106 protein-coding genes, 6 tRNA genes, 1 pseudogene, 1 riboswitch and 2 other annotated features (2 of these 116 running past the window's edge) are annotated in these 115,343 nt (G+C 46.2%); of the genes and pseudogenes, 39 read left to right on the top strand and 74 right to left on the bottom strand.

Annotated features, from left to right (window positions below; genetic code table 11):
- From MHI52_RS07460 to MHI52_RS07430, 7 genes are all read right to left on the bottom strand, one after another.
- On the bottom strand, nt 1–46 hold the beginning of the coding sequence (locus MHI52_RS07460) for a hypothetical protein (RefSeq protein ID WP_047842031.1). The gene continues 1,172 nt to the left of window position 1, outside the view; only the first 46 of its 1,218 coding nucleotides appear in the window; it begins with the start codon at nt 44–46; its stop codon lies off the left edge, out of view.
- 160 nt (nt 47–206) lie between these two features.
- On the bottom strand, nt 207–590 hold the full coding sequence (locus MHI52_RS07455) for a VOC family protein (protein ID WP_036610809.1): 384 nt from the start codon (nt 588–590) through the stop codon (nt 207–209).
- A 145-nt stretch (nt 591–735) separates the two neighbouring features.
- Entirely contained in the window at nt 736–1,599 is an 864-nt protein-coding gene (locus tag MHI52_RS07450; RefSeq protein ID WP_253506412.1) for a DUF6612 family protein, read from the bottom strand.
- Nucleotides 1,600–1,698: 99 nt separating this feature from the next.
- Entirely contained in the window at nt 1,699–2,121 is a 423-nt protein-coding gene (locus tag MHI52_RS07445) for a thiol-disulfide oxidoreductase DCC family protein (RefSeq protein WP_036610812.1), read from the bottom strand.
- Between the two features lie 187 nt (nt 2,122–2,308).
- On the bottom strand, nt 2,309–2,587 hold the full coding sequence (locus tag MHI52_RS07440) for a hypothetical protein (RefSeq protein WP_036610814.1): 279 nt from the start codon (nt 2,585–2,587) through the stop codon (nt 2,309–2,311).
- A 99-nt stretch (nt 2,588–2,686) separates the two neighbouring features.
- Nucleotides 2,687–2,932 carry a zinc ribbon domain-containing protein gene (locus tag MHI52_RS07435; protein WP_036610816.1) on the bottom strand — a complete coding sequence of 82 codons (246 nt, stop codon included), beginning with the start codon at nt 2,930–2,932 and terminating at the stop codon, nt 2,687–2,689.
- Nucleotides 2,933–3,142: 210 nt separating this feature from the next.
- Entirely contained in the window at nt 3,143–3,562 is a 420-nt protein-coding gene (locus tag MHI52_RS07430) for an organic hydroperoxide resistance protein (RefSeq protein ID WP_036610819.1), read from the bottom strand.
- A gap of 400 nt (nt 3,563–3,962) precedes the next feature.
- On the opposite strand from MHI52_RS07430, the gene MHI52_RS07425 reads away from it, so the two are divergent.
- A complete protein-coding gene (locus MHI52_RS07425; RefSeq protein ID WP_036611122.1) occupies nt 3,963–5,258 on the top strand; it encodes an Nramp family divalent metal transporter in 1,296 nt (431 codons plus the stop codon).
- A 105-nt stretch (nt 5,259–5,363) separates the two neighbouring features.
- Here MHI52_RS07425 and MHI52_RS07420 read toward each other — a convergent pair whose 3' ends face one another.
- Both MHI52_RS07420 and MHI52_RS07415 read right to left on the bottom strand, forming a co-directional pair.
- On the bottom strand, nt 5,364–6,047 hold the full coding sequence (locus MHI52_RS07420; protein WP_340983172.1) for an HAD family hydrolase: 684 nt from the start codon (nt 6,045–6,047) through the stop codon (nt 5,364–5,366).
- 127 nt (nt 6,048–6,174) lie between these two features.
- A complete protein-coding gene (locus tag MHI52_RS07415) occupies nt 6,175–6,573 on the bottom strand; it encodes a hypothetical protein (RefSeq protein WP_235193755.1) in 399 nt (132 codons plus the stop codon).
- 115 nt (nt 6,574–6,688) lie between these two features.
- A riboswitch (cyclic di-AMP (ydaO/yuaA leader) is annotated at nt 6,689–6,864 on the bottom strand.
- Nucleotides 6,865–7,235: 371 nt separating this feature from the next.
- On the opposite strand from MHI52_RS07415, the gene MHI52_RS07410 reads away from it, so the two are divergent.
- Nucleotides 7,236–7,715, top strand: a complete 480-nt coding sequence (locus tag MHI52_RS07410) for a glutathione peroxidase (protein WP_036610823.1) — start codon at nt 7,236–7,238, stop codon at nt 7,713–7,715.
- Between the two features lie 150 nt (nt 7,716–7,865).
- Here MHI52_RS07410 and MHI52_RS07405 read toward each other — a convergent pair.
- Nucleotides 7,866–7,948: transfer RNA gene (locus tag MHI52_RS07405), tRNA-Leu, on the bottom strand.
- Nucleotides 7,949–8,375: 427 nt separating this feature from the next.
- On the opposite strand from MHI52_RS07405, the gene MHI52_RS07400 reads away from it, so the two are divergent.
- From MHI52_RS07400 to MHI52_RS07390, 3 genes are all read left to right on the top strand, one after another.
- Nucleotides 8,376–9,077 carry an urease accessory protein UreF gene (locus MHI52_RS07400; protein WP_162158974.1) on the top strand — a complete coding sequence of 234 codons (702 nt, stop codon included), beginning with the start codon at nt 8,376–8,378 and terminating at the stop codon, nt 9,075–9,077.
- A 266-nt stretch (nt 9,078–9,343) separates the two neighbouring features.
- On the top strand, nt 9,344–9,547 hold the full coding sequence (locus tag MHI52_RS07395; protein ID WP_017690011.1) for a hypothetical protein: 204 nt from the start codon (nt 9,344–9,346) through the stop codon (nt 9,545–9,547).
- Nucleotides 9,548–9,574: 27 nt separating this feature from the next.
- Nucleotides 9,575–10,210, top strand: a complete 636-nt coding sequence (locus tag MHI52_RS07390; RefSeq protein ID WP_253506406.1) for a hypothetical protein — start codon at nt 9,575–9,577, stop codon at nt 10,208–10,210.
- A gap of 30 nt (nt 10,211–10,240) precedes the next feature.
- On the opposite strand, the gene urtE is transcribed toward MHI52_RS07390, so the two are convergent.
- The 5 genes from urtE to urtA form a co-directional block, all read right to left on the bottom strand.
- On the bottom strand, nt 10,241–10,936 hold the full coding sequence (gene urtE, locus MHI52_RS07385) for an urea ABC transporter ATP-binding subunit UrtE (protein ID WP_340983173.1): 696 nt from the start codon (nt 10,934–10,936) through the stop codon (nt 10,241–10,243).
- A complete protein-coding gene (gene urtD / locus MHI52_RS07380; RefSeq protein ID WP_340983174.1) occupies nt 10,914–11,723 on the bottom strand; it encodes an urea ABC transporter ATP-binding protein UrtD in 810 nt (269 codons plus the stop codon). The genes urtE and urtD overlap by 23 nt, the downstream gene beginning before the upstream one ends.
- Nucleotides 11,686–12,777, bottom strand: a complete 1,092-nt coding sequence (gene urtC / locus MHI52_RS07375) for an urea ABC transporter permease subunit UrtC (protein WP_076319163.1) — start codon at nt 12,775–12,777, stop codon at nt 11,686–11,688. Before urtC ends, urtD begins: the two co-directional genes overlap by 38 nt.
- 21 nt (nt 12,778–12,798) lie before the next feature.
- On the bottom strand, nt 12,799–13,704 hold the full coding sequence (gene urtB / locus MHI52_RS07370) for an urea ABC transporter permease subunit UrtB (RefSeq protein ID WP_101314096.1): 906 nt from the start codon (nt 13,702–13,704) through the stop codon (nt 12,799–12,801).
- 183 nt (nt 13,705–13,887) lie between these two features.
- A complete protein-coding gene (gene urtA / locus MHI52_RS07365) occupies nt 13,888–15,138 on the bottom strand; it encodes an urea ABC transporter substrate-binding protein (protein WP_101314097.1) in 1,251 nt (416 codons plus the stop codon).
- Nucleotides 15,139–15,399: 261 nt separating this feature from the next.
- Here urtA and MHI52_RS07360 point away from each other — a divergent pair, with 261 nt between their 5' ends.
- Genes MHI52_RS07360 through MHI52_RS07335 form a run of 6 tightly spaced genes read left to right on the top strand, consistent with a single transcriptional unit; the run spans nt 15,400 to nt 20,183 of the window.
- The gene (locus MHI52_RS07360; RefSeq protein WP_036669066.1) at nt 15,400–15,702 is read left to right on the top strand and encodes an urease subunit gamma; all 303 of its coding nucleotides are present in this window, start codon (nt 15,400–15,402) and stop codon (nt 15,700–15,702) included.
- A 17-nt stretch (nt 15,703–15,719) separates the two neighbouring features.
- Nucleotides 15,720–16,109 carry an urease subunit beta gene (locus tag MHI52_RS07355; RefSeq protein ID WP_047842024.1) on the top strand — a complete coding sequence of 130 codons (390 nt, stop codon included), beginning with the start codon at nt 15,720–15,722 and terminating at the stop codon, nt 16,107–16,109.
- Entirely contained in the window at nt 16,106–17,824 is a 1,719-nt protein-coding gene (gene ureC, locus MHI52_RS07350) for an urease subunit alpha (RefSeq protein ID WP_036610857.1), read from the top strand. Before MHI52_RS07355 ends, ureC begins: the two co-directional genes overlap by 4 nt.
- A gap of 33 nt (nt 17,825–17,857) precedes the next feature.
- Nucleotides 17,858–18,553, top strand: coding sequence for an urease accessory protein UreF (locus MHI52_RS07345; RefSeq protein ID WP_084650082.1), 696 nt, complete (start codon nt 17,858–17,860; stop codon nt 18,551–18,553).
- Nucleotides 18,554–18,586: 33 nt separating this feature from the next.
- Nucleotides 18,587–19,306, top strand: coding sequence for an urease accessory protein UreG (gene ureG, locus MHI52_RS07340; RefSeq protein ID WP_017690021.1), 720 nt, complete (start codon nt 18,587–18,589; stop codon nt 19,304–19,306).
- Nucleotides 19,224–20,183: an urease accessory protein UreD gene (locus tag MHI52_RS07335; protein ID WP_405158746.1), complete on the top strand. Its 960-nt coding sequence runs from the start codon at nt 19,224–19,226 to the stop codon at nt 20,181–20,183. Before ureG ends, MHI52_RS07335 begins: the two co-directional genes overlap by 83 nt.
- A gap of 108 nt (nt 20,184–20,291) precedes the next feature.
- Here MHI52_RS07335 and MHI52_RS07330 read toward each other — a convergent pair whose 3' ends face one another.
- From MHI52_RS07330 to MHI52_RS07315, 4 genes are all read right to left on the bottom strand, one after another.
- Nucleotides 20,292–20,717 (bottom strand): helix-turn-helix domain-containing protein, encoded by a 426-nt coding sequence (locus MHI52_RS07330; protein ID WP_036610863.1) that lies wholly within the window; start codon nt 20,715–20,717, stop codon nt 20,292–20,294.
- Between the two features lie 169 nt (nt 20,718–20,886).
- A tRNA-Leu gene (locus tag MHI52_RS07325) sits at nt 20,887–20,969 on the bottom strand.
- Nucleotides 20,970–20,986: 17 nt separating this feature from the next.
- Nucleotides 20,987–21,062: transfer RNA gene (locus MHI52_RS07320), tRNA-Lys, on the bottom strand.
- A 106-nt stretch (nt 21,063–21,168) separates the two neighbouring features.
- Nucleotides 21,169–21,240, bottom strand: a tRNA-Glu gene (locus tag MHI52_RS07315).
- A gap of 306 nt (nt 21,241–21,546) precedes the next feature.
- Here MHI52_RS07315 and MHI52_RS07310 point away from each other — a divergent pair.
- A complete protein-coding gene (locus MHI52_RS07310) occupies nt 21,547–22,323 on the top strand; it encodes a DeoR/GlpR family DNA-binding transcription regulator (RefSeq protein WP_017690024.1) in 777 nt (258 codons plus the stop codon).
- Between the two features lie 4 nt (nt 22,324–22,327).
- A complete protein-coding gene (locus MHI52_RS07305) occupies nt 22,328–23,224 on the top strand; it encodes a Cof-type HAD-IIB family hydrolase (protein ID WP_036610865.1) in 897 nt (298 codons plus the stop codon).
- 64 nt (nt 23,225–23,288) lie between these two features.
- On the opposite strand, the gene MHI52_RS07300 is transcribed toward MHI52_RS07305, so the two are convergent.
- Both MHI52_RS07300 and MHI52_RS07295 read right to left on the bottom strand, forming a co-directional pair.
- The gene (locus MHI52_RS07300; protein WP_017690026.1) at nt 23,289–23,960 is read right to left on the bottom strand and encodes an MgtC/SapB family protein; all 672 of its coding nucleotides are present in this window, start codon (nt 23,958–23,960) and stop codon (nt 23,289–23,291) included.
- Nucleotides 23,961–24,052: 92 nt separating this feature from the next.
- Nucleotides 24,053–24,712, bottom strand: coding sequence for a flavin reductase family protein (locus MHI52_RS07295; RefSeq protein WP_282319060.1), 660 nt, complete (start codon nt 24,710–24,712; stop codon nt 24,053–24,055).
- A 107-nt stretch (nt 24,713–24,819) separates the two neighbouring features.
- Here MHI52_RS07295 and MHI52_RS07290 point away from each other — a divergent pair, with 107 nt between their 5' ends.
- The gene (locus tag MHI52_RS07290) at nt 24,820–25,518 is read left to right on the top strand and encodes a helix-turn-helix transcriptional regulator (RefSeq protein WP_047842019.1); all 699 of its coding nucleotides are present in this window, start codon (nt 24,820–24,822) and stop codon (nt 25,516–25,518) included.
- 222 nt (nt 25,519–25,740) lie between these two features.
- Here MHI52_RS07290 and MHI52_RS07285 read toward each other — a convergent pair.
- The 5 genes from MHI52_RS07285 to MHI52_RS07265 form a co-directional block, all read right to left on the bottom strand.
- A tRNA-Ser gene (locus MHI52_RS07285) sits at nt 25,741–25,829 on the bottom strand.
- Nucleotides 25,830–25,835: 6 nt separating this feature from the next.
- Nucleotides 25,836–25,911 (bottom strand) — tRNA-Asn (locus MHI52_RS07280).
- Nucleotides 25,912–26,001: 90 nt separating this feature from the next.
- Nucleotides 26,002–27,618: a sensor histidine kinase gene (locus tag MHI52_RS07275; protein ID WP_405158745.1), complete on the bottom strand. Its 1,617-nt coding sequence runs from the start codon at nt 27,616–27,618 to the stop codon at nt 26,002–26,004.
- Nucleotides 27,596–28,303 carry a response regulator transcription factor gene (locus tag MHI52_RS07270; RefSeq protein ID WP_127551303.1) on the bottom strand — a complete coding sequence of 236 codons (708 nt, stop codon included), beginning with the start codon at nt 28,301–28,303 and terminating at the stop codon, nt 27,596–27,598. The genes MHI52_RS07275 and MHI52_RS07270 overlap by 23 nt, the downstream gene beginning before the upstream one ends.
- A 137-nt stretch (nt 28,304–28,440) precedes the next feature.
- On the bottom strand, nt 28,441–28,902 hold the full coding sequence (locus MHI52_RS07265; RefSeq protein WP_405158744.1) for a SprT family protein: 462 nt from the start codon (nt 28,900–28,902) through the stop codon (nt 28,441–28,443).
- A gap of 119 nt (nt 28,903–29,021) precedes the next feature.
- Between MHI52_RS07265 and MHI52_RS07260 the strand changes: the two genes are divergently transcribed.
- Together MHI52_RS07260 and cmpA are read left to right on the top strand one after the other, a co-directional pair.
- Nucleotides 29,022–29,378, top strand: coding sequence for a hypothetical protein (locus tag MHI52_RS07260; protein ID WP_047842018.1), 357 nt, complete (start codon nt 29,022–29,024; stop codon nt 29,376–29,378).
- Nucleotides 29,379–29,560: 182 nt separating this feature from the next.
- Complete coding sequence (cmpA, locus tag MHI52_RS07255; RefSeq protein WP_017690033.1) at nt 29,561–29,704, top strand: cortex morphogenetic protein CmpA; 144 nt, start codon at nt 29,561–29,563, stop codon at nt 29,702–29,704.
- A 180-nt stretch (nt 29,705–29,884) separates the two neighbouring features.
- Here cmpA and MHI52_RS07250 read toward each other — a convergent pair whose 3' ends face one another.
- The 6 genes from MHI52_RS07250 to MHI52_RS07225 form a co-directional block, all read right to left on the bottom strand.
- Nucleotides 29,885–32,107 (bottom strand): Tex family protein, encoded by a 2,223-nt coding sequence (locus MHI52_RS07250; protein WP_253506395.1) that lies wholly within the window; start codon nt 32,105–32,107, stop codon nt 29,885–29,887.
- Nucleotides 32,108–32,383: 276 nt separating this feature from the next.
- The gene (locus MHI52_RS07245; protein ID WP_405158743.1) at nt 32,384–34,573 is read right to left on the bottom strand and encodes an alpha-galactosidase; all 2,190 of its coding nucleotides are present in this window, start codon (nt 34,571–34,573) and stop codon (nt 32,384–32,386) included.
- Nucleotides 34,574–34,808: 235 nt separating this feature from the next.
- Nucleotides 34,809–35,159 (bottom strand): type II toxin-antitoxin system PemK/MazF family toxin, encoded by a 351-nt coding sequence (locus MHI52_RS07240; RefSeq protein WP_024630714.1) that lies wholly within the window; start codon nt 35,157–35,159, stop codon nt 34,809–34,811.
- A gap of 3 nt (nt 35,160–35,162) precedes the next feature.
- The gene (locus tag MHI52_RS07235; RefSeq protein WP_017690037.1) at nt 35,163–35,444 is read right to left on the bottom strand and encodes a CopG family ribbon-helix-helix protein; all 282 of its coding nucleotides are present in this window, start codon (nt 35,442–35,444) and stop codon (nt 35,163–35,165) included.
- A 260-nt stretch (nt 35,445–35,704) separates the two neighbouring features.
- Nucleotides 35,705–36,892, bottom strand: a complete 1,188-nt coding sequence (gene alr, locus MHI52_RS07230) for an alanine racemase (protein ID WP_339189111.1) — start codon at nt 36,890–36,892, stop codon at nt 35,705–35,707.
- A 393-nt stretch (nt 36,893–37,285) separates the two neighbouring features.
- Nucleotides 37,286–38,482: an outer membrane lipoprotein-sorting protein gene (locus tag MHI52_RS07225; RefSeq protein WP_076319104.1), complete on the bottom strand. Its 1,197-nt coding sequence runs from the start codon at nt 38,480–38,482 to the stop codon at nt 37,286–37,288.
- Nucleotides 38,483–38,730: 248 nt separating this feature from the next.
- Between MHI52_RS07225 and MHI52_RS07220 the strand changes: the two genes are divergently transcribed.
- Nucleotides 38,731–40,224, top strand: a complete 1,494-nt coding sequence (locus MHI52_RS07220) for a serine hydrolase (RefSeq protein ID WP_405158742.1) — start codon at nt 38,731–38,733, stop codon at nt 40,222–40,224.
- Nucleotides 40,225–40,467: 243 nt separating this feature from the next.
- Here MHI52_RS07220 and MHI52_RS07215 read toward each other — a convergent pair whose 3' ends face one another.
- A complete protein-coding gene (locus MHI52_RS07215) occupies nt 40,468–42,351 on the bottom strand; it encodes an ABC transporter substrate-binding protein (RefSeq protein ID WP_405158741.1) in 1,884 nt (627 codons plus the stop codon).
- 123 nt (nt 42,352–42,474) lie between these two features.
- Here MHI52_RS07215 and MHI52_RS07210 point away from each other — a divergent pair, with 123 nt between their 5' ends.
- The 4 genes from MHI52_RS07210 (at nt 42,475) to MHI52_RS07195 (ending at nt 47,139) form a co-directional block, all read left to right on the top strand.
- Nucleotides 42,475–43,725 (top strand): MDR family MFS transporter, encoded by a 1,251-nt coding sequence (locus MHI52_RS07210; protein WP_405158740.1) that lies wholly within the window; start codon nt 42,475–42,477, stop codon nt 43,723–43,725.
- Between the two features lie 174 nt (nt 43,726–43,899).
- Nucleotides 43,900–44,109, top strand: a complete 210-nt coding sequence (locus tag MHI52_RS07205) for a helix-turn-helix transcriptional regulator (RefSeq protein ID WP_017690042.1) — start codon at nt 43,900–43,902, stop codon at nt 44,107–44,109.
- A gap of 1 nt (nt 44,110) precedes the next feature.
- On the top strand, nt 44,111–44,881 hold the full coding sequence (locus tag MHI52_RS07200; protein ID WP_047842012.1) for a DUF3169 family protein: 771 nt from the start codon (nt 44,111–44,113) through the stop codon (nt 44,879–44,881).
- A gap of 50 nt (nt 44,882–44,931) precedes the next feature.
- Nucleotides 44,932–47,139 carry a serine hydrolase gene (locus MHI52_RS07195; RefSeq protein WP_405158739.1) on the top strand — a complete coding sequence of 736 codons (2,208 nt, stop codon included), beginning with the start codon at nt 44,932–44,934 and terminating at the stop codon, nt 47,137–47,139.
- A gap of 152 nt (nt 47,140–47,291) precedes the next feature.
- Here MHI52_RS07195 and MHI52_RS07190 read toward each other — a convergent pair whose 3' ends face one another.
- Both MHI52_RS07190 and MHI52_RS07185 read right to left on the bottom strand, forming a co-directional pair.
- On the bottom strand, nt 47,292–48,341 hold the full coding sequence (locus MHI52_RS07190; RefSeq protein ID WP_282319074.1) for a hypothetical protein: 1,050 nt from the start codon (nt 48,339–48,341) through the stop codon (nt 47,292–47,294).
- Complete coding sequence (locus tag MHI52_RS07185; RefSeq protein ID WP_405158738.1) at nt 48,341–50,176, bottom strand: HSP90 family protein; 1,836 nt, start codon at nt 50,174–50,176, stop codon at nt 48,341–48,343. The genes MHI52_RS07190 and MHI52_RS07185 overlap by 1 nt, the downstream gene beginning before the upstream one ends.
- 444 nt (nt 50,177–50,620) lie before the next feature.
- Here MHI52_RS07185 and MHI52_RS07180 point away from each other — a divergent pair, with 444 nt between their 5' ends.
- The 3 genes from MHI52_RS07180 (at nt 50,621) to MHI52_RS07170 (ending at nt 53,284) form a co-directional block, all read left to right on the top strand.
- Complete coding sequence (locus MHI52_RS07180; protein ID WP_100529957.1) at nt 50,621–51,526, top strand: ABC transporter ATP-binding protein; 906 nt, start codon at nt 50,621–50,623, stop codon at nt 51,524–51,526.
- Nucleotides 51,519–52,352, top strand: coding sequence for an ABC transporter permease subunit (locus MHI52_RS07175; RefSeq protein ID WP_405158737.1), 834 nt, complete (start codon nt 51,519–51,521; stop codon nt 52,350–52,352). Before MHI52_RS07180 ends, MHI52_RS07175 begins: the two co-directional genes overlap by 8 nt.
- Nucleotides 52,353–52,459: 107 nt before the next feature.
- Complete coding sequence (locus MHI52_RS07170; protein ID WP_127551328.1) at nt 52,460–53,284, top strand: MurR/RpiR family transcriptional regulator; 825 nt, start codon at nt 52,460–52,462, stop codon at nt 53,282–53,284.
- A 3-nt stretch (nt 53,285–53,287) separates the two neighbouring features.
- Here the strand turns inward: MHI52_RS07170 and MHI52_RS07165 are convergent, their stop codons facing one another.
- Nucleotides 53,288–54,274 carry a Gfo/Idh/MocA family protein gene (locus MHI52_RS07165; protein ID WP_405159367.1) on the bottom strand — a complete coding sequence of 329 codons (987 nt, stop codon included), beginning with the start codon at nt 54,272–54,274 and terminating at the stop codon, nt 53,288–53,290.
- Nucleotides 54,275–54,306: 32 nt separating this feature from the next.
- Complete coding sequence (locus MHI52_RS07160) at nt 54,307–55,320, bottom strand: Gfo/Idh/MocA family oxidoreductase (RefSeq protein WP_405158736.1); 1,014 nt, start codon at nt 55,318–55,320, stop codon at nt 54,307–54,309.
- 243 nt (nt 55,321–55,563) lie between these two features.
- On the opposite strand from MHI52_RS07160, the gene MHI52_RS07155 reads away from it, so the two are divergent.
- The gene (locus MHI52_RS07155) at nt 55,564–56,850 is read left to right on the top strand and encodes a DUF5050 domain-containing protein (RefSeq protein ID WP_405158735.1); all 1,287 of its coding nucleotides are present in this window, start codon (nt 55,564–55,566) and stop codon (nt 56,848–56,850) included.
- A gap of 186 nt (nt 56,851–57,036) precedes the next feature.
- Nucleotides 57,037–58,668 (top strand): helix-turn-helix domain-containing protein, encoded by a 1,632-nt coding sequence (locus tag MHI52_RS07150; protein WP_405158734.1) that lies wholly within the window; start codon nt 57,037–57,039, stop codon nt 58,666–58,668.
- A gap of 127 nt (nt 58,669–58,795) precedes the next feature.
- Here the strand turns inward: MHI52_RS07150 and MHI52_RS07145 are convergent, their stop codons facing one another.
- Nucleotides 58,796–59,371, bottom strand: coding sequence for a GbsR/MarR family transcriptional regulator (locus tag MHI52_RS07145; RefSeq protein WP_282319080.1), 576 nt, complete (start codon nt 59,369–59,371; stop codon nt 58,796–58,798).
- A gap of 501 nt (nt 59,372–59,872) precedes the next feature.
- Here MHI52_RS07145 and MHI52_RS07140 point away from each other — a divergent pair.
- Together MHI52_RS07140 and MHI52_RS07135 are read left to right on the top strand one after the other, a co-directional pair.
- Nucleotides 59,873–61,102 carry a glycine betaine/L-proline ABC transporter ATP-binding protein gene (locus MHI52_RS07140; protein ID WP_074093962.1) on the top strand — a complete coding sequence of 410 codons (1,230 nt, stop codon included), beginning with the start codon at nt 59,873–59,875 and terminating at the stop codon, nt 61,100–61,102.
- Complete coding sequence (locus MHI52_RS07135; RefSeq protein WP_340983184.1) at nt 61,068–63,656, top strand: glycine betaine ABC transporter substrate-binding protein; 2,589 nt, start codon at nt 61,068–61,070, stop codon at nt 63,654–63,656. Before MHI52_RS07140 ends, MHI52_RS07135 begins: the two co-directional genes overlap by 35 nt.
- Nucleotides 63,657–63,909: 253 nt before the next feature.
- Here the strand turns inward: MHI52_RS07135 and MHI52_RS07130 are convergent, their stop codons facing one another.
- The 6 genes from MHI52_RS07130 to rhaD all read right to left on the bottom strand — a co-directional run bounded on the left by MHI52_RS07130 (nt 63,910) and on the right by rhaD (nt 71,495).
- On the bottom strand, nt 63,910–64,122 hold the full coding sequence (locus MHI52_RS07130; protein WP_047842001.1) for an immunity 17 family protein: 213 nt from the start codon (nt 64,120–64,122) through the stop codon (nt 63,910–63,912).
- Between the two features lie 587 nt (nt 64,123–64,709).
- A complete protein-coding gene (locus MHI52_RS07125; RefSeq protein WP_143781084.1) occupies nt 64,710–66,068 on the bottom strand; it encodes an ABC transporter substrate-binding protein in 1,359 nt (452 codons plus the stop codon).
- Between the two features lie 378 nt (nt 66,069–66,446).
- A complete protein-coding gene (locus tag MHI52_RS07120) occupies nt 66,447–67,268 on the bottom strand; it encodes a carbohydrate ABC transporter permease (protein WP_036669010.1) in 822 nt (273 codons plus the stop codon).
- Nucleotides 67,265–68,227: a carbohydrate ABC transporter permease gene (locus MHI52_RS07115; protein ID WP_405158733.1), complete on the bottom strand. Its 963-nt coding sequence runs from the start codon at nt 68,225–68,227 to the stop codon at nt 67,265–67,267. The genes MHI52_RS07120 and MHI52_RS07115 overlap by 4 nt, the downstream gene beginning before the upstream one ends.
- A 343-nt stretch (nt 68,228–68,570) precedes the next feature.
- Nucleotides 68,571–70,388 carry an APC family permease gene (locus tag MHI52_RS07110; RefSeq protein ID WP_405158732.1) on the bottom strand — a complete coding sequence of 606 codons (1,818 nt, stop codon included), beginning with the start codon at nt 70,386–70,388 and terminating at the stop codon, nt 68,571–68,573.
- 261 nt (nt 70,389–70,649) lie between these two features.
- Nucleotides 70,650–71,495 (bottom strand): rhamnulose-1-phosphate aldolase, encoded by an 846-nt coding sequence (rhaD, locus tag MHI52_RS07105; RefSeq protein ID WP_047841998.1) that lies wholly within the window; start codon nt 71,493–71,495, stop codon nt 70,650–70,652.
- A gap of 441 nt (nt 71,496–71,936) precedes the next feature.
- Between rhaD and MHI52_RS07100 the strand changes: the two genes are divergently transcribed.
- Both MHI52_RS07100 and MHI52_RS07095 read left to right on the top strand, forming a co-directional pair.
- The gene (locus MHI52_RS07100) at nt 71,937–72,287 is read left to right on the top strand and encodes a hypothetical protein (protein ID WP_047841997.1); all 351 of its coding nucleotides are present in this window, start codon (nt 71,937–71,939) and stop codon (nt 72,285–72,287) included.
- 19 nt (nt 72,288–72,306) lie between these two features.
- The gene (locus MHI52_RS07095; RefSeq protein WP_405158731.1) at nt 72,307–73,551 is read left to right on the top strand and encodes a hypothetical protein; all 1,245 of its coding nucleotides are present in this window, start codon (nt 72,307–72,309) and stop codon (nt 73,549–73,551) included.
- A 35-nt stretch (nt 73,552–73,586) separates the two neighbouring features.
- Here MHI52_RS07095 and MHI52_RS07090 read toward each other — a convergent pair whose 3' ends face one another.
- The 5 genes from MHI52_RS07090 to MHI52_RS07070 all read right to left on the bottom strand — a co-directional run bounded on the left by MHI52_RS07090 (nt 73,587) and on the right by MHI52_RS07070 (nt 77,384).
- Complete coding sequence (locus MHI52_RS07090; RefSeq protein WP_082219006.1) at nt 73,587–74,108, bottom strand: GNAT family N-acetyltransferase; 522 nt, start codon at nt 74,106–74,108, stop codon at nt 73,587–73,589.
- A 238-nt stretch (nt 74,109–74,346) separates the two neighbouring features.
- Entirely contained in the window at nt 74,347–74,634 is a 288-nt protein-coding gene (locus MHI52_RS07085) for a hypothetical protein (RefSeq protein WP_405158730.1), read from the bottom strand.
- Nucleotides 74,635–74,824: 190 nt separating this feature from the next.
- Nucleotides 74,825–75,313 (bottom strand): DinB family protein, encoded by a 489-nt coding sequence (locus MHI52_RS07080; protein ID WP_047841996.1) that lies wholly within the window; start codon nt 75,311–75,313, stop codon nt 74,825–74,827.
- Nucleotides 75,314–75,340: 27 nt separating this feature from the next.
- A complete protein-coding gene (locus MHI52_RS07075) occupies nt 75,341–76,276 on the bottom strand; it encodes a helix-turn-helix domain-containing protein (protein WP_405158729.1) in 936 nt (311 codons plus the stop codon).
- A 241-nt stretch (nt 76,277–76,517) separates the two neighbouring features.
- The gene (locus MHI52_RS07070) at nt 76,518–77,384 is read right to left on the bottom strand and encodes an AraC family transcriptional regulator (protein ID WP_253506325.1); all 867 of its coding nucleotides are present in this window, start codon (nt 77,382–77,384) and stop codon (nt 76,518–76,520) included.
- A gap of 93 nt (nt 77,385–77,477) precedes the next feature.
- Here MHI52_RS07070 and MHI52_RS07065 point away from each other — a divergent pair, with 93 nt between their 5' ends.
- Both MHI52_RS07065 and MHI52_RS07060 read left to right on the top strand, forming a co-directional pair.
- Nucleotides 77,478–80,600 carry a glycoside hydrolase family 2 TIM barrel-domain containing protein gene (locus MHI52_RS07065; protein ID WP_405158728.1) on the top strand — a complete coding sequence of 1,041 codons (3,123 nt, stop codon included), beginning with the start codon at nt 77,478–77,480 and terminating at the stop codon, nt 80,598–80,600.
- Nucleotides 80,601–80,847: 247 nt separating this feature from the next.
- Nucleotides 80,848–81,438, top strand: coding sequence for a hypothetical protein (locus MHI52_RS07060; RefSeq protein ID WP_405158727.1), 591 nt, complete (start codon nt 80,848–80,850; stop codon nt 81,436–81,438).
- A 272-nt stretch (nt 81,439–81,710) separates the two neighbouring features.
- Here MHI52_RS07060 and MHI52_RS07055 read toward each other — a convergent pair whose 3' ends face one another.
- From MHI52_RS07055 to MHI52_RS07000, 12 genes and pseudogenes are all read right to left on the bottom strand, one after another.
- The gene (locus tag MHI52_RS07055) at nt 81,711–82,058 is read right to left on the bottom strand and encodes a hypothetical protein (RefSeq protein WP_340027216.1); all 348 of its coding nucleotides are present in this window, start codon (nt 82,056–82,058) and stop codon (nt 81,711–81,713) included.
- A 266-nt stretch (nt 82,059–82,324) separates the two neighbouring features.
- Complete coding sequence (locus MHI52_RS07050; RefSeq protein WP_405158726.1) at nt 82,325–83,383, bottom strand: flavin-containing monooxygenase; 1,059 nt, start codon at nt 83,381–83,383, stop codon at nt 82,325–82,327.
- Nucleotides 83,384–83,602: 219 nt separating this feature from the next.
- Nucleotides 83,603–83,839: a hypothetical protein gene (locus tag MHI52_RS07045; RefSeq protein WP_017690072.1), complete on the bottom strand. Its 237-nt coding sequence runs from the start codon at nt 83,837–83,839 to the stop codon at nt 83,603–83,605.
- 169 nt (nt 83,840–84,008) lie between these two features.
- Nucleotides 84,009–84,212, bottom strand: a pseudogene (locus MHI52_RS07040) (TCP-1/cpn60 chaperonin family protein); the annotation flags it as partial.
- Between the two features lie 153 nt (nt 84,213–84,365).
- Entirely contained in the window at nt 84,366–86,027 is a 1,662-nt protein-coding gene (locus tag MHI52_RS07035; RefSeq protein WP_405158725.1) for an ATP-dependent nuclease, read from the bottom strand.
- A gap of 381 nt (nt 86,028–86,408) precedes the next feature.
- A complete protein-coding gene (groL, locus tag MHI52_RS07030; RefSeq protein ID WP_036611259.1) occupies nt 86,409–88,043 on the bottom strand; it encodes a chaperonin GroEL in 1,635 nt (544 codons plus the stop codon).
- Between the two features lie 73 nt (nt 88,044–88,116).
- A complete protein-coding gene (groES, locus tag MHI52_RS07025) occupies nt 88,117–88,398 on the bottom strand; it encodes a co-chaperone GroES (protein WP_017690077.1) in 282 nt (93 codons plus the stop codon).
- A 399-nt stretch (nt 88,399–88,797) separates the two neighbouring features.
- On the bottom strand, nt 88,798–89,580 hold the full coding sequence (gene tatC / locus MHI52_RS07020; protein ID WP_017690078.1) for a twin-arginine translocase subunit TatC: 783 nt from the start codon (nt 89,578–89,580) through the stop codon (nt 88,798–88,800).
- A gap of 78 nt (nt 89,581–89,658) precedes the next feature.
- A complete protein-coding gene (gene tatA / locus MHI52_RS07015; RefSeq protein ID WP_036668966.1) occupies nt 89,659–89,907 on the bottom strand; it encodes a twin-arginine translocase TatA/TatE family subunit in 249 nt (82 codons plus the stop codon).
- Between the two features lie 214 nt (nt 89,908–90,121).
- Nucleotides 90,122–90,607, bottom strand: a complete 486-nt coding sequence (locus MHI52_RS07010) for a molybdenum cofactor biosynthesis protein B (RefSeq protein ID WP_017690080.1) — start codon at nt 90,605–90,607, stop codon at nt 90,122–90,124.
- A 37-nt stretch (nt 90,608–90,644) separates the two neighbouring features.
- On the bottom strand, nt 90,645–91,136 hold the full coding sequence (gene moaC / locus MHI52_RS07005) for a cyclic pyranopterin monophosphate synthase MoaC (RefSeq protein WP_306068493.1): 492 nt from the start codon (nt 91,134–91,136) through the stop codon (nt 90,645–90,647).
- 27 nt (nt 91,137–91,163) lie between these two features.
- Nucleotides 91,164–91,802, bottom strand: coding sequence for a 5-formyltetrahydrofolate cyclo-ligase (locus MHI52_RS07000; RefSeq protein WP_340389413.1), 639 nt, complete (start codon nt 91,800–91,802; stop codon nt 91,164–91,166).
- A 279-nt stretch (nt 91,803–92,081) separates the two neighbouring features.
- On the opposite strand from MHI52_RS07000, the gene MHI52_RS06995 reads away from it, so the two are divergent.
- Nucleotides 92,082–94,040: an ABC-F family ATP-binding cassette domain-containing protein gene (locus tag MHI52_RS06995; RefSeq protein WP_036668959.1), complete on the top strand. Its 1,959-nt coding sequence runs from the start codon at nt 92,082–92,084 to the stop codon at nt 94,038–94,040.
- A 642-nt stretch (nt 94,041–94,682) separates the two neighbouring features.
- Here the strand turns inward: MHI52_RS06995 and MHI52_RS06990 are convergent.
- From MHI52_RS06990 to MHI52_RS06960, 7 genes are all read right to left on the bottom strand, one after another.
- Nucleotides 94,683–96,242 (bottom strand): 2-isopropylmalate synthase, encoded by a 1,560-nt coding sequence (locus tag MHI52_RS06990; protein WP_036611270.1) that lies wholly within the window; start codon nt 96,240–96,242, stop codon nt 94,683–94,685.
- A gap of 334 nt (nt 96,243–96,576) precedes the next feature.
- Nucleotides 96,577–96,912: a binding site (T-box leader), on the bottom strand.
- Between the two features lie 66 nt (nt 96,913–96,978).
- Nucleotides 96,979–97,337 (bottom strand) — a binding site (T-box leader).
- A gap of 90 nt (nt 97,338–97,427) precedes the next feature.
- On the bottom strand, nt 97,428–98,483 hold the full coding sequence (gene tsaD / locus MHI52_RS06985; protein ID WP_017690086.1) for a tRNA (adenosine(37)-N6)-threonylcarbamoyltransferase complex transferase subunit TsaD: 1,056 nt from the start codon (nt 98,481–98,483) through the stop codon (nt 97,428–97,430).
- Nucleotides 98,480–99,001: a ribosomal protein S18-alanine N-acetyltransferase gene (rimI, locus tag MHI52_RS06980; protein WP_036668955.1), complete on the bottom strand. Its 522-nt coding sequence runs from the start codon at nt 98,999–99,001 to the stop codon at nt 98,480–98,482. Before rimI ends, tsaD begins: the two co-directional genes overlap by 4 nt.
- 17 nt (nt 99,002–99,018) lie before the next feature.
- Nucleotides 99,019–99,867: a tRNA (adenosine(37)-N6)-threonylcarbamoyltransferase complex dimerization subunit type 1 TsaB gene (gene tsaB / locus MHI52_RS06975; RefSeq protein ID WP_405159366.1), complete on the bottom strand. Its 849-nt coding sequence runs from the start codon at nt 99,865–99,867 to the stop codon at nt 99,019–99,021.
- Nucleotides 99,868–99,869: 2 nt separating this feature from the next.
- Entirely contained in the window at nt 99,870–100,352 is a 483-nt protein-coding gene (gene tsaE, locus MHI52_RS06970; protein ID WP_405158724.1) for a tRNA (adenosine(37)-N6)-threonylcarbamoyltransferase complex ATPase subunit type 1 TsaE, read from the bottom strand.
- A 267-nt stretch (nt 100,353–100,619) separates the two neighbouring features.
- A complete protein-coding gene (locus tag MHI52_RS06965) occupies nt 100,620–100,796 on the bottom strand; it encodes an H-type small acid-soluble spore protein (protein ID WP_026081228.1) in 177 nt (58 codons plus the stop codon).
- A gap of 4 nt (nt 100,797–100,800) precedes the next feature.
- Nucleotides 100,801–101,193, bottom strand: a complete 393-nt coding sequence (locus MHI52_RS06960; RefSeq protein ID WP_047841985.1) for a hypothetical protein — start codon at nt 101,191–101,193, stop codon at nt 100,801–100,803.
- A gap of 160 nt (nt 101,194–101,353) precedes the next feature.
- Between MHI52_RS06960 and MHI52_RS06955 the strand changes: the two genes are divergently transcribed.
- The 5 genes from MHI52_RS06955 to ligD all read left to right on the top strand — a co-directional run bounded on the left by MHI52_RS06955 (nt 101,354) and on the right by ligD (nt 106,703).
- Nucleotides 101,354–102,268, top strand: a complete 915-nt coding sequence (locus MHI52_RS06955) for a Ku protein (RefSeq protein WP_017690092.1) — start codon at nt 101,354–101,356, stop codon at nt 102,266–102,268.
- 324 nt (nt 102,269–102,592) lie between these two features.
- A complete protein-coding gene (locus tag MHI52_RS06950; protein WP_036611283.1) occupies nt 102,593–103,462 on the top strand; it encodes a VOC family protein in 870 nt (289 codons plus the stop codon).
- Between the two features lie 177 nt (nt 103,463–103,639).
- Entirely contained in the window at nt 103,640–104,737 is a 1,098-nt protein-coding gene (locus MHI52_RS06945) for an endospore germination permease (RefSeq protein WP_164783415.1), read from the top strand.
- 53 nt (nt 104,738–104,790) lie between these two features.
- Nucleotides 104,791–105,741: a DNA ligase gene (locus MHI52_RS06940; protein WP_405158723.1), complete on the top strand. Its 951-nt coding sequence runs from the start codon at nt 104,791–104,793 to the stop codon at nt 105,739–105,741.
- 71 nt (nt 105,742–105,812) lie between these two features.
- Nucleotides 105,813–106,703, top strand: coding sequence for a non-homologous end-joining DNA ligase (gene ligD / locus MHI52_RS06935; RefSeq protein WP_076251456.1), 891 nt, complete (start codon nt 105,813–105,815; stop codon nt 106,701–106,703).
- Between the two features lie 55 nt (nt 106,704–106,758).
- Here the strand turns inward: ligD and MHI52_RS06930 are convergent, their stop codons facing one another.
- Nucleotides 106,759–107,670, bottom strand: a complete 912-nt coding sequence (locus MHI52_RS06930) for a YitT family protein (protein ID WP_036668942.1) — start codon at nt 107,668–107,670, stop codon at nt 106,759–106,761.
- Nucleotides 107,671–108,018: 348 nt separating this feature from the next.
- Nucleotides 108,019–109,458 carry a cardiolipin synthase gene (cls, locus tag MHI52_RS06925; RefSeq protein ID WP_047841979.1) on the bottom strand — a complete coding sequence of 480 codons (1,440 nt, stop codon included), beginning with the start codon at nt 109,456–109,458 and terminating at the stop codon, nt 108,019–108,021.
- Between the two features lie 376 nt (nt 109,459–109,834).
- Between cls and MHI52_RS06920 the strand changes: the two genes are divergently transcribed.
- A complete protein-coding gene (locus tag MHI52_RS06920; protein WP_282319109.1) occupies nt 109,835–111,193 on the top strand; it encodes a hemolysin family protein in 1,359 nt (452 codons plus the stop codon).
- 118 nt (nt 111,194–111,311) lie between these two features.
- Here MHI52_RS06920 and MHI52_RS06915 read toward each other — a convergent pair whose 3' ends face one another.
- The 4 genes from MHI52_RS06915 to MHI52_RS06900 form a co-directional block, all read right to left on the bottom strand.
- Nucleotides 111,312–112,901: a stalk domain-containing protein gene (locus tag MHI52_RS06915; protein WP_405158722.1), complete on the bottom strand. Its 1,590-nt coding sequence runs from the start codon at nt 112,899–112,901 to the stop codon at nt 111,312–111,314.
- A 58-nt stretch (nt 112,902–112,959) separates the two neighbouring features.
- Nucleotides 112,960–114,060 (bottom strand): DUF1648 domain-containing protein, encoded by a 1,101-nt coding sequence (locus MHI52_RS06910; RefSeq protein WP_405158721.1) that lies wholly within the window; start codon nt 114,058–114,060, stop codon nt 112,960–112,962.
- Between the two features lie 24 nt (nt 114,061–114,084).
- On the bottom strand, nt 114,085–114,480 hold the full coding sequence (locus MHI52_RS06905) for a GntR family transcriptional regulator (RefSeq protein WP_405158720.1): 396 nt from the start codon (nt 114,478–114,480) through the stop codon (nt 114,085–114,087).
- 214 nt (nt 114,481–114,694) lie between these two features.
- Nucleotides 114,695–115,343, bottom strand: partial view of an AI-2E family transporter gene (locus MHI52_RS06900; RefSeq protein ID WP_405158719.1) — the 3' portion only. It continues 425 nt past the right edge of the window; the window shows 649 of its 1,074 coding nt (coding positions 426–1,074); its start codon lies beyond the right edge, outside the window; it ends in the stop codon at nt 114,695–114,697.

The following is a 115,343-nucleotide window of genomic DNA, read 5'->3' as shown; positions in this document are numbered from 1 at the left end:
TGTAATCCCTATCCTTTGAAACCAGAACAACCTTCAGTACAATCAATTTTTCCTTCCCTCCCTGTCATAAAGCACAAAAAAGCACCGTCCAATAACCGCATGAATATGCAGTATATGGACGGTGCTTCCGTCACGTGCTATGAATGTATGGATAATATAGCATACAATTTCTGGGGGATCAAGGGTTTTATTCTAACCCTTTTTCCTTAAGAGTTGTACGGTGAATCGAACTCAATAATGTTACGGTCCGGATCAAGTACAAAAATCTGCGCGAATCCAGCTACACTGTCAGGTCTCGCTTCATACTCAATTCCCTGCTGCTCCAGCCAGGCTATAGTCTCTGAATAACTGGTGACCCAGATCGCAAAGTGACCGTCTGTAGTATCAATCCCAGCCTCACGTAACGTGTGACCCTCCGGGTGCTGAAGCAGATGAAGCTGCTGGCTGCCGATAGCGTACCATGTACCCGTGGAGCGGAAGGCTGGACGTTCAATCTCCTGCATGCCTAGTAACCCCGAGTAGAACTTCTTCGCGATTTCCAGATCACGTACAGCCAGACTAACATGGTGGATGTGTGCATATTCAATCATCTTTTATATCCCCCTCTCTACTTCAATATGACTATACTATAACACCTTGAACCCTGACCATAATCTCCGCTAAACAGAAAAACACCCCTGATTCTAATCCGGTAAACCTCTCGGCTCACACAGATCTAGTTCAGAGGTGCCTGTTTTACTTAGCGCTATCCAATGCTTCTTGTGGAATCTTGATCTCTTCCACTTGATCGTGGTTAGAAAATGTACTGTTCATCTTCATGTCCATCGTCATTTTCTGTCCATTCTGTTCCATCTCCATGACCATGTTTACATCCGTACCTGCAGGCAGATAGGTTTCCTTGTTAATCATATATTTCATCTTCATGCTTGTAATATTCATTTGTTCAAGCATCGCTTGGGTCTGGGCATTCGATCCGTTTTGCTCCATCACGGCTTTGGCCAGTTCCTTTACGTTATCACCGGATACGTCAGCGTTAATCACATAATTGTCGCCTTCTTCGGTCACTTCAGTATCTTCTTCAATCTTTTTGAATTGCTCCAATTCACCTTCGGGATTCATGCTTGCTTTCATCTGCTCCACCAATTCTTTGGTTTGAGCTTCAGGAATTTTAACCCATTGTTCTCCCACTTGTGAATAGATCATATCTGAAGTGATGTATTGCTTTACATTCTGCGCTTCCTGCCCAGACATTTCCATTTTCATCTCTTGGTAGATCATCATTGGATCTTTGATGATATCCATTTTGAGCGATGTTTTAACCTGTTGATCCTGTGACTGTTCACCAGCATCCAGTTTCAGATTCTGATCAATGTTTGCTTCAGTTGTGAAGCTTTTCATTTCTTTGGTTGCTGCATTCGTTTTGGTAATCAACTCATCCAGGGTAGGGATCTTTGTTTCCTGCTCCGCAGGTGTATTACCCTCATTAGATGTTTCATTGTTGGTCGCTGGCGGCGTTGCCGTGTTGTCTGTGTCGTTTCCGCATGCTGCCAAGCTTACTGCTAATAATGCCCCGATAATTAATGTAGTCCACTTCTTCAAGTTGTTTTCCTCCCAAAATAGATATGATCTGTAGTCATTACCCAATTATTTCCGCTATTAATCATCAAATTTGGATACAATGTGTCGCACGAGACTTTTTCACAGAAATCGATCTTTGATCTCCGGTGTAGGCAACATACACGCTTCATCCTTGCCAAACCAGCGATAACGGTTGCGAGCAACCCAGTTATAGACTGCATTACGAATAAATTTCGGTATGATGATGAACACATATAACAACGGATAAGGAAACTTTAGACCCTTAGCCAATCGCAGTGCGGCGGTTGAACGTGTATAGTATTTTCCATTTTCAATCAGAACAAAGGTGTCCATACTGTCTGTCGACAAATTTCCCTTCGCCAGCAGTTCCTTGGCTACATCCGATTGAAGCGATGCAAAATGATATTTTCCTTCCGGGTCACGCTTGATAATCCATTTGGTTAAGCCCTGGCAGAAGTGACAGACACCATCCACCAGTACGATCGGATGTCCCTGATGCACATCTGTTTGATTTGCTGTCATATTGGCTGCCTCCTATTGTTGCGGTTAGAGTAACTTACCCAATCTGGGCCATCTTGTTCACTAATTCTAAATTTATTTCTAGAGGTAGTTCAAAAAGAATGAACACCGCTCTTTTTGAACACGCATTAATGGGAAATAAAAGAAAAAGAGCGCAGGCATTGTGCCCACGCTCGTATCTGTCCTACAATTACTCCGTAACTGCCTTTTCCATCCATTGGTCATCGATCATCTGTTGATGCAGGTCACTTGCCCACTGGTCCATACATTTGCAAATGAAATCTTTGCGACATACTGGACAAGGGGTTTTCTGCAGACGGCTGATATTGGTCATCTTCCATTCCGGGGAACGGGTGTAGAATACACGGCATTTTGTACCGTCTACCAAATTCATTTTGAATTCATACAATCCGTCTTCCTTGTTACCATAAGCTAATTCTAAATCTGCAATACGCGGTCTATAAGACATGGATATCACCTGTTTAATTCAAATTTGGTTCATGCAATGACACTACTCAGTACTAAGTTATATTAAAGAAAATTCAGATCAATGTCAACTCGCGCATGTCTACCCGCCAAACAGAATATCCAGAATCGTCCCTACCTGTCCCTGTTTTTTCCCTTTCAAGACATCCGGATCAAATACTTCAACATACCCGCAGGAAGCACAAGCCACGAACAAGTAGTGATTATGCTGTATATCAAACATCTTACTCAGGCCTGCTCCTGACATGGAAACTTCCTTAATGTTACAATCCGTGCCCCTGCATTTTGTGCACACAAATCGCCGCTCGATCATCTCTTCAATACTCATCTTCGTTCCCCCTTTATGGAATGTGTAGCATGAAGTGAGAGTGCAATTATGTAAAATAGTACGCGATCTGGCATCTAATCTCCTGCATCATGTCCTTATATGATAATCAACACAAAACCCTGCCGATTGCCAGCAGGGCTTTGTAGTCGAACATCAGGTATCTGGGATACCCTGCTCTATATGTTCCCTTTACTTACCAGGAGTCAAATCTTAAACTACGTTTAATACAACATCAATGTTGCCGCGTGTTGCTTTGGAATATGGACAGAAATCATGCGCCTTGCGGGCCAGTTCCTCTGCTTGACTGTGATCTACACCAGGCATGCTAACGTCCAGACGAACAGACAGCTGGAAACCGTCATCCGCAGGGTCTTTACCAATGGATACGTTACTTGTAACGACCACATCCTCCAATTTCACACCTGCTTTGCGTGCTACATTGGCAAGGGCACTTTCATAACATGCTCCATATCCAGCGGCAAAAAGTTGCTCAGGGTTAGTACCTTCACCACCGGAGCCACCAAGCTCTTTTGGCATTTTCAGATCATGCTTAAGCACGCCATCCGAAGAAGTCACCGAACCTGTACGTCCACCTTTAACTGTCGCTACTGCTGTATATAAAGCTTCCATTCAGAATCTCTCCCTTATCCATATAGTTTTTTACTGCCTTCCTTTCAATTTAAACTTCTGGCTCATTTTGAAACGCAATTTTGTATCTTTATCAGCTTTTACAACTTTATTATTTTCATGCATTTCAATGCCATGGCTGTATTTTCCCTAAGGTTGGGTAATATACGAAGGGGCATATTCAAGCTACAACCGAAATTTTGTGCTGATACATAAAAGTTGCACTAGACAAAAATAATTGAAGGAGTACAATGTAACAATAAACATAAAAATTTAGATATATCATGAGCGGTTTGTACCGCATCAATATCTCCAAATCAATAATTCAAAGTCAGGTGATTATCGTATGAGTAAAAAAAATCCGTTCAACGCTCCTTCAAGAGAATCATTGTCTACTGCGGGCATGACCCCTTCCCTTGGAGAAGCACATAGTTCCATGAAAGTTCCGCAGAATGCTGCATGGTGGAAGAAATTCCTCGCCTTTGTAGGCCCAGGATACCTCGTTGCCGTAGGTTACATGGACCCGGGGAACTGGGCAACAGATATCGCAGGCGGCTCGCAGTTCGGGTATACCTTGTTATCCGTTATCCTGTTATCGAACCTGATGGCCGTTGTCCTTCAGTCGCTGGCTGGCAAGCTCGGTATCGTCACTGGACGGGATCTGGCTCAAGCCTGTCGTGAACGATTCAGCATGCCTGTTGTTATGATGTTATGGATTCTGTGTGAGCTTGCCATTGCAGCTACCGATCTGGCTGAAGTCATTGGTTCTGCCATCGCATTAAAACTGTTATTTAACATCCCCATGTTATACGGCGTTATCATCACCGCAGTTGATGTACTCCTGATTCTTGTTCTGCAAAACAAAGGCTTCCGCGCTTTGGAAACTCTCGTCATTGTGCTGATGGCAACCATCGCCCTCTGCTTCGGGATTGATCTGTTTCTGGCAAAACCGGATATGGGCGGTGTTCTCCATGGTTTTGTACCAAATGTTGAGATTCTGCAAAACCCGGCCATGCTCTATATTGCCATTGGTATTATCGGAGCAACCGTGATGCCGCATAATCTGTACCTGCATTCTTCCATTGTGCAAACCCGTCAGATCGAACAGACACCACAGGGCAAAAAAGAAGCCATTCGGTACTCGACCATGGATTCTACGATTGCGCTGACACTGGCCCTGTTCATCAATGCAGCCATCCTGATTGTATCTGCTGCTGTATTCCACAGTGCTGGTATGACGCAGGTTGCTGAGATCGCTGATGCCTATCATCTGCTGACACCTCTATTAGGTACTACGGTTGCAAGTATTCTGTTCGGTGTGGCGCTGTTAGCATCAGGTCAGAACTCTACCCTTACAGGTACACTCGCTGGACAGATCGTTATGGAAGGTTTCCTGAACATTCGAATTCCGGCTTGGCTGCGCAGACTGGTCACACGTCTGATCGCCATCATCCCGGCGGTAATTGTGACAGCCATTGCAGGAGAACATGGCACAGAAGAACTGCTCATTTTGAGCCAGGTCGTGCTGTCGCTTCAATTGCCCTTTGCTGTAATTCCCCTGGTGATGTTCACAAGTGATAAAAAAAGCATGGGTGCATTCGCCAACAAATTGTGGCTCAAAATCATCTCATGGGTCATTGCCGCGATTATCGTTGTGCTGAATGTATATCTGATCATTCAGACGATCCGGTTGTTCTAATCTCATTTTAATTGGCTAAATACTAAAAAGGCTGATCAACTCCGGTATGCTATACCTAAGTTGATCAGCCTTTATTGTTGCAATCCATTAAACAACCATCTGCATCTAATCCTGATTTGGCATCAGTAACGGCAAGAGTTGATCCAATGAATCAACGGTCCAATCCGCACGTTTGTCATCCGATAGCTCTGGCTGGAATCTTCCGTAACCCTGCATAATTCGAATCGTACGCATGCCCAGCTTCCGAGCAGGTATAATGTCGTTATCGATCCGATCGCCGATCATCACGGCTTCCTCCGGTTCACAGCCGGCCTGTTTCAAGGCTACAGCGTACAACTCAGGGTCTGGCTTGGACACTCCTTCTTCAGCTGAACATGCCAGAACATCAACATACTTCCGCAAGCCGTAACTCTCCAGTCTCTCTTCCGTTCCAGGACTCTGATTGGCAATAATGCCAATGCGATAATGCCGTGACAACTGCTGAAGAACAAAATCTGCTGAAGGAAAAGGACGTTCAAGATCTTTTTGAAACTTCAGCTTGTCCTGAATCTGTTTTTGATGCCCCTCGTCTTCAACAAATGTGCGAATTGCCACTCTCATAGGCCATTGCTCATATTTTCGGTAACAGCTCGCGAACAGTTCGCGTACCGCCTCAATTGTCACCGGATACCCCAAAGCACAAGCTTCACGGACAAACTGTCCGATAATATCATCAACCGGCTCCCATTCATCCACCAGCGTATCTCCAACATCAAAAAACAACCATTTCAATCCACCTACATCCGGCACGCCAATTCCTCCTTGTAAGCATAAAAAAGAAGACTCACCATCCTGCATGAGTCTCCTCAAACTTCCGTTTATCGATACATTCAATTATAACAGGCACCTTACACCTGAGCAATCACAAGCTATGGCATTAACCATTGAGGAGAAAGCCAACTTCCCCATTGAGCGAATATACAATCCGGTCTGCGCCCATGCCCCGATAGATGCCCTTAGGATGACTCTGCTCCGTAATGACGCACAGGGATTTCGATGTCCATGAACGGCAGATCTGTAAATAACGACAGGTCAGATTCAGGCTGTTCTCGAAAATAAACACGTTGCCTACGCTGCCCTGCGGCAAAAACCATTTTTGAGCTGCAGCCGTATTCATGCGAATGACATGTTCTACTCCGATTCTACGGAGTCTTCGCTCTTCCCCTGCACTGTTGGTTAGAACGGCAAACGGCATTTTTTTGTACATCAGCAATTTGATAAATTTACGTCCTGCTTCATTTGGAGCAGTCACTAAGATCATCTCAGTATCCATCATTCGTTCCTCCCTTGGCGTGAAAAGACAACAAAAAAGAAGCGTGGGGGACCAAGGCCTCCCGAACGCTTCTTAAATAACCCATGGCGAAAACACCATGAACCAGCGTACGGCTTGTTGCCTCTCCCTTTAACGCTTACGAGGTTAGCTGACGGATTCGGGCGCGAGAGTCGCCCTATTTCCGGCTGTCACCGGAAAATTCACCCCATGAATGCCCACTGTCCTGGACAGCGCATTCCGTTGGTTCCCCCGTTTCCCATTCATTAATGAATGGAAACTCAGCGATTAAAACATCGTTCGTATATCTTAAGGTAAGATCGAGCGATATTATCGTTTGTTTCGTTTTTCAAGTACAATTTAGTTTAAATTGAAATTACGTTATGAATCATACACCCGTGCCATGTCGGTGTAAAGTCCGCCCAGATCACCAAATCGGCAGATTTTTGCCAATTCCTATCCATAATAACGCTTACAACAAAGTTATACTCTATCTATCTCTTCAAGGCTATCTAATTCTCACTCTGGCGTAAATCACTTCGCAATTCATTCACGTATTCTGCACAACTTGCCTGTTTTGATTCTTTTAACACCATATTAGTTTTGCAATATTTAATTGCAACCAATATAATAGAAGATATAAGAGTAAATAAATGGAGGCGATTTAGATGACAGTCTACGATTACAAAGTGAATACCCTTCGCGGTCAAGAAGTTGAAATGTCCGACTACCGTGACAAAGTGCTCCTGATTGTGAATACGGCAAGCTCATGCGGCCTTACCCCTCAATTCAAAGGTCTGCAAGAATTGCAAGACAAGTTTCAAGATGCTCCATTTGAAGTGCTTGGTTTCCCAAGTAACCAGTTTGCACAGGAAAAAGGATCTTCCGACGATATTGCCGAGTTCTGTCAGATGAATTATGGCGTGAGTTTCCCCATGTTTGAGAAAATTGATGTGAACGGCTCAAGCGCTCACCCTCTTTTCCAACACCTTAGCACAGAGGCTCCTGGCCTGCTCGGCTCCAAAGCAATCAAATGGAATTTCACCAAATTCCTCGTGGATCAGAACGGACAGGTCATTAAACGTTATGCTCCCAAAACAACACCGGACAAGATTGAAGAAGATATCAAGAACTTACTTCAAAAATAATACACAGGCCACCCGTAGCCGGAAGGTAGAGCAGCATTGCCCCGGTAATGGGTGGCCTTTTTTCCTCAACTTTGATGTCATACTGTTCGAAAAAGACAAAAAAAAGAAGCTTCCCATTAATGGAAAGCTTCTTTTTAATCGTTCATATGATGCGGTCGAGAGGACTCGAACCTCCACGGGCATACGCCCACTACCCCCTCAAGATAGCGTGTCTGCCATTCCACCACGACCGCATGTCGTAAATAATCGGCAACAGAATTGATTATACCGGGTTCAGAACTAAAAGTAAAGTATTTTTTAATACTTCTTTTTCAGCTAGGCATTTTCATCAAAAATCGCATAATCTCGTCATCTTTACCCATGAACTGCATATGATTAGATTTGATCCCCTCTTTTTCGGTAAGAGCCGATCTTTTTGATTCATTTATATATAGTCCTCCATGAACTTCACCACATAAATAACACAATAAGTTATATAAAATAACACAAATATTAAATTCCAGATTTAATCCATTAATTTTCACGGATACTATTGACAAAAAGCGGACATTTATGGGATGATAACTATCATATAATTCGGATTTTTAAACATAAAGCAAACAAAAAGGAATATAAATGTCACTTTAAGTGACATTTAACGAACACAGGAGGCGAATGATTGTGAACCGTGGGAATAAGCTGCTCGATTATGTCAAACTGCTTGATTCCTCTATTCAGGTTGGAGGGTTCACCCATTCCTTCGGCATGGATATCCATATCAGGGAGGGTACCATTCGTAATGCTGAAGATCTCGAATCATTCATGCGTTGTCAGTTGCATCCGAGCATCGTTCGTCTTGAAGGTATGGCCATCAAAGGTATCTATACTGCAGCAGATCACAAGGATACATGGCGGATAGCTCTTATCGACAAGCTTGTCCATGTTCAGCGAACCCCTGGAGATCTCAGAGAACAAGCTGCCGCCATGGGTAAACGATTGATCAGACTTGCACGAGCTCTGCACCCCTGGATTGAATTCAGCCAGCTCGAACAGATCTTTGCCAAATACGATTCGGTTGGCTGCCTCTCTACTGTTCATGCCTGGATTAACCACCACCTCGACATCCCGGTCGAAGAGGCGGTCCTTGGTTACCTGCATTCAGCCATGAATGCCTGCATAACCGAAGCCTCCAAAGTCATTCCCCTGAACAACGATACAACCAAGGATCTGATGGTCCGCCTGGCCACAGATCTGGAGAATGAATGGAAGACCGTCAGCGCCTCGGCTGCGGATGGACTGGCACAGCCAACCTCGATGTCCATGAAATCGTTTTTCCCCAGTTTCCATATGCTCGGAGCTGGACTTCATGCCTACAGGGCCTAATCCTCTTCCTCCTCATGCCTGCTCCCCTTCATTCAAAAAAACTAAAAAACACGCGGCAACCTCCTTGCCGACGTGTTTTTTGTCATTTTATTTGTTTTATTTACGTATTTACGCCATTTATAATCACAAAATACACTTTTTTCCGTCTTTTTTAATTGTTAGATGACGAATTTACGTATATAATAAAACATACAGCTCGCATTTCTATATATTCTACATGAAGAAAGAGCGGCTGAATACTACATTCTAACCAGGGGTGAACCCTTTTGAACAAGAAAAAACCAGTTACTCCGTTCGGATGGGCCATCAAACGACGGCTAACCGAACTTCAAGTGGACCAGAAGACCTTTTGTGAACAGCATGGCATCCCACCCTATCGTTTATCCAATCTCATTCACGGCACACGCAAAGCAACCCGATTCAGGCACCTGGTCGCTGATATTTTGGATATTCCAGATGAACTGAGATAAGATTTCTGCCAAAGGAGGGTCTCATCCATGAGACATGTTACATCCGATCTGGAGAGGCTATCGTTCCAGTCCATACGTCACCAGCTCATCATCGTTGATGACAATTGGATTATCCAAAGTTGTAACCGTGCCTGGCAACAGGGACTTGGTCAATGCTCACCAAACCCGGATATACACAGTAGTCATAGACATTACCTGCATCTGACGGAAGCCTGGGCAAAACGAGGCAAGAACGCTAACATGGCACTTGTCGCACAGAATTTGAAAGAACGCGGAATACCCTTTAATCGAAATCATACATATGACATCTGCGTGTATACTGTATACAACGAAAAGAGGTGGTTTCGTGTAGAACTCACCCCTCTATCTTATGCAAATTCAATTCTGGATACCGATCTCGCTTTAATTGCACACATGGATATTACCGAACAAAGAAAGACAGAACACCAATTGAAAAAGGCATTGTCTGAAGTGCGCACATTGCGCGGACTGCTGCCTATTTGCGCCGTCTGCAAACAAATCAAGGACGAAGAGGAACACTGGAACTCCGTTGAGAGTTATCTGGAGAAGCATACCCACGCCGAATTCACCCATGACATCTGTCCGGAATGCATCCGGCGGTTATATCCGAAATACTCGAATATCCTGGACAAGCGTTCCTGAAACCTTTCTCCACTCGCCGACTAACTACAACTATACGGAGAGATGATGTTCAAACTGCGACATATCCAGCTCTTGCGGTGTCCCATGCAGGGTTATGGTTCCTTTGTCCATGATATAGATGTAATCTGCGGCACTTCGTACAAAATCGATACTCTGCTCTACCAGTAGAACCGAGAGGTTCCCCTTTGCCTTGAGGTGCAAAATTACCTGCCGAATGTCCTCCACGATAGAAGGCTGGATTCCTTCTGTCGGCTCATCCAGTAGCAACAACCCAGGACGCGAAGCCAATGCCCGGGCGAATGCCAACTGCTGCTGCTGTCCACCACTCAGATCCCCGCCCTGCCGTCCATACATCGTAGCAAGCACTGGGAACATCGCCAGTACATCCTCCGGGAACGTTTTTACTCCCGGTGCACTTGTCTCCAGACCGAGCAATAAGTTTTCTTTCACCGTAAGCTGCGGGAAAATCTCCCGCCCCTGCGGTACATAACCAATCCCTGCCCGTGCCCGCTTGGCTGAGTCCAAGGTGGATAACTCCTGATTTTGCCACTGAATACTGCCCTTGCGTGATTTGAGCAGCCCCATTAATGTTTTCATCAACGTTGTTTTCCCCACACCGTTACGACCCATCAGACACACCACCTGTCCAGGCTGTACATCCAGGTTCACACCACGAAGCACATTGCTTTCCCCGTAGCCAGATTCAATTCGTTGCAGCGACAGCATGGTCATCCCTCCTTTTGCCCAAATACACTTCCGCCACTTTCGGGTCTGCCTGTACCTCCGCCATCGTACCTTCCTTCAGCAGTTTCCCTTCATGCATCACCGTTACCTTGGCTGCGAACTCTCGCACAAACTCCATATCATGCTCCACCACCACAACCGAGCGCTCACGCGCAATCTCTTGCAGAAGTCGCCCGGTCTTGTGTGTTTCTTCATCCGTCATGCCTGCGGCTGGTTCGTCCAGCAACAACACACGTGGCTCCTGCAGAAGCAACATGCCAATCTCTAGCCACTGCTTCTCCCCATGTGATAACGCTCCTGCACGAGCATCAACGCGGTCTTGCAGACCAATCTGGAGGGTAACATGCTCCATGGCAGCACTCATTTTCCCATATCGACGAATACCGATGGCTTGCAAAGGGGAACGGCGAGTCTCCCCCGCCAGCGTCAGATTCTCCTGTACCGTCAGACCTGCAAAGATCGATGGCGCCTGGAATTTGCGTCCCACACCTTTGCGAACAATCTGGTGCTCCTTCAGTCGTGTTAATTCCGTGCCATCCGCCATCTTCACCGAGCCGGACATGGGTTTTGTTTTGCCACATATCACATCCAGCATCGTTGTTTTCCCAGCACCATTGGGTCCGATTAAAAAATGCAGGTCATGTTCATGCAGCTTCAGATTCATGCCTTTGACAGCAACGAACCCACCAAAGGCCACCGTAATATCCTCGGCTACCAACACCGCTGATTCCTCAGTAGACTTTAGGTTTTTCCCGAGTGACTTGGACATGCGCACTCTCTCCTCTCCGCTTCAGCAAGCGAACGACATGACGATACACACCTACAATACCGTTTGGCATGAACAAAACCACCGTTACAAAGAGCCCACCAATGACAAACAGCCACCCTTCGGGATAAGCCTCACTAATGCCTGTTTTGGCTGCATTCAGCACCACTGCTCCGATGACCGCTCCAATAAGCGTACCGCGACCACCCAATGCAACCCACAGGACCATCTCAATGGAGGGTACAATCCCCATCATCGATGGCGAGATAATACCCACCTGAAGTACAAACAACATGCCCGCGATGCCTGCAAGCGCACCGGAAAAAGCAAAAGCCAGCGTTTTATATCCTGCCGGATCATATCCGAGGAATCGCACCCGATTCTCTCCATCACGCGCAGCTTCGAGCACTTGACCGAACCGACTGTTCACCATTCGACGACAGAGCACATACGCGATCACCAGAACAGCAAGCGTTATATAGTAGAGAGCAATCGTCGTTCCAGCGGAATGAAGTGTAAAACCAAAGATCGAATTATATCCGGTGATGCCATTTGTCCCACCCGTCCATTCCTGTTTACCAACAAAGAGTGTTACCATAATAAGAACCAAAGCTTGAGTCAGGATGGTAAAATAAACACCGGTGATCCGGTTGCGGAACGTAAACCACCCCAGAGCAAAGGCAAGCAATGCTGGAAGGGCTATCCCCAATAACAGCGCCACCGGGAAAGAGCGAAATGGTTCCCAGAACCACGGCAGACCACTGAGACCACTCCATCCCATGAAGTCAGGAAGCGTTGCTCCACTAGCCTGAAGCTTCAGATACATCGCCATCGCGTACCCACCCAGACCAAAGAACACCCCATGCCCAAGACTTAGCACACCCCCATATCCCCAGATCAGATCGAGACCGATGGCCAGGATTGCCAGCGCCAAAAACTTGGCTAACAGACTCAGACGAAACTCCGTGGAGATTAGTGGAGCAAGACACATCATGATCAGTACAACCGCCCAGATGATTCTCATTTTCAGACTGCCAGTCTTGAGTAATGCCGACATGAACTAACCCCCTTTTTCACGTTAATCGAGACTCCGTGTGCGCATCGCGACCAATCCGCGTGGTTTCCATTGCAGGAAAGCAACGATACATACAAACACAAGCACCTTGCCAATGGAGGCCGAGGTATAGGTTTCGAACAGCGTGTTGAACATACCAATCCCCAATGCACCACACACGGTTCCAACCAATTTCCCAACGCCACCCAGAACAACGACCATGAACGCATCCACAATATAATACGTACCAAGCGAAGGACCAATCGGACCAATGAGCGTTAATGCACAGCCAGCAATTCCGGCAATGCCCGAACCAATCGCAAAGGTCATGCCATCCACCCGCCGGGTCGAAATCCCAAGACACCCCGCCATGCTCCGATTTTGCATTACAGCCCTCATTCGTCTTCCGGAAGATGTTCGATAGATATAGAGATACATACACAGCAGCACAACCGCAACCAGTGCGATAATGAAGATTCGTTTATACGGAAATACAATACCATCCGAGATCGCCAATCCCCCATTGAGCCAAGCCGGACTGGATACTCCCACGTTTGGCGCTCCGAATATCGTACGGGCCAGTTGTTGCAGCATCATGCCTACACCCCATGTCGCAAGCAGACTATCAAGCGGCCTGCCATACAGATGCCTGATCAGAACCACTTCAAGCAACCAGCCAATTAGAGCCGCTACAATGAACGCAATCGGCAGAGCCACAACAAAATAGGCACCAAACCACGTTGCTGGAGCATAGGACATGAACAGATTTTGTGTTACATATGTTGCATATGCACCGATCATGATCAGTTCACCGTGAGCCATATTGATGACATTCATCAGCCCAAACGTTACTGCAAGCCCCAATGCAATCAACAACAGAATTGAACTGATACTCAGACCATTGAACATCTGCAGGATAAACATATCCATCGCTATCCCCTCCTCCATACCGTGACTCTCGATATTTCACATAAATTCAATTATGGGCAGTAACATTTTTTAACATCACAGTAACGCTTTACCGCGATACGGTAAGAGGATGTGTTGTCACACCCTCGTTTATGTTTCGGCTGCTTTGAAGCAAGTTGCCTGTTTTATTGCGAGGTTTCTATGTTATTTAGCGCTGAGGGTTGCTCCCCATTCATACGTTTTCAGATAAGGGTCCGGCTTGACAGGCTCACCAGAATTCCACAATTCCTTGAACTGCCCATCCTCCTGCACCTCACCGATCCGTACGGTTTTGTAGATATGCTGATTCTCTCCATCCACGGTTACCTTACCTTCCGGGGCATCAAACTCCAGACCCTTGGCAGCTGCCTTCACCTTCTCCACGTCGGTTGATCCTGCTTTTTCCACCGCCGCCTTCCAGAGATAAACCGCCACATATCCCGCTTCAATCGGATCAGCTGTCACTCGATCAGCACCGTATTTTTCTTTATACTTGGCAACAAATGTTGCATTCTCAGGTGTATCCGTTGTCTGATAATAATTCCACGAAGCCAGATGCCCCTTCAATACGTCTGCGCCAATACCACGGATTTCTTCCTCCGCCACACTTACCGAGAGGGTCGTCATCTGATCCGAGGAGATTCCGGCATCCTTCAATTGTTTGAAAAAGGCCACATTGCTATCTCCGTTCAGCGTATTGTATACAATATCCGGCTTCGCAGCCTTGATTTTGCTAATGATGGTACTGTAATCGGTATGACCCAGCGGTGTGTATTCTTCACCCACTACTTCGCCGCCTTCTGCTGCGAGTTGTGCCTTAATGACCTGATTGGCCGTTTTTGGGAATACATAATCTGAACCGAGCAGATAAAACGTCTTGCCCCTGTTCTCCAGTAACCAGGTTACGGATGGAACGATCTGTTGATTGGTTGTTGCTCCTGTATAAAAAATATTTGGCGATGATTCCAATCCTTCATATTGTACCGGGTAAAACAACAGACCTTTGTTCTGTTCAAACACCGGGAGCATAGCCTTCCGACTCGCAGAGGTCCATCCGCCAAATACAGCAGCGACCTTATCCTGTTGCAGTAACTTCCCAGCCTTCTCCGCAAAAGTAGGCCAATCCGAAGCGCCATCCTCAATTACAGGCTCAATCTGTTTACCCAAAACTCCGCCCGCGGCGTTAATCTCTTCAATGGCAAGCATCTCCGCATCTTTAACAGATACCTCACTGATCGCCATCGTTCCGCTGAGAGAGTGAAGAATACCAACTTTAATCGGTTCACCGGATGCAGCCGACTCTCCTGTACCACCTGAACCCGAAGCTTCAGGCGGCGCAGTGCCCTCCACACATCCTGTCATCACAATGACCGCACCCAGCAAAATACTCCATAACTTGACCGACCTCTTCTTCAATAGCCTACACTCCCTTTTTTTAGTCTATTGACGAACATTAAGGTCATTTGCGTCCAAAATGTTCGTTGATCCAAATTATGGAGGGTTACTCTCTTCATGTCAATATAGCTTACATAATTTTATTTCATGCCTACCTGTTTCATGCATACTGCTAATAAGCCTTGAAGCTTATTGACAAAGAAATCACCCTGTGTGAGTATATTTAACATACAATATGATCCATGAACATATCAGACATTATAAGCGAAAGGTCGGATTGCCTTGCACTGGACTGAGCAGGAAAAAGAAAAACTCCTGATTACCGTGGCCGCTAACCTCTCCCGTGAACGAAGAGCACGCGGACTCAAGTTAAATGTTCCCGAAGCCATCGCCTTGTTGACCTCCGAACTGATGGAACGAGCACGGGATGGAATGAGTGTTGCCGAATTAATGAGATACGGAGGCACCATCCTGACACGTGAAGACTGTATGGATGGTGTTCCCGATATGATTCCTGAAGTACAGGTAGAAGCCACATTTCCTGACGGTACAAAACTGGTTACTGTACATGAACCTATACGCTGAGAAAGGCAGGAGAAAACATGATTCCTGGTGAATACCGTTTGAAGCCAGATGACGACATCATCTGTCATCCGGATCGTTTAACCCTACGACTCCTTGTCCTTAACCGCGGCGACCGCCCCGTCCAGGTCGGCTCTCACGTTCACTTCTATGAAGTTAATGCAGCACTGGACTTTGATCGCACCTCAGCTTTTGGACATCGCCTGCACATTCCGGCAGGCACCGCAGTTCGCTTCGAACCCGGTGAAGAGAAACCGGTTGAACTCACGACCTTTGGCGGCAAACGCCAAATTCACGGGTTCAACGGACTAACCGAAGGCTCTGCGGATCAAGCTCCTGATCCACTGAAACTGGAGGCATTCCTGAAGACGTTCTCTCCTCCCATACAAGATGGAGGTGAACCTTCATGAAACGAATGAGCCGCGAACAATACGCTTCGATGTTCGGACCGACAACCGGTGATGCCGTAAGACTTGCTGATACCGAACTATGGGCAGAGATTGAACATGATTATGCCGTATACGGAGATGAGAGCAAGTTCGGAGGTGGCAAGGTTATCCGCGACGGAATGGGCCAGTCCACCACCGCTCTGCGAAGCGACGGCACTCCTGATACTGTTATCACCAACGCTATCATTATCGATCATTGGGGCATTGTAAAAGCGGATATCGGCATTCGGGATGGTCACATCTGCGCCATTGGCAAATCCGGTAACCCGGATACAATGGATGGTGTTCATCCCGCACTGGTCATCGGTGCTTCCACCGAAATCATCGCCGGTGAAGGCATGATTGTAACCGCTGGCGGCATTGATACCCATATTCATTTCATCTGCCCACAGCAGATTCAGACTGCGTTATCCTCCGGGGTCACGACCATGATCGGCGGGGGAACAGGACCAGCAACAGGAACCAAAGCCACCACCTGCACACCAGGAGCCTGGCACATCCACCGGATGCTGGAGTCCGCAGAAGCTTTTCCCATGAACATCGGTTACCTTGGCAAAGGCAACAGTTCCAGTACCGCACCTTTAATTGAACAGATTGAAGCTGGGGTAATCGGCCTGAAGCTGCATGAGGATTGGGGCACTACCCCGAGCGCTATCGACGCTTGTCTGACTGCCGCCGGGGAACATGATGTTCAAGTGGCTATCCATACCGATACATTGAACGAAACCGGATTTCTCGAAAACACCCTGGCTGCAATCAACGGCCGGACGATCCACACGTACCATACGGAAGGCGCTGGTGGCGGACACGCACCGGATATTATCCGGGCCGCTGGGGAGTCCTACGTTATCCCCTCATCAACCAACCCAACACGACCATACACACGCAACACCGTAGAAGAGCACCTTGATATGTTGATGGTGTGTCACCATCTGGACCCTTCCATCCCGGAAGATGTAGCTTTTGCCGATTCACGGATTCGTCCAGAGACAATCGCAGCCGAAGACATTTTACATGATCTTGGCGTGTTCAGCATCATCAGTTCCGATTCTCAAGCCATGGGCCGAGTGGGCGAAGTCATTATCCGCACCTGGCAGACAGCCGACAAAATGAAAAAACAGCGCGGCAAACTTGAGCTCAACCCGAATTCTCCCTCCGATAACGATCGGATCAAGCGATATGTCGCCAAGTACACTATCAATCCAGCTATCGCTCACGGAATCGGTCATCTCGTCGGTTCGGTGGAAGTTGGCAAGCTGGCAGATCTAATCATATGGAAACCGGCTTACTTCGGTGTTAAACCCGAGATTGTCATTAAGGGTGGCATGATCACATTTGCCCAGATGGGTGATCCCAATGCGTCCATCCCAACACCTCAGCCGGTATTTGGCAGACCGATGTTCGGAGCCTATGGTAGCGCCATTGCCAGCGGATCGATCACCTTTGTCTCCCAAGCCGCAGCAGAAGCAGGGATCAAAGAGTCATTGGGCCTGAAAAAGCGGGTTGAACCCGTTAAAGGCTGTCGCTCAGTCAGCAAAAAAGACATGATTCATAACGACGTCACCCCTGTCATTGAAGTCGATCCCGAAACCTACGAGGTACGCGCCGACGGCGAGCTTCTCACCTGCGAACCCGCAGACGAGCTGCCTATGGCACAGCGGTACTTTATGTTCTGATAGGAATACGGATTAGCTGATAAGGGGGCACTCATGATGAACAGTGGCACGAAGCTACTCCGTTATGTTCAGCTGCTGGATTCGGCCCTGCCCATCGGTGGTTTCTCCCATTCCTTCGGTCTGGAAGCTTACACGCATGATGGCACCGTGCAAAATACCGCGCAGCTTGAACAGTTTATTCGCAGCCAGCTTCATTCCAGTCTTGTACGACTAGATGGTCTTGCCATCAAAGGCGTCTATCAAGCGATAAAACAGCAAGATGCCGCTCTACTTGCCCTGTATGACAAACGCGTGCACGCCCAGCGCTCTCCACGGGAACTCAGGGAGAGCGGCCACAAGATGGGAAAGAGACTGCTCAAGCTGGCCCGTTCACTCTATCCATGGATGGACTTTTCCCTGATTGATGAGGCCATACGGGAATACGGTGCGTATTGTGGCATCACGACCATTCACGGTTATATCAACTATCAATTGGAGATTGAATTGGATGAAGCCGTTACCGGGCATCTGTATACCTCGGTGAACGCTTATGTGAACAGCGCACTTCGCCTGTTGCCCATCGGACAAACCGAAGCGCAGATGTTGATTCAGAAACTGCTTGATAATATCGAAGCGGAATGGGCTCTCATTCGAGACAATGACCCCGAAGATATGCACAGCTTCGGAATCGCCCAGGAAATCTACGCCATGCGGCATGAGACCTTACCCGCGCGGCTGTTTATGTCTTAACTACAACTTTTATCTAACATAGGAGGAATTGTTATGTGTGGAGGAGCTAATCATACGCATCATCCGGAGTGGGAACGTAAGGCATTTGATCGGAGTCGTCCGATGCGAATTGGAATTGGTGGACCGGTAGGTTCAGGTAAAACAGCCCTTGTGGAGAAGCTATCCAAGGCACTGCGTACACGTTATAGTCTTGCTGTCATCACCAATGACATTTATACCAAGGAAGATGCCGAGATTTTGCTGCGTCAGAACGCACTGGCACCAGAGCGTATTATTGGCGTCGAGACAGGCGGATGCCCGCACACGGCTATTCGTGAGGATGCCTCCATGAATTTCGAAGCGGTTGACGAGTTGATCGAACGCTTCCCGGATCTGCAACTGATCTTCATCGAGAGCGGCGGCGACAATCTCTCCGCTGCATTCAGTCCGGAACTGGCTGATGTGTTCATCTACATTATCGACGTTGCTCAAGGAGAGAAACTCCCCCGCAAAGGCGGTCCCGGCATAACGCGTTCAGATCTGCTGTTAATCAACAAAACCGACCTCGCCCCTTACGTTGGTGCAAGCCTGGAAGTTATGAAAAATGATACCGAACGGGTACGCGAAGGCCGACCTTATGTCATGTCTAATCTAATGAGCGGTGAAGGTGTATCCGAGATTGTCCACTGGCTTGAACATCAATACATGGATGACGATGCTTCCGCTGCACATCTGCATTCACACAGCCATGAACATGGCACTCACTCGCATTAATTCATCTTCTGTCCCCACGGGAACAGAGATAACTAGGAATGAAAGTGCAGGTGCACCCGTCACACGCCGCAGCGAGCTTCGGGCCACCTTTGCCTTTCAAGGCGACCGGACTGTCATGACTGATCGTTATTACAGCGCACCACTCCGGTTTAGCCGATCCTTTCGACCTCCCGGAGGCGGAACCGAATTATGTGTGTACACGTCAGACGTCTCGCCCGGAGTCCTTAACGGGGATCATTATTATTCCGAGTGGGAATTAGGTGAAGGCACCCATGTCATGCTGAGTAGCACATCTGCTACCAGACTCCATCCTACACCTTCCATTCCCTCATCCGTTAATCATCACTTTCGGTTGGGAAAAGGGGCCACGCTGGAATACTTCCCTGAATGCGTCATCCCTTTCAAGGGAAGTTCTTCTTCGCTCACTGTAACCTTTGAGCTGGAAGAACAGGCAATCCTGGCCTATGCAGATATCTGGTCTGCAGGACGGATTCATCGGGGAGAAGCGTTCCAATTCGAGCGTTACCGCAGCTTGACGGAGATATGGCAAGGTGAACAACTGGCTGTCTGGGATCGATTCGGACTCGAACCGGATACCGATGATCCCAAACACTCAGCGTCTCTCCTTCACTACACACATACCGCTACGTTATGGATGATTGCCCCAGGTCTTGGTACTGCGGAGTTGGAGCAAGTCAGATCTGCGCTGCCACCAGATGGGCGAATGCTCGCAGGTGCAAGTTTGCTGGCAACCGGAGGCATCGGCGTTCGACTCCTTGGCATGGCAGCTTGGGAACTTCAGGAGCAGTGTCTTCAGATCTGGAACACACTCCGCCCACATCTGCTGGGCAAAGAAACTCTTGTCTTTCGTAAATAAGGGCATCAAGCATAGTTAACACCAAAAAACCTCTGAACTGTCTCCGAGTGTGTTCGGATTAGTCCAGAGGTTTTTGTACATTCAGTCTATGGATGCTGTTCATATCACTTACGCTTCGTTTTCCTCAGAATCGTTCTCTGATTTGTTCTCAGGTTTATAGCGATAGTCGCCAGCATCCTTACTTTCCTTGGATTTACGGTAACGGGTGAACTCAATATATTCGCTGATAAAAGACTGTTCCACAGTCGATAATTCACTTTCTTGGCAATTCAATTGCCGCAAAACGTCAAAAAAATAATCCTCCCGTTTTTCCCGAACCATCGCTTCCTTCGATGGACGTCCAATCATGAGCCAGTCAAGGCTCACATCAAAAAACGAAGCAATCTCAATTAATTTATTCGTACTCGGAATAGACTTGCCACGTTTCCAATCACCCAGATTGCCTGTGCTAATCTTCAGCTGTTGGCAGAAAGCCTTCTTGGTCATTCCTCGTTCGGCAATCAGGTGTTCAATTCGCTCATAGATCGACTGCATACAAGAACCGCCTTCCAACCGTAATAATCAACTCATCTGCTTGAATTATACCACATTATTCCTGAATGCTCAGCCTTTATATGCCTGGAATAGGATGAGATATATCGTATAACACAAAGATAGACTCCCATGAATGATCATAGAAGTCTATCTTATGTTGTTGCTGTGATGCGGTCGAGAGGACTCGAACCTCCACGGGTATACACCCACTACCCCCTCAAGATAGCGTGTCTGCCATTCCACCACGACCGCATATTCAATTGTAAAAATGGTGAGCCATGAAGGGCTCGAACCTTCGACACCCTGATTAAAAGTCAGGTGCTCTACCAACTGAGCTAATGGCTCTTGCTGTAAACTTCACCGGATGTGCCATGCTTCATTTTTGTCTATAAGAGCAATGACTTTGAGGATTACTCATCGAAAATGTAGATCTCATGAGGTGGTGAAGATATGACCCGTAGGGGATTCGAACCCCTGTTACCTCCGTGAAAGGGAGGTGTCTTAACCCCTTGACCAACGGGCCTTAATAACAAGTTGTCTTTCTTGGCGACAAGAATGAGTATACCACAGGACAATTTGAACTTGCAATACTTTTTTTAAAATTTATTTTTCAAGCCTTTTTGCCCATTGCATACTCTTCTTCAGAGCCCCGTTATTAGCCACCTCCCGTTCATGCCAATGTCATCCCCGTGCAGGAACAATGTAAACCATCTATCAAAACACTTATAAAAACTTACGTTCACTTATAATATTGCAAATCACATTAAGAATACTTATAATTAAAGTATCAGTATAAGTACGGTCATCCATATACTCGGAGGTGACATGTTTGTTTCAAGAAGAACGAATGCAGCTCATTGTTGAACATCTACGCAAACACAATCGCATCTCAGCCGATGATATTGTCGCCTTGTTTGATGTATCACGGGATACTGCACGCAGGGATCTGATTAAGCTTGAGGAACAGGATGCCATTATCCGAACACGTGGCGGCGCGATTCTCCCCCCTCCTCCGCAAGAATTCAGATCCTACAAAGACCGTTTACTCGATGTATCTGAGGAAAAGAGGGCCATCGGCAAACTCGCTGCGGCCATTGTAAGGCAAGGCGAGATCATTATTCTGGACTCTTCCACGACTGTGCAGGCCTGTGCCGAGAACTTAAACGGCAAATCCTGTACCGTCATTACCAATTCGATTCATTCCGCTGATCTTCTCTCCAATCACACTGCTGTCCAGATTCGTTTGCTCGGAGGCAAAGTAGATAAGGAACAACGTTATGTCTACGGTACCTCTGTTATCGAGACCCTCTCCCACTATTATGTAGATAAAGCCTTTATCGGAATTGGCGGTATCACCATGGATGGCTTCAGTGCTTCCGAAGAGGAAGGGAAAATTAAACACCAAATGATGAAAGCTGCCAAGAAAGTTGTTGTTCTTGCAGATCAATCCAAGTTTGATAGACGTTATGGTTATCGTTTTGCCGACTGGTCGTTGGTGGATGTATTGATTACGGATCAATGGCCAACCAAAGAATGGCTTGTTTTTCTAGCCGAACAACAGGTTGAGATTCTCATTCCTGAACCAACAGATGATAAGGAGTTGTAAATATATGAAATTATTTGCCACAGATTTAGATGGAACTTTGTTGAACATAGATAGCCAGATTAGCCCGGAGAATGCCGCAGCCATCCAAAAGGCCCAGCAATCCGGTATGAAAGTTACCATCGCAACAGGACGTGTCTATTCCGATGTTGTGACCATCAGCCGCGAAGGTGGAATCAAAACCCCGATTATCGGCTCCAACGGAGCGACAATTCATGATGCTGACGGTGAACGTTTATTCCATCTTCCGCTCGAGCGTGACACAGCAGCTTCCGTCATGCAGTGGCTGGAAGATCATGATGTCTATTATGAGGCTTCAACGCAACAAGGCATCTATGCCCCGCGAAGCAGTCATGAGACCTTGCTCGCCGAGATGGAACGTGTTCTTGGTTCGAACCCTGGTGAGGACATTGCACGCATGATTCGCTCCATCAAGAAACACTATGACAAAAAAGACTACCACCGCGTAAACAGCCATCTCGAAATTCCGGCAGAAGCCTACATCTATAATATTATGGCCTTCTCCATGAATCCGGACAAAGTAAAGACAGGACGAGAATACTTCGCTTCCCGATCCGATGTCGCAATGGTTGTATCCTTTGAGCATAACTTCGAAATGCAGCACCCGGACGTATCCAAAGGTAATGCCCTCACCAAACTGGCGGCTCACTTGAACATATCCATGGAGGATACAGTAGCTATTGGCGATAACTTCAACGATGTCTCCATGTTAAAAATGGCTGGACTCGGCATCGCCATGGGTAATGGCGAACCCGAAATCCAGGCATTAGCCAAAGCCATAACGCTGACCAATGTGGAACACGGTGTTGCCCATGCCATCGAATGCCTGCTCGAGGGTAAACCGGTATCCCGCCCAGAAACGATTGTCGGAGAAGGTCAGTAATTGGACCCATACTGAATTAAGTACTGAACCTGCATGATCACCTGTTGATCCATGCAGGTTCTCTTCATTTTAACTCCGCAGATCGAACGTGAGGCACGTCCTGTAACAAAATAATCAGTTGCTCGCCCCGGTATGAACCCGGTAGTTGCAACGTGAACTCAAGCACAGTCTCTTCCACGGAGTCTGTGCTTGTTTGCTGTTCAGTCTTAAATCCGATGACCGAGATCTTCTCCTGTCCCAGCAGTGCCAAAACAGTCTTCAGGGCCTCTCCCTCATTTTGCAGATGGATGGTTAACGTCTCTGTTCGAGCGGATACCAGCCAGCGTGTAGGTCTATGCAGTAACATCTGTGCCACGACAATAAGCAGTGTCACGCCCGCCCCCGTCCAATACAGACCTGAACCCACAGCAAGTCCCATGCCTGCCGTAGCCCATATGCCAGCCGCTGTGGTCAATCCCCTGACCGTGTGACGCTGTGTGAAGATCATCCCTGCTCCAATGAACCCTACACCACTAACAACTTGTGCAGCGATCCTTGAAGGGTCAAGGGACAGATTGTCCCAGCCAGCCTGATCCTGGAATCCGTATTTCGATACAATCATCATCAGGGCAGCACCAACGGCGACCACAAAATGAGTACGGATTCCCGCTTCTTTCATTCGATTCTTGCGCTCATATCCGATTAGCACACCACATATTCCAGCTATGAGTACACGCATCAAATATTCCACTTCCATGCACATCACCTCTTTCATTATGTATATGCTTACATGAGTCTATCTTTACTATTACCCAATCTTTACATGACTAATAAAGAACTTCTACTCAGTCAATTCTCTGCCCGGAAATTTTCCCCTTGTCTCTTGCCCAATCCGAAATAATGTCTGAAATTATATATCAGCGGATGCCATTCCTCCGGATTAATTTTGTTCGGTCCAGATATTAGTCTGGTGTGCGCGTGCACCTTCAACGCTTTCACTTCAACAATCGCCATGAACGGTGTATGTTCGGGAATACGTATGTGTTGTACAGCCGCTTCAATCTGGAGCGGACATTCAACTATTTTATCTGGAGCCACCTGAACCGAGCATTCAGATGTCAGTCCAGCTACAGTGAATTTATCATGACAATATTCATAGCCCATCTTCCTTTTCTCCTCAGGAACCGGGGTGACTCCCGTATAACGACCCAATGCCTCAACCTGTTTCCACATGGTCGCATCCGGCAGATTAATTACACACTCCGGGTGTCGACTCAGATTTTCATAGGATTTGCCGTGTGTCCCTAGACCGAGAACCAGACAATCCCCCAGTGCCCAAGACGAGGATAATGGTGACAGGTTGGTTGATCCATCCTCATTTAATGTGCTTAGCAGCACTACAGGCGTACCATAATATAAAATACTGGGATTAATCGTCTCATGTTGAATCACTTCTGGACTCGCGGACAACTGCTCTGTAGCGAAGTCCTGTTTCGTTATCTTTTTCATCCTGTACCTCTCCTGTTCCCATTCCAATGCTTTATAAGCTCAATCTGACCCATATGGGACGATACAACTCGATTGTAATACAGTAATAGTTCAGGTATGATCGAAGTATGAATGTATATCCGAATATTACTGTTATTGCGTCGTTAATCGCTGATCCAAGCCGCGCTATTTTTCTGTCATCCTTACTGGATGGCCGTGCGTTGCCCGCAGGTGAGCTTGCTCATATGGCAAGTGTCACTCCCCAGACGGCAAGCAGCCATCTAGCTAAACTCGTAGAGGGAGGATTACTCGAAGTTGAACAACAAGGACGCCACCGATACTACCGTCTTGCAAACAAAGAAATTGCTAATCTGATTGAAAGCATGGCCAGTATTGCTCCGCCTGTACAGATCCGCTCTCTCAAACAATCCGATCAGCTTCAACAACTGAGTCATGCACGGACCTGTTATGGTCATCTGGCCGGGAAATTGGGAATCTCGCTCTGTGAAGCCTTAGTACAAAAGGGGTATCTTTCAGACCCCGAAGAGGCACACAGCAAGGATTATCAAGTTACAGAGAAAGGAATACAGTGGTTCACTACGTTCGGAATTGAACTTCAGATGAAGCCGGGATCACGCCGTGCCATCGCTCGCAAATGTCTGGATTGGAGCGAACGCCGTCATCATCTCTCTGGTATGCTTGGGGAACAACTCAGACATCGGTTAGCGGAACTGGACTGGATTCGTCAAAAAACAGGAAGTCGCTCTGTCGAAGTAACGGAAGCAGGCAAGAAAGGTTTATACGAGATGTTGAGCATTTCACTTTAGGCTGAGGCGTACACCAGGGATAAGCAAAGATCAGTAAACGCAAAAAATCCCCTTCACACTGACCGTTAACCGGTCTAATGTGAAGAGGATTCTTTGTGCAATTAGAACGGAGAAAGAGGAGAACTCTCACTTCGTTCGAGACTGCGAAGTATTGCTAACGAAGCTTATGCTCCGACGAACCTTTAGGTTTCTCATCCCTTTGCAGAGAAGTTTAATTCAGAACGGAGAGAGAGGGATTCGAACCCTCGCACCGCTTACGCAGTCTAACCCCTTAGCAGAGGGTCCCCTTATAGCCACTTGGGTATCTCTCCAAGAAATGGCTCCCCGAACAGGGCTCGAACCTGTGACAACTCGATTAACAGTCGAGTGCTCTACCAACTGAGCTATCAGGGAAAATTAACTTGAATAAGATTAATCTATCATGATTAATAATCCAAGTCAACAGACCTGTCAAGATTTCCTAATTGTATTGCTTTCTTCCTCTCAGAAGGAAGAGATCATCGCCAGTTGGGTAGTATTTTGGATCATGTCCCTGTCTGCTCGTGGAAGGCAAACACTTACTTTGAATACGTCTCCATCCACTTGTATTCCCATAGAACCTTCATGCAATTCAACAATGCTTCTGGCGATGGACAAGCCTAGACCTGAACCCTCCGTTGAACGGGAACGGTCCCCACGCTTAAAACGTTCAAAAATCTCATCCGATGAGAACTCCATCTCGTATGCGGATACATTTTTGATCGTAAACTCCAGTTGATTTCCTTGTTCGATCAGTTCAATATAGACCCTGGATTGGGGCAGACCATATTTCAAAACGTTTCCCAACATATTCTCCATAACACGCCACATCCGGCTGCCGTCCACCATTGCGTATACAGGCTCAGTCTCCTCTCGAATCCTTATCTGTAACTCTGCCTGCTCGAACGAATCACTATATTCTGCTACAGCCTGTCGAAGTAACTCCCCCATGTCTATCTGTTTTAAATGAAGTTCCACATCTCCGCTCGCCATTTTCGCTGCTTCAAATAAGTCCTCCACCAACAAACACAGACGCTGCGTTTTCCGCTCCAGAACTTGAATGTATCCAGCCTTCTCCTCCTCTGTGCCCTCATCGCGCTTAAGCAGATCGATATAACTAACCAAAGAGGTTACAGGTGTTTTCAGATCATGAGAAACGTTAGCGATCAACTCGGATTTCATACGCTGGCTCGTAACCTGTTCTTTCATTGCATTCTGGAGCCCTTGTCTCATTCCGCTCATCTGTGTCACCAATGGTTGCATTATGCCTGTTACATGCTCTGGGAACTGCACATTGAACCGGCCTTCTCCCATTTCCTTAGCCGCTTGCGTAAGTTGCTGCGCCACATGAATCAGTTGAAACATACTATATACCAAGAAAACACTAATCAGAACTGTCAAAAACACAAATGGAATGACCATTGAAGACTTAATGGACGCGAGAGAAATAACCGCTAATTGCATAAGACATTGCACCATACATAATAAGATTAAACGCTGAATTCTTTTTTTGTCAGTCGGCTCGCCTTGCTCCAAAATCTTTTTCACCAAACTGTACCATTTCCATACCCATATCTCGTTTCGTATTGGCCTATGGCTGGACATATTCCCGATATACCGGACAGCCCCCCTTACATGCACACCAACAAACCACACTCCGAGACCAGCGATGAACATGCCTATAAAATAAACAAAAATATCATTTATCCATCGACGAGTGAAAAAGTAAGGAGTTATCCCATAATCTGAAGTCACCCCGTTTAGTACTTTTAACAGTAGAAAGGACCCTATACATAAGGTAATAAAATGTGCATCCAAGGAAAGTTTTTCACTCCACCAGATTGTCACCTTCCGATATTTGCTATTCTCAGGCAAAGGAATACGATTTGCAGTCACAAGTAACGCCGTACCAATGACAAAGAGCAGGATCAAAGGTATAACACCAGATACATTCCAATCTTTATAAATGAATCGAATCTCATATCTCAATGAAGCAAGCTTCATAAACACCAGTGTAAAACAAATCATCGCTGCTATCCGAACTCCGTAAGCCAGCATATTATTCTTCCAGTTTGTAACCAATACCCCACACCACCTTTATATATTTGGGTTCTCTGGGATTAAATTCAATCTTCTCACGGATTCTGCGGATGTGAACAGCGACTGTATTTTCCGGTTGAAAGGCAGGCTCTTTCCATACACGTTCATAGATTTCATCAATAGCAAAGATCCGGCCCTTATTCTCCATAAAAAGCCTAAGTATGTGAAATTCGGTTGGCGTCAGCCTAACATCTTCTCCTTCCAAGGTCATTGTTTTCTTCTGTTTGTTATATACCAGGCCACGAACCTGAATCTCCTGTTCTGCATCTTCGGAACTTTGATGTATCTGCGCACCCAGGCCGGTGAAGCGTCGTAACTGGGACTTTACCCTTGCCATAAGTTCCAATGGATTAAATGGCTTGGCTATGTAATCATCCGCACCGATGTTCAAACCTACGATTTTATCATAATCCTCTGTTCTGGCAGACAACATTATAATTGGCACATTAGAGGTTTCACGAATTTCCAGTGTCGTCTGCAGTCCATCCAATCCAGGCATCATAATATCCATAATAATGAGCTGAACAGAATGAGCCTGGAGCTTTTGCAATGCCTCTTCCCCATTCGACGCCTTGTAGACCCCGATTCCTTCACTACGCAAAAAAATTTCGATCGCATTGCTGATATCGGGATCATCATCAACAACCAATACACTGTGGGCCTTCAAAGGGTCACTCCTCCTTTTCATTTAAACTGGATTATGTGGACTGATGAACAGTTTACATCAGATAAATGACAGGAAATCCAACAAAAGATTTACAAATTTCTTAAGATCCATCCGCTCTATACTCCAAAACAAAATTACTATATGTCGTGAAGCCCCAGTTTTCCCGCGCAACGGCCACAACGGTAACGCTTCGGATCTATTTTCCGCTTGCGCAAATATTCCGTACTACAGCTCTTGCACACCAGCTTATAACGATATGGCAACGGCTTTCTGCCTTTGCCGTCAGGAAGTGATTGGCAGTAACGCGAACCGCCTACCTTCTGCAATAAAGCCTTGAATTCCGGGTCACGATGCTGATAGCCGCGCCCACGAATATGCAGATGATAGTGACACAGCTCATGCTTGATGATTTTCTCAACCTCATCTCGCCCATAGGCTTCGAGTTGATGCGGATTGATCTCAATCCGGTGACTTTTAAGCATATAACGCCCACCCGTCGTGGTCAGGCGACTGTTAAACAACGCTTCATGGGTGAACGGCACTCCGAAATGATCCAGTGATACCTGTTCAATCCATTGTTGCAATTCCTCATTTTCCATCGATATCCTCTCCTTGCACCCCCTCGGAGCATTTGTTTTTCCGGTATAATACTTGAATTTTAACCGTTTCGTAGGCTACACTGTCAAGTAGAATGTATGAGGGGAGATTATTACTCGTTATGCCTACAATGCGCTATGTCATCCTGCAGCAGGAACAACACTTGCAGTTCGTGGAAATGCCCGCAGATTACGCCTATCAACTCAGTGCGCTCAACCTGCGCCTGCACAAGGAAATTGATAAACTCACTGCAGCAGATGTCCCTGTCCTGCCTTGGGCGATCGCCGAATGTGACAGCCTCGATCTCCTAAACGAAAATCTTACTATCATCGGTGGCCTTGATTATATCAATGCGCTTGAAGAATCTTTTGCAGTATTACGTGAAAGCCATTATCCCTTGATTTCTCTGCTTACCGAAATCCGAGCTCTTCAGGCCCAATTGGAACAATGGTATGAAGAAGAGATGGAAGCTCTCTAATTCACCACAGTTATCATTTTATAATGATGAGAACAAAAAGCACATCTCCCTGAATTGGGATTTGTGCTTTTTTTTGAGTGAACAAGATTGATTTGCCGGAGGCCTCCACTTATCCCGCACAGTCCAGGCTATTGCCACATATGCTAACGTACAGATGAATTATGCAAGAGGAGGAGATACCCTTGCCTCAATGGCTTTGCAATCAACTGATGCGTGCATTTCACAAAAAGGACAGCCGGCAAATCAAGTTGCTGAACGAATGCTGGTTCTTTTATCGTAACAAACCAGCAAATGGCACACCACGCAGCGCGGAGAACGAACTTTAAGAGGTAGTTCATAAAAGTCTGCATTGGATTACGAAGGATGGCCTTTTGAACACGCACTTTAAGAAAATGCACATATTGCCCACCGTACTTACTAGAGGAATTAGAACGGATAACGGGACTATTACTGTCGACAACAAACAGCCTTCCTGGTTAGGGAAGGCTGTTCTCCAATCCTACTATTTAAGAAGACTGTTGCGCAGAAGCAGGCTTCTTCATCGTCAGGCCGACACGGCCTTTTTTGGTATCCACACTCATAACCCAGACCGTTACATTATCCCCGACAGACACAACGTCCATCGGATGTTTAACATACCCGTTGCTGAGCTGTGAAATATGGACAAGCCCATCACTCTTGATCCCAATATCAACAAAGGCACCAAAATCAATAACGTTCCGAACCGTACCTTGCAGCTCCATGCCTTCCACCAGATCCTCAATTTTCAATACATCTGTACGGAAGATTGGCAACGGCATTTCTTCACGCGGGTCACGCCCCGGACGCTGCAAGCTGTCCAGAATGTCACGCAATGTAGGCACACCTACGTCCAGTTTCACAGCCAATTGTTCTGGCTGTTGCTCTGACAGTAATACCGACAGTTCCTTGCTGCCCAGCTTGTCCAGTGCAACCTGAAGCTCCTTGAACAGCTGATCCACTACCTTGTAAGACTCAGGGTGAATAGGTGTACGGTCCAGCGGGTTCTCTCCCTCACCAATACGCATAAATCCTACGCACTGCTCATAGGTTTTGGCACCCAGACGTGGCACCTTCTGAAGCTGACGGCGGTTCGTAAACCGGCCATTTTCTTCACGGTACTTCACAATGTTTTTGGCAATCGTAGCGTTAACTCCGGCAACATATGACAGCAACGAAGGTGATGCTGTATTCACATCCACACCCACATGGTTAACTGCGGATTCCACGACAGCCTTCAGGCTTTCTTCGAGAATCTTCTGGGATACGTCATGCTGATATTGACCCACGCCAATGGCTTTTGGATCAATCTTAACCAACTCCGCCAGCGGGTCTTGTACCCGGCGAGCAATGGAAGCTGCACTGCGCTCCGCAACATCCAGATCAGGGAATTCTTCCTGGGCCAGCTTGGATGCAGAATATACACTCGCGCCTGCTTCGTTAACAATCAGATACACAAGACTTTCATCACCGTTCTCCTGAATGATCTCGGCAACAAATTGCTCCGTCTCACGTGATCCGGTACCATTACCAATGACGATCAATCCGATATCATATTGCTTGATCATCCGATGGAATACTTCCGCAGCTTCACGTTTCTTGTTGTGTGGTGGCGTTGGGTAGGTCACAGCCACTTCCAGCAGTTTGCCCGTATCATCTACTACAGCCAGTTTACAACCGGTACGATAGGCTGGATCGACACCCAACACACGTTTGCCGTGAATCGGCGGTTGAAGCAACAGGTTACGCAGATTGGCCGAGAATACCGATATGGCCTGATTTTCACCTTTTTCCGTGAGCTCTCCCCGAACTTCGCGCTCGATGGAAGGCGCAATCAGCCGCTTGTATGCATCTTCAATCACATCACGCAGGATATCCTGCACGGCAGAAGCACCGCGAATGATCTGCCCTTCCATATGGCGATGTGCCGGTTCTGCCTGTACGTCCAGGCCGACTTTCAGAATACTCTCACGTTCACCGCGATTAATTGCGAGAATACGGTGTGGAGGCATCTTTTTGGCTAATTCGCGGTAATCATAATAATTCTCGTACACGGACTCCTCTTGAGCATCCTTCGCTTCCGAAGTCAGCATCCCGTGATCCAAGGTGTACCGACGAATCCAGGCACGAATGGCAGCATCGTCTGCGATATTCTCCGCGAGAATGTCTTTGGCTCCCTGAAGCGCCGACTCCGCATCTTCTACACCCAGTTCAGCATTGATATATTTCGCAGCTTCCTGGAGTGCATCTCCTTGTTTCGGTTGACCCCAGATCCATACAGCAAGGGGCTCAAGACCTTTTTCCTTGGCCACACTGGCACGCGTTTTCCGCTTCTGACGGTAAGGTCGATACAAGTCTTCCACTTCCTGCAGCTTCACAGCTTGCGTAATGGATTGCTTCAGTTCTCCGGTCAGTTTGCCCTGTTCCTCTATAATACGGATGACTTCCAATTTGCGATCCTCAAGATTGCGCAGATAAACAATGCGTTCTTCAATCGATCGCAGCTGGTTCTCATCCAGCTCTCCAGTCATTTCTTTACGGTAGCGGGCGATAAATGGAATCGTATTGCCTTCGTCCAGAAGCTCCGACGTTGTGCGGACCTGCTTCAAGGACAGTGACAGTTCCTTGGCTACCTGTTTGATGATTCGTTCATGGCGTTCTGCCTTTATTGTTTCTTCATTGGGTTCCAGAACCGTTTCCTGTTCAGACAAAATAAATCCCTCTTTCCTTCCTGAATCGTTCGTTACAATCATTTCAGGGCAGCTTTGCTGCTGTAATTACAGTATAGTTGAACCATTTGTTTCTTCCACTCTACCCTATATTATCACAGAATCACGTCCAGATTTCCATCAATCCGCAAGCATACAAGTTCTGACAGAATGATGTCATCCTCCAGCCTTCCCCATTACGTCAAAAAAAGACCGAAAATCGTCATCACGACGCTCCTCGGTCCTTCCTTTTTTTAAAACTTTAAATAAAATAGCAATCTAGACGCGCTCGAACCGGAACATTTCGCTCAGATAGTCTCCGGATGTGCTGCCTACCGAAATACCGCCATACATGAGGGCATCGCCGGTAAAGGTCTCCGAGCCGCCTTTCAGACGGTAATCCGCATTAGGGTCCAATCCTTTCAGCTTCAGGCGCTGAAGTGGCGCATTGGGCTCAGAGAGCACGCGGAAGTAGAATACAACGGCTTCGCTTCCGTCCGGTGCAATAAACATCCACGCTGTCTCATTGCCTTCAAACGGACTGAGCAAGCGACGGAATGTTCCATATTGAACCGTTCCACGGATCTCTTTGTACAGCTCTACCTGTGCTTTCACGATCTCGTTCTCTTCCTCCGTGAATTTTGTCAGGTCCAGCTCGTACCCGAAGTTGCCCGACATCGCAACATGTCCCCGAATCTCAAGAGAAGTGATCCGGTTGACCTGATGATTCGGTACCGCTGAGATATGCGATCCCATCGAACTTACCGGGTATACAAGACTCGTACCGTATTGAATCCGCAGGCGGGATATAGCATCCGTGTTATCACTTGTCCACGTCTGTGGCATGTAATACAGCATACCTGGATCGAAGCGGCCACCACCACCTGAACAGCTTTCGAACAGAATGTTCGGGAACGCCGAAGTGATTCGTTCCATGACGTCATACAACCCCAACATGTAACGATGCGCAGTCTCACGCTGTCTATCTGCCGGAAGCAATGCAGAACCCACTTCCGTCATATTGCGGTTCATGTCCCATTTCACATAAGTGATTGGTGCAGAACCAAGTACGTCTGTTAACATGCGCACAATCTCATCACGTACATCCTGACGAGAGAAGTCGAGTACCAGTTGCTGACGTCCTTCTGTGCGGCGACGATCAGGCACATGCAGACACCAGTCCGGATGCGCTCGGTACAGCTCACTGTCTGGTGAGATCATCTCAGGCTCAAACCACAATCCGAACTGCATATCCAGACCTGTTACGCGGTTAGCCAGATCATCCAATCCCTGTGGCAATTTGTTCTTATCTACAATCCAGTCGCCCAGCGAGGAGTTGTCGCTGTCCCGATGTCCAAACCAGCCATCATCCAAGACAAACAACTCAATACCCAGCTTCTGTCCGGCGCGAGCGATCTGCTCAATCTTGTCTGCATTGAATCCAAAGTAGGTTGCTTCCCAGTTATTGACCAGAACCGGACGTTCCGCATTGCGGAATTTTCCGCGTGCCAGACGCTCCCGATACAATTCGTGGTAGGACTGTGACATGCCGTCCAAACCTGCAGCCGAGTACACCATAACCGTCTCAGGTGTCTGGAACGCTTCTTGCGGCTCCAGCTTCCAGCTGAACTCGAACGGATTGATTCCGAGTGACACACGGGTGGTGTGGAACTGATCCACTTCAGCCTGTGCGGTGAAGCTGCCACTATAGACGAGACTGAATCCGTAAACTTCACCTTGGTCTTCATCCGTGCCTGGTGTCATCAGCGCAATAAATGGATTCTGCTGGTGACTGCTTGAACCGCGACGGCTCTCAATCCCTTGCAGGCCTGACGCAAGCGGTCTGCGAACGATATCACGTTCCCGTGTCCATGCACCTGACAATTGCAACAATTCATAATCCGCGTGCGGGAAATCAACAGAAGAACTGAGCGCACGCGCCACATTCACTGAGGTAGCGCTCTCATTAACGATACGCATGGAGCGTGTAATCGCATTAAATGCCGTAAAGGCTGTATAGGAAAGCTCGATTTTGATACCCGCAACGCGGTCTTCCAACTCAATAACCAGCGTCTCTGCTTCTTCATCGGATTCAACATACGTTGCTGGCAGTCCGGTAAGCGCTGTCTTTCCTTTGACCAATCGATGGCCTGTATACGTAAACTCCGAAACCGTCGAGCCATTCTCAAGTTCCAGTTGGATAGCCGGATTACGGAAATCACTTGTGCCATACACGGGTAGTTCCACTGCCAATGTATCAAATGAAATCGTACGGTCCTCTGGTACCGGGTTCGGACTGAAAGATGCTCGTTCTGTCCGTACATGCAACCAGCTCAGATCGGTGTCGCGTAATTTTTTGCCATAATACAAATGCACCAAATATCCTGAAGGCAGTACCTGAAATACGTAACTGGCCTCGCGGGTCTGTAAATGAAATTGAAGTTTCTCTTGATTGATGTAAATGCTCATATGTCTCCTCCACCTCTATATATAGGTCTTTCGGGTAAACGGTTTCTCAGGTTTCATTATAGCGAAAAGATCGCCAATGTTCTACGCTTTCATCAAGCTTTAATCAAAAGAGCGCATAACAGCCCGAAGGATGTCATACGCTCTTTTGGTTACAGTCTGAATTCAGTGTGTTCCCTTACGGGAACATCCATTGCCAACGGACGGCAGTGCAACGTACAAGACGCTGGTTGCTGCCTTAAAAATCGATTAAACCAAGGCTGATCTGTAAGGCTTCGTTGACCAATTTCATGGTCTCCTCGTCCAGATGGGTAATCTTGTCAGTCAGCCTCTGTTTATCAATCGTCCGTATTTGTTCGAGCAAAATAACCGAGTCCCGGTCAAAGCCGTGTGCCGCCGCATCAATTTCAACATGCGTTGGCAGCTTTGCCTTCTGGATTTGGGCGGTGATAGCCGCCACAATACAAGTTGGACTGAACCGGTTGCCGATATCATTCTGGATCACCAGAACCGGCCTGACTCCACCTTGCTCGGAACCGACAACGGGAGAAAGATCCGCAAAAAAAACGTCACCACGTTTTACGATCAATGTCTACACCCCGCTAACTAAGCGGTCCAGAGTGCTGTCCGCATCTTCCTCCGCATGAAAGGCTTCGGATGCCATGGTCAGATTAATTTTTGCCATCTCCATGTACCCTCGCTGCATCGTTTCACGGATGTAACGTTTCTTACGCTCCGTTAAATACAGCTTCATAGCCTGCCTAATCAATTCGCTGCGGTTGGAATTCTCCAGCGCTACGATGCCATCCACTTCCTGCAAAAGATAATCAGGTAAACTGATCATGATCCGCTTGGTGTTCTGCAAGTTGGCCACCTTTCTTCCACCCCCACAAACCTTTCGCCATTGTGAACCAGTATTACGTTTTTCCAGAACTTTTATACAAAGGAATATATATGCCCCGAGTATATCAAGTATGCTGTACTCCATTATAAACACGGGGAACAATATTCGTACAGACCAAACATCTCAATTCAGGAATTAAATCCTTACCGTCATACATAATTCGAGATGCTCCGACAGTTTTCCTTCTGTTCTGAAAAAAAGTTTATTGGGAATGACGTCCAGTTTACCTGTCAGGATGTCAAAAGTGGATTGATTCTGGCGACTACTGCTCCCCCGCGGGTATATACCCGCGGAATGCGGTGCGCCATCATGCAGATCACTTCATAAGCAATCGTACCGAGCTGAGATGCCACCTCGTCTGCGGTTATTACGCCACCAGACTGATGACCGATGAGGACAACCTCTTCGCCGACTTGAATTTCTTCCGCCTCTTCCGCGAAAGATTGTAACGACACCATACACTGATCCATGCAGATTGTACCGACGACAGGGACGCGGCGTCCGCGTACAAGCACTTCTGCTTTACCTGTCAGCATTCTGGAGAATCCGTCTGCATATCCGATCGGCAGGGTCGCTATTCGTTCGTAACCTTGCGTAAAATAACGGGTTCCGTAACTGATCCCCCAATGGGGTGGCAGTGTTTTGACCAGAACCGCTTTTGTCTTCAGCGTCAATACCGGGGACAGCTTCACCACCTGATGATTCACCTCAGCCGAAGGATACAGCCCGTACAGGCTTATTCCCACACGTACCATGTCATAGGACAATTCCGGTGTATCAATGGCAGCGGCGCTGTTCGCCGTATGTATAATCGGGATGGAACATCCCTGATCCCTGAGCGCATGAATCACGCTTTGGAACCGTCTATACTGCTCCAGTGTATAGGTTTTGTCTTCTTCATCTGCTCTGGCAAAATGGGTAAACATGCCTTCCAGCATCACCTGATTGAGCGAAGCTACTTCCTGAATGAAAGCCAATGCCTCATCGCCAGGCAACAGACCTAATCGGCCCATGCCGCTGTCGATTTTAATATGAACCTTCAGTTGGTTAGCGAATGTGCTCGCATCCAGATGTCGAATGGCGTCAAGCACTTCCCTGCTGAACAGTGTGACGGTCACATCATGTTGCCATGCAACAGCGATTCCTTCAGGCGGCGTATATCCCAGTACCAGGATTGGAATCGTAATCCCATGTTGTCGCAGTTCCAGAGCTTCGTCAAGAAAAGCCACACTTAAGTAATCCACACCCACTCGTTCCAGTTCCCTAGCCGTCTCCACCGCTCCGTGTCCATAGGCATTGGCCTTCACACAGGCGAGGAATTTCATGCCCTGAGGCAATGCCTCGCGGAAAGCTTCTACGTTAGTACACAAATGATCCAAATTGATCTCCGCTTGGGTCGGCCGATATTGTCCTTGCACGTTAAGTCACCTTCTCTAATCATCTTAATCCGGCTCACGTCAGACTCCATCGTAATGCTCCAGCATGTGACTGTCAAATGAACCGAAGTTTCGCATCCAAAAACAGATGTAAGGTGCGCCTTTTGAAGAACAAATGCGAACACAGAAGAAGACCGATAAGCGAGATTAGCAGGGCAAAATCCCACTTTCACCCAAGCAAAATCTGCTTATATCGATTATTTACCCGGTTCCCTCTGCGTAGAAGCGCATTTTGCTTTATTGAGTGTATCGGGTAAGAAAAACAGCGCTAAATGAATACCTTTCTTACATCAAAGCAAAGCACCGGAGAACAGGTCTCCGATGCTTCTTAGCATTCCTTATGTTTATGCTACTATTCGTTCATTTGTTCAAAAATCATTTGCCTGACTCTTCCTGCATCGATGTTGCAATGCGTACCATTTCGTTCTGAGGCAGGTCGGCACTGGTGATCCGATATTCTATGCCATCTGTCATCCATGTCAGAGTCTTCAATGCATCTCCGCTGATCATCCCCAGTGTGAATCCAAGATCTACTACACTGGATGGAGCAAGTGATACAGCTCGATCCTGTGGTCTGGCTTCGAATATCGTGTAATTATATGTTCCTTCATAACGAAGCATAACCGAATAGTCTCCCGCTTCTTCCAGAATCTGATCGTCCTTGAGCTGCACGCCTTCCGGCGCATAGGTCGGCTGAATCACGCCGAAGCTGTCTGCCCCTTCCGGTTCTGCAAGTGTCGGCTCTTCGCCTTCCTGACCTGTTGCAGCACCTTCTGTACCTTGCTGCTCTGTGTCACCACCTACACCCGACTGTCCATCAGTAACGGCTCCATCAGGTTCAGGCGCAGTCTGAGGATTGGCAGGTTCTTTACCGCCCTCACCTGTTTGCTCCGCAGGAGTTACACCAGAATCCGTTCCTGTTTGGCCGCCCTCTTTTGTAGCTGCTGTCATGTTACGTTGCATGTCAAAGGCGTCTTTCTCAAATGCAGCACCAAATTTGAAGGAATCAAACTTCACATCCACGACCACATTGGCATTGGAGTCGGATACCTCAACCTGTTTCGGTGCGTAATCACTTTTGTTCAGCCAGATCTTCTGTCTGACGAGTGCATGTGTATTATAATTGGCAGCTACATCAAAAACATAGCTCTCCTTCTCATCCGCAAACTGACGGGTTGTATCCCCCGTAATGCTCCGAATCAATGTTTCATAGAGATATACCTGTCCTTGATTATCTGGCCAATTGCTCTGAAAACGGAAGCTTTTGTTCTGGCTCGGTGTCAAAACAAACACGCCTTCATCGTTACGCAGTACAATCTGTGTTACATCCTTTTTTGCATTCGTTAACGCAATACGATAATAGGAAGGCTTCTGATGCCATACCTCGACCTTGTACTGCTGCGGCGTATCTCCGGTATGCAGCGTCATCACGCCTGCCCCCTGGTAACTTTCCATCTCTCCTACGACTTCGTTCAGATCTTTGACCACAGCTGCCGCATCCTTCTTCCCGCAGGCGGCAAGTAAGGCCGATAAGACCAATACCATGGCAAGCATCCATGATATTCGGCGCATGACATCATCCCCTTTAGCACATGTTTTCACTTCAGGATTGTGCTTGCAGCAGAACCCCTACTTGATTAGTACATGTTATGAGGGACTTGTTCGATATATGCGGACTAGTTTGACAAGCAATCGGTGAAGTCCGTTAATACGGCATTGCTACGCAAAATCAGTCTCAGGGAGGATGTTAACTTTATCCAGAAAAGGCATAGTGAATTGTAGGAGATTATTCTTTTTATTGAATATTAGGAGGAAAAGGTATGACGACAACAAAGCTTCGCACATCACTGGAAGGACTGGATGAATTCATCGACGAGCAGCTTCAATTATGGAATGGTGTCGGCACAGCGGTGGCGGTGGTCCATAAGGATGAAGTCGTCTGGCAAAAAGGCTACGGTTATCGTGACCTGGAGTCCAAACTTGAAGTTACCCCTAATACGTTGTTTGCCATCGGTTCAAGTACCAAAGCCTTTACCGCAGCAACTGCTGCTCTGCTTGTGGATCAGGGGATACTGGACTGGGATACTCCTGTGAAGTCGTATATGAAAGACTTCAAGATGTTTGATCCGATCGCAACAGAACGTATAACTATTCGCGACATGCTGTGTCATCGTTCCGGTCTTCCAAGGCATGAGTTGGTATGGTATAACTCCCCGCATACAAGAGAAGAACTTGTTCGAACATTACAGTATCTGGAGCCAAATCAGGATTTCCGAAACAAATGGCAGTATCAGAACCTGATGTACATGACGGCAGGTTATCTGGTTGGACAGCTCAATGAAACTTCGTGGGAGCAGATGGTTCAGAAGACTCTATTTAATCCGCTGGGTATGAACTCAAGTCTGTTCTCTGTTGAAAAAATGCAACTTCAGCCTGACTATGCTTACCCTTATATGGAGAAGGATAGTCAGAATACGAGAATACCTTTTCGAGCCATTGATGCCATAGGACCTGCTGGTTCCATTAACAGCAATCTAGTCGATATGATTGCATGGCTTCAATTCCAGTTGCATCAAGGTCAATGGAAAGGAACGTCATTGATATCTAAGGAACAGATGAAGATTATGCATAGTCCTCAGATGCCCAGTGATTCCCCGTTCATAAGCCAAGAACTGCCTATGAGTACATATGGTCTGGGTTGGATGATTGAGCCTTATCGTGGACATGCCATGATTCATCATGGTGGGGCTATTGATGGCTTTGCATCACAAGTTGCCTTTTTGCCAGAGGAGCAGATTGGAATCGTGGTTCTGAGTAATACCAACGGAAGTATAATTCCCTATACGGTTGCTTTTCATATCATGGACCGACTGCTTGGATTAGAGCCCGTCAATTGGAGTTTCAAATTGAGAAAATTAATGGGGAAAGAATCAACAGAAACGGAGTCTAATCCGGAGAATCCTCTGGAAGTGCCTATTCAAGCAGACACTGCCGTTGAGGAAAATATTGAAGAACCTCACATCATACCTTGTGATCGCCCTTACACCGCTTATGCGGGTATTTACACGCATCCTGGTTATGGCGAGATGTCGATTCAAGAGACAACGGACGGGTTGCAAGCAACCTTTAACGCCATTGAAATGCCCATGGAATACACCGGGAAAGATACGTTTTCCGTCGAATTTGTGTTATTCGGTCTGAAGATCACGTATACGTTTACCCTAAATGAATCTTCAGAAGTTGCTCAATCCATCTCCATTCCTTTGTTGCTTGAACCGGGTACAAAGCCTATTGAATTCATCAGGGTTTCGTAAATGATCTGAAACTATATAAATTGAACTAATGAATATATTTACACTGGTCACTCCGATGACAGAACAACCTTCTGATCGCTGTTATCCCCAGATTTTTTTGATTTCTTTTCATAAAGTGAAAATCCGGGGATAAAGGCGAACGCTCTGCTTCCTCAGGTTATTTCTGTCCTCTCCGTTTTGTATAAATGTTTAGTTCAATTTATATAGAAAACGCCTGATTCATTTCCGTTGTGGCAGCTAATCCTACCACAACGGAATATACACCGGATAACTCGTATCCTCTTCAGCGGCCCCAGGGCTTCTCTTCACCCACAATCTGCGCAGATCAGGCAGACCATACCCCGCAAGACGATAATCTCTCAGTGAATCATGATGGGCGTGTTCTTCCTTGAAGCTGTATGTGGGCAGAAGCAATGCCTCCTGAATCAGTCGATCTTCTAGCCGAATCAATCTATTCAACCGCTCCGCGGGTTCCTGGATCATGACCACTCGTCCACATTCCTCTTCCAGTTCATGTCTCCAGTAATCATTCATCGCAATCAGGAATAACGTGTTCTGGAAGGTGTACATCGTCACGAGACTCAGCACGACATTATCATTGAAGATTTCTCCTGTATAGATCAGATCACAATCCCCAAACCCATCTTGATAGACTGCGTGGACCGGATCTCCCGGCATAATGTTGATATGTAGGCCAATCTGTTTACATCTCTCTGCAAACCAGACCATATCCGTCTCCATCTTCTCTCCTTCTTCCACCCACAGACTTAAACTCTGCCCTTGATAAGAGCTATGACGCAATAATGCTGAGGCCCGCACCATTGAGGTCTCCACGGAAAGGTCAGGTACAGGTGTGACCGAACCATCCGGTTGTTCCGATTGCTGTTTCCCTGGCTCCCCTTGATCTGAACCCACCTTTAAAGGTTGCTGTACTCGTCCTCGAATCAGACTATAAGCAGCCTGCGTGTTCGTGCTTCCGAGCGCTTGCGACAACTCCTGCGCATTCAATAGCTGTTGAACAGCCCGGCGAAAATTCACCTCATGCTGCGGCCCTTCCTTCTGCATATTAAACGTCATATACATGCCACCCTGCATCTCATGCTGCACGGCACGAGGCTCCGCATCCGGAAATATATTATGCTTGATGACGGACTCCACCCTCCCAGAATGGGGAAGTTGCCATATTTCAACGCGGTCAATATAGGCTCGGCCTCGGAAGTAGGAAGGAAATACTTCCAACACAAGCAGCTTGGAATCATGACGCGTCAACCGATAAGGTCCTGTTCCAATCGGATGGAGCGGATTCATCTCCACATCTCTCGGCAAGATCGATGCAGACATACTACTCATCAGATCCGGGAACATGAAGTTAGGCTTGTTTAACACAAAACGTACAGTCAATTCGTCCAACGTCTCTATGCGCTCAATAGATCCAAACAGAGGCCTGCACGGGTTACTATTGTCAGAGATAATGCGATCAAAGGTAAACTTCACGTCCTCTGAATCCAATATTCTGCCATGATGAAAGGGTATACCTTTGTGCAGATAAAAGGTCCATTCGCTCCCCTCTGAATGACTCTCCCATGCCACAGCCAGACTCGGTTCACAGACCTGGTGTTCAGCATTATAACGAACCAAACGATCAAAAACCTCCTCAACAATAAAAACTTCTCCCCACATGGCCGTCTGCGTGGGATCCAATGTCTTAAAAGGGATATTCCGTGGAATCCGCAATGTATCCACTCGTCCTCTGTCCCCTCCATTCGAACGCAGACCGAATTGATGCTGCATTTGCTGCATCAGATGTTCTCTCATCGTAATTGGTAAGGTGGCGGCCAGTTCATAGGCGTCCTCCATCCTGTTCCCATCCAGGAGATGGTCAAATCGTTCACGCGCCACTTCAAGCAACGGGACACAAAATACCAGCATCGATTTTTTGCCTCTTCCGCGCTGCGGGTTCCACCTGACCCATCCATTCTCCTTGAATTTGTTCATAATGAGGTTCATATTGCGCATGGTACAACATAATAGATCGGCAAGTTCACCTACCGTTGTATGCATTTCTTGTTCATCATGTACATGTAGAAAGTTTAATCGCAGTTGAATGTAATGTTCTGATACGTCCATAGTTGCCCTACCTTCTGCTAAAATACGAAATCCATCCGGATGCTTCTACAGTTTTTCTTCAGGTTTTCCTCCATTATACTCAGTAACATCAACATGACCAGTGGGAAGGAAGAACAACGATTTATGAAATACGCCGATCTGCACCCGAACATCAGGATACGTATCATTACTGATTTTTTCACCGATCTGACCCAAAAGTCCATCATTCCATTCATGGCGATCTATCTGAGTATTCAGATTGGCGCAGGTTTGGCGGGGTTATTGCTGACGGTCAATATTGTGGCTTCCATGATTGTGGGATTGTGGGCAGGATATTGGTCTGACCGAATTGGACGAAAAAAATTAATGGTGATCGCACAAAGTCTCCAAGTCATGGCTCTACTCGGCTTGGCCATCGCCAATTCGCCGTGGATGGATTCAATCATCGTCACTTGCCTCATGTTTCTGCTCAGTAGTCTCAGTTCAGGGATCACCGTGCCGATTGCTAATGCTATGATTGTCGACGTGAGCAGTGAACATGAACGTCATTATGTATATGGGTTGCAATATTGGACAACAAACGTTGCTGTAACTTTTGGTGCACTGATGGGCGGGCTATTTTTCGAATCATTTCGTTTCCTATTGTTCAGTCTGGTATGCCTTGAAATCCTAGCTACCCTGTTTATTTTAATCTTTATGATTCGTGAAACAATGGATAAACGTGAATCAGGTTATGGCGATGCTCCCATCCAGAGGAACATATTGAAAACGTACTGGGCGGTCTTTCAGGACAAACGTTTCATGATATTTTTCACGGCTACTGTACTTGCAGTCTCCCTGGAATTTCAATTGGATAAATACATCGCTGTTCGTCTAAAAAATGAATTCACCGCCCAACTGCTCGGCTCAGATATCTCAGGTCTGCATATGTTCAGCCTGATCATGGTCATAAACACCGTAATGGTTGCCTTGGTTGCCATTCCATTCACCAGATGGATAGGTCGCTTCCAGTCCCGATCTATTATGACTGTTGGTATGCTCCTCTATACCGCAGGTTTCACCGTACTTGCTTTCAGCAACTGGGCCTGGTTACTCATCTCATCCGCTATATTGCTAACCATTGGAGAGTTGATGTATGCCCCTGTTCGTCAGGTCATGCTCGCGGGTATGATTCCAGATTCGGACCGTGCTGCCTATATGGCTGCTGACGGGTTGAGTTACAACGTTGCTGCCCTTCTCGGCAGTCTCGGGTTAACCATTGGAGCCTTTCTGCCCTCCTATGCGATGGCTGGTCTGTATATCCTGATGGGGCTTGGAGCGCTCATCTTTTTCCGAATGTTACTTCGGAAGGCAGAGGAACAGAATCAACATCTGCCGTGTGCAGATGCATCTTGATTTCCCTTTTCTGGCAACTTTTCGGACAACAAAATAATCATCCTAGGGAGCCCAACTGGCTCTCTTTTTCATGTCCATGATCAACGTTCAGAAGTAAATTATCTTTAACATTTTGTATATTATAGTTTACATTTAGTCAAATATCATGTACATTAGGTTCATGGAGGTGAGCAAGTGGAAGAATTACACAATCACGTTCGGGAGTTACGAGCCAGAGACCGGCTATCCCAAGCAGAACTGGCCAAACTCATTGGTGCATCCCGTCAAACCATTGCCCTGATTGAGCGTGGAGATTACTCTCCGTCGGTCGTTCTGGCACTAAAAATAGCACATGTATTTCGTGAACCTGTCGAAAAAATCTTTGAACTGAAAGGTGGAGATTAAAATGAAAAATTCATCATCCTCGTCCATTAAAAAGCGGTTGCGTCTTCCCTTGTATGCAGCCGGTGGCGCTGTAGTTGGTTTTCTCGGCGCTAGCGGAGTCAGTAAACTCCCTTCTGACTTGAACTGGACGCTGTCCGTGTATTATGACTATGATCTTTTATTCGCAATCCTGGCGGCTCTTGTGGTAGTTATGACGGTGTGGAACATCTTCAGTCTCTCCCGCACGCCATCTGTCCCTCCCATGGAAAATGATGCTTATGGAGATTCCGATTCACTCATCTCTCCCGCAGAGCGCTCCCTCGGAAAAGCGATGATACTCAGCGGATTCAGCGTTATTCTTACGTTTACCTGGGCAGCACTTGCCTTGTCCTTGTATGCATCCAACCGAACCATGCCGAATTCTCCAGAACTGTTCAACCTCTTGAATTTTGTTGCTTCGTGTATCTCTATTATCATCGTTGTGGTCGTGCAAACTCTGACTGTGAAGCGATACAACCGTTATTATCCTGAACGCACTCTGGATCTGAACTCGCGCAATATGAAGAAAGATCATTTTGAGAAGCTGGATGAAGGCGAGAAATGGATTGTCTATCGCGCAGCCTATCGTTCTTTTCAGATGATGAATGTACTTCTTGGTGTTGGAATGGTCTCTATGGTTCTATATTCGATGCTCTTTACCTTTGCTCCATTCCCGATTGTAATGCTCTCTGTGATCTGGATTGCCAACATCGGAATCTATTATCGTGAAACCTATCGTGCGAGTAATCAGTAATACATGGTTAGGTAACTATTTTGTAAATATTTTCATAAAGGAGTGTTTGCATGCATTTATCCAAACGAAAGACCCGTTTCAGGTTCACCTCCCTAACAGGAGCTTTTATGGCTGTGGTTCTGTCTCTCAGTCTGTGGGTACCCGCAGTTCAGGCGGAGACCGCAACTCCAGTAGCTGCTGAACAAGGAAAGACGAAAGCGCTGACAACCGAATCAGCTACAGCATTTCTGGATTCATTCTTCGATTCACCTGAGGCAAAGGCCCATTATGTGGGAGCCTCCGTTGTTGTTGTGAAGGATGGCAAAGTTCTGGCGGAAAAAGGATATGGCTTCTCCGATGTGGAGAGTAAAACAGCCATCGATCCCAAAAATACCGCTTTCCGTGTAGCCTCTGTCTCCAAAACGTTCACGTCAGCAGCTGTAATGCAGCTGGTAGAGCAAGGCAAGGTTGATCTGCAAGCTGACTTTCAGACCTATGTGAAAGGGCTCGAATTTGATAATCCTTTTGACAAACCTGTAACTGTGGAGAACCTGCTCACACACACGACCGGATTCGAGATCCGTGATCCGCAACAGGAAGACATCCATACTGATTTTGATAAGTACATAGCGATGGAGGATTACGCACAGCAACACATGCCTCCTGTCGTTCGCGAGCCTGGAAGCGCCTATATGTACGATAATTTCTCGTTTTTGCTGCTTGGCATGATTGTTGAGAATGTAAGCGGCGAGCCCTTTGAATCCTACATGCAACAACATATCTTCAAACCGCTAGGAATGGATAACAGCAGTTTCATGCTGGACAAAAAGTTCCAAAAGCAGCTGGCCACAGGCTATGATGCGGCACACAATCCGCTTGATCTGTACACCATCTCTCCAACACCAATGCCTCAAGGTGGCATGTTGTCTACCGCTGAGGACATCGGGAAGTTCATGATTGCGTTCCTGAATGATGGCGTGAAGGACAACAAACGAATTTTCAAGGAATCCACAGTGAAAAGCATGGAACAGTACCGTTCTTCCATTCATCCACTGTTACCAAACACCACGTATGGATTCGAAGCTGCATTCCAGCTTCCCGGAGCAGGAAGTAGTCCAAGTATCATTACAAAAGGAGGCGACCTGACCGGATTCAGCTCTTATCTCTTCCTTATTCCCGAGCAAAATACAGGCGTTTTCCTGACGTATAATCAAAATGGAGCACTTCGTAATCTGTTCTACCCTGCATTCATTCAGAGCTTCTTCCCACAATATGCAAAGCCTGTACAGTTCAAGGATTACACGCCGCAATCCGCAGCTGAGCTGCAACGCTTCACCGGATTGTACGCCGATCTTCGACTTAGCACGATTGTAAGTTCCCTGAAAGGTGGCGGGGATAAGCCAGGACAACTGAGCATTAACGATGTATTCCTAGGTCAACGCAACCTGATTCAGGTGGAAGATAATCTCTTCAAAGATGAATTGACTGGTCAATTCACAGCATTCAAAGAATATGCAGATGGCACCACATACATGAAAGAACCTTACCTCAACCCTATGGGTTATGAGAAAAAAGGTCAAAAGCCTATGGGCTTCCGGGATGTTCGTGAGAACAGTCCTTATGCTGAAGCAATCTATGCCATACAATCTCTTGGATATTATGAGAATGATGCTAACAAGTCTTTCCAACCGAAATCAGCTGTGACACGAGCTGAATTTATTGAGAACACGCTTAAACTGAGTGGATTGAAGCCCAGCAAAACTACGCCTCCTGTTGGCACCGACTGGGCAGATCATGCAGCAGCCGGATATATTCAACTCGGATATGAATTGGGTATGATTACTGGCACGGACGAACAGCAGTTTAAGCCGGATCAAGTGATTATCCGACAGGAAGCCATGGTCATGATGTGGAGAATTATGCAACTACAATATCCTAGCGAACTGTTTAATGATGTGAAACTTGCGGGACACACAGATGCATGGGCTGTACCAGCCATTCAGATGATGGCGAAGCTTGGTATCCATGGACCCGAGGTGAAGGTAATGGAGGATGGTTCTGTTGATTTCCTTTCCCGCAAACCTCTGATTCGTCAGGAAGAGGCTGCGATCATGTATGCGCTGCTTACCCAACCAACAGATCAAATCGTCGCTGAACTGATGGCAGCTCAACAACCACAAGCAGAACCTGCCGAAGGAGCTGAGCCTGCAGATGAGACATCTGAAACTGCGCCGGTTCCTGTACCAGTAACGGTCCCTTCTGCAACATCAGCACAATAAAAATAAAATATCTTCATACCGATTAGATTGATCATGCTTATGATGCAAGAAAAAACAGGCTTGTTCAGAAGGATACGATCCTTCTTGAACAAGCCTGTTTCGTTACTTTTCATAACTTATTATAGCGATCGGTTACTAAGTTATATCCGTCTCTATTCGATCAACGAAGATACATGGCGGTTCCCGTTGCGCTGATCAAACTTGGCTGCAACGGTCTGCGCATGCTCCGCAAAGTAATCGGCCAGCTTGAGCAGGTCGCCCGGATCGCCTTCATACGGGAAGGATGCTGGCAGACGCAATCGGTATTCTGGAGATTCTTCCACCCAGCGGCGAAGCAACGATGCTGCTCTGGCATAAAACAACATTTTGGCGTAAGGATCTTCATGATCAGCAGCGAACACCAGTGTTTCCTCCAGCACATCAATGCCTTTTGCCGGATTTGTACGTGTGAGATAATCCATCTGCTCCGCAAAACTCTGCACAAAATCGTTCTGGCCTTTAATCAGGCGATATCCCTTGGTCTGATGTTTATCTGCTTCCGCAGTCCGTCCCAACCGATATAGCGGCATCAAAATTTCAGACAAAGTCAGATGCGGAATCTCTGCACAGCTCATACGCCCTTTCAGGATAGGCTGTGCCGCCTCCAACACCTTCTCATCGTCTCCTTTTAACAAGAAATATCGCATAATCTCATCCTGCTCACAGGCTTCGCAGTCACTCATAAAGTCACGATCCATCGTTCTGAATCGATCATAACTACGTCCCGCTTCCTCCAGCTCCCCAAAATCCATAAAGATCCGGAACCGATAATACCAGTAGGAGCGTTCGCTGTAACCGTAGGACTTGAAGCGCCGTCCGAAATCCTCCAACAGCTCCAGGATCTTCTCGCGTGATATTTCCGGGAAGTCGGGCATCTTGCCCAATATCCATTTGTACGACCACATTAACGTTTCTTCATCATATTCTTCGGGCTGTTGGTCGAACTTGCCCAGCTGCCAGGAAAAAGCAATCAGTGCTTTCATCGGATAACCACAGAATGTTGCTGTCTCCACAATCTCCGATCTTGCTTCATATGCCTCTTCCTCCATGCCGTTCACATCGGCAACTCTTGCCGCTTCCTCCAGCATACCAAGCTTCGCCGGACCATTGGGCAAACCATAGGCCTCGTCCATCAGTTCTTCAAAATCCATCTCTGTCTTCATCAGGCTTCCCCCTTACGATCTGTATTGGCACGCAAACCCCAATCAATAAAACGAACAATGCCCTGATTTAACACTTCAAGCTCCTGCTTGCTCATGGCATAATGCCCCATCATCAGTGCATTGACGTATAACATTTCGATGGCAATCGGTGTCATCTGGTCATCCGGTGATGTCAGTACCCGCTGAATGATCGGATTACTCACGTTCAAATACAAGGTTGAGTACCCTGCTGAACTCATGCCAGAAGACAATGAACCCAGAACAGACGAGAACAATTCCGTGCTCTCCTCGCTTGCTTTTTCAAGCGCACGAAGTGTTGAGGATTCCTGAGACAGCGTGAACAACACTGGCAGATCCGATGGCTTAAAACCTTTCACCTCAGCCCGACAACGGAAGCGCTGTAAGGCAGAATCGGCCAGTCGCAACGCATCATAATACTGATTACGCTCAGCGGGTGGCACATCGGTGAAACTCATCGAGACCTGATCCGGCTGTAGCCGCTCCGTGTGTACGTTGTGCACGGTCATCGGCAGTGTCGCCATCAACTCGCTGTCATAGATATAACCACCGTTAATTACCAGCATCGATTGTGCGGAAGCTACATGATGAATCTGACGGTACTCATCAACAGAGGACGTGAAATACAATGTCTCTCCTTCATCAATTAACTCACCCAATTCACGGTGACCCCTCGTACTCTCAAATGGCAACCAGCGATGAATCATCGCGTAGAATGCTTGATCCTGCACAGCCAATGCCTTCATGGACAGAGCATGCAGACGAATCAGCTTCTGAAGCCGTTCCGTCTGGCTCTCAGCCATGTCGGCCAGTCCCTTGCGAAGTGCGTCTCCGAGTTCGGAGCGAACTTCCTCCAGCTTCTCATTTTCATAGAAATGTTCCCGTGATGCCGTCGGTTGAAGCTCATCTGTCCAGATCAGACATTTCACGAAGAAAGCCCACTCTGGCAAAATGTTCTCAGCCTTCTCCGAAATCAGCATTCGCTTCAGGTAAACCCGGTGAGAACGCTTGGCATTCAGATTAACCGCGTGTGGCAGTACAAAAGCAATACCTCCGGTACGGCCTGAAGCTGTCGTCAACGGAATGAAGTCTTGGAACTGCTCGCCAAGCAGACGTTCACCAAATGCCAATACCTCTGATCTGCGTGAACGTGCGAGTGCAGGGTCCATCAGCCAGATCGGGGTCTCGCTATTCACCACATGTTGCACGCCGTCATGATACAGCGTGACCGGATACGGCAATAATGCTCCGTAATAGAACAGAGCTTCTTTCACATAATCCGGTTCAAAGTAGTGCGCCGCGTCCGGTGTGCAACGCAGATATACTTTGGTCCCCGGGGACAGCTGTGTGTCCAATTGTCGAATCGTATAGGTGCCATCCGGCTTGCCCCGCCACTCCATCGAAGGGCCGCCCTTCGCGGATTGCGTCAGCATGACAATTTCGTGACTCACCATGAAACAGGATAACAACCCAATCCCGAAACGCCCGATAAACGAAGTCTCTCCATCCAGCAGCGCTTGCTGCCCCCTCTTCGAGGATTGTCCAATCATCGCTAGGAATTCATGGATGTCAGCTTCGGTCAAGCCGATTCCGTTGTCCTCCACCATCATGGTCAATTGCTCACCTGTTCCCGTCAGTTCAACACGAACTTCACCCTGATACCCTGGCTCCGCCTCCGTTCGTGCGGTAATCGCATCCGTCGCATTCTGCATCAGTTCGCGCAAGAACACTTTAGGACTGCTATATAGATGGTTGGATAAAATCTGGATCATCCCGCTCAGGTTCACTTGAAAACGATATTCATTGGATGCTGTCATGATTCACTCACCTTCCTCTACGTCAAACACAATATGTACCCATACGATGTATTCATATGGATGTGTTAGACGAATTCATTATGTAATCGTTAGAAACAGACGTTCCCCGTGACAGGCACGACAAAACATCACGTCAAGCCGGCCCTGAATAACCAAGACCGGCGTTATATGCATATTTCAGGCATTCATGAGACGTAAGGCCTTATCTTCCATTACCACGTCATGAATAGCAATGAAACGGATGTTCTACCCTAAAATAAGGATACATGTTACAAGGCAGAGTGAAAACAAACCTGAGACCCGATTTCAGACAGACTTCAGGGTAAATGTGCATCCTACATTCGGGACTATTGAAGGAGGAATAGATCTTTTTTGTCGTCCATTTGAACGATATCAGCATACCACACGTATAATCTCCAAACTCAGATCGGACGGTGAATATACATGATCGAAGTACGCAACATATCCAAGCAATTCAAAGTGCATCAAGCACTGCATGATGTCAGTTTTACAGTTAAACAAGGCAGTGTCACCGGGTTGATTGGACCCAACGGTTCGGGCAAAACCACACTGATCCGTATCATGAATGGGGTTTTGGGCGCTTCCAGTGGACAGGTAACCATTAACGGATTGGACGCCGCTTGTGAGGCAGAGAAAGTACTGGCCATGTGTGGCACTCTTACCGAGCAAAGTGGATTATATGAAAATATGAGCGGGCGTGACAATCTGACTTTCTTCGCAGATGTTTTTGGCCTGAAGCATGCCAAGAAACGAATCGACGAGCTTGTAAATCTGTTCGAGTTGCAGGATTATCAGCATCGAAAAGTCGGCACCTATAGCACAGGCATGAAGAAACGCTTGGGCCTTGCACGAGTACTCTTGCACCGTCCTTCCATCCTGTTTCTGGATGAGCCCACCAATGGCCTGGATCCGGATGGAATTCAGATGGTGCTACGCATTATCCGTCAGTTAAATAAGGAAGAAAAGATGACAATCCTGGTCTCATCCCATGTGCTGTCCCAACTGTCAGCCGTCTGTGATCATTATATTTTCATGGAAAAGGGGCGCATCGTGGAGGAAGGCACGGAACAGGAGATTGTTAGCCGGTACCTGTCCACTCCGAAGCTCGAAGTAGAAGCCGACATGCCAGAAGGATGGCACACGGCAACCGACTTTACACCTGAAATAATCTCCGCACATCAAGCAGTATTTCAGCTTACATCGCGTGAAGATATTCCATTACTGCTAAGGCAATTAACGGAGCATGGTCAAGTCTATCAGGCCCGCATCACGGGCAGTGATCTGGAAAGTATCTATTTTGCCATAAGGGAGGCACACCACCATGAATAACCGCCAAGCCATACGTGCACTGGTACGTAAAGATATCCGGTCCGTCACAGCCAGCATTCAGCTCTGGTTGCCCATGTTGATCGTTCCACTGATTATTGGAATCATCATGCCCTCCGCCCTTCTGTGGGCGGCCTCCAGAATGGAACTTCGTTCTCTGGGCAACATCAGCTTTCTACTCGAATCATTGGATGCGTTAACCCATGGTGGACAGATTCCTCAGCTTGCTTCCATGCCTACAGATAATCATCGTATTGTCTATTACTTGGCCATGTATATGTTCGCTCCCTTGTTTCTCATCATTCCGGTAATGGCCTCCAGTATTCTGACGGCCAATAGTTTCGCTGGTGAGAAGGAACGTAAGACGCTGGAAGGATTGTTGTTCACACCGATAAGTATGGACACTCTTTTTAAAGGTAAAGTGCTAGCTACCCTGATCCCTTCCATTCTATTATCCTGGGTTACTTTCCTGATCTACGGAATCATTGCCAATATTCTGATGTACCCCATGTTTGGAACGTTGATGTTTCCCAATCTGAACTGGATAATACTTGTCGTGTGGGTTGTTCCCGCTTGCAGTCTTATGGTCATTTTATTAAACGTCCTGATCTCGGCCAAGGTCCGTGGGTTCCAGGAAGCCTATCAACTCGGCGGATTAATTGTCCTTCCCCTCATCGCCTTAGTCGCTGGTCAAGCCAGTGGCATGCTGCTGATTGGTCCTTGGATGTTAGTCATGATTGGAGCAGTGCTCCTACTCATAAGTGTGGTTCTTCTTCGTCTGGTCACGTCGTGGAATAGTCGTCAGCAACTGGCGGAAAGTCAGATCTGAATGATGTGGAGTATGGCGACAAAATTCAACAAACCACACTGTCGCTCCGCTATACAGATTGAGAAATAAATAAGTGCAGGTTATGATGTGGAGATATATGCTATGGGATGATTTATAGAGAGGAATGGAACAACTGTATGGAATCCAAACTACTTCAAAAATTAAAATATGCTTCACAATTAACGGCACAGGAGAAGCATATTGTGGACTATATCCTAAGCAATCCCGAAGTTGTATTTGATTCTACAGCCCATGAACTGGCTCAGCAGACCTATACAAGCTCATCCACCATTGTTCGCTTATGCAAAAAGCTGGGTACCAAGGGGTACCCAGACTTTCAGTTAAAACTTGCTCTTGAATATCAACAGATACCTTCCGCGTTGCAGACGCAGGATCATGCAATTGCAGAACAAGGCAACGTGCTGGCTGCCATCGACTCAGTTCCTTACCTGTATCAGCAGGCGCTAGATGATACGCGCCGGATGTTAAATGCTCCTGTTTTGCTACGAATCGCGAACTGGGTCAAAGAATCCGGACGTATCGATATCTATGGCAGTGATATGAATTATTATCTGGCTCAGCAGGCTTGTGCCAAGTGGAATGAACTCGGCATATCTGCGATTGCTCATAATAGTCCCAACATGCATTACTTGAACACGATGAATCCCAACAGCCTGACGTTGTCTTTTGTTATCTCGCACACAGGTGAGAATCAATCCATGATTGAAGCCGCTAAAGTGCTCAGCAACAAACAGATGAAAGTCATCGCGGTCACGGGCAACAACCATTCAACCCTGTCCAGACATTGTGATGAAACGCTGCTGGCTTACGGATACAATGAACAGTTAAGACTGTCCAAAATGTCTTCGATGGTCTCGGTACTCTACATTTTCGACATGTTGTACATGGGGAGCATTAGCGATACGTATTAACGATTAACACTGGTCTGCTGTAAATACAATCCCGGCATCCTTACGTGCACTCATAAGTACACTCATTACAGACTGGCTGTGTTCGAGCAGTTCGTAACACCGTTTGTGATCACCACTTGCATGGATGTCCCTGAACGCTTCCCACTCATAGTACAGCCAATTGGATTTGGTCTGCGCATTATATGCCTCTGCAGACTCATTCCCGATCTGAAGCTTGATCTCCCGGCAACCGTTTGCTCCTCCCACAACCTGAAGATAACCTTTCTCCCCCTGAATGAGCACAAAGTTCATGCTGTTTGTGTCTTTGGCACCTACACATTCCGCAATAAACTCCGGATACTTAAGAACCACTACTCCTGACGTATCAATGCCGTTTGCATGCTGGTTCGCGGTATACGATACGGTATTCGGACTGCCAAACAGATTCATGACCAGATGCAGATTATAAATATTGATATCCATTAGCGCGCCACCAGAGAAATGTGGATTGAATACGTTCGGCGTTTCCCCTACAAGCAGATCATTGTATTTGCGCGAGTATTGACTGTAGTTACACTGGATGAGTTTGATCGGACCAAGCTTTGGTAGTTGCTCCTGTATGACTTTAATATTGGGCAGATGAATGTTGGAGATGGCTTCAAACAGCAACAGATTCTTTTCTTTTGCAAGTGCAATCAGCGTTTCTGCTTCCTGAAGCGTGGACGTGAACGGTTTTTCGCAGACGACATGTTTGCCATGTTGAAGTGCCTGATAGGCCTGTTCGTAATGCATGCTGTTTGGTGAAGCAATATATACGAGATCTACATTTGTATCTGAAAATAGGGATTCCAGGTCCGTATAGATGGTATCGACCCCATACTTACCCGCAAGCTCCTGTGCTGTCTCTCTCTTCCGAGAGTACATCGCTGTACACGTAACATCTTCCAGCTCATTGATCGCAGACAAAATGGCATCCACAATGGACCCTGTACCAATCGTTGCTATATTCATCATATCGTTTCGCTCCTGTCGTTGGTTGTTTGTCAGTTGGCTCTCTTCGCTGCTTCGATTCCGTCATGTAAAATATCCAATACATATAAAACCTCTTCATCCTTGACCGGTTTATCACCGTTATGTCGAATGGCTTGAAGCAGTTGATCATATAAAATGCCATAGTCTGTCGCTTCCGAAGGAACTTTCTCCGTATGTGATGTTCCCTCATCGTCCACATAACTAATCGTACCCCAGTTATTCTCCGGTTCAGCTTCAATGGATACCCTGGTTCGTCCATCTCCATTTTTCGTTTGATGCCCACTGCTATATTTAACAAAGCTCCCTCGATCCCCGTGTACAATGAATTTTGGATGTTCGATCTTCACAAGCAGACTGCACTTAATCGTGGCCTTCATTCGTCCATAACGAAAATCAATATCGATATAATCATCGGATTCCCCCGGCGCGATCAAACTCCGAACATCATAATCAATTCGGTCAGCTACACCATAGATGGAGATTAACTGATCGATCGTATGCACGGCCAAGCCATGCAGCAATCCAAATCCACTTCTGGTGTACTGTGGGTGAAAATAATCATAGTGGGACTGGATTTCAACAATATTCCCCAGTTTGCCGCTCTCAATCACTTTCTTCAATGTCAGAAAGTCACCATCAAATCTGCGATTTTGATTCGCCATAGCGATGAGATTTTTACGATTGGCTAATTCAAAAATATCTTTGGCTGCCGCAGAAGTGGAGGCAAATGGTTTCTCCACCAGTACATGTTTCCCGCGTTCCAATGCCAGCCTAGCGTACTCTACATGGCTATCCACATGGGTGGCGATAACAATCAATTCAATCTCATCATCTTGCAATATGTCTTCGATATTCGTCGAAAAAGTAATCTCGGGATAGCGTGATTCACGCTCTGTATCACCAACCCGATCTTCCTCTCGACGATATATCATCTTCACCCTGATGTTTTCTTTTTTGTCCAGATAAGGAAAATGATAATTCACCACTGCATTCCCAAATCCGATGATCGCCACATTCATTAACATGATCACTCACTCCTCTGCTCTGGTTGAGTGTAATGTTATCACGATCAAGTCAGGCGGAGAATGCTTTGGGACGGGATTGGCAGCATCATGCGCAATTTGATTTCAGGTTTGAATGACTATGAAATTCAATTTCATTCTCTTCTTTTTTTCATGTTTGAGATCTAACATATATTCCATAGTTTACCGATATAACATAAGGAATTAACGACATACATATAGAAGAACGAAGGGGACGATGAACGAATGAAAACAAGGTATACATACGTACAACGCACCATCTGTACATTGCTGTTATTTACACTCATTGTAGCAGTGACATTGGGAGGTGGAACCGCAGCCGAGGCAGCTTCACTTAACCAATCCACAGTGTATTATGAGTCCGACGGAGTTTTGTACAAAGTATCCGCGGATGGCAGCAATACAACAGAAGTATTAATTGATTTCCAAGGTGTGGACTTGCTCGCGGCAGGCTCTTATCTCTACTACACGCAGACTGCTTCTTCCACAATCTTGCTTCGGGTTCCGAATGACGGGTCCAGCGATGCGGCAGAGACATTTGCTACAGATGTACTCAGCTATTACACGGATAACGGATTTATCTATTATCTGGATGCTACAGGTACCATTTATCGCGCGAATGGCAATAGTGACGCTTCATCTGTCACCAAGATTGCTGACAAGGCTGATACCGACTTCCCATTCCTCCTGGTAACCAAAGGGCGCGCCTACTATAATGCGTTAGTTAATGGAAACACGTGGATCGTGTCCAAAACGTCCAACGGTGCTGGAGCTGTGCAGCGGATTGCCGCAGGCGCAGTGGAAGGACGTTATTTTACGAATCAAGCCAAAAACGAACTGCAACTGATGGTAAATACAGACCCCTACGAGGAGTTTTACTCCACCAATGCTGTTGTCATGTATAAGGTGAAATACAACACTGGCAAAGCAACCGCGGTTAATCCCAAAGCCAAACTGGATGTGAATGCTGTATATTCCGGTGGTTGGGGAAACAATCTTTACGTGTATAACAAAGGAATCGTTCTCGACAGCAATAAGGATTATAATTATGCCAAAGGCAAAGCGTTTGCGTTAACCACTTCAGCCAAAACACTTCAACTTCATAATAAGAGCGTTCGTGAAATAAGTGCCTTAGGTACAGACAAGGTTGTCATTATTGATGCAGACAAAAAGGCTTATGCCAAAACGGTCTCGGGCAACAAAGTGACCAAGTCTGCCAACCTGAACCTGAACAATGTAACGTATGTTGCGAATCAATTGACCAATGGTACATCTACGGCTGCATACATCTCGGGCAACAATGGACTCTATTCGGTTAATACAGCTCTCAAGGTAACGAAACTTACCGGGGACGAATGGGATGCATTCCATATCAGAGATGATGTTGCGGGCCTCTTCTACATCAATGCCAAAGATCAGTATCGCTTGTATCACGTGCAAACGGGTGGAACAGGGAAAAAAGTTATGAGTGACGTTTTCCTCGACAATATTCTATTGGTGACACCGTACTAACATATAATGTTGGTTCAGGCGTATAGCCCATTCAACGGACATGTCCATAACAAAAAGGATTACCATGTAGCCATAACGGCTCTTGGTAGTCCTTTTTTGGTTGTCGAAAACTATTTTTCAAAAACATCTTCCATATGAGAATGATAATTGTTATCATTAAGAAAATAAGACAAAAGGATGGTCCGTATGACTGAACAGTTTCCCTTCATTGCTGAAACCTCATCTCTACCGCTCCTCTCCTCCATGTGCCGTGTGCGTCGTGGGGAGAATTTCCGTGTGCAAGGCAAGACGGTGTCACGGCCTATGCTCTGTCTTATTTTGCAAGGAGACGGTGTTCTGGTCCTGAATGATACAGTCTATACGGCGCAAGCGGGCAGCTTGTTTGTACTGAAGCCAGGAACAACCATCGAGGCCGCTGCACGCTCGAACGTTACCGAATGTATATTGCTAAGCATGGATACGGTTTGTTTGCAGCAAGTGCGCGGTGAATGGAAAATGACCTCATCACCCGCCTTCCCGCTGGATTGGGAGACAGGCAGGTTGCTGGTTCGTCATGAGCAGCAGGCTGTATTACGTTTGGAACAACTGTATGAAACCTATCACGGTCTTCAACCGGATCACTTTATCAGCATACATAGCCAACTGCATGAGCTGCTGCAGTTTCTCTCGGAGAACAGGCTGGAAGCCAATCATGAGAAAGTGGACCCTGCCTTGGAACGCAGTATTATGTATATGCGACGTTACATGAGTGAAGGAATCAGCATGGATCAGCTTGCCAAGATTGCTGGACTCACCCCCAGCTCTTATTCACGCAGTTTCAAGAAGGCCAAAGGCATGTCACCGACCGATTACCTAAATCGTTTACGTATAAATGAAGCCAAAAAACAGCTGACAGAGGAATCCTGTATCCTCAAAGACGTCGCGGTATCTGTCGGGTATGGCAATGAGTATTATTTTAGCCGCAAATTCAAACAAACCTTGGGGATTGCTCCCAGCGTATATATGAAAAGAGATCAACTTCGCGTAGCTACGGCATCCATTATGGGATTCCATGAGAACTTGGCCTCACTTGGACTGCGCCCGGTAGCTGTGCTGGAAGGTGAAGGTGTATTTGACCGAGAATCGGATGAATATGAACAAGAACGCCGATTAACCAGACAATTCGATCAACTTCGGCAGGCGAAGCCAGACTTGATCATCGGTGACTTTTACCACAAGCCCTATTACGATCGCCTGAAAAGTATTGCACCTACCATCATCTTGGAGTCCACTGATGACTGGAAAGAGAACCATATTCGCATAGCCGAACTAGTCGGACGTGAGAAACAAGCGTTGCTGAATTTCAAAGAACTTGAGTTCCGCAAGCTTGAAGCAAGCCTGAACCTGCAACCCTATTTCGGACAAAAACGGTTGGCTCTGATGGAGGTTACTAATCAGTTCATTCGCTTACAAGGGACTGGCGAGCATCCATTAAATCACTTGTTGTATGCTGAATTGGGACTCCAGCCTGCTCAGCTTGTATCTCCCGAAAGTTCCAGAAGTGAGTATGTAGCGGATAGTATTCCCGTGCTGGACACGGATTACCTGTTGATCCATCGTGCTTCGCTCCAGCCTGTCAGTGAAAAGGTGTTCCGACGCATGAAACAAACGGCATCGTGGAATCGATCTCCTGCTGTATTGTATGGTAACGTTCACGATATTTCGAACTGGCAACGGTTATGCTGGACCCCGGGTGGCCGGTTGCAGATTCTGAACGAACTGGAACAGATTACTCAGCAGTCTGTAGTCTTTCCTCAGGCAGGTCTGATCGGACATTAGATGTGAACATAGGTCGATACGATGGGTAAGATTATCTTTTACATCGTGTTCCTTCATTAATAATTCAGTAAGATATTGCACATGCAAAGGGCCCTCTCCTATAACGGAAAGGGCCCTTTGCATGTAATTATGAATGTTCCTTGATCTCTTCCTTCGGAACAAGCTTGTATATCTCTTCATTTTCCATGGTATCAATCAACCGATCCAACCATTTGTAATATGCTTCCGCTTGCAAAACTTTGTGTTTGTCTTCCATCAGGATGTGGATAAGTTCAGCATCCGCCTCTTCATCCAGAACTTCGACTAGTCGATTCAGTTCTTCAATTGATTTGCGTAGAATCTGAAGGTTACTCTCCACGGCTTTTCTCCATTTAATCGCAAAATAATCCGTAAACGTCTGATGCCAGTCATATTCCACTTCATATAGGTCTTTTCTGGAGCCCTTGCTCCACACTTTATTTACCATTTTCAAATCCAGCAGTGTTCGTACACCTGTACTCATACTCGTTTTGCTCATTTCCATTTCCCGTCCCATATCGTCAAGGGTCATTGGTTTGTCTGCAAAAAATAGCAATCCATATAAGTGTCCCGTCGACAGCGTAACGCCGTAAAGATCCATATTACGTCCAATGGCTTCAATGACGCGCTTACGAATCTTCAGCACGGTTGCCTGCTGTTCCTCTTGTAAATGGTCCAAGCCCATGCTTGCAACCTCCATTCTGAACATTCCACAGTCTTTGGCGAAATAATTGCAACACTTTAAAAGTCCTGCTTACATGGGAAAGCACTCAGCCGGACATCATATATGCCAGAGGGCTTTCATTCACCCAATGTATGAAAATGGGAACTTTACCAGGCTACAATTGCCTATGACTATCTTTTAACCAAAAAATTCAGCTTCAATTCAGCTCATTTTCTATTGTAGGAAAAGCAATGTCAAATGTAAAGCTACCTTATTAGCCAGAATAAGGAGAATGACGGAGCATATGGGAGGAAAACTTTGTACAGTTTTTACTGTACAAACATTATGTACTGTTTATTCGGTTGATATACTGGTTAAGTATTGTTAGACTTAAAAACGTTACCCAGAAAGACGGGAAGCGAAGCAACAATTACCGGATTTCGTGGCTGGGCGCATAAGTGTATGGGCTTATGGATGCTGAAAGCCGTTCGAAGTGCACAACACATCAGAAGGGGTGAAAACATGACCATACTTGAAGTGAAAAACGTAAGTAAATTGTTTGGACCCCAAACCGAGCAAGGTCTGCAATTACTGGAGCAAGGTTGGGGTAAAGAAAAGTTGGCCAAAGAAAAACAGATAACGGTTGGTGTCAACCGGGTCAACATGGACATTAAGGAAGGCGAGATTTTCGTTATTATGGGACTGTCCGGGAGTGGTAAATCCACACTGGTTCGGATGTTCAATCGTCTGATTGAACCAACATCCGGAGAAATTCTGGTCCATGGTAAGGATCTACGCAAGATGAACAAAGAACAATTGCGCGAAGTGCGCCGGAAAACGATTAGCATGGTCTTCCAGAAGTTTGCGTTGTTCCCGCACCGTACCGTTCTTGATAATGTGGAGTATGGATTGGAAATACAAAAAGTAGATAAGGAAGTACGCCGGGAGAAGGCAAAAACCTCACTTGAGCTGGTTGGCCTTAAGGGCTGGGAAGACAAAATGCCAGATGAACTCAGTGGCGGGATGCAGCAACGTGTCGGCTTGGCGCGTGCACTTGCCAATGACCCGGAAGTACTACTGATGGATGAAGCCTTCAGTGCACTTGATCCATTGATTCGCCGTGATATGCAAGATGAGTTGATCGAGCTTCAGGATAAAATGAAAAAGACCATCATTTTCATTACCCATGACTTGGACGAAGCGCTGCGCATCGGCGATCGTATTGCCCTCATGAAAGACGGCGCAGTTGTGCAGATCGGTACACCGGAAGAAATCATGATTCAACCGGCCAACTCATATGTGGCCCGCTTCGTCGAAGACGTGGATCTGTCCAAGGTCCTTACAGCATCTCACGTAATGCGTCGCCCTGAAACAATTACGCTTGATCGTGGTCCTCGTGTTGCCCTCGAATTAATGCGCGAACGTGGTATTTCCAACCTGTTTGTCATTGACCGTTCGATCAAACTGCTGGGTGTTATTACAGCTGAAGATGCAACCCGTGCTATGCGCGAAAACAAATTATTGAACGACATTCTGATCACGGACGGGCCGACGGTGTCGCCTGAAACCCTGATTCATGAATTGTTCGAGATTGTAAGTTCTGCCCATGTGCCGCTCGCTGTAGTTGGTGAGAATGGCCGTCTGCAAGGTGTTATCGTCCGCGGTGCCCTGCTGGGTGCACTTAGCGGTGAAGTTGCAGTAAAGGAGGAACTTGCGAATGATTCCCAAAATACCACTAGCATCGTGGATTGAATCCATCGTTGACTGGATGAGCTCCTCGCTCTCCGGATTGTTTAATGTAATCTCTATTGTTATTCAGGCAGTAGTTGGATTCTTCTCCGGGCTGTTCATGCTGCCCCATCCACTCCTGTTCATTGCCATATTGGGTGTTCTTGCGTTCCTCGTAGGACGACTCCCACTGACACTATTTACGGTTATCGGATTCTTGCTCGTAGATAACTTGGGATACTGGTCCCAATCGATGGACACACTCGGTCTGGTTATCACTTCAGGATTGGTTTCGATCCTGCTTGGTGTACCTGTCGGAATCTGGCTCGCATACAGTAAAACTGCGGCGCGTATCATTACACCGCTGCTTGACTTCATGCAGACGATGCCTGCATTTGTCTACTTGCTGCCTGCGGTCACATTCTTTAGTCTCGGTGTCGTTCCAGGTGTTATCGCTTCTGTTATATTTGCGATTCCGCCAACGATTCGTCTGACTCATCTGGGGATCAGACAGGTATCTAGTGAATTGGTTGAAGCAGCTGATGCATTCGGCTCAACTTCCATGCAAAAGTTGTTCAAAGTACAGCTTCCACTCGCTTTGCCTACCGTGATGTCCGGTATTAACCAGACCATCATGCTATCACTGTCCATGGTTGTTATTGCATCCATGATTGGTGCACAAGGTATTGGTGCGGAAGTCTATCGTGCTGTAACACAGCTTCAAATCGGTAAAGGTTTCGAAGCCGGTCTGGCCGTTGTTGTACTCGCGATTGTTCTGGACCGTTTTACACAAAATGTATTTATGCCAGGTCGCAAAAAAACCTCACGCATTACAGCCAAGCAAAAAGCATGGATCACTGCTGCAGCAACATTCCTTGTGCTTGTAGCTGGTTTCTCACAATACTTCGTTGGTGGCACAACTTCGGCTGGTGGCAACAATTCAGCAGCCAATGCTGTAGGTCAAGAAGTAAACTATCAGATTATCGGTATCGATCCAGGGGCTGGTATCATGAAGTCTGCTGCAAAAGCGATCGAAGACTATAAATTAACTGACTGGACTCTGATTGAAGGCTCTGGTGCAGCCATGACAGCCACGCTGGACAAAGCGATCAAAAATGAAGATCCAATCATTATTACAGGTTGGACTCCGCACTGGATGTTCAACAAATATGATCTAAAATATCTGGAAGATCCAGAAAAATCTTTCGGTGATGCTGAAGAAATTCACACCATCGCCCGTAAAGGTCTGAAAGAAGATCACCCTGTTGCGTTTGAATTCCTGTCCCGTTTCCAATGGACATCGGATGAAATGGGTGAAATGATGACTGCTATCCAAGATGGCACATCTGCAGAAGAAGCAGCTAAAGCTTATGCTGAGAAACATGCCGATCAGATTGCTGAGTGGACCAAAGGTCTGACTCCAGTGAACGGTGATGCATTCAAACTCAGCTATGTGGCTTGGGATTCCGAAATCGCAAGTACGAACTTGCTAAAATATGTGATGGAAAACAAATTGGGTTATAAAGTTAACGCTCTGCAAGTCGAAGCCGGACCAATGTGGACGGGTGTTGCCTCAGGCGACGTAGATGCCTCTCCAGCAGCTTGGCTGCCATTGACACACGCAGACTACTGGGAACGTTACAAAGACCAGGTGGACGATCTGGGGGCTAATATGACAGGTGTACGTACAGGCCTCGTGGTTCCTAAGTACATGACTGAAGTAAACTCGATTGCAGATCTGGAGACAGGTGCCGCTTCTTCCACTCCATCGGCAAGTGCTAATGTGGGCGAAGAGGTTAATCACCAAATCGTTGGTATTGACCCGGGTGCAGGTCTGATGAAGGCCACAGCAAACGCCATTAAACATTATGAATTGTCTAACTGGAATCTGATTGAAGGCTCCGGAGCAGCAATGACTGCATCGTTGGACAAAGCTTATAAAAATGAAGAACCCATCATCGTTACGGGTTGGACTCCACACTGGATGTTCAATCAGTATGATCTGAAGTATTTGGATGATCCCGACTTAATTTTCGGCGATGCAGAGGAAGTTCACACGGTTGGACGTAAGGGAATCAAAGAAGATCATCCCGTTGCCTATGAGTTCTTCTCTCGTTTTAATTGGACTGCAGATCAAATGAGTGAAATCATGGTAGACATTCAAAAGGGCGTTTCGCCTGAAGAAGCTGCCAAGACTTATGCGGAAAAACATCCGGACCAAATTGAAGAATGGACCAAGGGGTTAACCCCGGTTAAAGGTGACAATTTACGTCTCGGTTATGTTGCATGGGACTCTGAAATTGCGAGTACCAACCTGATGAAGTATGTGCTTGAGACGGATCTGGGTTACACAGTCAAAGCACTGCAAGTCGAAGCTGGCCCCATGTGGGCAGGCTTGGCAGCAGGTGATATCGATGCTTCTCCAGCCGTATGGCTCCCGCTCACACATGGGGACTACTGGAAGACATATGGAGACAAGATTGAAGATATCGCTGTCAGCATGACAGGAGTTAAACAAGGTCTGGTTGTTCCAACGTACATGGAAATCAACTCTGTTGAAGACTTAAAAGATAATTAAACCAGATTGAGATGGATAAACCTGAATTTGGTAAAAGACCACCGAAATTTTTCGGTGGTCTTTTTGTTATGGCTATGTTTTTTTCAGGCATGCTATTTGATTTGATATTCTATCCTGGTCTTACTGCACACTGCTGTTTTAAGCATTCAAACGCTTTTTCCATTTGACTCTTCTCACATATCCTCTTACTTTGCCTTTGCTCATGAACATCGTATGTAGATGATACTTAATGAGTTCGTTTATTTCCCAATAACTATCCGATCAGTAACAGTAGTACACCAATGACAATCATGACGACACCTAGAATACCATATACCACCCTTGCGCCCTGCCGTCCAATAGTCTTTACAAAAATTCCTGCTCTAAAGCTCTTCATAAACCAATCCCAATTATTGATACCACCGAGCAAACTAAAAATTCCTGCCGCTATGGCAAATAGTGCGATTAAAACGGGTTGATCTTGCATTTCGTCAACACTCCTTCAATATAATCCTGTCTACTATACCTTCACTTGGTGAAAATTAACAGGCATTAATTAGAAAAAAAACAGCTTGCAGATGGGAGTCTGCAAGCTGTTTTAGGGAGTTAAACATATTATATTCATTTGCCCATAGAGAACTAATTTCTACAATACCCGCTGATTTTCGCGAAATCTTTCTAAGCTATATCTTGTCTGGAGAATGAGTACATTCTGCAATTATTCGTAGGTTTTGCCGATTGTTAGCGCGTAGGAGGTTTTTTTACATAAATCGTCATCTCGACTTTAGGCCTATCCGTGGTATATAAAATCGAACTACTGACACATGTTAATTAAATATCTTTTATTTTGACATACAATCCCTCATTCTTTTAAGCCATACTTTTGTTACTTGGCCTATGATCAGACATAACCTGTTAATGTTCATCATGTTATCAATGTTGCAATCATTTGTTCAATCAGGTTGTACATTAAGAAAAATCCGTCTTAGGTCTCAGAGGATATCATAAAATTACAACAATGCGACGATCATTGATGAACGCCGCATCTGGTTGTAATGTGAAATTAGCCTACAATTATTTCTTCACCGTACTGTTATATTGCGCAATCTTGTCTGTAATTTGTTTAGCTGCTGCATCCAATGCTTCCTGTGGTGTACCTTGTCCATTCAGGACCGTTTCAATCGCTCCTTCGACAAGTTGTCTGGCTTCCGGGAATACACCCATTAATGCCCCGGATGTTGCTGTCGAATCTGCGGAAGCGTGCAATTGATCGACTGCTGTCTGGAATTGCGGGTACTTCGCCATATTATCCTTTAATACTTGCTCATTGTAGGCTGCTGTCGTAATAGGGAAGTATCCTGTCGCAACACTCCAGTTCGCTTGTACCTCTGGTGTAGCCAAGTACTTGATGAATTCCCACGCCGCTTGCTGTTGCGCTTCCGATTTGTTATTCATGATGTACAAGCTCGCTCCACCCACTACAACGCCGCCTTCTTTGGCATCCGCTGGACGAGGCAGGAAACCTGTCCCCAGTTCAAACTTGCCACCGGAACCTTCTACGATTTTACGCAGGCCAGCTGTGGAATCAAGAGTCATACCGATCTGCTGAGCGGTAAATGCTGCTGTTGTATCGTCTGTGCTACGTCCCAGATTGGAGAGGGTCTTCTCATCAATCATCTTTTTCCACCACGTTAAAGTCTTCACTCCAGCTTCGGAGTTCAGCAGAGACTCTGTAGCTGCTTCATTTCTTCCGTTTCCATTGTTTACATAATCTGCATTCTGGTTTGCAAAGAACTGTTCCATAAACCAGCCGTAGATCGCCATGGATGCACCTGGCTTACCGTCTTTCGCCAGTGCTTTTGCTGCTTGCTCAAACTCTTCATACGTCTTCGGCGGGTTCTCCGGGTCCAGACCTGCTGCTTTGAACATATCCTTGTTGTAATACAGGATCGGGTTGGATGTGTTAAACGGCATGGCGTTCAATTTGCCATCGATGGTGTAGTATCGGATGATGTTTGGCTCCAGTTGGGACAGGTCGAACTGATCCTTGTCGATGAACTGTTGTACTGGCGTAATCATGCCCGAATCGATCATGAACTTGCTACCAATCTCATAGACTTGGATAATGTCTGGACCGCTGTCTGAGCCCATGGATGCTTTGAGTTTGTTCAGACTTTCATCGTACTTCCCTTGATAGATGGGTTTCACCTGAATGTCGGGATGGCTAGCGTTAAAGTCGGAAGCGAGTTGGTTAATGGCTTTCTCCCCAGCGCCAGACATGGAATGCCACCACGTTAATTGTGTTGTTTCAGCTGCGGCCGCTTCTGCTTGTGCTCCACTTGCCGGGCTACTTGTTTCAGCTTTTGTTCCGCAAGCGGAGATGACCAACATGAGTGCAGCCAGCATTAATGCAAATGTTCCTCTTTTTTTCAAACGAAATCGCTCTCCTTTTATATGGCTCGCGTACAATAAAATCTTGGGGATGACGCGGTGTGGCCGTTACGGTTACGAATCGTTCTTTTGATCGCTGTTATTCCCGGATTTTTCTCATTCCCCCTCTCAAAGGGGAAAATCCGGGGATAAAGGCGAACGCTTTGCTTCTTCAGAATCGATTTCGTCCCCTCCACTACTACCGTCGTTCATTTCAACATTTTATTTGAAGCACGAGCCTCATTTTATTCGCTCTTGGTATCCAAACCGTGGACCTTGTAAGAAGATACAAGGTTTAATTCAAAACCTCTAAATTAAAATCTTTAGATCAAAACCTTCAGAGTTTCCACTTCAATTAAATAGTATTAAAACTTTCTCTCCCTACCCCTTCAGCGCGCCTGCTGCCATTCCGCGGACAAGCTGTTTCAACCCGAAAATCAATAGCAGTAAGGATGGTAGAATCACCATTGCTGTTCCGGCAAATACCAGATTCCATGCTGTGGATTCCTGGAACTCCAGCATCGAAATTCCGATCTGTGCGGTTCTCATTTCCGGTGTGTTTGTCACCAGCAGCGGCCAGAGATACGAATTGTACATGCTTAAGAATGAATAGATTGCCAGTGTTCCAAGTGCCGGACGGGACAAAGGCAAGACATGCGATATGAAATAGCGAATATGACCACAACCGTCGATCCTCGCCGCCTCGAACAATTCCTTGGGTAGTTGCATGAAGAACTGTCTTAGCAGGAATGTACCAAACGCCGTTGCCAGAAATGGCACCGTCAGCCCTTGGTAACTATCCAGCCAACCCCAACTGCGAACTGTCAGGTAGTTGGGGATCATCGTCACTTCCCATGGAATCATCATCGTTGCGACAAACATGCTGAAGATGACGTTTTTGCCTTTGAACTGCATTTTTGCAAAAGCATAGGCTGCCATACTCGCTGTAATCAATTGACCAAGCGTTGTCAGTCCTGCGACAAGAAAGGTATTGCCGATAAATCGGCCGATCGGAACAATATCAAATACTTCGCTAAAGTTGGACAGATCGATTGAATTTGGAATGATATGTGGCGGATAAGCGCTCGCATCTTCCGGTGTCATGACGGCCATGAAAAAGGTGTACATCACCGGATACAGCACAAGCGCTGCACAGATCGTCAGTAATACATACAACAGCGTTTTGGTCCATGTCGCACTCATTGGTAATGCACTTTCCTTTCTACCCATTTGAACTGGATCAGGGTCAGCAACATAATCACCACGAACAGAATCAGTGCCTGCGCACTACCTGTACCAAAGCGGAAATTAACAAAGGCTTCCTGATAGATGGAATATACAAAAACATTTGTACTGTCCATCGGGCCACCCCGGGTTAGAATGTTGATCTGACCGAACGATTGAAAAGCACCAATGATCGATACGACCGTAACAAAGAATAACGTTGGTGACAGTAGCGGCATCGAGATTTTGCGAAAAGTAAGTACTGGACCTGCGCCGTCAATCTTGGCACTCTCGTAGATCTCATCCGGGATGCCTGCCAAACCACTGGATAGAATAATGTAGTTGAACCCAAGGTTCATCCAGATCGTCATGATGGAGATTGAGATCAATGCCCAATCCGGGCTGGTAAGCCAGGGAATTGGATCCATACCTACTTTGCCAAGCAGATAATTCAGCATGCCCAGGGTCGGATGGAATAGAAACTTCCAGATCACCGCTGACGAACCAACGGATAACACCACAGGCAGAGAGAATACAAATTGGAACACACGCATTCCCTTGAACCGGTTGTGGGTCAGTGCAGCCAGAATCAGAGCAACCAGCATGCCCGTAGGCACTGTAAACAGTACAAATAGTAACGTCACTTTCATCCCTTGCATAAACAGTCCTGATTGGAACACGGCCTTGAAGTTATCCAGTCCTACATAAGCCGCAATCTGCCCCGTCGGATCTGTGGAATGCAGACTCAGGTACACGGACTTAAACATCGGGTAAAACAGAAACACTGCAAACAAAAGCAGCGATGGTGCCAGGAAACCATAGGCCAGCAGATTCTCCCGTATTCGCTGCACACGCAGCGAGGCTGTCCGGCGCTCACTCGTACCGGATACGCGCCGTTTGGCGGCGGGCAAGCTGATCCGGTTATCAAGCTCACTCATCGGATTTTCTTCCCCCTTGTTTCACGCATTCAGTGTGTGTGAAATGTTAGATCAACTTCAGCACCACGTTATCTAGTGTAAGAGTCGAATGTCACAGCAAAATTCATTCTGAATCAACGTAACGTTAATCATGGACAAGGGACTTTACGGAAATGTGCATCCAATCGAAAGCGGTATCCAAACCGGATTTCATGACAAAAAACCGCAAGAACTCCCCTGTTTGGAGATATCCCTGCGGTTTGATGTGTAAATGGAATATGAACGTTTGTCTATTAATAAAAGTGACTCATTTTACAATAATCTGTAAATATTCCAAACGGGTTAAAGCGATTAACCGTTCGAGTTAACGATTAAGATGATATGGCACCGTTGTGACAATCACGTCTTTGTAATTAATCAGATAAGCACGAATCATAAAGCTGGTCTGGTTGTGCAGTACATTTTGCCACCAGTGCTTGGTGATGAATTGCGGAATCAAAATAGTGATGTGATCGGTCTCAGCCGTTTTCCACTCTACTGTATCAATGAATTTCTTGAGCGGCCCCATAATGCTACGGTATCTCGATTTGATCACGACCAGACGAACACCTGGATTCCACTCCTCCCACTTCTGCTCCATCTTGCGTATCGCCTCATCATCGAAGCCAATGTAAAGTGCGACCACGTGATCCGACATCGTCTGGGCGTAACTGATCGTATTCATGACGACCCGGGTAATGCCTGCAACAGGAATGACAATGGTATTACCTTTTTTGGCTGGCTTATCAACCTGAATATCAATACGTAGTTCATCGGCGATGTTGCAATAGTGACGGTGAATACGCATGAATACATAAACAACGACCGGCAAAAAGATAAAGATGACCCATGTCTGCGTGAACTTGGTGAAAATAAAGATCAGGGTAATCGATAATGTAGTCAGCATACCGACGGTATTGACCAGCAACTTCATCTGCCAGCCAGACGGTTTGACTTTGATCCAGCGAATCATCATACCGAGCTGTGACAGCGTAAATGGAATGAACACCCCTACCGCATAGAGCGGAATCAGGCTTTCCGTATTCCCTTTGAACCCGACCACCAGCAGCGCAGACATCACACTAAGAAAAATGATCCCGTTTGAGAAACCAAGCCGGTCTCCTCTGACCATAAATGCATGCGGCATGTATTTATCCTTTGCCATCATGAAGGATAACAGCGGAAAAGCCGAATAAGCTGTGTTGGCTGCGAGGAACAGGATCAGTGCCGTTACACCTTGGATGATAAAATACATCGTGCCCCTGCCAAACGTCGCTTCAGCAATCTGGGAAATGACCGTTGCTTTGGGATCAGGCTTCACTCCGTACCCATAAGCCAGTAAGGTGATACCGATGAACATGGCTCCCAATATACAACCCATGAGCAGTAATGTACCCGCGGCATTTTTCTCAGCAGGTTGCTTGAAGTTCGGGATTGCGTTACTTACCGCTTCCACGCCAGTCAAGGCCGAACAACCGGAGCTAAATGCTTTTAATAACAGAAACACACTCACATGGGATAGACTAGTTCCGAATTCTGGTGCAGCTGCTTCCATCCCCCCGGCAAGAAATTTGATTCCGCCCGAGATAATCAGAACCGCAATCGAAAAGATAAACAGATAAATGGGGATCGCCAGCACAGACGCTGACTCCGTCACTCCCCGCAAATTCATAATGGTTAGAAAAACAATCATAATCAGAGCAATCACAACACTGTAGTCATGCAGCATAGGAAAAGCCGACGTAATCGCATCCGTCCCTGCCGACGAACTTACCGCAACGGTCAAAATATAATCGACCAGCAGAGATCCTCCGGCAATCAGACTGGATGTTGTACCCAGGTTATCCTTGGCTACGATATAAGCGCCGCCCCCTGTTGGATAAGCAAATATCGTCTGGCGATAGGAAAAAATTAAAATGACGAGTAATCCCAGCACGGCGATGGAAATCGGAACGGAGTACCACAGGGCGGCGAATCCGGCCGCAACGAGCACCAGCAAAATCTGTTCCGTACCGTAGGCAACGGACGATAGGGCATCCGAGGACAGGATGGCGAGTGCCTTCCATTTCCCCAATTTTTCTCCATCCAGTTCAGCCGATTTCATGGGCTTGCCTATTAAGATTCTCTTCATTTTGCCAAGCATGATCATAACTTCCTTCCGTCTCTCATCTGTGAAGCATTGTTATTATGCAAAATCGCAGAGCCGTTGACAATACGTCATTTCACCCGAAATTCGCCAGCGCGTGATAATGCATTCTACGATTCAATAATCGATAACAAAGCCATTCTTGTTCAGCAATTTGAACTTTTTTGAACCAAAATGACGATTGTTCGTCAAAAAAAAGGAAATGGCCTTTGGTTCAATGAACCAAAGACCACTTCCTTGATCTATGCGTTAACTATATTAACTTCCCAGAATTCCGGGACGAGGGGTAACACCAAACGCTTGCGCCAGTGTGGTCAGCTGTTCATCCGTAATTCTCTGCCGGATCTCGTGACCAGCGACCAGCATATACACTTGGGCTGCCTTCTCGATCGTCTCAATCAGACCAAATGCCTCGTCAATCGTTGTTCCTGTTCCAAAGATGCCATGTTGCGGCCAGATGACCGCGTGGTATTCTTTCATTTTCTCAGCCGTTTCGCGTCCAATCTCGTTTGATCCAGGAATCATCCATGGAATAATGCCGATCCCATCCGGGAATACAACCACACACTCCGTGCACATCTGCCACAGCGTCTTCGTGAATTTTGCTTCATCCAATTCGTGGATAAACGTCATAGCCAATACATGAGTGGCATGGTTGTGCATGACAACCCGGTGGTTCGGGTCCAGTTTCAAACGTTCGATATGGCTCATGAAATGTGTAGGCAACTCACTTGTTGGATTCGCCCCCGACTTCAATCCCCAGAGCACTTCCAGCTCCTGTCCATCCTGCGATACACGCAGCACCCCTAGATTACTCTCCGGATCAGCGAGTACATTTTTGAAATATTTGCCCGATGCGGTCACGATAAAATACTTGCCTGCCAGCTCCTGCACCGAAAATGCTGGTTTGATCTTGCGAATCACATGATGGATATCGATATATTGGGCAACTTCCTCTTCCTCCAGCAGATAGCTGACATTACCGCCATTACGCTCATCCCAGCCATTTTTCCACATATGTTGTGTAATCTCAGCCATCTCACGAACAAATGGGATATGGAAACCTACAACCTGCGTTGTTTCATTGGTAAGGGTCACGTTCATGATCAATCTCTCCTTATATTGAAAATCAAATGGCTTGCCACGTACATAGTAAGTTCTTTATTTCACATTCATTATACCTTTGTTTATCTTTGGTAGTCAATAATAAACACAGATATATTCTTTTATTTATTTTTGTTTATTTTTGTTTATTTGAAAATAAAACAAAAAAATACCCCACCGGCGCCCGGCGGGGTCAGTCACACATCTATTTAACACGAGAAGGGGTTTACAAGACTTATCTTACCTCTGCTACCTTAATAGAAGCTGAAAGCGAAATAAAAAAAGCATGAAAACATATATCCCTTTTGGCCAGAAGATTCAGTTCCTCCTTTTCATTCAGTACTTATCTCTCTCTCTGTCCAAACGCTTTCGTCAATTCTAACATATGCTATTCTAGCTTTTCTCAGGAAAAGACATTCATAAAAAAAAGGAGATGGACCTATGGCAGTCCTTTCTACAGGCCCGATCGAGAACAACCTCTCCGGTGGCAGCAGACCTACACAACAAGTCACCATCAAAATGGTCAACACCGATTCCATCAATACGTCCAATGTACTCATTGAAGGTTATTTCCTGAATGGAACGAGGACCTTATACGTGCTGCAATCCGTTAATCTGACCCCCGGGCAAGTCTTCTCTCAAACCTACTATGCCAACCTGGATGGGTACGAATATGTATTCACAACGGGTGGAGGCGCAGCTGCATTAACTGAAATTTCAGTGTGGGGAAAAGACAGCAACGGGCAAATCGTCACCGCACATCGCATTGTTTCGAATGAACTAACTCTATAAAAAAAGGGGAGGAAATCAGATGGCCACAATCTCATCCGGGCCCATTGAGAACAATCTGGTATCCGGATCAAGACTCACCCAATCGGTTACTGTCAAGATTGATAACGAAGATCCAGTCAACGCCTCAACTGTTCTTATCGAAGGATATGCGCTGAACGGAACCCGAACCTTGTATGTACTGGAATCCATCTCGCTTGCGCCCAATGAAGTCTTCACCAAGAGTTATTATGCAGACTTGGATGGCTTCGAATTTATTTTCACTACCAGTGGCTTGGCGGAGAGCTTAACCGACGTTTCCATGTGGGGCAAAAATGCCACAGGACAATTGGTCGCTGCCCATCGACTGGTAACTTCTGAATTGCTGGGTGCCGAAGGTGGCACTCCCGACTTCGAGTGGGGACAGACGATCTACTGGGCTGACTCCAGCGCTCCAGGACCAGGTACCGGATCACCCTTTGATCCATTTAATTCTCTGCAGGCTGCTATCGACGCAGCTACGAACAGCCCTCTTGCGGTTACTTTTGGCATGAGAGCCCGGTTGATTATTCTTATTGCCGGCAATTCATCCTTCAATGAAGACATCGTTATTCCTCCTGCAAGACATGTGCAAATTCTGGGGCTTGGCCCTTGGCAACTCGGAAATTCGGATCTGGCTAACTTCGCTTCTTCCATTCCCCGGAATGTCACGATCCAGACAAGTCAGGCTGCAGAAGATGTCTATCTGGTTCAAGGACCCGCATTTGATGCTCGTCCTGTTACGGTTATAGGAACGTTTAATGACGGCACGTCCGTCAGTACGCATACCAACTACACGGACGGCGCCATTATAAGCGGTGACGTCACTTTTCAGAACGTGGCTGTGGGTGACCCGTTCACGACCATTGAATTTCAACTGCTCAATGCCAGAGTCGTAGGAAATATTGTACAATCGGGCCATATGGGTAATCTGAATGCGTACCTGTATCACAGTCGCATCAACACCATGGTTCATAACGGTTTGAATATTCAAAGGATGGTAGATAGTACTTCAGACAGCACCATTAATGTAAGAGGATACTCACACATTACCAATTCCACGATCAGTGGCAATGTGACCGTCACACTCGCCTTAAGTGATGTCCCTCCAACAGGCATATTTAGTAGTCAGTTTGCTACGATCACCTGGACAGGACCTTTAACGCTGGATGCCGCCTCCAACTATTATTTTGTTAACAGCGGATCTATACTTGTGGGAACCAAAACCGTATTATTCAGTATCGCCTAACACGCAATCCCTGTCCTTCATTGGTCGGGGGTTTCTTATTTTCGCAGCACATATGATGGATGCATCTTTCCTGTTGGTTCATAACGTTCATCACCTGTATACTCAAATCCCAGCTTGATCAAGATGTGACGTGACACTTCATTCTCCGGATGATGCCCGGCAAACAGTGCCTTCACATTCATTTTGTCAAAGGCATAAGCAATCACCGCCCGCGCCGCTTCCTGGGCATACCCTTTGCCCCAGTGATCCCGGGTTAGATGGAATCCCAGTTCATACATATCCTCTTCTGAAGAATACGGACGCAGGCCACAACAGCCCACAAACACCTCGGACTCTTTCTCAAAAAGGGGCCAATATTGCACACCCGCTTCCTTCTGCCTTTGAATCTCCTGTGTTAATCTCGCTTCTACTTCATCCTCGCTCAGAAATCCCTTGCCGCTAATCCACTTGGCAACCTCATGATCGCCCCACAATGCAAACGCCAACGCACGATCTCCTTCGTTCCAAGTCGCACATTCCAACCGTTCCGTTTCAAATAAGATTGTTCTATTCATCATCCACTAACCTCCTGTATGCCAACACCAATCTGCGTGCCGCCTATACCTTAAATTAATCGAATGAATGCCAAAGTAAACAAACCTGTATAAAGGCGCTGTTAAAGTTTAAAGCATCGAATACAGATGTAATCGTAAACCAGCCACTTAATTACTTTAAATCTATGTATATCCATAAAAAAAGAAAACCCCCTGCCGACAAGATGTCCGACAGAGGCCGTTCCAATCCAGTTCACATCAATTACAAATCTGCTACGGCGAATTGAATTGTTCCGGAAGCTGCACCTCCAACGTTTGCTAACAAGGCAAAAACCAGAACTCCTCCTGCAGAAATGGTAAGACTGCTGTTTACAGGAACAACGTAAGTGACTACTGGTGCATTAACACGTGTGATCACGAGAGATACCGGAAAAGGTCCAAAGTTGTTCACTGTAGCGCTGGCATTTGTGCCTCCAGCCAAATTTTCGTAGTAGGACTTGCCTACTCCGGCAGGAAGGTTGTAATTTTGTATCGGTAAAAGGATGGCCATTGAATTCACCTCCTTTTTGCTTTGATACGGTATTCTATGCTTGAAATCTATTAAAGCAACGGTGAATTACCAGGGTCATAATGTCCAATTTTGATAGACTTCATAGATTGATAGACGAATGTACGCAAAAAAAGCCCCACCGGACCATCCGGTGGAGCCAACTAAGCTTACTTTAATATTACAGGTTTAATTACGCATACAGCATGAAAAAGTTCAGTTCATGGCCCTGCTGCTTGAGATAGTTATACAGCTGCGAACGGTGATGGAATACGTGTGTTACCGTTTCAATCTGCCATTGAACCTGCAAGTGACCATGTTCCATATAAAAAGCTTTTGTTGAACGATTCAAAAAGTCGTCTTCGCTCAATCCCGTGATATAAGCTTTGTAGGATTCGAAATTGCTCCATAATGTTGCTTCAAGCTTCTCGATATCCTCAATCCCGGACAGGCTATTCTCCACCAGCCCAACCTCAGCTTCACCTTTTTCCTGCATAATGGCAAGATCGGATGCGGTAATCTGGATAAAGTGATGTACTAGCTCCACCAATGAACGCATATTCCCCTGTGGACGATACGACCAATCCTCCGAACGGATCAAGCGAATTAACGAAGCCCCCGTCCGTACCCCTGTTTCCAATTCATTTAACAAGTGATCCCGAATCTGCAATGTTCCATTCATATATGATGTCTCCCTTATCTTTTATTCTCACGACTTCAGTATAACCGAAGGTGCTACAGATCTATTGTACAAATCGGACAACATTCTGCCATGCTCCCTAGCTGCCGTCAACGGAGTCTCTCCATAAAACTTGCGAAATTGCCGAATCAGATGGGCTTGGTCAAAAAATCCATGAATCTGGGCAAGCATTGCCCAATCTGCCGTGTTCCCCTGATGAATATCACTCAACACACGATGAAAACGAACCACCTCACTGAATCGTTTGGGACTGATTCCGACCCACTCCGAGAACTTGCGATGCAGCTGCCGCTCACTGATCACTTCACGCATCGCCAGCTCTTGGACACTCATACGTCCCCCATCGATAAAGATGCGGTGCAGCACGTTTTTCATCACATTGTTCTCCGATGTGCTTGCCTGCACGGGAAACGGACTCAAGTACGCATTCATAACCTCTACTCGCTCTGCAAAATGATTCGTTTCGGCCATCCGTTCCTGAAGCCCGTTCAGCTTCTCCGGCCAACATTCCTGAAGGGCAATTCGCTTATCCGTAAACCACTCCAGTGGCATGCCATGGAAGACATGCGCTCCACCCGGGAAGAACCGGACACCAAAGGTGTAGTCTCCAGCAGGGGAATCATCATCGGCTGGCTCAGGTACAGCGAACGGCTGTGTATAATTGCCACAGTAAGCATAGGAGTGCTTTGAACAGACCGGGTCGTATGTAATCAGCATGTCCGTGCAACCATCCGGTAATACCCGGGCAGGTACCGTCATCATCGATCGCTCTGGACCTTCTCTCTTAGCAACATCCGCATGTGTGTTCGGAAGAGATCCTGATTCCCAATAACAGGCCACATAAGCCATCAGGCCGGCAGCAGGTATTTTCTCAACATAATAACTGTTAGGGTACGTTCCATTCATCTGAATAGGCTTAAACAACGGGTGCAAACTGTGATCCACAATTCCATCCTCCGGTCACTAGAGTTGGTTACACATTATGTATTCATCTATCATACCACCAACCGCAGAAATGAAGAAAAAAAAGTGCCCTACCGGAGGACAATCCGATAGGGCCAGTCACACATCTATTTAACACGAGAAGGGGTTTACAAGACTTATCTTACCTTCCCAACCTTAATGGAAACTGAAATTGGGATGAATAACAGATCAAAATTCAAAATGAATAATAGTATTCGGACTTTCAATTCAGTCCATGCAGTTTGCGAAAACGCTCTGGACTCATGCCTGTATGCCTTTTGAACATCGCACAGAAATAACTGGCATTCTCGTAACCCACCCGATCAGCTACTTCATATATTCGAAGCTCTCTCTCACTGAACATAAGTTGTTTGCTTCGATTGATCCGTTCCTGGTTCACGTAAAATACAGGTCTGGTATGGAGTGCCCTCTGAAATAGCCTGCACAAATATTGGGGAGATACCACAGCCACATCGGCCAGTTCCTTCAGGGAAAGTGAACGATCCAGATGCTCTGCGATATAACGCAGCACAGGCTTCAAGCGCTCCAGTTCATCATTATAATTGGCGGATGCGATGAGTAGTGGCTTCAGATCCAGCAGCAGGGCATATAATTGTTTGGAGCATTCCACATCGTAATCTGCGTAATCCGTATCACCGCCATTCTCTCCTCTAACCAGAAGTTGCTCCAGGCCACGCAGCAGCGTGGCTGTCCTGAGTCTGCATACGCGTGAACCGGTTATCCCCGCATAAGATAATAACTGGCTGGCCTCTCTCCCCTGAAACGAGACCCAAGCCAGTTCCCAACGGTCACTGATGGGCATATATCGATGCGGAACATCGGGATACAGAAAGAAAACGTCACCCGGTCCGACGATATACTCGTCCTCTTGTATAATCAGTCTCCCCTGACCATGAATAATCTGGTGGATCTGATAATCCGGGAATCCCTCTGGACGCTCGGTTTCATATTGGTGTTCCCAGTAACCAACCGTGGTCATATAGATCGGCAGGCGAGCAGCTTCTTCTGTTTTACCAAAAAAAATCCGGGTATCCATCCAGTACACCACTTTCTCCATCGTTAGTTTCATATTGTGATATATATGGGCAATATTCTTTATTCTCTAAGTATCAATTCAATTCTATAATGACAATATTATAACATTTCAGAAGGAGTTGCTGTTATGCGAAAGAAACTGGTACACACCCCTCCGGCAAATGGATACCCGGAATGGAACAATAATCCCGAGACTTTTCAATTAAACCGTCTACCCGCACATGCTTCTATGGTAGCGTTTCCATCTATAACAGAAGCATTGTCCAATGATTCCAGCGCATCGCCATGGTACGAATCACTGAATGGTCAATGGAAGTTTGCCTTTGCGGAGACACCGGAGCAACGGATTACATCCTTTTATGAGAACAACTATGATTCGAGTGACTGGGACGAGATCCCCGTTCCTTCCAACTGGCAGCTACAAGGGTACGATTATCCCCACTATACAAATATGACGTACCCGTGGGTCGAGCGTGAGCCTGAACTGAAGCCACCATTTGCACCAACAACTTATAATCCGGTGGGTTCGTACATCCGCACGTTTACTGTTCCTGCTGACTGGAAAGACCGCCCTGTCCTGCTGCACTTCGAGGGTGTTGAATCCGCCTTTTATGTATGGGTCAACGGGGAACTCGTCGGTTATAGCGAAGATACGTTCACACCCGCAGAATTCGATATCACTTCGTATCTAACCGAAGGTGAGAACAAGCTGGCTGTGGAGGTATATCGCTGGTGTGATGCGAGCTGGCTGGAGAATCAGGATTTCTGGCGGTTAAGCGGAATCTTCCGTGGTGTATACCTGCATTCACCTTCACCGGTTCAGATCGCCGATTTCTTTGTTCGTACTGAACTGGATGACGTGTATCAGGATGCGGAGCTACTGCTGGATTTGAAGTTATTTAATCATAATGCCGCGCAGAATACTGCCGGATTGTCCGTTCAGGCACAGCTCTATGATGCACAACAGCAGACTGTACTGAAGCAGCCACTTACTGCGGCCGTTACTTTCCAGGGCGAGGAGGATGAACTTTCATTTAATTTGTCAGCAGAGGTTATCCAACCGCTTCTATGGAGCGCCGAGACCCCTCATCTATATACGGTCGTGCTTTCCATTCAGAATGAATCGGGCGAAACGCTGGAGGCTGTTCGCAGCCGGATCGGATTCCGTAAGTTTGAACTGAAGGACGGCCTGATGCAAATCAATGGCAAACGTATTGTGTTCAAAGGCGTCAATCGTCATGAATTTTCCCCGGATAAGGGTCGAGCCATTGGGCGGGAAGACATGATCCGTGACATCGAGTTGATGAAGTCCTATAACGTTAACGCGGTGCGTACATCCCATTATCCGAATCAGTCACTCTGGTACGAATTATGTGATGAATATGGCCTCTATGTCATTGACGAAACGAATCTGGAAACTCACGGCACCTGGGATTATGGGCAAAAGGAAATGAATGAAAACAATATTCCCGCGAGCAAGCCGGAATGGCGTAATAACGTAATAGATCGCTGTAACTCGATGTTCCAGCGGGACAAAAACCATCCGTCCGTTATTATTTGGTCTCTGGGTAATGAATCCTTCGGCGGCGATAACTTCATCGCCATGTACGATTATCTGAAACAAGTCGATCCAACCCGTCTCGTTCATTATGAAGGCACCTTCCATTATCGCCCTTCTGATTCGGCAAGCGATATTGAATCGACAATGTATATCAGCCCACAAGATGTGGAGCAATACGCGCGCATGAAGGGTCCGAAGAAACCTTATATTATCTGCGAATACAGCCATGCCATGGGTAACTCTTGTGGAGGTCTGCATCTGTATTGGGAGTTGTTCGATAAATATGATGTGTTGCAGGGTGCATTCATCTGGGACTGGGTCGATCAGTCCATTCGTACCACTACGGCAGACGGTGTAGAATATTTTGCTTATGGAGGCGATTTCGGTGAATCCCCTCATGATGGCAATTTCTGCGGGAACGGACTCATTCTGGCCGATAAGACGGTTACACCGAAGCTGGAAGAAGTGAAGAAATGTTATCAGAACGTTCGTATGGAAACCGTTGATGTCAAAGACGGCCTGCTGCGCATCAAAAACCAGTTCCTGTTCACGGATCTGAGCGAATATTCGCTCGTATGGACAGTAACTCACGATGGCAAATCTGTAGAGAACGGTACGTTGGATATCGCGGTACCTCCTGGCGAATCGGTTGAAGTCCGAATCCCTTATACGCCATCTTCCGATCTGTTCCAGGAAGCGGTGCTGACTGTATCTCTGGTTACCAAAGTGGCAACCAAATGGGCAGGAGTAGGTCATGAGATTGCCTGGGATCAGTTCGTGGTATCTCCGCGATTGCGTCCAATCCAACAGGTACACCAAGGGCAAGGCAATACACCGCAGGTACAAGAGCTGCAAGATGAATTGAAAGTGACTACAGGCGAAGTCACGTTGAGCTTCAATCCAGCCACTGGCGCGTTAACATCCTATCAGATTAACAATCAGGAGCAATTGCTCGCACCTGTCCGGCCGAATTTTTGGAGAGCCATGACAGACAATGATATGGGGAACCGCCTGAATGAGCGTTCTGCCTTCTGGAGAGATGCTCACGCTACCAGCAGATTAATTCGCTTCGAGCACCATGCAGACGAACAAAGTATTCTTGTAACGACCGATTATACGTGGGATCAACATCCGGGATGTACGCTGTCCATCACATACCGAATTGATGCGGATGGTGTATTGGAAATCAGTCAAACCCTTATTCCAGGCGTAGGCTTACCTGATCTACCGGAATTTGGTATGCTGCTGCAACTGAATAACCGCTTGGATACAATCTCTTGGTACGGCAGAGGCCCGCATGACAATTATGCAGACCGTCTAACCAGTGCACGTCTCGGTTATTACACAGGTGCGGTTCGAGATCAATTTGTTCCATATCTGAAACCACAAGAGTGTGGTAACAAAACGGATGTACGCTTTGCAGAAATTACGTCAGCGGATGGTCAGCTTGGCCTTCATGTTGAAGCCACTATACCCTTTGAAATTAATGCGTTGCCGTGGACACCGGAAGAACTGGAAGCAAACGACCATATGTACAAATTACCTCAGAGCACACAGACTGTCGCCCGCATCAATTACAAACAAATGGGTGTTGGCGGAGATGACAGCTGGAGCGCACGTACCCATGTCGAATACACCTTGCCAGCCAACCGCGCGTATCACTTCACCTTTACGGTAAGACCTGTATAACATCAAGCAAGCACTGCTGGCAGCATGCCGGCAGTGCTTTTTTTGTTGGGGCAGTGAATAGTGGGAGTTTGAACTTTGTCATGGGAACATTATAATGAATGAGGTGCAAGAAAGATTTGTACCAGCTATTACTCTATTACGAGGTGAGAATTTGCAATATCTGTTTACCACTCTCTTCATTCTTGGATTTATCGCTTTTTTGGGATTTGTTGTTGGGATGATCTTGTCTATTCGCAAAGGTAATAGGTTGCCAATCAGATTTATTTTTCTAACAACGGCCTGTTTTGCGATTGCTTCAATAGGTTTGTATGGGATGCTTAATTTATCTTCGAACTCTACTCAGTCTGAAATAGATCAGACCCCTTCACCCCAGATTGAACTTTCGGGCCTCCACATGACTACCGATGAATTTAAAAACAAGTTTAATGGCGCCGTAGGCAAATACCGACTGAATGGGTTGAGTATTACCCGCTTGAATATACAAGACTCTCCCGAGCAGGGCACTGGCACTTTCGAGTATATATTCAATGACGAGTTGCGTTTGGTTGGTGCAGTGAATGCAGATGAGAGCATACAGGAAGTCAGGTTATACGCAACTGGTGATACGCGTAAACCAACAGGTGGAATTTATATGACTGCTATCGCCACACTCATTCTCACAACCAATAGTGAGTACACGTATAACGATGCACAAGATGTCATCCAGGATATCAGTCTATTGGATCGTGATGTGAATCAGTCTGATTTTGATGGAGCGACTATTCGCAACGGATTAGAATATCGCTTCAGCGTACAGGATTCTGAGCACTCTACTTTTGAAATAACTGTTGCGAGATAAGATGCGATTGTGCAAAAAGGCCGCTCCATGAAGGAACGGCCTAACGTGTGATATGTACTATAGAAATGATTAGGTAAATTTAATTTTGATCTCTTCTTTTTAGGGATTAAAGAGTCCTAATATCAAAGTAACCACAATACAAAACAGCGATACAGGGTACAATATCCATTTACTGATCCTGTCTTTGAATGTGATCATCAAATAGATAATGCATATCCACGCAATTAATAGTTGCCACCAAACCAATGATGAACACCTCCCGAATGCGAGTTTCACTCAAAAGTTACAGTCTCGCTTTGATTGTTCCAACTCATTTTAAAGGTAATCGGGTCTTTCGTTTTCTCCGCCTCAGTAGCCGTTCCCGACATACTGAACGGTACCCCTTGCTCCTCAAGCGCCTTCCCCTGTTGTTTTATATTATTGCCGGTAAGGTCAAACACAAAATCTTTTATACGCTTTTCATCACCTATATAAGTAATACTATAGCTCCCTGTTGATCTCTGTAGAGAAACATCCCAGTTATCGCTCTTTCCGTGTAGTCTATCATCCGCACCACAAGCTGAGACAATAGATACAAGCACTATAACACAAAGAATCATTGGCAGTTTAAATAATTTCATAATATCCCTCCTTTTAGGAATATACCCAAAAATGTGAGTTATGATATTTGCTAATCATTCCTGATATCTAATCTATATAAGTTGAACTAAAGTTATTTACACAGACACTACGATGACAGAATAACCTTCCAATCGCTGTTATCCCCAGATTTTTTTGATTCCTTTTCCGAAGGGGAACATCCGGGGATAAAGGCGAACGCTTTGCTTTTTCAGGTTTTTTCTGTCCTCTCCGTTATCGTGTAAATGATTAGTTCAATTTATATAGTTTAATGTGACTTACCTTTGATATGACTAACGATTCTCTGAGCATCGTACTTGACCCATCCCAACAATGCAGAACCCCGTGATGTTTGCCAAGGTAGCCCTACAAAGTACAGTCCAGCAACCGGCGAGACTCCTCTCTCGTGTAAAATTACACCTTGGGCATCAAAAGCAGTATTGATATCGATCCAACTATCATTTCGCTTAAACCCAGTCGCCCAGATAATATTGTCTATTTGTGTCTCACTACCATCCTCATATAGGATGCGGTCATCTATTGCATTAATGGCACGTGGGCGCAGGTTAACTTTTCCCTGGGTCATCAATTCTTTTAACTCATAGCCATATACGTACTCAGGCTGATTTCTCAACCATTTTCCAACCATACGATCTGCACTTGCACGTAATATTCCGAGCTTTTCAAAATACCAGAATATACTTCGTTTCATAATATGCAAAGGCCTAAAGGTAATATTTCGAGCTATGGATATGTATACGGTTTGTTTATCATCTGATGTCAACTCTACGGCGATTTGGGCACCTGAATTGCCTCCGCCTACAACTACTGTTGTTCCAGGAAGCAATTGAGAGATATTTTTATATTCTGATGAGTGAAGCTGAATCACATGCTCGGATAATGCTTTAGCAAAATGAGGAACATTTTTGGTCTGGAAAGGCCCCGTGGCAACGATAATATTGCGCGCTTCAATCGTTCCATCATTGGTTTCAGCATAGTACACCTCATCTTGCTTCGAGAGACGGGAGATTTTACAGTTTAACTTTATTGGAAGCTCCATTTGTTTAGCATAGTTTTCAAAATAATCTGCAATTTCATCTTTGCTTGGCAGGCTATTTTCATTTCCATTAAGCGGCATTCCCGGTAACCCATCATACATTCGTGGGGTAAAAAGACGCAAGGAATCGTACCGTTTACGCCAAGATTCCCCGATAGATGAGGCAGCATCAACGATTAAAAAGGTTAACCCCGACTGTTGAAGATAGTAACCTGCTGCCAAGCCTGCTTGCCCAGCTCCGATAACCAATACATCGTACATATGTATCATCCCCAATATCGTTTTATGTATTAATATATGAGCACTCGTTCATATGTTTATTTTACTTAACAACTGTCTGTTTAGCAATAGAAGAAAACATCACTACTTCCTTTTACAAGATCAGCCATTAAAAAGACTCCCTCACGGGAGCCTTTTAATCATTTCAGTGCAAGCTTCTTATAACTTCTCATGTATGCTACGTGCTAAGTATGATAGGTTGGTTGAATTCTACCTGGTGTATCTATCGATGTCATCGTTCGCAGACTGATGCTCTCTTCTATGGTAATCTTCATGCTGACGAACGTCGTTCTTTAATTTCGCTAAGAAACCCCACCCCATAAAGGCAAGTATAAGCACAGTAATCAGTGCATAAGCAAAGCTATATAGATTCATAAAAAAGTTGATAAATATTGCAGCGAGCATCAAGCCCAGAATCCATAATGTCCACTTTGTACCCTTTCTCAAATCATTTCCTCCTCAAGTCGTTACTGATAAGCTCTCTATGTATCACAGTACATACGAAACCATAGGAACGAGGTTTCAATCACAGGGCTTCAAATCTAATTATATAAAAAAGACTCCCTCTCGGGAGCCTTTCATCTAATCGGCATTACAAAGGTTTTTTACACCTCTATTACATCATACCGCCCATGTCAGGCATTCCGCCACCAGCACCTGCTGGTTCTGGTTTGTCAGCAATAACTGCTTCAGTAGTCAGGAACATTGCCACTACGGAAGCAGCGTTTTGCAATGCATAACGAGTTACTTTCGCAGGGTCAACGATACCTGCTTCGATCATGTTAACCCACTCGCCAGTTGCAGCGTTGAAGCCTTGGCCTGTTTTCGTGAAACGTTAAGCTGAGTTTTCTAGACTTTATTATTGGACCGCTACAGCAGCCTTACTAAAAACGTTCAATTTAATACGTGACCATTAATTGGCTCTATTTTATTGTTTAGTAAGCTCTAGTCAAATTATTATTTTCAATCTTGATTAGCCAATATCTTCAGTACCCGATGCAACATGTTCGTTATCAATAAGCGGCAAGAATAATTCTTGATAATGATTTGCGCTTGTAACTTGCATTATGTTCACACCAGTTATATCCGTCTTTCTGTTCACAAATACTCCGTCGAAAAATGAGTAAATGGAATTTTTAATTGTTAGTTTCTCAGCATCATTCATAATTCCGTAAATTGTTGCAGTCTTCTTCCTGTCCGAAATATCCCCAAGCCCAATTGCCTGCTCAAAATTAACTATGGAAGCATAGATACGAGTGTTGTCCATCTTCAACTTATAGATATTCTCACAATTCGTCAGCTGCGCCTTAAGTGTCTTCTGTTCGTATTTTACATTATTATCCACATCGTGTATAACACAGTACGGAGTTCCGAATTGGTTTAAAATCTTCATAAGAGAACATATAGTTCCCTTACCTCTAGCTCTAATAACATGAATGGATAATTTTTTATCTTTTATGTAATGTTTCAAGGCTATGTATTCGGTATCCCCTTCCACTATAACAATATCTTTAGCGAAGAAAAACTCATTAATATAAGAATCAACGTAGTTAAGTATCTTCATATTGGTAATATCATTTACATCAAAAACTGAACTTGATGATTGATATAATTCTACAGCCTTACTAGTCCCAATTCTAAATACTTGAATAGATGTATGGTTCTGAGATAAATCAATTAACACGGGGGAATGAGTCGATATAATTAATGGCATTTCACTCCCAATTGCATACAATGAACTACTTAATGCACGAACAGCTTCAGGATGTAAAAATGCCTCCGGTTCATCAATTAACAACATCTTATTCTGTTTTGCTCCCAACAAGCCCTGTTCAATCAAATTTTGAAAAATATAAATCAAACTCATCCTCTGAATTCCTGTGCCCTGTGTAGACAGAGGCATTCCTTGGAATTGCTTGTTATCAATTGTGACGCTTGAAATGGTTGATTTTACTATGTCTGATATAGAGAATCCATTGCTTTCTCCACCCGTGACTATAAGTTTTAAATCTTGATTAGAAAAGAGTGATTGAAGATTTTGCGATACATTTCCACTGACTGTTTTTAAAGCCTGATCTGTTTTACTTTTCAATTGTGCAAGTAAAGTTGGAATTGCTTTCTTTAGTTCCAAATACTCTTGTTTAGGCTTAAAATCACTTAAATCATCGTTTTCAAGCTTCGTCAATTCAGAAGTGATAATCTGGGAATAAATATCATTAATCTGTTTATCTATCTCATCCGTTGTCATATAAGGAGTTATATAGTATGGAGCATTTACCAAAATCTCGTCCAAAGTTTCTTTCAGTTCATGTCCCCTCTTTATCTCTTTATTCTCGTAGTAAAACTTACCATTATCATTTGCATACTTCTTGATAATAGTTACTTCTTTTTCATCTATTACAAAAACCGCCTCTAGTTCTATTACTTTACTCTCGTCCTGAGCAGAATAACACTCTACCGGAATCTTAGTTTTGGCTACAGTAGGAAGAAAAAACTGATTGATAGCTTCCAGAAATGTTGACTTACCTGTGTTATTCTTACCTGTAAGTATTACAACATCAGTCTTAGAAAATTGAATACTGAATTTCTCACTGAAAACCTTGTAATTTGTTACGCTAAACTCTTTTAGTCTCATAGTATCATCTCCCTTAGTAATATATACCTACAAGAAACATTATACATCAACTTTCCTAAGTTAACATTTATTTCATTAAATTTAATAAAATACCCAAAAATGTTTTTCGTTGTCCCCGAGATTAACATAATTTTATTTACAACAATTACCAAAACCTAACAATACGGTCAGATAATATCACTAGTTGCAATAGTCTAAAACTTAAGATCACAAATACTCAAATATAATTTCAATAACAACACAAAAACCACTCCTTAATTAAGAAGTGGTTTTTGTATTATTTATAATTTGTAACAGTGACTGCTTCACAAATTCTTGTCACATCGTAACGAGAATTCACTCTGCCAGGCACATGATGCTTTAAAGGTTTTTACACCTTTATTACATCATGCCGCCCATTCCACCCATACCGCCCATGTCAGGCATTCCGCCACCAGCACCTGCTGGTTCTGGTTTGTCAGCGATAACTGCTTCAGTAGTCAAGAACATTGCTGCTACGGAAGCCGCGTTTTGCAATGCATAACGAGTTACTTTCGCAGGGTCAACGATACCAGCTTCGATCATGTTAACCCACTCGCCAGTTGCAGCGTTGAAGCCGATTCCTGTTTGTTCTTTTTTCAGACGTTCTACGATTACAGAACCTTCTTCGCCAGCGTTAGCTGCGATTGTGCGGATTGGTGCTTCCAGAGCACGCAGGACGATGTTTACGCCTGTTTGCTCGTCACCAGACAGAGCTACAGCCGCAACCGCGCTATATACGTTCATGAGCGCTGTACCACCACCGGATACGATACCTTCTTCAACCGCTGCGCGAGTTGCGTTCAGGGCATCTTCGATGCGAAGTTTGCGTTCTTTCAATTCTGTTTCAGTAGCCGCACCAACTTTGATTACTGCTACACCGCCGGACAATTTAGCCAGACGCTCTTGCAGTTTCTCTTTATCGAACTCGGAAGTTGTTTCTTCCAATTGTGTACGGATTTGGCTAACACGTGCATCGATATCGGATTTGTTACCAGCACCGTCAACGATGATTGTGTTTTCTTTAGTTACGCGGATTTGACGAGCTGTACCCAGTTGTTCCACAACAGCGGATTTCAGGTCCAGACCCAGTTCTTCCGTGATCAATTGGCCACCAGTGAGGGCAGCGATGTCTTGCAGCATTGCTTTACGACGGTCACCAAATCCTGGAGCTTTAACAGCTACAGCATTGAATGTACCACGCAATTTGTTCACAACCAGCATAGCCAGTGCTTCGCCTTCGATATCTTCAGCGATCAATACCAGCGGTTTGCCTTGTTGAACGATTTTCTCAAGCAATGGCAAGATGTCTTGCGTGCTGGAGATTTTTTTGTCTGTGATCAAGATGTACGGATTGTCCAAAACAGCTTCCATTTTGTCCGTATCAGTGATCATGTAAGGAGAGATGTATCCACGGTCGAATTGCATACCTTCAACCACTTCAAGCTCTGTAGCGAATCCTTTGGATTCTTCTACAGTGATAACGCCATCTTTACCCACTTTTTCCATAGCTTCAGCGATCAGTTCGCCTACTTCTTCGTCAGCTGCAGAGATTGCTGCAACTTGTGCGATGGATTGTTTGGAATCAATTGGTTTGGAGATGGATTGCAATTCAGCAACCGCAGCTTTAACCGCTTTGTCGATCCCTTTACGGATACCGATTGGGCTAGCGCCTGCAGTTACATTTTTCAGACCTTCTGTGATCAGCGCTTGCGCCAATACAGTTGCTGTTGTAGTACCGTCACCGGCAACATCGTTGGTTTTTGTTGCTACTTCTTTAACCAGTTGTGCACCCATGTTCTCGAATGCATCTTCCAGTTCGATTTCTTTAGCAATGGTTACACCATCGTTAGTGATGAGCGGGCTTCCGAATTTTTTCTCCAGAACCACGTTGCGGCCTTTAGGACCGAGTGTTACTTTTACTGCATTAGCCAATGCGTCCACACCACGAAGCATGGAGCGACGAGCGTCTTCACTGAATTTAATGTCTTTAGCCATGTTAAGAAAACCTCCCTAGTTTTTGTTGGAAAATGGTCGTGCTATATGGTTCGGTTATCCGATTAAATTTGAATTAGTCGAGAATCGCGTGAATATCGCTCTCTTTCATAATCAAATATTCTTTACCTTCGAATTTGATTTCTGTACCGGCATATTTGGAGAAAATAACGCGATCTCCTTCTTTCACTTCCAGAGCTACACGTACGCCGTCTTTCAATACTCCAGCACCAACTGCAATGATTCTACCCTCTTGCGGTTTTTCTTTGGCGGAGTCCGGGAGTACGATCCCGAAAGAAGTTGTTTGTTCTTGCTCCAGTGGTTCTACCAATACGCGTTCACCTAAAGGTCTGATCATGAAAAATAGCCTCCTTTTGAAATTATATAACGTTACATTGTAGGTTGTAGCCATATGTATTAGCACTCGACAGTGTTCAGTGCTAACAACCAACTTTATGATACTCAACTTGAAGCATGATTTCAAGTCCTTTTGACGAATTCCTGCGAGAATTTACGTTGAATTTACACAAACATAGCCAATTTACACCCGCTGTGCCTGGTTCTATGTTGCAATTCACTAATCTTATTCTACGAAATTGTTTAACCCTTCTGCAACGTTAACAGACAGTCCCTTCCCCATTGTATCCATTGTTGAACATAATATGCCTGCTTGTCCTGTCGTGTTGTCGGCAGTCTACAGAAATAGCCCGGATAAGAACATACCGTCTTTTCCGGGCACATTACAGCTTATCCTCATTCAGCCCGCATGTTTCTTATCCTCGGCACGAACGTAGCGGGATTCGATCTCTTCATCGGCTGCAAGCTGCTTGCGATATACGATTGCGGATAATAACACACTGATCTCATATAACAAGAGCAAGGGAATCATCACCAGAAGGTCGGAAATAAAGTCTGGAGGTGTAATGACCACTGCAATGAAGATCAGAACAAAGTAAGAGACTCTGCGCATCTTGCGAAGACGAATTGGATTCAGAATCCGCAGTCCTGTCAGAAACATAATAAGTAAAGGAAGTTCAAATAACAGGGACACAGGCAGCACAATGCCAAACAGGAAGCTGAAATACTGTTTCATCCCATAGGTCTCCACAAGCCCCATCTTCTCCGTTATCGCTGTTGTGAAGGCAAGTGCCATCGGAAAAATAACATAATACGAGAAAGCCATACCTGTCAGAAATAAAAGAAACACATAGGGCACATACTTCAGCGTCGCTTTTCGTTCGCGCGGCTTTAGCCCTGGACTAACAAACTTCCAGATCTGATACACCGTAAACGGCAGTGTAATAATAAGTGAGAACAACCCTGCAATCTTCATATAGATGCCAATCCCGTCCCAGAACGAGAAGGCATGTAATACAAAACCTTTTGCCGACTCTGCCTTGGTCAGATATTGGTATACCGGGTCCGCCACAAAAAATCCTGCAATCAGTCCCAGCACAAAAATACTTAATACGTAGATCAGCCGCTTCCGCAGCTCGCTCAGATGTTCCGTAATCGACATTTCTTCCATTTGCTGCGTCATGCCTGCCCCCCATTATTGCCAGCTTAAAATACAAAACCCTTCCGGCAGGAAGGGATTTCTCTTTCATTGCCGTCAAGATTATTCCGGCAGGCGTTTATCAGCAGGCTTGTCTGCAGGTGTGCTCTCAGCCGCCAGCGGTTTCGCCTTCTCCTGCTCTTTGCGATTGGACGAGTCATCCTCAGAGATAATCTCGCGAGCGCCCTCTTTGAATTCACGGAAGGTACGCCCAACTGCACGTCCCAGTTCCGGAAGTTTGTTGGGTCCAAACAACAACAATGCAATCACGGCCAGCAAAATAAAGCCCGTTGGTCCAATGGAACTAAACATTGATATTCCTCCTCGTCTCAAGCTTCGAAGATGCGCATACTCGGCCAGATGTTCATAGATGTCTCTGCTGCGTTCTTAATTTAAGCCCATCATACCATAGATGTAACCACTTACATAACCCGCAAAATTCACAAATAAGATAAGAGATGTCACTAGAACAATCTAACACCGGTTCATGGCTAATCGGATATCTTGCCCCAGAGTCCGTGCTCGATTATTGCTTGAACTGACCCGTAACCATCAGCAGCGCTTCCGGAAGCTGATCCATAATGGCAGCCAGATGTTCATGCACACCCTTTGGTGTACCTGGCAGATTAACAATCAGCGTGCGCCCTCGAATGCCACATACCCCGCGGAACAGCATTGCAGAACGGTTTTTGCTCATTACACTGTACCGCATGGCCTCTGCCATCCCGGGAACTTCCCGCTCAATTACGCGCCGGGTCGCTTCCGGAGTAATATCACGAATGGCCAGCTCCGTGCCACCGGTAGTCAGCACCAGATCGGCGTGAAAATAATCCGTCATCTCAATCAAAGCCGCAATAATCTCATCGGGTTCATCCGGAACGATACGGTACTCCACGATTTGACCACCCAGCTCTTCTTCCACCAGCTCCCGAATGACTTGTGCACTCGTATCCTCACGTTCCCCGCGGGCTCCTTTGTCACTGGCTGTCAGGATTGCTGTTCTCCACACCATAAAGATCACCCTTCTCCTCTATGAAAATAAATATTGCCTATCGGCTATAATCACCGTTTTTGCCACCACTCTTGGAATTCAACATGGTTGGACCGATAATCATATCTTTTTGCATGGCCTTGCACATGTCATAGACCGTCAGTGCTGCAGCTGAGGCAGCCGTGAGCGCCTCCATCTCAACACCCGTTTTGCCTTCGGTTTTGACAGTAACTTCAATGTGTAATTCATCCACTCCGTTATCATGAAAACGAATATCCACACCCGTCAGTGCCAGCGGATGGCACATCGGAATCCAGTCCGACGTTTTCTTCGCGCCTTGAATCCCGGCAATCTGAGCCACAGCCAGAACATCACCTTTGCCGATTCGGCCCTCCCGAATCGCTTCCAGTGTATCTGGATTCATCGTCACTTTGGTTACAGCCACAGCCGTACGTACGGTAATTTCCTTACCTGAGATATCAACCATCCGGGCCCGCCCCTGTTCATTAAAATGGGTCAGTTTACCACCGGAAGCCTGGCCGTTGTTCACTTCTGAACTCAATCACATCACAACCCTTTATTCGATATGTAATATACCTTCGGTTGTTATCAACAGATCAATCCGCAGATCGAGCAGGTCCATCGGGATCTCCTCCTGTAGCTGACCCGGCAATACCATCGCAGCCATCAACGGTTTCTTGCCCGTCATCACACATGTTGCTGCAAGCGTCTCGGCAAAACGATCATAATAACCGCCACCATAACCAATACGCCCGCCATGGAGATCATAACCAAGCCCCGGTACCAATATGAGATCGATATCCGGCCAATCATCAGGCGTCAGGACTTCACAGGAATCCTTGGGTTCCGGTATCCCCCATATGCCTGGCTCCAGATCTTGTTCTCCAGTCACTCGCCGTAGCTCCATTCGAGGTGGATTCGCCAACACTTTTGGTGCAAACATCACATCTCCATGATTCCAGCCCTCTTGAAACAGAAAAGCTGTGGACGCTTCGCCTCCATAGGACAAATAACTGAATATAACGAGTGGTTTGTTCACAACCTTGCTCTTGGCCTGTCTAAGGCGCTCCAGCTCCCGCTTCACTCCAGCGTTAATCTTAGTCATTGCCTGCTGACGCATGTTTGCATCCATCAGATCACGGCTCTGTCTCAGTCTGGATCGAAGCTGACTTTTCAGTTCCGCATGATCCTGCATATCCTTGAATAACCTCCTGTTGATAGGGAAGGTAGAAAAAAGCTCTCATTAAAAACAATTTATATGTTATGACCAGTTGTCATCTTGTTGAAATGGTTAAAATGATTCATTTTCTGCAAAATCCTCATGTAATAACATGCCTTCTTTCAGTTTATCATTGATTGATCAAAAAGACTACATGCCCCATGCGTTCCCAATCGGTGCAATTGCTCTGTATTTCATGTAAACTGGGATATAGTTGTCATATCAAGAACTGGACCTATGGAGGAACTTAATTTTATGCTGCTGCAAGTATCCGGAATTATCAAACGTTTTGGTGTCGATCCAATCCTGGACGGCGTGAACTTACAAATATTAGAACGCGAGCGCATCGGCCTCGTTGGTGTAAACGGTGCAGGGAAATCCACTTTGCTCAAAATTGTAGCCGGTGAAATGTCCTATGACGGAGGACAGATTTTCAAGTCCAAAGAAACGACGCTCGGTTACCTGGCTCAGAACAGCGGGCTACAATCCGACCGTAACATCTGGGAAGAAATGATGAACGTCTTCGCTCACCTGACACAGGCTGAAGCTGATTTGCGTCAGATGGAACGCGATATTGCCGACCCTGCCCAGATGGAAGACGAGAAAAAGTATGCTGACCTGCTGGAACGTTATGCGAAACGCTCCGACTGGTTCAAGGACCATGGCGGTTATGAGATGGAAACCCGCATTCGCAGCGTACTGCACGGGATGGGATTCGGCGAATTTTCGCCAGACACTCCCATTGCTACTCTGAGCGGCGGGCAGAAGACACGCCTTGCGCTTGCTCGTATTTTGCTTCAGGCACCTGATCTGCTCATGCTGGACGAGCCTACCAACTATCTCGATATCGCCACCCTTACTTGGTTGGAAGATTATCTGAGAGGTTATTCAGGCGCACTGCTCGTGGTATCCCATGACCGGTACTTCCTTGATCGACTCGTAACAACCATCGTTGAGATCGAACGTCACCGCTCCAAAAAATATACGGGAAATTACAGCCGTTATATGGAGCTCAAAGCTGCCGAATATGAAACTCAGATGAAGCAATATGAGAAACAGCAAGGCGAAATCTCCAAGATGGAAGATTTTGTCCAGAAAAACATTGTACGTGCTTCGACGACTAAACGGGCGCAAAGCCGGCGCAAAGCCCTCGACAAAATGGAGCGGCTTGATAAACCAATGGGAGATTTGAAAAAAGCCCATTTTTCCTTCGAAACCGCCGTTATGTCAGGCAAGGAAGTGCTTCGAGTGGATCAGCTGTCTGTCGCTTATGACGAGGCTTCTCCATTGTTCCGCAACGTATCCTTCGATCTGCGACGCGGGGAAACGGTTGCTCTGATTGGACCAAACGGTATTGGTAAATCCACCATGCTGAAGTGTCTTACGGGAAGTTTACGTCCGGTAAGCGGGGAGATCCAATGGGGAACAAAAGTGCAGATTGGCTATTATGATCAGGAACAGACTGGACTCAATCCGTCCAACACGGTTCTGGAAGAACTGTGGAGTGCCTATCCCGGGATGGAAGAAGCACGCATTCGGACCGTACTGGGGAACTTTTTGTTCAGCGGTGACGATGTGCTCAAGAAAATCTCCTCCCTCAGCGGCGGTGAGAAAGCACGTGTGTCTCTCTCCAAGCTGATGTTGAAGGAAGCCAACATGCTCATTCTGGATGAGCCTACGAACCATCTCGATCTGTTTGCCAAAGAAGTGTTGGAAGCGGCTTTAATGGATTATGAAGGCACCCTGCTATTCATCTCCCATGACCGGTATTTCCTCAACAAAATGGCTGAACGCATTGTTGAGCTTCATCCAGGCGGCACAGAACAATATCTCGGTAATTACGATGATTATGTGGAGAAAAAACAGGAGCTTGAGGACATCGCACGTGAAGCTGCTGAGGCACGTCAGGCTTCGTCCAAGAACTCGTCCAAATCCGATCTGAACACAGCCACAACCGAAAAATCCGGAGCGGCTTCATTCGAAGCGGAAAAACAGGCGAAGCGTGAAGAGCGCAACCGACAACGCAAGCAGGAAGCTCTGGAACAACAGATTGCAGAGTTGGAAACAAAGATTACCGAACTTGAGGCACAGATGGCTCTGCCTGAAATCTATCAGGATTATATGAAGCTGCAAGAACTCCAGCAACAATCGGAGGAACACAAAGCAGAACTCACCAAGGCATACGAGGACTGGGAAGAACTAGCTATGGAATAGTACGAATAGTACAGACTCAGACCATGGCTTGATCGCGTCCATACAAGTATAGTTGTACCACCGGCTGATTCCTTATTGGGATCAGCTTTTTGTTTGTTGAGGATGCGTATTGAAGCTAAGCACCCTATCTTCTTTATGTTCCTTGAGATTGAACTCTACTTAGGGGAGCTGTTTTGACTTTTGTCAAATTTACTCGAATGAAGAGAAATATTTTTATCCCCCTGTCCCTCACACTTATCCACAAGAAAGCAAGATAGCAAGCACATTAATAAGCTTAATTATACAGCGGTAGAATAGCCTTTCACACACAAAAACCATATTTATCCACCAAGTTATCCACTTTATCCACAACTTTGTGGATAGTAAGGAGTCATTCTATCCCCTAAACCCTTTTCGTTTCGAAAACTATGCTGGTTGGGCTTTGGGATAGTTACCCACAAATTACACTGGATATGTGGATAACTATAGTCACACCTTGACAAATGCATCCTTCCACTCCTCAATGTACCTCCATAATAAGACAAAAGCAGACCTTTGTCGTTCAAGGCCTGCCCGTCATTTATTTACTATATGCCATGCATATTTACATCGAATTGCAATTGCTACTATTGCCGCTGTAGATGCGATCTGGCAATAGATGTTTTACGCATGTGCTTCTTGTTCATGATGTTCGGAAGACTCGGCCTTCAGCCCAGCAGCATTACAAGCCGCTACATACGCCAAACCGGCAGCCATGACGATATCATTATGTGTTGCTGTTCCCCGGAACTCACGTCCTGCACGCTCCACGGTAACTACAGCTTCTGCACTTGCACCCTCTCCACCACTCAAGGCATGCATCTCCATATCAACAAATGCAATATCATCGGAAATGCTCTGACCAATCGCACGGATGGTTGCATCCACGGGTCCACCGCCAACAGCGGAGTAAGATTGTTCTCCAGCGCTTGTGCGAATGCGAACGGCGGCCATTCGATCCGTCATGCTGCCGGCCGTCACCTGCAATTCAACCAGTTCATAGTCCTGTGCAGGAATATTCATGGTCTGGCTAACCATCTGTAATAACTGATCGTCACTAACCACTTTTTGCTGGTCTGCGGTTTCTTTGAACACCTCATACAATTGCTCCATCTGTTGCTCATCCGGCTCAAAACCGTATTTGCGAACCCGATCCTTCAGGGCGTGACGACCGGAGTGTTTGCCCAAAATAATCATGCTGCGCGGAATACCCAGCGCTTCCGGGTCCATAATTTCATAGGTGCTCCGATTCTTCAGCAGACCATCCTGATGGATGCCGGATTCATGCTGGAATGCATTACGTCCCACCACTGGTTTGTTGTACGCAATCGGGAAGTGCATCGCACGGCTAATCTGACGTGAAGTCTCATACAGCTGATTCAGCTTAATGTTCGTCGTTGCACCAATTGCGTCTCCCCGAGTCTCCAGCGCCATAATCAGCTCTTCCAGTGCACAGTTCCCTGTCCGTTCTCCGATACCATTAATGGTCACTTCAATCTGAGAAGCACCATTGGCAATCGCAGCCAAGCTATTGGCTACGGCCAGGCCCAGATCATTGTGACAGTGAGCACTATAACGAACCTGATCGCCACCTCTTGCACCCTCACGCACCCGGCGGAACATCTCGCCATACTCATGTGGCAGGGCATATCCGACCGTATCCGGCAGATTAATAATGGTCGCTCCAGCTTCAATGGCGACTTCAACCATTTCAATCAGATCGTCCATCTTGGTACGGGCAGCGTCCATCGCTGTGAACTCTACGATGTCCGTGAACTGGCGTGCATAAGATACCATCTCACGAGCGGTAGCCACCACTTCACTGCGCGGACGGCGTAGTTGATGCTCAATATGAATATCCGAAGAAGAGATAAACAGGTGAATTCGGCGACGTGCTGCATCCGCTGTTGCTTGAACTGCTGCATCGATATCACCTTTGACCGCACGCGCGAATCCACAGATCTCCACGTTCTGCAACTGTCTCGAAATCGCCTGAACCGCCGCGAACTCACCTGGACTGGAGATCGGGAATCCAGGCTCAATGACGTCGATACCCAGAGAAGCCAGTTGGTGTGCCAGTTCAATCTTTTGCTCGGGCTGCAGACTTGCTCCCGGTGCCTGTTCTCCATCACGCAGCGTTGTATCAAAAATTTCAATCATGCGTTTGTTATTAGTTGTTGTCATATCCATCAACCTCCATCAAATTTTTATAAATATTTTCGTTACGATCCACGTGCCACAGAACACCCGCTGATCGCCGTCCCTGTTGTTATATGTTTTGTTTGTAAACGCGTATGTTGTTTGTAGCTTAGTCCTTGGTGATCAGTAATACCTGTTGAATGTTTCGTGCCTATACTTGTTGTTCAATGTTCGTTACTCGTTCGTTGTATATCCGCTTACCCTCATGACAGAGTGTACGTCGACTTACACCCTGATCCTCTGACTTTTCAATCCCCATATGGTTCTTCCCATGCCCACCCTGCTGCCGGCAGCAAACACAAATAACCCGCCATCTCATATAAGAGACGGCGGGTTATTATCCCCTCCGCGGTACCACTCTCGCTTGATGGGCCAGGCTTGCGCCGGACTCCATCCACCTCGTCGTCTCCGATCCGCTGGATGTACGTACACGCACGACACCACTGGAATTCGGAGAAACACCCTATAACGGGGGTTAACCGTTGCTGTGTAACACATGTTGTTGTCCATCAGGACAACTGGGCGATTGATATCATCCCAAGCTTCCACAGCTCCGTTCCCGGGCGAGATTCGAATGATTCCAGCCACTGCGTCGCACCACCCCGCAGCTCTCTGAGCGCTTTGTCATTCTACTGCTCCCGTTCATCACATTTATAATATGACCTAACTTCATTCAGCCTTATTTTGAAAATCAAAAAAACCTGCCACCTCATGCAATAATGCAAGAGACGACAGGCTGTTCACCTTCGCGGTACCACTCTTGTTGACTTCCTTCCTGTTCATTCAAGACAACCCCTGAATGCTTTCGCATATCCGGATCACTTGAAGCAGCCTGAAAGCCCCCTCAGTTATCGTCAGTTGATCCTTGTAATAACGGTCCTACCGACAACGGCCCATTCACGGAGGCAACCCGTAACCATGTACTTTGGGCCATGATCGGCCTTCGGATTCTCCCAGGGAGTCACCGTGTTCCATCGTTCCGCTTCCAGGTGAGTTTCAGGTTTCCTTCGACTGCGTTGCACCATACCGCAGCTCTCTAAGACCGGGAATGACCTTACTATTCCTGTTCATCGCGTTTATCAGTTCAGGAATCTGAATTCCTGTTTAAATTTGTAACTAAATATACATTCTTTACATCCCTGCTGTCAACTCTTAATCTCAAACTGTTTGCTATACGGACTGAACGGACCATTCCTCCAGAGAAAGTCCCGGATCTGCCTTCGCATCAAATTCAGCAATTTCTCCCCGCTGCCATTTCAGATACGCAGCCGCTCCAATCATGGCCGCATTATCTGTACAATACTCCATTGGCGGGATCAACAGTTCAAGCCCTTCCTTCGTGCATCGCTCCTGTAATGCCGAGCGTAACCCCCGGTTAGCTGCAACACCACCGCATAATAACAGTTGACGTGAACCATATTCACGAACTGCTCTAACGGCTTTCTCCACCAACACTTCAACAACAGCTTCCTGGAAACCACGTGCAACCGCAGACGGCTCCAAGGTTTCTCCGCGCATTTTGGCCTGGTTGAGCACATTCAGTACAGCAGACTTCAGACCACTGAGACTGAAATCGTACGAACCTGCTTCCAGCCATACCCGTGGTAATGGCACTACATCCTCCGCTTCAGACGCCATCCGGTCCACATGCGGGCCTCCCGGATAAGGACAACCCAGTGCACGTGCTACTTTGTCATACGCTTCGCCTACGGCATCATCACGTGTACGACCAATCAGTTTGAACTTACCCTCGGATTCCATATGCACGAGTTCTGTATGTCCACCAGATACGACCAGTGCCATCGCTGGATATTGCAGTTCATGAGTAAGTCGGTTGGCATAGATATGCCCGGCAATATGATGTGTGCCAATGAGCGGTTTGCCCAGTGCCATCGCCATCGTTTTGGCCGCAACGATACCCACCAGCAGTGCTCCGACCAGCCCCGGACCTTGCGTCACGGCGATTGCACTTAGATCACGTGGACGAATGCCGGACTGTTCGATCGCCTGTTCCAGCATCAACGTAATAACTTCAACGTGTTTGCGTGAAGCCACTTCAGGTACAACGCCGCCAAATGCCTTATGGGTCTCAATCTGACTTGAGATCAGATTGGACAGCACTTCCCGTCCATCTTTGACTACTGCTACCGATGTTTCATCACAGCTTGTCTCCACCGCTAAAATATAGGATGGTGCAGAATTTATTTTTTCATTAAGTTCGTTCATGAATCCAGTACGCTTCCTTCCTCTTCGCCGCTCCGGCCTGCAGACGGCAAGTTCGCCCACATAATCATCGCATCTTCCCCATTATCGGAGTAATACCCTTTACGAAGACCCGCCGATTCAAACCCTTTTTTCTGATATAAACGCTGAGCAATGCTGTTCGAGACTCTGACCTCCAACGTCATTCGTTCCATCCCGAGATAAGCCGCTGTGCTCATTAATTCATCCAGTAACTTTTCGCCAAGCTTGCGTCCACGATACGCGCCTCTGACTGCAATATTGGTAATATGGGCTTCATCCATGATTGTCCACATACCTGCATAGCCGATGGCTTTTCCTTCTAATTCCATCACCATATATTTAGCAAAATGATTGTGTGTCAATTCATTTTGAAATGCTTCTTCCGTCCAGGGCAGGGTAAAGGCCTCATGTTCAATCTCCATCACATCGGGAATATCCGCGAGTGTCATGAACCTGAACTGAAGCGTTGCTTCCTGCTTATTATTCGCCACATTGTCCATCTGCTTCCCCTCCCCCTTTAGCCTTTGCGCAGCAGATTGGCTTCCGCTTCAGACAGCTGGGTGTAGTTCGGCACCAGCGCATGCACGTCATCACGCTGACCTGCAAGCAGCGCGGCGGCGCCAAGGCGCCCAACCCAGCGGCCTTCCAGCTCATAAGGTACGAGCTGGAGCGCCGTTCCTGCGGGGCAGCGAAGCTCCGCCGCTGCCGCAGCATGAGGGCCCGTCTCGCCGACGATCCAGACGGCTACGGGCCGCTCTTCCGGCGCCGCCTCCGCCATGCGGGCGGCGAGAGCTTCCAGCCATCCGTCCATCTTGCGGATGGCATCAGGCGCCAGACGCCGGGGCGCATCGCTCCCGGCGGAGGCAAACAGCGCGGTGCACGCTTGACCGCGCCGTGCATCCACAAGCGGAACGATCCAGTGGACAGGGGCAGCACCTGTGCTGCCCTGGTCCGCGGATGGCGTTCCGCCAGCCCCTGCTGCGGCATCCTCTCCCGCAGCTTCCGCCTTGGCGGCAAGGCCACTGTGCCAGCCGCCCCAAGCGATGGCCTGAAGGCTGGACACCCCGGCTACGGGGATGTCCCACGCCCAGGCCAGTGTCTTCGCCGCGGTCACCGCAATGCGGATGCCCGTGTACGAGCCTGGGCCAACGCCAACGGCAATGCCGTCAAGTTGCCCAGGCTGTGTGTTGCTGGCGGCCAGCAGCTGCTCCATCACCGGTACGACGTGTACCGAATGGTTACGCTCAGCCCGTTCATTGCGTTCTTCCAGAAGCGCATGATCTTCCATCATCGCAGCTGCCATCACTGCGGTCGATGTATCCAACGCCAAAAACCGCTGACGCGGCTCTTTTTGTAAATCTTCCATCATCATTTGACCCCATTCTGTCTGAACTGTCGGCACATGGCTGCATAAGTCTCGCCGTACCCATCCAGTGTAATCGTTCGATTCTCCAGGCCCGTTGTTTCAATCTGCACATGCAAATGCTCTTGCGGTAGCAATTCGGGAATGATACTCGACCACTCCACCAGACTGACTCCGGCTCCATAGAAATATTCATCAAGTCCAAGCTCATCCGCTTCTTCCAGCGATATGCGATATACATCCATGTGATATAAAGGCAAACGCCCTTCGTACTCCTTAATTAGCGTGAATGTGGGACTGCTTACCACATCACTTACACCCAAATGCCAGGCAAATTTCTGTGAAAATGCCGTTTTTCCCGCGCCCAGATCACCATCCAAAGCAATCACCATGCCGGCGTTTGCCTGACTGGCGAGTGCGGAAGCGAGTGCTTCTGTATCTGCAATGCCATGGGATTGATACACCCACTGCTCGTGCGTCTGATTCAATATTCGCCCCACCTTTGGCGGTCCAGCCGCCTGAGTTCACTTTGAACCTTATTATATCGGTCCCTTTCTTCCCCCGCAACATCCAAGGAGGCGAGCGGAAATATAACGTGCATTATTAGACATGTCTCAAAACTCGCTTCCTTCGAAGTTTCAGACACCTATTAGGAAAAACCAAAAAACCGGCACCTCTCGGTACCGGCCGTGTTATACATATATTTCAGCTTTCATTCATTCTCGAATGCCTCAATAACTATATGCTACTTGTATCTACTCCTCCAAGCGATCCACACGAACCGTCTGGGTATTTCCCGGCCTGCTGCCAACCTGAACGGTTGCCATACCATTGGCTTCATCCACATTCTCGATCCAGACTGGATCTCCCTCCAGCGTAACGGCAATGGTATCCTTCGAATCATAGATCGCTTTGGCGCGCTTTGCATCCATCATCTTATTCATACTCCCCTTCAGGATCATCATGTGACTCTCGAACCATGCTATCTGTTGTACTTTCACCAATATAACCGTTATCTTCCGTAACCTGTCCCCCGCCTAACCCTTCATTCACCATCCGGTCAATGTCAAGCATGAACGACTCCCGATCAAGGGGCAATTCTTCCGAAGTGACCGCTTCCCAGTTTACAGCTGTAGCAGGTGTATAGAATTCTTCAGCACTTTCGGCTTTGGCAAGAGGATACGGAGAAAATGCATGCTTGTGAGCTTCTTCCTCATCACGTCTGTTCTTCAATATTGCACCTCCCGGCATATGTGCTGCGAGAATAACTACTTTACTTATCCCATGCTCATCTTCCTGTTGGAATCCGAAGCATGTTTCTGTTATCATCCCCGAGTCTCGCCGAACCATACGAATTCGTTCGTCTACAAGACGATTATCCCTTGCGCCAGATGCCCATACTATTAAATATAAATCCGTGTTCAAAAAGTCCGGTGATTCGTAATCAAAAGCGGAAATTTTTGAACAACCTTTTGAAAGGAGCCGACCTATGCATACCGTCTGGAAAGGTGCAATCAGTTTTGGCCTTGTGCATGTCCCTGTCAAAATGTTCTCGGCTACCGAAGACAAAGACATCTCCATGCGCTATATCCATAAAGTCTGCGGCAGCCCGCTCGCTTATGTTCGTCAATGTCCATCCTGTGAAGTGGACGTGAAGTGGGAAGAGATCACCAAAGGTTATGAATATGAAAAAGGAAAGTTTGTACTCTTCGAGAAAGATGAATTGGAAGCGTTAAATGATTCCACCAGCAAAACCATTACCATACTGGATTTTGTCGACTTGACTGAGATTGATCCGATCTATTTCCAGAAAACATATTACCTATCGCCCGATCAGGCTGGTGGAAATGCCTACCAGCTCTTGATGAACGCCATGCGGGATACCGGCAAAATTGGCATCGCCAAAATCTCCATTCGCTCGAAGAGCAGCCTGGCTGCCATACGCGTGCTGGAAGATTGCCTCTCCATGGAGACGATTTTCTATCCGGACGAGATTCGGCCTGTCTCCCAGGTGCCCAACTTGCCGGAAGTGCAGAACGTGAATGAAAAGGAACTCACGATGGCAAAGTTGCTGATTGATCAATTGTCCACGCCTTTTGAACCCGGTAAATACACCGATGACTATCGCAGCAAACTGCTGGATCTTATCCAGCACAAAGTGGCAGGTGAAGAAATCAAGATTGCTCCAGCCAAACCTGAAGCTAATGTGATGGATTTGATGGCTGCCTTGCAGGCAAGTATCGAGGCCGTGAAGCCTATTCCGGCTGACCCTGGGACAACAACGGCCAAGCCTAAGAAACGTGCACCGCGAAAAACGCCTGCTCAAGCGGTTGCCGGAGGCGAATCCGATACACCTGCTGCACCAGCCAAAAGAAAAAAGGCGACACCCAAACCAAAAGTTTGAATGTCGCTAAGGCAAGACCGATATCGTTATATGCGTGTGTAATTCGTTCAACTCAAGTCCGGCTTTACAGTCGGATTTTTTTGTTTTACAGAACTATTGAAGCAGTTCTTGTCAATAAAACTACAGTTATAATCGCAAAATACGATTGACGAAAGCTGATTTATATTTTATATTAACTTATGAAAAGTAACTTATTTATGAATATACAGTCACGCTGTAATTCTTCTTCAAGAGTATGCAATTTAATAATCCGTTTTCAACGCATACAAACAACCAAACGCTAAGCCCTATTATCTATAATCACATATTCAGGAGGATATAATCATGAATACAACATATCAAATCCCTGCCACAACCCATCTGGGTGAAGTGAGTCTGCGAATTATGAACCTAGACCGTTCAATTAAGTTCTATACCGAAGTGGTTGGATTAAAATTACTGGAGCGTAGTGGCAAAGTGGCCACGTTGACAGCCGACGGAAAACAGTCCCTGCTGCGATTGGAAGAGCTCACGGATGGAATTACCCTGCCGGAACGCTCACACGCTGGCTTGTATCATTTCGCCATCCTGCTGCCTGACCGCAAGTCCCTGGGTCTTGCTCTTCGTAATCTGGCTGCATCCGGTATCGATATCGGCCAAGGCGATCACTTGGTCAGCGAAGCCTTCTATATCTCCGATCCCGATCAGAACGGGATTGAGATCTATGCCGACCGTGCACGTGATACCTGGAAACGGGATAGCGACAATAACTACGTGATGGCAAGTGATCCTGTTGATGTGGAAAGCCTGTTTGCCATCTCGGAGAATGAACCTTGGCAGGGCCTGCCTGCTGGCACCGTTATTGGTCATGTACATTTCCACGTCCGCAGCCTGGAAGAAGCACGCAACTATTACACCGGCATACTCGGTTTTGATATCGTGGGTAACTTCGCCAACATGTCAGCACTCTTTGTATCCGCAGGTGGCTATCATCATCATCTGGGACTTAATATCTGGGCGGGAGTGAACGCACCTGTTAATCCAGATAACGCTACAGGAATTGACTACTTCACCATTGTGTACGCCACACAGGAACAATTGGATCAGGCACTTGAACAATTGCGTCAATCCGGTGCAGTCGTTACCCAAGTGGAGGGTACCTGGTTTACGGTAGACCCACAAAATATTCGTATACGTCTGACAACTGCGAACTGATTTTGTTTAGGCGTTACAATATGTTTGCTTAACCTCATTTTATTAAGCCCGGGTAACTGATTTCTCTACATCACAGAGAGATCAGTTACCCGGGCTTTTTGAGTTGGCTTTTATAAAACTGGCACAATTGGTGCATTCTAACCAATACATAGACAAGATATGTTAAGGAGATACCTCATGATCGAAAAGGGACGTTTGACTGTTAGACAGCTCGCTTCACTCATGTTCCTGTGCACAATTGGGGAGCAGATTCTGGTCTTCCCTTCCATGATCACATCCTACGCTCATCAGGATGCCTGGTTATCAGCCTTATTGGGAGTCGCAGGGGGCTTGGGAATACTCTTCATTATGCTTGTTGCCTACAAACTGCATCCCCGGTTGAATCTGATTCAAAATGCACTTCGAACACTGGGACCCTGGATCGGGACCTTGTTTGGCTCTTTTTATCTCTTTTATTTCCTGATCAGTACCTCAACGTTCATTAGGGAGATTGGCGATTTTATGTCTACTCAGATCTTGCCGGAATCTCCATTACTGATTCTGCATTTGGTTTTTATGTGTGCGCTTGTCTGGGGGCTTCTGTCGGGTCTGGAGAGCATTGGTAAAACTGCTGAGGTCTTTCTTCCTCTGATCGTGTTGTTTCTGCTTATTCTGACGGTGTGTCTAATCCCCCATGTACGTTTGGCCAACATCCAACCTGTGCTGGCACAAGGGTTTCTTGATCCATTCAAAGGTTTTGTTGCTGTACTCACCTATCCCTACTGTGAGCTATGCATCTTCATGATGTTTTTTCCCTACACTAAAAATGAACCCCATCTGAAGAAGGACATCCTGTTAGCAGGGATGATTGGCGGATTGTTACTCACACTGACGCTAAGTATGTGTCTGCTCGTCATGGGACCATGGATGACCCAGCATCACTGGTTCGCTTCATTCAACCTTTCACAGAAGATCAATATCGGAAACTTTATGCAACGCATCGAAGCTTTCATAGCATCGGTCTGGATTATTGCAGTTTTCTTCAAAGCCGCTCTGTTCTTCTACGGTTTTGTCCTGGGCCTCGCTCATCTGTTTCGCTTGTCCAGTCACCGTTCTCTGATCCTGCCGGGTGCCATGCTTATTCTCGCCATGTCTATTCTAATCTCTCCAAACGAGAACTTTTATCTCAAGGTCGTTATTCCCTATTGGATTGATTGGGATCTGACCTGTGGTATAGCACTTCCATTACTGCTCATTCTGGTGCATCACATGAAATCCCGTTTTCAAAAAATATAACTAAATTCCGAATTAACCTGCGCTAATTGGTTGATACGAGAGAGGAGTTCCCCATGTTCAAACCGCTGATTCCGTTCGAACCCATATCCAGAGATACTTTGCCCACAGGGCCGCAATGGATTGCCCAGGTCAAGTGGGATGGAGTCCGCATGCTTGCCTATGAGGATGGGCATGAGCTGCGCCTGGTGAATCGCAGATTACATGATCGAACCGCACAGTATCCCGAACTGGTAACACCACGCAATCTGTGTTCAGGCTCCTCCTATATCTTGGATGGAGAAGTTATTGCGCTGGACCCGGATACCGGAAAACCTTCGTTTTATCACGTTCTTCGGCGGGATCGGATGAGCAGACCCGAAGGTATCGCCCAAGCCATACATCAGATTCCGGTCACATATATGGTATTTGATATCCTGTTCTATGAGGGGAAATGGGTGACGGATCAGCCTTTGGCAGATCGACAGCGCCTGTTGCACGAGGTCCTTAACAACGCTCCCCATGTTCAGGAGGTCACCAATACACTTGATGCCTCTTCCCTGCTTACGGTCATGAGACAACATCAGATGGAAGGCATTGTCTGCAAAGATCTCACCAGCAGTTATGGCATACAGGGCAAGGACCAGCGCTGGCAGAAGGTCAAAATCATGCATGATGTATATGCGATGATCGGGGGAGTCACGTACCGGAGCGGTATTGTGAATGCCGTCGCGGTCGGTGTATATGATGGGCCTGATTTTGTCTATATTGGTCATGTCGGGACTGGCAAATTGAACTCCAATACGTGGCGGGAACTCACACATCAAGTCGAGCCTCTGATCAGGCAGGACAGACCATTCCATAATGTACCCGAGCGCAGTGCAGAGACCACCTGGGTGGAACCGCGAATAGGAGTCAAAGTGCAATATATGGAGCTGACTCATCATCACACTCTACGCCATCCCAGTATTCAGACCTTCGCGGATGTAACCCGTGAGGATTGTCTGGCGAACCAGCTTCTTCAATGAGGAGGAGATCACACCACTCTTGTTTCAGCCTAGTGACTCAAAGACTCATTACACAGTAGGAGGTGTTCTGTATGGCCCCTAAGATCCAAGGAACCATCATAATAGAAGGCACTGAGCTGACGGTCACCAACCCGGACAAGCTCTTATGGCCGGAAGCAGGTGTTACCAAAGCCATCTATCTGCAAAAGCTGGCCGCTCTGGCTCCTTATCTGCTCACGTATACGAGCAATCGACTTCTCACGACGATAAGATATCCCCACGGCGCCGGAGGAACTTTTTTCTATCAAAAGAATGCCCCTGAGCCTGTACCAGATTATGTACGCACTGAAGTTCACGACGGCATCCGCTATGTGGTCATGAATGGACTTCCCGAATTGTTATGGCTTGGCAATCTGGCTGCACTTGAATTTCATCCTTCTCTGCATACTGTGGGAAGCCATCTGCCCAGTGAATGGATGATTGATCTGGACCCTTCTCAGGAACATGAACCGCGGATCATGCAAGCTGCACTCATCGTTGGCGAAACCCTGACTTCCCTTGGTCTGAGGTCCATTCCCAAAACTTCGGGCGCAACAGGAGTTCAGATCATCGTTCCCATTGTGCAAGGGGTAACCTTTGATGAATTGAGAGAGGTTGGTTATTTCGTCGGCAAATATGTCACTCAGAAGCACCCGGATCTGTTCACACTGGAACGACTTAAAAAGGACCGTGGAGACCGCATTTATTTTGACTATCTCCAGCATTATGGAGGCAAGACCCTTGCCGCTCCCTATACACCACGTGCCAAATCAGGTGCCACTGTCTCTACACCCCTTACCTGGGATGAGGTTAGAAGCAACGTCTCCATCCAGGATTATCATCTGATGAACATTATTGAACGTTTGAACCAAACCGGTGATTTAATCGCAGCTGTTGAACCCCAACCGGTAGAGCTCATTCTCAAACATTTGAAGAAAAAATAGCCGACTCCCTCATCACAAGGGTGTCGGCTATTATCATTCATGTATATATCAATCGCTAATGGATACCTTTTTTCTTGAAACGTCCGCCCTTCACGTCATGAATGTTACCGATAGCCACAAAGGCTTGCGGGTCCCAATCTTCAACGATGGTCTTCAGCTTCGCTTCTTCCAAACGGGTAATCACGACAAAAATGATCTTTTTCTCGTCGCCGCTGAATCCGCCCTCTCCATCCAGGAAAGTTACACCACGACCAAGACGGTCTGTCAGGGCTGAACCGATATCACGATATTTCTCACTAATGATCCATACCGATTTGGACTGGTCAAGTCCTTCATTCACAATATCAATCATCTTCATCGCAATATAATATGCAATCATGGAATACAGGGCATTCGGCCAGCCGAATACAAATCCTGCACCTGCAAAAATAAATACGTTAATGAACAATACGATCTGTCCTACAGACAAAGGTGACTTCTCACTAAGCAAGATCGCCACAATCTCCGTACCATCCAGTGAACCGCCAGACCGAATGACAAGTCCAACACCCACACCCAGGATCAATCCGCCAAATACAGCTCCGAGCAAAGGCTCCCCTGGTGTTAATGCAGGCACATGGTGCAATAATGATGTCCCGATGGACATGACCACGATCCCCAGCAGCGTGGATAACGCAAATGTTTTACCAATCTGCTTGTAACCAAGAATCAGGAAAGGCAAGTTGAGCAAGGTCAGGAACACTCCGAGTGGCAGATGTGTAAGTTCTGACACCATAATTGAAATCCCCGTAATCCCACCATCAATAACACCATTCGGTACGAGAAACACTTCAAGCGATACAGCCATTAGTGCAGCACCGATCAGAATCATCACAATACGTTGCAGCAACTTTAATGTAAACACCGAGCTTTTGACCCCGCGGTCAGCTTGCTTGGCTGTTAGTTCTTTCACCGTTACATTGGACATGGTATCCCCCCCGTTAAATCAGTGTGTGAATCCATTTTATAAATCATTTAAATACTCAGGGTGAATCTACATATGGAGAACAGCAAACTGCGTTCTATATGTACCCTGGCTATACAGCGCAAGCATCTAAAGGCGATATAAAATGGATTCAAAATGTTATTCATCCCGGTTTGCACTTTCAAAAGAGAGCAAAAGGGAGCCTGTTTTCCCGCAGACTCCCCTCCTTCGCCAAGACATGATTTATATATCTATTATATCATAAAAGATCAAATTTGCGCAAAATACTTAGCAAAAAGAAGATAAATTCACAAAAAGTGAACTTATCTTCAGAAATCTGCCCTAAATCGGCTAAAGAAGCGGAGAAAGCATCCGAGAAAGCATTTCTGCGCCTTTTTGCCGTCGTGAACGCTTCTGAAATACCTCCCCATCGATCTGACTGCATTCCCCGAGATCACGTTCAAAGTCAGTGATTAAACGACGAATCGGAGAGGACTCGAATAGGACAGCCGTTAACTCAAAATTGCAAAAAAAACTGCGCATATCCATATTGGCCGTGCCCACTGTTGCAAGCAACTCATCCACAATCATCACTTTGGCATGTACAAAACCTTTGCGATATTGGAAGAACTCAACACCTGCTCGCAGGAGTTCCTCTACATATGAAAGGGATGCCAGATGAACAAGCTTTGAATCGGATTGATACGGAATGATAATTTTCACATCAACGCCACTGACAGCAGCTGTTTTGAGTGCCTCATACAGGGCAGGATCAGGAATAAAATAAGGTGTGGTAATGTAAATCCGGTCACAGGCTACCGAAATCGCCCCAAAACACATTTCCTGAATGGCATCCCAGTCCTGATCCGGCCCACTGGCCAGAATCTGAATTCGCTCTTCCCCGCTACAGATATGAGGTGGAAACAATTCCGCAAGCTGGGGTTCGGTAATTCGCTCACCGGAAGCTAATTTCCAGTCGTTCAGGAACGTACTTTGCAGGAAGTACACGGCATCTCCCTCGATCTGCACATGTGTATCCCGCCAGAAACCCACCTCTGGATATTGTCCAAGGTAATCATCGCCTACATTAATGCCACCCACGAAGCCAACCTGTCCATCCACAACAACAATTTTACGGTGATTCCGGTAGTTGACTCTTCGGTCAATCGTTGCAATCAGTGGCGGTAGAAAATAATGAAATTCCACACCTGCATCCTGCAGTTTGCGAATAAAACTCCAGCTCATCTTGTGACTGCCGAGACCGTCACAAATAAACCGAACCTTTACGCCCTCCTGTGCCTTGCGAATCATGACATCCTGAAACTTCGTACTGATCACATCATCACGGAAAATGTAAAATTCCACATGCAGATGGTGCTTTGCTTTTTCCATTTCCCTCAGCATTGCGGCAAACGCCTCTTCACCATTTGTGAGTACCGTACTGTGGTTACAACCTGTAATCGGGCTCTCCGACAGATGGGATAATAGGTTAAACAATCGATGTTGGTGGCTGAAACGATCGCCAGGCATCTGTTCGACATCTCCAATGATGTGGGCTTGTTCCCAGATCGTTTCCTTCATTTCACGGAAGATGCGCGATCCACCCTTGCGGAGTTTTTTTCGTTTGTTATAATCCTGCGCCACGAAATAGTACACCACAAAACCGATCAAAGGCACGCAGAACAAAATAAACAGCCAAGCCACAGCTTTAGCCGGATTACGAAATTCCAGCAAAAGAATTGTGGCTGCCTGGAAAATAAATACGAGTAATATAATGACCAGCCAGAACATTCGGCTTCCTCCTCAAGTGGCAAGCTTCATGGCCTTGCCTTTCTCTCACCTACACATCTTTGACGATTATGTATACAGCTAATCATAGATACCCAATGTACCCCCTATTCGTAACGTTTGCTTAGATAAAACTTTACATAAGCAGACGGAATACTTGATTCTGGAAATTCAAATTTGTACTTCGTTCATTGTATATTCTGACTGTGTTACCTTCTACATATCAGTTTAATGATGGAGCAGATTCGCATTGTGACGCCAATCTGCTCATTTCACCTTCCAGACTCTTCCTCATTTCTTTGTCTGGAGGTGGTCTTCTTACGTAAAATTAGATATAATAATCGTTAAAAACTTATTACCTAAAGGAGAAGAGCAGTGAATGGAAAGTGAGAGGTATGCGTTAAATTTAGTATTGGTTGCTTTTTTGATAGGACTTTCGGCGTTTTTTGTCGCAGTGGAATTCGCTCTGGTACGGGTTCGTCCGAGCCGGATCGATCAAATGATTGCAGAAGGAAACAAGCGTGCGCTGGCTGTTAAACAAGCCGTTGCCAATCTGGACGGATATTTGTCTGCCTGCCAGCTTGGAATCACGATCACATCTCTGGGACTGGGCTGGCTGGGTGAACCAACGGTAGAGAAGATTCTCCACCCTGTGTTTGAAAGCTTGCAAATTCCTGAGGCGGTTTCTTCATTCTTATCATTTGTAATCGCGTTTGCTTCCATCACGTATCTGCATGTTGTGGTTGGTGAACTCGCTCCAAAAACGATTGCAATCCGGAAAGCCGAGACTGTTGCACTGCTGACGTCTACACCTATCATCTGGTTTAACCGAATTATGTATCCTTTTATCTGGCTGTTAAACGGCTCAGCGAACCAACTGGTGAAACTGTTCGGAATCAAACCTGCTTCTGAACATGAAGATGCACACTCCGAAGAAGAGTTGCAGATCATCATTAATGAAAGCTTTGAGAGTGGTAAAATCAACCAAGCTGAATTCGGTTATGTAAGCCGGATCTTTGCTTTTGATGAGATGTTAGCCAAAGAAATCATGGTACCCCGGACCGATATGGTCTGCCTTTATGTGAATAGAACAAACGAGGAAAACCTGGAGATCATTCGTGAAGAACAATATACACGTTTTCCAGTAGTGAATGAGAGTAAAGACGATATCATCGGTATCATTAATACGAAACAATTCTTCCTGGAACTTTACGGAAACGATGAACCTGTTGATCTATCCTCCCTGATTCAGCCTGTATCGGCTGTTCACGAAACAACTCCTGTGAAGGACTTGCTCAAGAAAATGCAGAAGGATGGCGTACATATCGCCGTACTTGTCGACGAATATGGAGGAACTTCCGGAATTGTAACCATCGAGGATGTGCTTGAGCAGATTGTTGGTGAGATTCGCGACGAGTTCGACGCAGACGAAGTGGAAGATATTCAAGTCATCAATGAGAACTATGTCATTATGGACGGCAAGGTTTCCTTATCGAAGGTGAACGACATGTTTATGTCCAGCCTGGATGCAGATGAGTGGGACACCATTGGTGGATGGCTCTACAGCCATCGTCCCGAGATGAACGAACAGGAAGAATATGAGTTCGAGAATCTAATCTTTGTTTTGCTGGAAAAAGACAAGAATCGGTTCTACAAAGTGGCCGTTGTTCCCAAGGAACCACTGACCATGTCTGACTACACCGAAGAAGACGAGAAAAGGCCTAATTTGGCTAAATAAAGCAAATTTGTAAAAAAAAGAGCACTTGCCTACATCGGTAAGTGCTCTTCTTACTTATATCTCGCCCCATCCGTCACTTCTCCATGTAATCATTCAACCAAGAATGGAACTCCTGTTTTTAGTTTGATTTTAATACCCACTTCACAATATCATCGATAATGGCTTTGGAGACATTAGATGGCTCAGCGTACTCTTGACCGATTGAAAGTCCATCATAGCTGGATAAAAGATGATTTACCTTTGGATAGCTATTGTACGTTACATTGGAATGACCCTGAAGAGACGATTTCCAGGTTTGGAATTGATTCATAGACACTTGCACATCGTTTTCGCCTTGTATAACAAGCATAGGTGTATTTTGTGTTTTAGCCAGTTCCGCAGGCACATAATCTCTCTGCTCAAACCACCAATAAGCAGGTTGAAGTGGAAACGCCTCAGGAAGATGATCTACAGAATATTTTGGATCTTTAACCATCGCAGCCACATTTTTATAAAAATCAGCTTGCCCTTGAATGACATCCGTGTCTAAACCAAGCTGCTTCATCCGCTCTACCAATTCGTCCTGCTGCTCGGTAAGCACATCCGCAAAGCTACTACTTGGTGCAGCAAGTAGAATACTTCCTGCAATATCATGTTGTTTATCCTCAGCAATGATTAACGGCATTGCAAACCCGCCTTGACTATGTCCAGCTACAAAAATCGCTGTAGAATCAATATGTGTATTCTTTTTAAGCAATTCCACTGCATCGTTTACCTGATCTACGCTCTCTTGTTTTAATGTGAATTTAGGCTGTGAAGCCACCTTATAGGTATGCTCATACGTGACCTTATCGTATCTTAATACAGCAACTCCTTGTGAAGCTAAACCTACCGCAAGATCGCGAAACGGCTTTGCACCACCAATGGCAGCATCTTGATTGCTAGGCCCAGATCCGTGTACCAGAATGACAACCGGGAAAGGTCCCTCTCCCTTGGGCAAAGTTAATGTCCCTGGCAAAGCTAAATCACCCTGACCAACCGTAATGTCTTGTTCTGTATAGGTAGAGGGGTCGTCGTAGCTTGGTTTTTGATACACATCTGGCGTAGCGGCGGCAATATGCAAATCATCCACAAGTCCGTTATGATTCATTCTGACCGTAATATTTAAACGAGTTAGCTCTGTTTTGAACGTATAGGTAACATTGCGATGCACTGTATTATTTTCTACATGCTTAGCTATGGCTTCACTTGTAATTTTGCCATTTTGTCCTTCTAAAGCTCCCCACAGCTGACTCAACAACGTGGGTGACAACACTCCACTAACAGAGGTATGAACATACTTGGCAGCCTCCTTGCCATCGCCCTCACTAATAAGGGAAATGAATATATCCTCAGGTGCTGCCTTCAGCGTCTCGGAAAGAAATGCCCCATCCATATAGGTAGTTCCTTTCGTTAACTGAACAGGATTGTCTAAGGATATGGCTTGCCCATTCACCATCGCCTGTTTCTCTCCTACCTTAACTACAATCGTAAGCTCACTTTTTCGTATTGTGATTTCTCCTGTCTTTTGTTGCCAAGATACCTCTGCCCCATTCTTTTCTGCAATCTCACGAATAGGAACAAGATTTTCACTACCAGCGGATTTTTCAGCAGCTTCTGAGATGGATGTTACCGGAAGGATGAGACCTACGAAAGTAAGAGAAAGTAATAGCTTTTTCCAATTGTTCATTGTAATAACTCCTCCTAATAATTAATTTCATCTATTATATGCATAGCATTATGAGCATTTATTGGCTCAGGACTATGCTTATAACAACAATAGCAATGATGAATAACAACAGGACCCAAGATAGTGGACGAGCGAAGTTAATTGTCCAGCCTATTCCATAACGCTTTTCTATGGTTAAAGAAGGATCATTGGCATTGAAGTAAATAAACCCAAACTTCCAATAATCATCGTCATTCACAGGTTGCTCCTTAGATCGTTCGTGATCCTCTTGTTGATTACGAATTTTCCCACCGCCTTGTCTGCCTGTGAGAGACAGCCATACAACACCTAACACGATCACCACAGGAGTGATGAAGCTAATAGCTGTTAACAAGACCAGATTAGGGACGAACATATTGATCTGAATGAAGGCAAATAAGATGGTAAGAAGTAAGCCTGTTACAAGCGTAAATAGGGACCATTTACGGCGGAATTGAATATTTTCAGTAGCAAATTGGCCCGGATTAGACGGAGTAAGTTGTTGTTTGCTTGATTTAATACTCCAGTTAACCAACATCATAAGTGCAATGATTCCTAGCTGTACAAGATTAATAGCCAGTACCGAGAGGTAAGTTTTAGGCACACTGGAAGTGACATGGCCTTGAAGATCATATTTTATTGGAATGACGTTAGGTAGTGCCTTATAATTCAGGATCGAAATGATCGCAATGGCAACAATAATAGCCATGTGAATGAGAAACCAATAGTTGGAATAGGTGAGTTTATTTTGGCGGAAGGTGGTATCGATTTTAACTCTTTGAGGTGCTTCTACAGTTGTAAGTGTTCCTTTTATCTTTTTCATCTTGAAATGAAATAAGATGTGTAGCGCCGTCCAGTACACAATAAATATCATTGTGCTAACACCGGTAATCATTGCGGTAGCATCTTCATTAGCAGATCGGAGAAAATACAGACAGACAAGTATAACCATCCCGTTTCCGATCAGACTTACTGTAGCAAACGTACTTCTTAGCTTACGTAAGATGGGTGTGTAGTAATTATATTGACTTACCGTAACCCCAAAGCTAATGGTTTCCCTTGTCAGATATGGTGTAAAAGATAGAAGTAAGGCTAATGGAGCAAAGATTAAAATGATAGGTAATATACTAAATAGCTGCATACATAACACACTCCCTTGATTCCATTATTCTTTGTTGTGACCTATCTTCACATCATCATACATTTGGTCTAACACTGCAGATAATTCTTCTTTAGTCATTCCACGACAGATCGCTTCCGCAATAATCGGTCTTAATTCTCTTTGCTGCTTTTTCAAAAAATCATCCGTTAAACCAGGCATTCCATCAGGGTTCACTACAACTCCCTTTTGTCTATGAACCAGAATGTATCCATCTTGCTTGAGTAGTGTATAAGCCTTGTTGACGGTGTGAAGGTTAACACCGATATCTGCGGCCAAATTCCGAACCGAAGGTAACGCCTCACCTAGCTGTAACTCACCACTAGCAATACCTTCAATAATTTGATAAACAAGTTGCGCATAGATGGGAAGTTCGGATTGCATATCCAGTTGAATAATCAAGGGTTCACCTTCTTTTGTTGTCTGTTATATATCAAGTATAACAGGTATAACATAAGTGAGCAATATGTATGAAAAAAAGCCGCATACCAATGGCGAAGGCAAACTTACCTGCCCCTTCACCATTGATATGCGGCTTATCCTGTTGAGCTTATCGATGTGATTCAAGAACAAACATTAGTAGTGGCACATGACAGCGTTGTATTTCAAATTCCATTTAAGTTTCAGTCTTATCTTCGACAATCCGATAATGGATTTTGCGAACTATAATTTTCAGAATCATATATAGGGGAATCACGATGATCATACCCAAGATATTTCCCAGGTCAGCACCCACGAGCAAAAGGATAACGGTAGTCAGTGGATGAATATCGAGCTGTTTGCCATAGACATACGGTGAGATCAGGTTATCCTGAATTTGCTGTGCGATTACAATGATGACCAGTGACCAGATCGCCATCGAAGGTGATTCGATAAACGCAACAATGACAACCGGAATAGCTGCCAGCAAAGCACCCACATAAGGGATGAAGTTCAGAATAATGGATACAACCGTCAAGAGAAGTGCATATGGCAACCCAAGAAAGAGAAAACCGATGTACATCAGAATCCCCAAGGCTACATTAACAATAACCCGGCCAACAATATAGTTACTTAGTGCTTCATCAATCTCATGGACGGTTTCTTCCCCATCCTTCCGATAATGTCTTGGCAACAATAAGGTCAGATTCGTTCCAAACTTGTTGCCTTCCTTGAGCATGTAATACAACATGATCGGGAACGTTGCCAGAATAATAACCAGATTGGATACCACGGAGAATAACCCGGAGACATAATTGGTTACCTGAGTGATCCCTTGACTCAGA

Origin of the sequence: Paenibacillus sp. FSL H8-0283 (genome assembly GCF_045040675.1) — a bacterium.
Classification (GTDB): Bacteria; Bacillota; Bacilli; order Paenibacillales; family Paenibacillaceae; genus Paenibacillus; species Paenibacillus amylolyticus.
Note: the sequence above shows the minus strand (reverse complement) of the source record. Positions and strands in the feature narration are given on the sequence as shown.

Coding starts and splice junctions, on each gene's coding strand:
- MHI52_RS07455 (WP_036610809.1), bottom strand. CDS start 590: ATGATTGAATATGCACACATCCACCATGTTAGTCTGGCTGTACGTGAT.
- MHI52_RS07445 (WP_036610812.1), bottom strand. CDS start 2,121: ATGACAGCAAATCAAACAGATGTGCATCAGGGACATCCGATCGTACTG.
- MHI52_RS07440 (WP_036610814.1), bottom strand. CDS start 2,587: ATGTCTTATAGACCGCGTATTGCAGATTTAGAATTAGCTTATGGTAAC.
- MHI52_RS07435 (WP_036610816.1), bottom strand. CDS start 2,932: ATGAGTATTGAAGAGATGATCGAGCGGCGATTTGTGTGCACAAAATGC.
- MHI52_RS07430 (WP_036610819.1), bottom strand. CDS start 3,562: ATGGAAGCTTTATATACAGCAGTAGCGACAGTTAAAGGTGGACGTACA.
- MHI52_RS07425 (WP_036611122.1), top strand. CDS start 3,963: ATGACCCCTTCCCTTGGAGAAGCACATAGTTCCATGAAAGTTCCGCAG.
- MHI52_RS07415 (WP_235193755.1), bottom strand. CDS start 6,573: ATGATGGATACTGAGATGATCTTAGTGACTGCTCCAAATGAAGCAGGA.
- MHI52_RS07410 (WP_036610823.1), top strand. CDS start 7,236: ATGACAGTCTACGATTACAAAGTGAATACCCTTCGCGGTCAAGAAGTT.
- MHI52_RS07390 (WP_253506406.1), top strand. CDS start 9,575: ATGAGACATGTTACATCCGATCTGGAGAGGCTATCGTTCCAGTCCATA.
- urtE (WP_340983173.1), bottom strand. CDS start 10,936: ATGCTGTCGCTGCAACGAATTGAATCTGGCTACGGGGAAAGCAATGTG.
- urtD (WP_340983174.1), bottom strand. CDS start 11,723: ATGTCCAAGTCACTCGGGAAAAACCTAAAGTCTACTGAGGAATCAGCG.
- urtC (WP_076319163.1), bottom strand. CDS start 12,777: ATGTCGGCATTACTCAAGACTGGCAGTCTGAAAATGAGAATCATCTGG.
- urtB (WP_101314096.1), bottom strand. CDS start 13,704: ATGGATATGTTTATCCTGCAGATGTTCAATGGTCTGAGTATCAGTTCA.
- MHI52_RS07355 (WP_047842024.1), top strand. CDS start 15,720: ATGATTCCTGGTGAATACCGTTTGAAGCCAGATGACGACATCATCTGT.
- ureC (WP_036610857.1), top strand. CDS start 16,106: ATGAAACGAATGAGCCGCGAACAATACGCTTCGATGTTCGGACCGACA.
- MHI52_RS07345 (WP_084650082.1), top strand. CDS start 17,858: ATGATGAACAGTGGCACGAAGCTACTCCGTTATGTTCAGCTGCTGGAT.
- ureG (WP_017690021.1), top strand. CDS start 18,587: ATGTGTGGAGGAGCTAATCATACGCATCATCCGGAGTGGGAACGTAAG.
- MHI52_RS07330 (WP_036610863.1), bottom strand. CDS start 20,717: ATGCAGTCGATCTATGAGCGAATTGAACACCTGATTGCCGAACGAGGA.
- MHI52_RS07305 (WP_036610865.1), top strand. CDS start 22,328: ATGAAATTATTTGCCACAGATTTAGATGGAACTTTGTTGAACATAGAT.
- MHI52_RS07300 (WP_017690026.1), bottom strand. CDS start 23,960: ATGGAAGTGGAATATTTGATGCGTGTACTCATAGCTGGAATATGTGGT.
- MHI52_RS07295 (WP_282319060.1), bottom strand. CDS start 24,712: ATGAAAAAGATAACGAAACAGGACTTCGCTACAGAGCAGTTGTCCGCG.
- MHI52_RS07290 (WP_047842019.1), top strand. CDS start 24,820: ATGAATGTATATCCGAATATTACTGTTATTGCGTCGTTAATCGCTGAT.
- MHI52_RS07265 (WP_405158744.1), bottom strand. CDS start 28,902: ATGGAAAATGAGGAATTGCAACAATGGATTGAACAGGTATCACTGGAT.
- MHI52_RS07260 (WP_047842018.1), top strand. CDS start 29,022: ATGCCTACAATGCGCTATGTCATCCTGCAGCAGGAACAACACTTGCAG.
- MHI52_RS07245 (WP_405158743.1), bottom strand. CDS start 34,573: ATGAGCATTTACATCAATCAAGAGAAACTTCAATTTCATTTACAGACC.
- MHI52_RS07225 (WP_076319104.1), bottom strand. CDS start 38,482: ATGCGCCGAATATCATGGATGCTTGCCATGGTATTGGTCTTATCGGCC.
- MHI52_RS07220 (WP_405158742.1), top strand. CDS start 38,731: ATGACGACAACAAAGCTTCGCACATCACTGGAAGGACTGGATGAATTC.
- MHI52_RS07215 (WP_405158741.1), bottom strand. CDS start 42,351: ATGGACGTATCAGAACATTACATTCAACTGCGATTAAACTTTCTACAT.
- MHI52_RS07210 (WP_405158740.1), top strand. CDS start 42,475: ATGAAATACGCCGATCTGCACCCGAACATCAGGATACGTATCATTACT.
- MHI52_RS07200 (WP_047842012.1), top strand. CDS start 44,111: ATGAAAAATTCATCATCCTCGTCCATTAAAAAGCGGTTGCGTCTTCCC.
- MHI52_RS07195 (WP_405158739.1), top strand. CDS start 44,932: ATGCATTTATCCAAACGAAAGACCCGTTTCAGGTTCACCTCCCTAACA.
- MHI52_RS07190 (WP_282319074.1), bottom strand. CDS start 48,341: ATGAAGACAGAGATGGATTTTGAAGAACTGATGGACGAGGCCTATGGT.
- MHI52_RS07185 (WP_405158738.1), bottom strand. CDS start 50,176: ATGACAGCATCCAATGAATATCGTTTTCAAGTGAACCTGAGCGGGATG.
- MHI52_RS07180 (WP_100529957.1), top strand. CDS start 50,621: ATGATCGAAGTACGCAACATATCCAAGCAATTCAAAGTGCATCAAGCA.
- MHI52_RS07175 (WP_405158737.1), top strand. CDS start 51,519: ATGAATAACCGCCAAGCCATACGTGCACTGGTACGTAAAGATATCCGG.
- MHI52_RS07170 (WP_127551328.1), top strand. CDS start 52,460: ATGATTTATAGAGAGGAATGGAACAACTGTATGGAATCCAAACTACTT.
- MHI52_RS07165 (WP_405159367.1), bottom strand. CDS start 54,274: ATGAATATAGCAACGATTGGTACAGGGTCCATTGTGGATGCCATTTTG.
- MHI52_RS07160 (WP_405158736.1), bottom strand. CDS start 55,320: ATGTTAATGAATGTGGCGATCATCGGATTTGGGAATGCAGTGGTGAAT.
- MHI52_RS07155 (WP_405158735.1), top strand. CDS start 55,564: ATGAAAACAAGGTATACATACGTACAACGCACCATCTGTACATTGCTG.
- MHI52_RS07150 (WP_405158734.1), top strand. CDS start 57,037: ATGACTGAACAGTTTCCCTTCATTGCTGAAACCTCATCTCTACCGCTC.
- MHI52_RS07145 (WP_282319080.1), bottom strand. CDS start 59,371: ATGGGCTTGGACCATTTACAAGAGGAACAGCAGGCAACCGTGCTGAAG.
- MHI52_RS07140 (WP_074093962.1), top strand. CDS start 59,873: ATGACCATACTTGAAGTGAAAAACGTAAGTAAATTGTTTGGACCCCAA.
- MHI52_RS07135 (WP_340983184.1), top strand. CDS start 61,068: ATGATTCCCAAAATACCACTAGCATCGTGGATTGAATCCATCGTTGAC.
- MHI52_RS07130 (WP_047842001.1), bottom strand. CDS start 64,122: ATGCAAGATCAACCCGTTTTAATCGCACTATTTGCCATAGCGGCAGGA.
- MHI52_RS07120 (WP_036669010.1), bottom strand. CDS start 67,268: ATGAGTGCGACATGGACCAAAACGCTGTTGTATGTATTACTGACGATC.
- MHI52_RS07115 (WP_405158733.1), bottom strand. CDS start 68,227: ATGAGTGAGCTTGATAACCGGATCAGCTTGCCCGCCGCCAAACGGCGC.
- MHI52_RS07110 (WP_405158732.1), bottom strand. CDS start 70,388: ATGCTTGGCAAAATGAAGAGAATCTTAATAGGCAAGCCCATGAAATCG.
- rhaD (WP_047841998.1), bottom strand. CDS start 71,495: ATGAACGTGACCCTTACCAATGAAACAACGCAGGTTGTAGGTTTCCAT.
- MHI52_RS07100 (WP_047841997.1), top strand. CDS start 71,937: ATGGCAGTCCTTTCTACAGGCCCGATCGAGAACAACCTCTCCGGTGGC.
- MHI52_RS07095 (WP_405158731.1), top strand. CDS start 72,307: ATGGCCACAATCTCATCCGGGCCCATTGAGAACAATCTGGTATCCGGA.
- MHI52_RS07090 (WP_082219006.1), bottom strand. CDS start 74,108: ATGATGAATAGAACAATCTTATTTGAAACGGAACGGTTGGAATGTGCG.
- MHI52_RS07085 (WP_405158730.1), bottom strand. CDS start 74,634: ATGGCCATCCTTTTACCGATACAAAATTACAACCTTCCTGCCGGAGTA.
- MHI52_RS07080 (WP_047841996.1), bottom strand. CDS start 75,313: ATGAATGGAACATTGCAGATTCGGGATCACTTGTTAAATGAATTGGAA.
- MHI52_RS07070 (WP_253506325.1), bottom strand. CDS start 77,384: ATGAAACTAACGATGGAGAAAGTGGTGTACTGGATGGATACCCGGATT.
- MHI52_RS07065 (WP_405158728.1), top strand. CDS start 77,478: ATGCGAAAGAAACTGGTACACACCCCTCCGGCAAATGGATACCCGGAA.
- MHI52_RS07055 (WP_340027216.1), bottom strand. CDS start 82,058: ATGAAATTATTTAAACTGCCAATGATTCTTTGTGTTATAGTGCTTGTA.
- MHI52_RS07050 (WP_405158726.1), bottom strand. CDS start 83,383: ATGATACATATGTACGATGTATTGGTTATCGGAGCTGGGCAAGCAGGC.
- MHI52_RS07035 (WP_405158725.1), bottom strand. CDS start 86,027: ATGAGACTAAAAGAGTTTAGCGTAACAAATTACAAGGTTTTCAGTGAG.
- groL (WP_036611259.1), bottom strand. CDS start 88,043: ATGGCTAAAGACATTAAATTCAGTGAAGACGCTCGTCGCTCCATGCTT.
- groES (WP_017690077.1), bottom strand. CDS start 88,398: ATGATCAGACCTTTAGGTGAACGCGTATTGGTAGAACCACTGGAGCAA.
- tatC (WP_017690078.1), bottom strand. CDS start 89,580: ATGACGCAGCAAATGGAAGAAATGTCGATTACGGAACATCTGAGCGAG.
- tatA (WP_036668966.1), bottom strand. CDS start 89,907: ATGTTTAGTTCCATTGGACCAACGGGCTTTATTTTGCTGGCCGTGATT.
- MHI52_RS07010 (WP_017690080.1), bottom strand. CDS start 90,607: ATGGTGTGGAGAACAGCAATCCTGACAGCCAGTGACAAAGGAGCCCGC.
- MHI52_RS07000 (WP_340389413.1), bottom strand. CDS start 91,802: ATGCAGGATCATGCGGAACTGAAAAGTCAGCTTCGATCCAGACTGAGA.
- MHI52_RS06995 (WP_036668959.1), top strand. CDS start 92,082: ATGCTGCTGCAAGTATCCGGAATTATCAAACGTTTTGGTGTCGATCCA.
- MHI52_RS06990 (WP_036611270.1), bottom strand. CDS start 96,242: ATGACAACAACTAATAACAAACGCATGATTGAAATTTTTGATACAACG.
- tsaD (WP_017690086.1), bottom strand. CDS start 98,483: ATGAACGAACTTAATGAAAAAATAAATTCTGCACCATCCTATATTTTA.
- rimI (WP_036668955.1), bottom strand. CDS start 99,001: ATGGACAATGTGGCGAATAATAAGCAGGAAGCAACGCTTCAGTTCAGG.
- tsaB (WP_405159366.1), bottom strand. CDS start 99,867: ATGGAAGATTTACAAAAAGAGCCGCGTCAGCGGTTTTTGGCGTTGGAT.
- MHI52_RS06965 (WP_026081228.1), bottom strand. CDS start 100,796: ATGGATGCAAAGCGCGCCAAAGCGATCTATGATTCGAAGGATACCATT.
- MHI52_RS06960 (WP_047841985.1), bottom strand. CDS start 101,193: ATGATAACAGAAACATGCTTCGGATTCCAACAGGAAGATGAGCATGGG.
- MHI52_RS06955 (WP_017690092.1), top strand. CDS start 101,354: ATGCATACCGTCTGGAAAGGTGCAATCAGTTTTGGCCTTGTGCATGTC.
- MHI52_RS06950 (WP_036611283.1), top strand. CDS start 102,593: ATGAATACAACATATCAAATCCCTGCCACAACCCATCTGGGTGAAGTG.
- MHI52_RS06945 (WP_164783415.1), top strand. CDS start 103,640: ATGATCGAAAAGGGACGTTTGACTGTTAGACAGCTCGCTTCACTCATG.
- MHI52_RS06940 (WP_405158723.1), top strand. CDS start 104,791: ATGTTCAAACCGCTGATTCCGTTCGAACCCATATCCAGAGATACTTTG.
- ligD (WP_076251456.1), top strand. CDS start 105,813: ATGGCCCCTAAGATCCAAGGAACCATCATAATAGAAGGCACTGAGCTG.
- MHI52_RS06930 (WP_036668942.1), bottom strand. CDS start 107,670: ATGTCCAATGTAACGGTGAAAGAACTAACAGCCAAGCAAGCTGACCGC.
- cls (WP_047841979.1), bottom strand. CDS start 109,458: ATGTTCTGGCTGGTCATTATATTACTCGTATTTATTTTCCAGGCAGCC.
- MHI52_RS06920 (WP_282319109.1), top strand. CDS start 109,835: ATGGAAAGTGAGAGGTATGCGTTAAATTTAGTATTGGTTGCTTTTTTG.
- MHI52_RS06915 (WP_405158722.1), bottom strand. CDS start 112,901: ATGAACAATTGGAAAAAGCTATTACTTTCTCTTACTTTCGTAGGTCTC.
- MHI52_RS06910 (WP_405158721.1), bottom strand. CDS start 114,060: ATGCAGCTATTTAGTATATTACCTATCATTTTAATCTTTGCTCCATTA.